Below are 115,343 nucleotides of genomic sequence, written 5' to 3'. Positions count from 1 at the left end.
ATGGTCTCGCACAGATCGGCGAGGCGGGCGCGGCCGTCCGGCCAGGCATTCAGGCGGGCATCGGGGGCCAGACCGCGACGACGAAATTCATTGAGGGTGGCAAAACCGGGTTCGCGGAACACAGGCCAGAGATCGGGATCGCGTGAGAAAAAATTGGCTTTGACGGTGGCAAAACGGGCAGCAAAATCGGGGTGAACGGCGTTGACGCCTTCATCTTTCAGATAAACCAGGTCACTCATTTTTATACCATTAGTACTGCAAGTGTGCGGTTCTTATACCGCTCGGATCACACCATCAACAGCGACAATATCTAATGGGCTCCCCTACTTTTTGTCATGAATGAGTGATGACGGGGGCTGGCAGAAAGGGGCCTTTTGAGCACCCCTTCACGTTTTGTTACCTGGCTCACACTTTGGCTGGCAAGTCGATCAACGCAGCGCCGTCCGCAACCAGGTGACAAACTCGGCCAACTCATCGTGCCGGGACGGGTAGGCCGCAAGCCAGGGTTGCAGGCACGCCTCCAGCGCCTCGGGTTGATAGGGGCAGCCGATCAGACGCTCGCCAAGCAGCTCGAACGGGGCAGGATCCAGGATGTCGCCAAAGAGCCGGGCACGACTGATGGCCCCCTTCTCCACATCGAAATGCAGCTCCACCCCACCCCAGCCAAAGCGTTCCTCCAGCAGATGGGTAAACGCCGGGGCGTGACCAAAGTTCCACTCCCAGCTGCGCTGGCGGGCGAAGGTTTCGGCAAAACCCGGCAAGTCTGGCATCCGCTCGGGGGAGATGTGCTCGGGCTGAACCTGCTCACCATAATGGCTGAAAAACGCCTCGCACAGGGCTTGGCTCACCTGCTGATGGTCGATGCCGGGGAGCAGCTCGCCGAGGTTGGCCACCCGACTGCGCACCGAGGTGATCCCCTTGGCCGCCAGCTTCTTGGGATCAGGATTGAGGTAGTTGGCAAGCCGGCCGAGATCGGCGTCCAGCAGCAGGGTGCCATGGTGAAAACCGCGATCCAGGGTCTCCCGGTAGGCCGAGCCCGACACCTTGCGATCCCCGTCCGGGGTGGCCACCAGCAGATCGTTACGGCCGGAAGCAAAGGCGCTCACCCCGAGCCGCTTGAGTGCATCCAGCACGATGGCAGTGGAGATGCTCTTGTCATAGCCGGGCTTGCCCGCCATGAAGGTGAAGCAGCTGTTGCCAAGGTCGTGGAACACGGCGCCACCGCCGCTGCTGCGCCTGGCCAGGCTCACCCCGTCCTCTTCCATCCGGCGGGTGTTGCACTCCTTCCAGGGGTTCTGGGCGCGGCCGATCACCACGGTATTGGCGTTGCGCCACAGGAAGAGCACCCGCTGGTGCGGGTCCATCTGGCGGAAGATGCACTCCTCCACAGCCAGGTTGAAGTGGGGATCGTGGGAATCGGAGATAAGCAGACGCAGAGTAGCCATGCCGTTGCCTCGTAACGAAAAAGAGAGGGCCATGATACCACCCGGCCCCTCTCCTTTGCCCCCCTATCCCGTCCCGGCTTGCGGTGTCGTTACGAGCTCATTTCACTGCATTTTTTCTACACCCGGTCAACATGCCAGACACAGGCAAACAACACTCAAATGACTATCTCGCCCCGTTCGCTCATTTATTGACGGATTACTTGAAAAAAAGCGTCATTCAGTACAAAGTCAGCGCAAAATCAGGGTCAAACGCACCAGTCTTGAACAACAAGAGGCCTGCAACCGGGCCTTTAAGGGGTTCGTTTGTAACCATAATAACGATACTCCAACTCCAATCGTGATGAACGACACAAAAACGACATATTGGCAGTCTCATTTTGCTCCTAAAGGTGCGCCTGCCCCCTATCCCCCCCCAATGGAATTGATTACTCTGGCGATAGCAGCCGCTATCGAGGGGACCCCTGTATGACTCGAGCCCACGCCCTCCTTTTCCCTGCCTGGCATCGATGTTCCCGGTTTGTCAGCCTGCTGTTCGGATCCACCACTCTTCTCCTGTTTTCCCCTCAACTGTTCGCCACCGAACAGCTCACACTGCAGCTCAACGGACATCACCAGTTCCAGTTCGCCGGTTACTATGCCGCCCAGTTCAAGGGTTTCTATCGGGATGCCGGTTTGCAGGTCGAACTGCGCGAAGGAGAGCCCGGCATGGACACCACAGACTCAGTGCTCTCGGGCCAGGCCGGTTACGGTATTGGCAACAGCGATCTCTTGCTGGCCCGCGTCGCCGGCAAACCGGTCGTCGCCCTGGCGGCCATGATGCAGCACTCCCCCCTGGCCATCCTGACCCTGCCGGACAGCAATATCCTGCACCTCTCCGATCTGGCACAAAAACGCGTGAGCCCGGACCCCTCGTCCAGGGAACTGATCGCCTATCTGCACACCCGCTATCCGGATGCCAAGCCCACCCTGGTGCCCTACCAAAAGGGGAGCTCTGCCCTGCTGCAAGGGGAAGCTGACGCCATCGCCACTTACGGCACAGACGATGCCTACCAGCTGCAACGCCAGGGGCTCCCCTATCGCCTCCTGCGCCCCATCGACAGCGAGATCGACTTCTACGGCAATATCCTGTTTACCTCTGAGCGCGAACTCCAGATGCACCCGGATCGGGTGCTGGCCTTTCATCAGGCCAGCCTTAAGGGATGGCGCTACGCCATGGTACATCAGGAAGAGGTGATCAACTGGCTGCTCAACCACCATCCCAGCGGCTCAGGTCGCGAGCAACTTGCCTTCGAGGCCGACGAAACCGAGCGGCTGCTCCAGCCCAATCTGGTGGAGATAGGCTACATGTACGAGGGACGCTGGCAGCAGATTGTCCACACCTATCTCAATCTCGGCCTTATCGCCAACCAGCCTGATCTGGGCCGTTTCCTCTATAACCCGGACAAGGCCCAGGACAACCGGCAACTGCGCAAACTGGAGCAGCGCATCTCCCTTGCCCTGCTGATCGGCTTCTCCCTGCTGACCCTGGTCAGCGTCTTCTGCTACCTCTACCTGAGGTTGCGCCGGGAGAGCCGTGAACGCCAGCAACTCACCCAGCGACTGGCGCAGCGCGAGCGTCACTACCGCTTCGTTGCGGAGCACAGCGCCGACGTGATCTGGACCATGGAGGTGAGCTCCCGCCGCTTCAACTACCTGAGCCCGGCCATCAGCCAGCTCTGTGGCTGGAACCGGGAAGAGGCCATGAGCCTCTCTCTGCCACAGGTGATGCCGGAGGCGTCGATCAAGCGCCTGGACAAGGAGCTGGATCTGGCGCTGGCGGCCTGGCAGCGGGGGGATCATGCCCAGACCCGGCGCGTCATCCGCCTCGAACTTCACCACAAGGATGGGCAGAGCCTGACGACCGAAACGGTCACCACCCTGCATGGCAACGAGGCAGGCGAGCCCGATGCCATCATAGGTGTCACCCGGGACATCACCGAGCAAGCCGCCGCCGCCCAGACCATGGAGCGCCTGGCCTTCTACGACCCCCTCACCAACCTGCCCAACCGCCGCCTGCTGCACAAACGGCTCAATCAGGCGCTGGCGGAGCATCAGGCCCAGCCATTGGCCCTGCTCTTTATCGATCTGGATCACTTCAAGCCGATCAACGACACCCTGGGCCACGAGGTGGGGGATGCGCTGCTGATCATGGTGGCCGAGCGGATGAGCCGGCTTATCGGCAAGGGGGGAATCGTGGCCCGCCTTGGCGGGGACGAGTTCGTGATCATGCTGCCGGGCATGGGGGCCGAGGCGCTGCCGCGGGCGGAGCAACTCCAGCGAGATCTGCTCGCCCCCTACTATCTGAGCTGTGGCCGGGAGCTGCGGATCTCGAACAGCATAGGGATCGCCCTCTATCCCGAGCATGGCCGCACGGCCAGGGAGCTGATGCACCACGCCGATCTGGCCATGTACCAGACCAAGCACGGCGGGCGCGGCCAGGTGAGCCTCTATGCGCCGGATTTGGCGCTCGATCAGGGAGCCCTGCAGTGGAATGCGAGCCACCAGTGCGGGCATCCCCGCATCGATGCCGAACACCACCAGCTGTTCGTGCTGGCCAACCGGCTGCTGAGGCGAATGAAAACCCGCGAGCAGGAGCCGGAGGCATTCAGGCAGGCCCTGCAGGCGCTGTTTGATGCCACCCGCCGCCACTTCGCCTTTGAAGAGACACTGCTCGAGGCCATCGATTTTCATGACAAGGCCCAGCACAAGGAGGAGCACAGACGCCTGCTGGCCCAGGCCCAGACGTTGGCGGATGCATCGATGGAGGAGCTGGACAACCACGCCTTCCTCAATTTCATCCTGCAGGAGCTGGTGGTCGGCCACATGAACAAGACGGATCGCAGCTACTTCGCCCAGGTCAAGGCGCACCTCTACCTGCACGGCGATACCCTGGTCTTCGCCACCCCGTAATGCCGAGCGGTGCAAGAGAGACGAAGGGAGGTCATGGACCTCCCTTCATTTCTCGGTTTGCGGATTGATCAGGTTTCCTGATGACGACCTGACAGCAGGCTGTAGTAGAGCAGGGGGATCACCACCAGGGTGAGCAGGGTGGAGACCAGAATGCCGAAGATGAGGCTGATGGCCAGCCCGTTGAAGATGGGGTCATCGAGGATGAAAAGGGCCCCGATCATGGCCGCCAGCGCCGTCAGCAGGATGGGTTTGGCCCGCACCTGCGCCGCCTCGATCACTGCCAGCTCGAACGCAGTGCCCGCCGCCCGCTGCTGCTCGATGAAATCCACCAGCAAGATACTGTTGCGCACGATTATCCCGGCCAGCGCTATCATGCCGATCATCGAGGTGGCGGTGAACTGGGCCCCCAGCAGGGCGTGGCCCGGCATCACCCCGATCAGAGTGAGCGGGATGGGCGCCATGATGATGAGCGGCACCAGATAGGAGCGGAACTGGGCCACCACCAGCAGGTAGATGAGGATCATCCCCACTCCGTAGGCAATGCCCATATCACGGAAGGTCTCGTAGGTTATCTTCCACTCCCCGTCCCACAACAGTGCCACTTCCCCCAATTTATCCGGCTGCTGCACATAGTACTGGGGCAAGTCGATACCCTCCCCGGCGGCAAACATGCCGTAGAGCGGGCTGTCGGTGTGGCCCCCCATGTCGGCCACCACCATCACCATGGGCCGCATGTTCTTGTGCATGATGTAGCTGGGCGCCACCTCGTCACGGCGGCTCACCAGCTCGGATACCCGAATGAGCTGCCCGTTCTGGCTGCGCACCTTGAGCGCCAGGATGCCGGCCAGATCCCGCTTGTCACCGGCCGCCAGCTCGAGGCGAATGGGCACCGGGTACTTGGCCCCCTGACCATGCAGCCAGCTGGCATCCTGATAGCCCACGCCGCCGTTGAGGGTGGCCACCAGATCGCCGAGTTCGACCCCGAAGCGCGCCGCCTTGCTGCGATCGATCACCAGCCGCCACTTGGGCTGCGGGTCGGTCAGATAGATGTCCACATCCACCAGATCCGCCGTCGCCACGAAGCGGGCCTCTACGGCGCGCGCCGCCGCTTCACGGGCAGCTGGCGTCGGGCCATACACTTCCGCGACGATGGGGGACCAGACCGGCGGTCCCGGGGGCACCTCCACCACCTTGAGATTGCCTCCCACCGCGCTGGCGATGGCCTGCAAGGGCGCACGCACCGACCGGGCAATCTCGTGACTGCTGCGATCCCGTTCATGCTTGTCCACCAGATTGACCTGGATGTCCCCCACGTTGGCGCCGCTGCGGATGAAGTAGTGGCGCACCAACCCGTTGAAGTTGATGGGGGCGGCGGTGCCGGCGTAGATCTGGTAGTCCTTCACCTCGGGCACCCTGGCGAGCTCCCGACCCACCGCCAGCAGGGTGCGCTCGGTCTGCTCCAGGGTCGCCCCCTCCGGCATGTCGAGCACCAGCTGGAATTCCGACTTGTTGTCGAAGGGGAGCATCTTGAGCACCACCCACTGCACCATGGGCATGGCGGCGGCCCCCGCCACCAGCAACAAGATGACCAGCCAGAGCTTGCGTCTCGCGCTCCTGGCGCCAGCGCCAATCAGAAAGGGGGTCATCAGACGGTGAAAGAGGCCGGCCCTGGCCTCGCCGTGGGCGACATGCCCCTCGCTCTTGAGCAGATGGCCCGCCAGCCAGGGGGAGAAGATAAAAGCCACCAGCAGCGAGATAAGCATCCCCATGCTGGCATTGATGGGGATGGGGCTCATGTAGGGGCCCATCAGGCCGCTGACAAAGGCCATGGGCAGCAGGGCCGCGATGACGGTCAGGGTGGCGAGAATGGTCGGCCCCCCTACCTCGTCCACCGCGCCCGGAATAAGTGCTTTGAGGGGGCCCTTGCCAAGACCGCGATGGCGGTGGATGTTCTCCACCACCACGATGGCGTCATCCACCAGGATGCCGATGGAGAAGATCAGCGCAAACAGCGACACCCGGTTGAGGGTAAAGCCCCAGGCCCAGCTGGCAAACAGGGTCAGCGCCAGGGTGATAACGATGGCGATGCCCACCACCAGCGCCTCGCGCCAGCCCATGCTCACCAGCACCAGCAACACCACCGCGGTGGTGGCAAAGATGAGCTTGCCGATCAGGGTGTTGGATTTGGTCTCGGCGGTCACACCATAGTCCCGGGTCACCGTCACCTCGACCCCGGCCGGGATGAGCCGGTTCTTGAGGCTCTCGACCCGGGCCTCCACCCGCTTGGCCACCTCGACCGCGTTCTGCCCCGGCTGTTTACCGATGGCCAGGGTCACTGCTGGATAGCTGCGATCCCCCTGCCCCATCCAGCTGCGCTGGGTCGGGGTCTCCTCCCCAAGCGACACTCGGGCCACATTGCCGAGGTAGACAGGTTTGCCTTCATGGAGCCCCACCACCAGCTCGCGGGCCTCCTGCTCGCTTTGCAGGAACTGGCCCACCTGTACCTTAATCTCCCGGTTGTCCTGCACGACGGCCTGCTCGCTACCCACCTGGTTGGCGGCGGCAAGACGCTGGTTGAGTTCCCCCCAGCTGATGCCATGGGCACTGAGGGCGGCCGGATCCGGCATCACCCTCAGCACGGCGCGCTGGCTGCCCAGGCTGTAGATATCGCGGGTGCCGGGCAGGCGCTTGAGCTCGGTCTCCAGCTCGTGGGCGACCCGGGTCAGCTCGGCGGCCCCCAGCTGCTTGCTCCAGAGCGTCAGGCTGACGATGGGCACATCGTCGATCCCCCTGGGTTTGACCAGCGGCTGGCCGACGCCAAGCCCCTGGGGCAGCCAGTCGCGGTTGGAATCGAGCTGGTTGTTGAGATCGACGATGGCCTGCTCGCGGCTCACCCCCACCTTGAACACCACCACCAGCAGGGCGCCGTCGGGGCGGGAGAAGGAGTAGAGGGTGTCTATCCCCTTTATCTGGGAAATAACCTGTTCGGCAGGGGTGGTGACGAGGGATTCGACCTCGGCGGGGCTAGCGCCCGGAAAGGGAATATAGACATCGGCGAAGGTGACATCGATCTGCGGCTCCTCCTCCTTGGGAGTCACCAGCACCGCAAAGAGGCCGAGCAAGAGCCCCACCAGCGCCAGCAGCGGGGTGATGGCCGAGCCCTGAAACAGCGCCGCCAGTCGCCCGGCCGGTCCCAGCTTGTGATCACTCATGAGCAACCTCCTGCTGGCGCGCCCAGGCATCTGCCGCGACCCGATCACCCCCTTGCAGGCCGGCCAGGATCTCGCACTGCCCCTGCCAGCAATCGCCGACCCGCACCGGCGTCAGGGCCCAGCCCTCTCCCTGCCTGAGGTAGACGCCATTGAACTCCCCTTGGCGCAGCAGGGCCTGGGCCGGGAGCTGCAGCACCTGGCGCTCACCGCGCCTCAGCTGCACCTTGAGCCACATGCCGGGCAGTACCCCGGCGGTTTTTGGCGGCAGATCGAGGCGCAGGCGAAAGGCGTGGCTCTGGTTGTCGGCGTAGTTGAAGCGGGTCAGCTTGAGGGGCGTAACGGCCTTGCCATCCGGTAGCAATACCTGCACATCCACAGGTTGACCGGCCAGAGCGAGGGCGGACTGGGGCAGCTCCAGTTCCACTCGCAAGGCATCGAGGGAGAAGCCCGAGAGCAGCGGGGTGCCGGGAGCCACCGTCTCCCCCAGCTCCACCAACCGTTTGGTGACGACCCCGGCGTAGGGCGCCAGGATGCGGGTATAACCATAGGCCTCGCGGGCCTGGGTGAGGGCCGCCTCGGCGGCATTCACCTCGGCGCGGGCGGCGCGATCGCTGGCCTGGGCCGTGTCGAGCTGGGCGCGGGTGATCACTCCCTTGGCGATGAGGGCCTGGAAGCGGGCGAGCTGACGCTCGGCCTCCACCTGCTGGGCCTGTGCCCGCGCCAGTCGCGCCTGCGCACCCGTGACGGCGGCAAACTGCTCCTTGCCGCTGATCTCGAGCAGAGGTTGCCCCGCCTGCACCTCATCGTTCACATCCACCAGCATGCGGGAGACACGGCCGCTGGTCTGGGCGGCCACCGTGCCCTGATTGATGGCGCTGACGGTGCCATCCAGCATCAGCCAGTCGCTGATCTGGCGAGGAGAGACGGTCAGAACCTCGACGCTACCAGCCTCGGCGGCCCCAGCCAGGGGAGATGTCATGACCAGCAGTACGGCCCCCAGCAAACGGATGTTGCCCATGATAATCCTCCTTCCCTGGATGGTGATTCGCGCTATGTCATCAGGCAATGCGAGGCTGGCTCGCCCTCACCCATACCTTGTCGACCAGCAAGATCCCGGCCACCATGGCCGCAATGAACAACAATATCATGGGCTGGCCGCTGGAAATGAGACTCAAGGCTGGCCCGGGACAAATCCCCACCAACCCCCAGCCGATACCAAACAGGGCCGAACCGCCGATGAGACGACGATCCAGCACCGGCTTGGGCACCACGGCGATGGGATTGCCCAGCAGGCTCAGACGCCGCGGCTTGACCAGCAGCAGATAACCCGGAGTAAACACCAGCAGGGCGCCCCCCATCACGAATCCCAGGCTGGGATCCCAATTGCCCGCCAGGTCGAGAAACCCTGTGACCCGGGCCGGATCCACCATGCCGGAGATGGCCAGCCCCATACCAAACAGCAAACCGGCGAGCAAACTTGTCAGCAAATTCATGGCAATCAGCCTCTTAGAAGAAATGGTGAGTCAAAAACACGGTCACTATGCCGGTCGTCATAAAAGTGAGGGTGGCCACGATGGAGCGGCGGGACAGGCGACCCATGCCGCAGATGCCGTGACCACTGGTGCAGCCATTGCCAAGGCGGGAACCGACGCCAACCAACAGACCCGCCAGCAGCACCAGCGGCCAGCCAGGCAGGGCCGTGAAGTCGGGCATCTTGGCCCACCCCAGGGTCAGAGCCAGCCAAGCTCCCGCCCCCAGTCCCAGCAAGAAGAGCCAGCGCCAGGCCTGCTTTTGTTGCAGAGCACCCGCCAGAATGCCGCTGATCCCGGCGACCCGGCCGTTGCACAACAACAGGATCAGAGCGGCCAATCCGGCCAGCATGCCCCCGCCCAGGGAGAGCAGCCATTGCGTTTCCATCATCAAGATTCCTTATTTTCAGAGTGACAAAAATGGGCTTGCAGCGCCCCGAGCACATCGACCGCCGCCTCGCTCGCCAGCGAGTAGAAGATCTGCTGGGAAACCTTGCGGTACTGGATCAGCCCGTGACGCTTCAATACCGACAATTGCTGGGAGAAGGCCGACTGCCCCAGCTGGCTGTGGGCCAGCAGTTCGCCGACCCCTTTCTCCCCTTCCACCAGTTGACAGAGCACCATCAACCGCTCCGGATGAGCCAGGGCCTTGAGTAACGCAGCCGCCGCGCTCGCGTGGCGGGTCATCTCATCGAACTGTGTCATAAGCAGTAAATTAGTAGTTGCTTATATTTGGTTTTATTCTATAAATAAAAACTAAATTAGCAACATCTAATTTAAAGATCAGCCACCACTAAGGAAAGGAGCAACACATGACGGTAGACAATGGCGTGAGGATAGTCGCAGGCTGCATGCTGCTGCTGTCGCTGGCACTGACCCACTGGGTTCACCCGGGCTTTTTCTGGCTGAGCGTCTTCGTCGGGGTCAACCTGATCCAGAGCGCGTTCACCGGGCTCTGCCCGGCGGCCATGATCCTCAAGCGAATGGGGTTTAAATAGCCTGGATCCGAGGTGCCGCATGAAGAGGCAGGCATGGCCCTGGCAACGCCCGATTTGTTGCAAGATGTTGCCAAAAGAGCCTGAAGGTTTACCCGGCCTGGTTAGTTGGCTATGATCCCTGCCTCTTATCAATAGCGGAGACCATCAGTGGGCAACTCATCAAGTGACAGTTGTAGACCGACCCTCGTCGTCGGCACCCGGGTCGCGAGCTAGCCGCAGGTCTTCCTCTGCCGCTTGCTCGCAGCCCTGCGAGAAGCGGAAATCCACTCCCCTTTCTCTTTTTACACTTGACGTCAGGTGACCGGGCCAAGGCCGGGACACCTTGCCTGCATAGTTTCTGCTTCCCACAAGGAGGCTGCTATGCGTTTTGTTTCAACATCGTCTGTCACCGTCCGGATCCACCCCCTGCTGAGCAGACTGGGCCGCGGCTTGCTGCCGCTCTGGCTGCGTGGCAAGGGGCGCCAGCATCACTACCGGCTGCAGATCCGCTGCCAGGATCGCGCCGATATGGAGCAGGTGCTCGACATGGTCAATCACACCCTGCAACCGGCGGGCCTGCATCCCTTGCAGTCTCTGCGACCGGGACGCGGCGGTAGCCGGGAGCTGGTGCTGAGCCTCGACTGCACCCCGCCCCAGCGTCGTTATCTGGTGCAGTTCGTGCATCAGGTCGGGGTTCAGCATCCGGTTTGCTGGGAGCTGCGTCCCCGTCGCGACTCCGAGACCGTGTTCAGTTGACCTGACATCCGGGGCCGGCCCTGTCGGCCCCTTTCCATCCATTCCAACGACCCGCTTGCATCCTCCATGGGCGGGTCTCGTATCCGTGTGCCCTTTTCACGACGACATGGTCGCTGGCGCACGAGACGGCCAGCTGCTGGTAATAAGAGCGCTCAACAGAGTCACTTGCCAACAGGCATGGCCATCCGCTACCAAAAGGAACACACCATGAGAATGTGGCAACAACTCGATGTGATCGCCCTGGGCGATACCCTAGCCAGCCTGCTGCTGGCCTTTATGCTGGGCAGCCTGGTGGGGCTGGAGCGCCAGTATCGCCAGCGTACCGCCGGCCTTCGCACCAACGTGCTGGTCGCCGTAGGCGCGGCCCTGTTCGTCAACCTGGCCCAGCGTATCCACGACCTGCATGGCGGTACTTATGGCGTGGTTCATGTAGTGGCCTATATCGTCTCCGGCATCGGCTTTCTCGGCGCCGGCGTCATCATGCGCGAATCGGGCAACATCCGCGGCATCAACACGGCGGCCACCCTGTGGGGCGTTGCCGCCGTCGGGGCGGCCTGCGGTGCCGGGCTGGCCATGGAGGCGGTACTCGGCGCCCTGTTCGTTCTGGCCGCCAACACCCTGCTGCGCCCTCTGGTCAACCAGATCAACCGCCGCCCGGTAGACAATCTCGATACCGAGGTGACCTGCAAGGTGACGGCGCTCACCTCCCGCGAGCACCAGAAAGAGGTGCTGCACTGGCTGGAAGAGATGCTGGAGCGGGCCGACTACCCCTTGAGCGAACTGGATATAGCGCCGTTCGGCGAGCGGGATCTGGAGATCTCGGCGGTGCTGCTCGCCACCTCCATCGACGGCGACGAGCTCGATGCCCTGATGCAAAAGCTGAGTATTCACCCTCATATCAAGCAGGTGTTCTGGCATGCCAGCACCGCGGATTGACACAGATACACTGGGCTTTGGCAAAGAGCAGGCAAAAAGAAAGCCGGCGCTGGGGCCGGCTTTGCTGGGATGGGCTGAGGATCAGCTGGTCAGATCGTCGAAGAAGCGTTTCACTCCTTCGAAGAAGCCTTCCGATTTCGGCTTGTGGGTCTTGGCGGCGGCACCGCTGAACGACTCGTCCAGCTGACGCAGCAGCTCTTTTTGCTGCTCGGTCAGCTTGACCGGGGTCTCGACCACCACCTTGCACATCAGATCCCCCACCTGGCCGGAGCGCACGGATTTGACGCCCTTGCCACGCATGCGGAACATCTTGCCGGTCTGGGTCTCCGGGGTTACCTTGAGCTTGACCCGGCCGTCCAGGGTCGGCACTTCGATCTCGCCACCCAGGGCTGCCGCAGTGAAGCTGATGGGGACTTCACAGTAGAGGTTGTTACCGTCACGCACGAAGATCTCGTGCTCCTTGACGTGCACCTGCACATACAGATCGCCAGCCGGTGCGCCGGCTTCCCCCGCTTCCCCTTCGCCGGAGAGACGGATGCGATCGCCAGTATCGACGCCAGCCGGGATCTTGACCGACAGGGTCTTGGTCTTCTGGTAGCGCCCTTCGCCATGGCACTTGCGGCACGGATCCTTGATGATCTTGCCGCGACCGTGACAGTGCGGGCAGGGTTGCTGCACTGCAAAGAAACCCTGACGCATCTGTACCTGGCCGGAGCCGTGGCAGGTGGGGCAGGTCTGGGCAGAGCTCCCGGTGTGGGCGCCGGAGCCGTTACACACCTCACAGTGGACCAGGGTCGGGACCTTGATCTCTTTGGAGACACCGCGCACCGCCTCTTCCAGGGTCAGTTCCATGGTATAGCGCAGGTCGGCACCACGGGCCGGGCCGCGACGACCACCGCCACGGCTGCCACCAAAGATGTCACCGAACACATCGCCAAAGATGTCGCCGAAATCGGCGCCGCCGCCAAAGCCACCGTGGCCGCCGCCACCCTGACTCGGATCGACACCGGCATGGCCGTATTGATCGTAACGGGCACGCAGGTTGGCATCGGTCAGGACCTCGTAAGCCTCCTTGACCTCTTTGAATTTCTCTTCAGCATTGGCATCGCCCTGATTACGGTCAGGGTGATACTTCATGGCCAGACGCTTGTACGCCTTCTTGATCTCGCGCTCGTCGGCATCTTTCGATACCCCCAGCACTTCGTAGAAATCGCGCTTCGACATACTCATCCTGTTAGCAGTTATGCAGACGGGCGTTGGTCACCCAACGCCCGTGAATTCATAGACTTAAGCCGATGGGCGAAGCGGACCTCGCCCATCTGGGTAGGGCTTACTTCTTGTCGTCTTTCACTTCTTCGAACTCGGCGTCGACCACGTCGTCGTCAGCCTTGGTAGAAGAGGAGGACTGGCCGGCATCAGCACCGGCTGTGCCTTGTGCCTGAGCCTGCTGCTGGGCAATTTCCATCAGCTTCTGGGACGCTTCCAGCAGAGCCTGCTGTTTGGCTTCGATGGCAGCCTTGTCGTCACCCTTGAGGGCAGCTTCCAGCTCGCTGACCGCGGCTTCGATCTTGGTCTTGTCGTCGGCAGGCAGGGCATCACCGGCTTCAGTGATCTGCTTGCGCACGGAGTGGACCAGACCGTCAGCCTGGTTGCGAGTCTGCACCAGCTCTTCGAACTTCTTGTCTTCGGCCGCGTTGGCTTCGGCCTCGCGTACCATGCGTTCGATCTCTTCATCAGACAGACCGGAAGAGGCCTGGATGGTGATTTTCTGCTCCTTATTGGTCTCCTTGTCTTTCGCGGAGACGTGCAGGATACCGTTGGCATCGATGTCGAAGGTCACTTCGATCTGCGGCAGACCACGCGGTGCCGGGCGGATGCCTTCCAGGTTGAACTGGCCCAGGGACTTGTTGTCGCTGGCGCGCTTGCGCTCACCCTGCAGCACGTGAATAGTCACGGCTGACTGGTTGTCTTCGGCGGTAGAGAACACCTGGGACTTCTTGGTCGGGATGGTGGTGTTCTTCTCGATCAGCGCAGTCATCACGCTACCCATGGTCTCGATACCCAGAGACAGCGGGGTCACGTCCAGCAGCAGTACGTCGGTCTTGTCACCGGACAGTACGGCACCCTGGATGGCAGCACCCATGGCCACGGCTTCGTCAGGGTTGACGTCTTTGCGCGGTTCTTTGCCGAAGAACTCGGCAACGGTCTTCTGAACCAGCGGCATACGGGTCTGACCGCCCACCAGGATGACGTCGTCGATCTCGCCTACTGCCAGACCGGCGTCTTTCAGGGCGACACGAACCGGCTCCAGGGAGTCTTTCACCATGTCTTCCACCAGGGATTCCAGCTTGGCGCGGGTCACCTTGATGTTCATGTGCTTGGGACCGGTGGCATCTGCGGTGATGTACGGCAGGTTCACGTCGGTCTGCTGGGCAGAAGAGAGCTCGATCTTGGCTTTCTCGGCGGCATCTTTCAGACGCTGCAGAGCCAGCTGGTCGTTGCGCAGGTCGATGCCCTGCTCGCGCTTGAACTCGTCAACCAGGTAGTTGATGACGCGGTTGTCGAAGTCTTCACCACCCAGGTGGGTGTTACCGTTGGTCGCCAGTACTTCGAAGGTGGTTTCGCCTTCGACTTCGTCGATCTCGATGATGGAGATATCGAAGGTACCGCCACCCAGGTCATATACGGCAACCTTGCGCTCGCCCTTGACCTTGTTCACGCCGTAGGCAAACGCAGCCGCAGTCGGCTCGTTGATGATGCGCTTGACGTCCAGACCCGCGATGCGACCGGCATCCTTGGTGGCCTGACGCTGGGCGTCGTTGAAGTAGGCCGGAACAGTGATGACCGCTTCGGTCACCGGCTCGCCCAGGTAGTCCTCGGCGGTCTTCTTCATTTTCTTCAGCACTTCGGCAGAGATCTGCGGAGGTGCCATCTTCTTGCCTTTCACCTCGACCCAGGCGTCACCGTTGTCGGCCTTGGCGATGGCGTACGGCATGATTTTCAGGTCACGCTGCACTTCGTCATCTTCGAAACGACGGCCGATCAGACGCTTGATGGCGAACAGGGTGTTTTTCGGGTTGGTGATGGCCTGACGCTTGGCCGGCTGACCAACCAGGATCTCGCCATCATCGGCATAGGCAATGATGGACGGAGTAGTACGATCACCTTCTGCGTTTTCGATCACGCGAGCAGTGTCGCCATCCAGAATAGCGACGCAGGAGTTGGTAGTACCCAGGTCAATACCGATGATTTTACCCATTTGAGAAATCTCCAAATACTTTGAATAAACCGGCGAGAGACTCGCCTCAATGCGTTAACGGCTAGGTGGGGGCTGCCAATTCGGCTTTCAAGCTCCCGGCATCAAATTTTTTGTGCCGCCGTGGCCTTGTTCCCTATATGGGGTCGCCAGATGCCGCTTCAAGCCCCTCTCCCTAAAAAACCGTACTCTTTATCTGCTGTGAACACCTTGCTCGTTGCCAGGGGAGGCTTGCCGATACCCTTGGCGACCAGCAACAGCGTCGCGACAAACAAAAAGCCCGCCAAGCGGCGGGCTTGGTGAGGATACGATGATCAGTCAGCAGACTTGGACACCATCACCATGGCCGGACGGATGACGCGACCGTTCAGCTCGTAGCCTTTTTGCATCACGGCGATGACGGTGTTGGGTGCCACGTCGGCACTCGGCACCATGCTCATGGCCTGGTGGGCGTTCGGGTCAAACGGCTGGTTGGTCGGATCCAGCGCCACCAGACCGAACTTGGCCACGCCGCTCTGCATGGACTTGAGGGTCAGCTCGACACCTTCGATCATCGGCTTGAGGGCGTCGTTTTCCTTGTCGGCGAGCTCGATGGCGCGCTCCAGGTTGTCCAGCACCGGCAGCAGTTCACCAGCAAACTTCTCGAGGGCAAACTTGTGTGCCTTCTCGACATCCTGGGCCGCGCGGCGACGCAGGTTTTCCATCTCGGCGACGGCACGAATGGCACGCTCGCGCTCTTCGGCAGAGGCCTGCTGGGCCGCTTCCAGCTGTGCTTCCAGTTCGGCAATACGTGCCTGCTCGGCTGTCACTTCACTGTCTACATCGGTCGGCTCGACTGGCTGGGCTTCAACTTGCTCCATCGCTTCAACCTTTTGCTCTTCGTGGTTCATGACATCTCCAATTGCGGGGTTACTTATGAGGGCCTGACCTCTGGCTGAGCGACCAGACGGCAACAGACCGACTATGTTGGCGCTATTATGGGGATGGATCCCCGGCTTTCAAGGGAAAAAGGTCATTCATGGCGCCGGATGTGCGCCTTTCCTTGCGACCCCGTTCACGCTTTCGCCATCTGGTTCAAGGGGATAGAGACCCGCCATCCCATATGGGCGGCTCACAAGCGGGACAAACCACTGTATACTGGCCCGCAATACCCCTGTGGATCAGACAGACTATGGATTCTCCGTTCAAAACCATCGCCCTGATTGGCAAACCCCATCATGAGGGAGCCAACCAAACGCTGACCGGCCTGCATCAATACCTGACGACCCGCGGTTTCCGGGTGCTGGTCGAGAGCCGGGTCGCCCAGACCCTCTCGATCCTCGAAGAAGACGTGATGGATCTGGTACAGCTGGGCCAGCAGGCGGATCTCGCCATCGTGGTCGGCGGTGACGGCAACATGCTGGGGGCGGCCCGGGTCTTGTCACGCTTCGATGTGGCAGTGATCGGGGTGAACCGGGGCAACCTCGGCTTTCTGACCGATCTCTCCCCCCAGGATTACCTGCTGCCCCTCGAGCAGGTGCTCTCCGGTCACTACAAGAGCGAGCACCGCTTCCTGCTGGAGGCGTCCGTCTATCGCCACGGCGAGCGCAAGTCGAGCAACCTGGCAGTGAACGAGGCGGTGCTGCACCCGGGCAAGATCGCCCACATGATCGAGTTCGAGGTCTATATCGACGGCAGCTTCATGTACAGCCAGCGCTCGGATGGCATCATAGTAGCCACTCCAACCGGCTCCACCGCCTATTCACTCTCGGCCGGTGGCGCCATTCTCACCCCCAAGCTCAACGCCATCACCCTGGTGCCCATGTTTCCTCATACCCTGAGCAGCCGTCCCATCGTACTGGACGCCGACAGCGAGGTGCGCCTGCTGGTCTCGCCCGACAATCAGGATGACGCCATGCAGGTGAGCTGCGACGGCCAGGTCACCCTGGCGGTGCACCCGGGGGACGAGATCCTCATCAAGAAGAGCCACCACCAGCTGCATCTGGTGCATCCTCTCGATTACAGCTACTTCCACGTACTGCGCAACAAGCTCGGCTGGGGCAGCAAGCTGTTTTAAGGGGCAAGGTCATGAGCTGACTGGCTGAGCGCCACTTCACTGCGCAGCCAGTCGCTAAAGGCACGAAAGCGCGGTCGCTCGCGGTTCTCCAATGGAGAGATCAGCTCGTAATTACGCCCGGCAGCCACCGCCGGGCCTCCTACCGCCACCAGCACGCCCTGCTCCAGCAAGTTGCGCACCAGTACCTCCCTCCCCATAGCGACCCCCATGCCACCTTGAGCCGCCTGCAGAGCCATCTGGTAGTGATTGAAACCGTAGTGACACTGATCGTAGGGCAATGTCATACCAGAACCATCGCTCCAGAGGCGCCACTCCGAGAAGAGCTGCTGCACATCGGTCGATTCCGAGGCATGGATAAAACAGGCCTCAGTCAACCGTGTCGGTTCCTGCAGCAACCCCAGCCGCTCGGCATAGGCAGGGGAGCAGACGGGTACCAGACGCTCCTCCATCAACAGCTCACGGTGCAGATCACTGCAGCGGATCGCACCGTAGTAGATGGCGAGATCCACCCGCTCCTCGTTGAAATCCACCGCCCCGGCCCGAACCCGCATCATCACGTTCAGCCCGGGCCAGCGCTGCTGGAAACGGGGTAGCCTTGGCATCAGCCAATTGAGCCCCAGCGTCGGAGCAACACCGACATGGAGCGTCCCTCGCAGATCCTGAGCCCGGATATCTTCAATCTCTTCGTTGATCTGGCGCAGAGAATGGCTCAGGGTCGCCAGCAGTCGTGCCCCCTCTTCAGTCAACTCCAACTTGCGGGTCAGGCGAATAAACAGACGAAAACCCAACAACCCTTCTAGATGGCGAATGCGGTGGCTGATGGCCCCCTGCGTGAGGTTCATCTCCTCGGCGGCACGAGTGAAACTGAGGTAACGGGCCGTGCTCTCGAAAGTGTGCAGCAGGGCCAGGGTATTCTGTTGTACCAGCATGGATAACCTCGTAATGACGCGTGTTGCGACGCAGGTCATCAGTATGACATTTCTCCTTATGCATTAAACAGGCTAATCCATGCCACCCCTTATTTCGTTTGTCCGCCCGCCAGGCTCCCCCTTTAATAGGGTCTATCCCTGTTCATGAGGTGGACAATGAAAAACGGACTCAAGATTGTGATCATCGGTGCAGGCTCTAGCTACACCCCGGAGCTGATCGAAGGGTTGATCCAGCGTCAGCACGAGTTACCGCTGCACGAACTCTGGCTAATCGACATCGACGATGGCCGCGAGAAAATGGAGATCATCGCAGCCCTCACCCGCCGCATGCTGGCCAAGGCTGGGCTGGCGGTACGGGTTGAAACCCGGCTGGATCGGGAAGAGGCACTGTACGGGGCCGACTACGTCTGCTCCCAGTTTAGCGCCGGCTGCCTGGAAGCTCGTATCAGCGATGAGCGGATTTCGTTGAAATACGGCCTGATCGGCCAGGAAACCAACGGACTGGGCGGCTTTGCCAACGCCTGCCGGACTATCCCCATCGCTCTGCAGATCGCCGCCGACATGGAACGCCTCTGCCCCGATGCCTGGCTGCTCAACTTCACCAACCCGTCGGGCATGGTGACCGAAGCCGTATTGCGCCACAGCAAGATAAAGACGGTTGGGCTGTGCAACGTGCCAGTGATCATGCAAAAAGGGGTCGCCACTCTGCTGGAGAGTCATGACGAGCAGGAATTCATCATGCAGGTGGCCGGACTCAACCATTTCATCTTCGTGCGCCAGATTCAGCATCAGGGCGAGAACAAACTCGGCGAGGTGATTGCCCGGATCGCACAAGGACACGATCCGCTGGTACCGCGCAATATCCCCCCCTTTGCCTGGCCCAAGGATCTGCTGGCCAATCTGGGCATGATCCCCTGTGCCTATCTGCGCTACTACTACATGAGCGACGATATCCTCAAACAGGAGCTCGGAGAGGCCAGCGGCGAAGGCACCCGGGGTGAGGTGGTCAAGACCATCGAACAGCAGCTGTTCGAGCTCTATCGCAACCCGGATCTCACCGAGAAGCCCAAAGCGCTGGAAGGACGCGGCGGCCAGTATTACTCGGAGGCCGCGTGTGAGCTGATGAGTGCCATCCACAACGACAAGCGTATCATCATGCACGTCAACATCCGCAACAACGGCGCTATCAGCGGTCTGCCGGACGAGAGTGCCGTGGAAGTGAGCTCTCTCATCACCAAGTCGGGTCCGCTTCCGCTTAATGTGGCCCCCTTCCCGCAAGACACCTTGCGCCTGCTGCAGTTGATGAAGGAGTTCGAGCAGCTCACCATCGAGGCCGCCATCACCGGCAATCGCCATACGGCTTGGCGTGCCTTGGTACTGAATCCCCTCATTACCAGCGGCCACCGACTGGAACAGGCACTGGACGAGGTGATCGCCGCCCACCCAGATTTGATGTCAGCCTTCCACTAATCTTCACCTTTCTGCAATCCCGCAGGCCACCCGTCTGGTGGCCTGTCCTGTTAAAAATGGCAACGCCTCTTTACTGTATATAAGACCAGTATATACTGGATACATAAACAGTAATGTTGACCCATACAGGATGAGACCATGCTGACCCAGCTGACCGTCAACAACTTCGCCATCGTCAAGTTTCTCGAACTCGATTTGCAACCGGGCATGACCTGCATCACAGGCGAGACCGGCGCCGGCAAATCCATCGCCATCGACGCCCTCGGCCTGTGCCTTGGCGAGCGGGCCGAGGCCAGCATGGTGCGCCCGGGGAGCGACAAAAGCGAAGTCAGTGCCCGCTTCCAGCTCGATGGCAACCCGGCCGCCCGCGCCTGGCTTGCCACCAACGAGCTGGAAAACGAAGGGGAGTGCATAGTGCGCCGGGTCATCTCCGCCGAGGGACGCTCGCGCAGCTACATCAACGGGGTGCCCGTGCCCCTCACCCAGCTCAAGAACCTTGGCCAGCTGCTGGTCAACGTGCATGGCCAGCATGCCCACCAGCTGCTGCTCAAGCCGGACTACCAGCTCGCCCTGCTGGATGGCTATGCCGGCCATCACCTGCTGCTCGACGAGGTACGCCAGCACTACCAGCAATGGCGCCAGCTGCAAAACGAGCTCAACCGATTGAAAGCCGAGCAGCAGCAGCGGGAGGCCCGCCGTCAGCTCATCGAATACCAGGTGCAGGAGCTCGATGAATTTGCCCTGCAACCGGGGGAGTTTGAAGAGATAGAGGAAGAGCACCAGCGCCTGGCCAACGGCACCGAGCTGATGCAGAAGTGCGGCTTCTGCCTGGATCTGCTCTATGACAACGATGACACCACCATCGCCGGCCTGCTGCAGGTCGCCGTCGACAAGGCCGAGGGACTGGTTGGTATGGACAGCCGCCTCAATCCGGTGCTGGAGATGCTGAACAATGCTCTCATCCAGGTGCAGGAGAGCCATAGCGAACTGCGCAGCTATCTGGATCGGCTGGAGCTGGATCCCGAGCGCTTCAACGAGCTGGAGACCCGCCTCTCAAGAGCGATCAACCTGGCCCGCAAGCATCATGTCAAACCGGCGGATCTGGCGCTGCACCATCAGGAGCTGGCCTGCGATCTCGCCCGCCTCAACTCCGATGAGGAGCGCCTGGAAGGGATGGAAGATGAACTGGCCGCCGCCCGCCAGGCGTTTCTGCAGTCGGCCGAGGCCCTGAGCCAGAGCCGCCAGCGCTACGCACAGGAGCTGGCTGCCCAGGTGACCACCAGCATTCACGAACTGGCGATGCCAGATGGCCGTTTCGCCATCGAGGTGCGCCCCGATGCCCAGAGCAGTCTCTCGCCTCTGGGGATCGATCGGGTGGAGTTCATGGTCACTACCAACCCGGGCCAGCCCATCCAGCCCCTTGGCAAGGTGGCCTCCGGCGGCGAGCTGTCACGCATCAGCCTCGCCATCGTGGTGATCAGCGCCCGCAAGGTCTCCACTCCCACCCTGATCTTCGATGAGGTAGACGTGGGGATCAGCGGCCCGACCGCCGCCGTGGTAGGGCGCCTGTTGCGCCAGCTCGGCGAGTCGACCCAGGTGATGGTGGTCACGCACCTGCCCCAGGTAGCGGGCAATGGCCACCAGCACATGGTGGTGAGCAAGCATACCGATGGCAAAACCACCGAAACCCAGATGTGTGCCCTCGATCAGTCGGCCCGCCTCAATGAACTGGCCCGCCTGCTGGGGGGCGATCAGATCACCGACATTACCCTGGCCAATGCGCGCGAGTTGTTGCGGGCCTGATCTCCTACACGACTCATCCTCCTCCCTGCACCATGACGACCCGCACCAAGGGGGTGTCATGGTGCCTGTTCACAACGACCCTGAGTCGCCGGATCACCGACCCAGATCAATGAAAGTGCGAGTAAGGCCAAGCAGGCAGCAACATCCAAGGGGGTTCAGGTTGCCTTCATTTCCGGGATTTCGCATAGTACCCGCCCCCTTTTTGGGTATCCCATTGTGAGGCTTTGTCTATGATCCACGTTTTTGGTCACAAGAATCCTGATAGCGACAGTATCTGCAGCGCCCTGGTCATCGCCGACTGGCTCAAAGCCCAGGGGCGTCAAGCCACCCCATGGCGCCTGGGCGACCTGCGCACCGAAACCCGTTTCATCCTGGAGCAAGCCGGCGTTGCCGAACCCGAACTGCTGACCCGGGATCTTGCCGGTGAAGATGTCTGGCTGGTGGATTTCAGTGATCTGGAACAGGGCCCCGCGACCCTGGCACAGGCCAACGTACTGGGCCTGGTGGATCACCACCGCCTCGGCACCCTGATCACCCAGTCGCCGCTGGATGCCTGGATCCGCGCCGTGGGCTGCACCTGCACCATCGCCTTCGAGCTGCTGAGCCAACAGGGTCAAGTGACCCGCAGCCAGGCCCGTCTGATGCTGGGTGCCATCATGAGTGACACCCTCTGCCTCACCTCCCCCACCACCACAGAGCAGGACAAGGTCACCTGCGAGCGCCTGGCCGAGCTGGCCGAGGTCTCTCTGGCCGAATTCGGCCAGCAGCTGCTGATAGCCAAGACCGATTTGAGCGGCTTGACTCCGGCCCAGTTGCTGCAACAGGACGAGAAAGCGTTCCAGGCCGAAGGTTGCAGCTTCATCATGAGCCAGATCGAGGTGGGCAGTGAGCAGCAGCTGGCCGAACATCTCCCGGCACTGCAGCAAGAGATGGCCGCGCGCGTGGCAAGCGAAGGGCTCGACTTCTTCGTATTGATGGTGACTGATCTTACCGCTGCCGCCAGCCGCATTCACTTTACCGCCCATCCCAAGGTCCCCACCGAATCTTGCTTCCATCCGGGCTTCGTCAGCCGCAAGAAGCAGGGCCTGCCCTGGGTCATGGAGCTGCTGGCCAAGGCCTGAGCCACAGCCTGAACTCTCCCGAGCCCTGCCTGATGGCGGGGCTTTTTTCTTTCAATCCCCGTCTATCAGCTTCCCCTTCCCAATTACTTCGCTTACTGACAGATAAGCGCATAATTTTGCTTACATATTTCTGGCTGTTCATTGGCGAGGCTTTGCTGCAGGATACTCGCGGCACTTCTCTTATTCCGTTTTCAGTCAGGTGATCCATGACCCCAAGTCCCAAGCGCACAGCCCTGGCGCTCTCTACCCTGTTCGTCGCGGCCCTCATCGGCTGGCTGGCCTGGCCAAGCCAACCGGCCACCGAGATGCTCACCGCCAAAGTCACCCGGGAAGACATTAGCCAAACCGTACTGGCTAGCGGCGTGTTGCAAGCCATCGAGCAGGTGGATGTGGGAGCACAGGTTTCCGGTCAGGTGACCCGCCTGGCCGTCGAGGATGGCGTTCAGGTCAACAAGGGAGATCTGCTGGCCGAGATTGACCCTCTCATCGCCCAGAACAATCTGAAAACGGCCGAAGCCGAGCTCGCCAGCAACCTCGCCCAACTCAAGATCAAGCAAGCCCAGCTCAAACAGTACGAGCTGGCCTGGCGCCGTCAGGTAGAGATGTTCAGGCAGGAGGCCAGCTCTCGCGCCGATCTGGAGAGTGCAGAAGCCCAACTCGCCGTCACACGCGCCGAGATGCAAAACAGCCAGGCGAATATCGACAGTGCCCGTATCAAGGTGGAGCGGGCCCAGACCGAGCTGGGTTACACCAAGATCCTGGCCCCCATGGATGGCACCGTCATCAGCATAGTCACCCGTCAGGGTCAGACCCTGGCCGCCAGCCAGACGGTGCCAACCCTGCTGAAACTGGCCAATCTCGACACCATGACGGTCAAGGCCCAGATCTCGGAAGCCGACGTTACCAAGGTGAAAGCGGGCATGCCGGTCTATTTCACCCTGATAGGCGATCCGGACACCCGATATCAGGGCACCCTGCGAGCCGTGGAGCTGGCCCCCACCAATATCAACGAACAGGTCACCACCACCAGTACCACCAGCAATGCTGCCGTCTACTACTACGCCCTGTTTGATGTGCCCAATCCGGATCATGCTCTGCGCGTGGCCATGACCACCCAGGTAACCATAGTGCTCGGCGAGCGCAAGCAGATACTCACTCTGCCGCAGACCGCGCTCGGCAAGCAGGTGGCTAACAACGAATATGAGGTAACCCTCGTCAGGGACGGCGCTCCCGGTGAGACTCGCCGCATCAAGACCGGGATGAGGGACGAGATCCGCATCGAGGTGGTGAGCGGGCTGATGGAGCAGGACGAAGTGCAGCTCAACCACGGCGCGCCCGTAGCGGACAAAGAAGAAGGCATGATGTTATGAGCGAGCCGCTGAACCAGCCGCCCCTGATCCAGCTAAAAGGGGTCGAGCGCCGTTACCAGAGCGGCGAGCAGGAAGTTACCGTGCTCCATCCCCTCGACTTGACCATTCAGGCTGGCGAGATGATCGCCATCGTCGGTGCCTCCGGCTCCGGCAAGTCGACCCTGATGAATCTGCTTGGCTGTCTCGATCGGCCCAGCAGCGGCCAGTACCTGTTTCGTGGCCAGGACACGGCGACCCTCGATGCCCTGGCACTGGCGCGCCTGCGCTGCCATCACTTCGGTTTTATCTTTCAGCGCTATCACCTGCTGCCTCATCTGGACGCAGCCGCCAACGTGGAGATCCCCGCCGTCTATGCCGGCACAAAACGTCAGGCTCGTCAGGCCAGATCGAAGCAGCTGCTGGAGCGACTGGGTCTTGGCGAGCGTCGCCACCATACCCCAGGGCAGCTCTCCGGCGGCCAGCAACAGCGAGTCAGTATCGCCCGGGCGCTGGCCAATGGCGGCGAGGTGATCCTGGCCGATGAACCGACCGGTGCGCTGGACAGCCAGAGCGGCAAGGAGGTGATGGCCATCCTCAAGGAGCTTCATGCCCTGGGCCACACCATCATACTGGTCACCCACGACATGGGGGTCGCCAACCATGCGGATCGCATCATCACCCTCAAGGATGGCTGCATTCAGCAGGACAGTGGTCAGCGCGAACAGGCTTCCCCATCGACCATCCCCCTCCCCGTTGCCAGTCAGGGAGGAGCCAGCCTTGACTGGGATCGCTATCGGGAAGCTGGCCGGATGGCACTGCATGCCATGCTGGCCCACCGGATGCGCACCTTTCTCACCATGCTGGGCATCATCATCGGCATCGCGGCGGTCGTCAGCGTGGTGGCCCTCGGCCAGGGAGCCCGCACCAAGGTGATCGAGCAGATCAATGCGATGGGAACCAACACCATAGAGATCTTCCCGGGCAAGGGGTGGGGAGATGAAAAGATGGCCAGCATCCAGACCCTCAACCAGGGGGATCTCGATGCCTTGCTGGGACAACCTTATCTGGCAGGTGCCAGCCCGGAGATCATCAGCTCGGGACAACTTCGCTATCGCAACAAGACCAGCAGCGGCAACGTAACCGGGGTTGGCAACGACTACTTCAAGGTCAAGGGCATGACATTAGTAAGTGGTCGCTTACTGGAATGGCGAGACATACAACAGCGTTCGGCGGTAGCAGTGGTCGATCAGAAGAGCATTCCCAGCCTGCTCGGCAAGGATGATCCCATCGGCAAGGTGGTACTGGTTGGCACCCTGCCGGTACGCATCATTGGGGTCGTCTCCCAGGAGACCGGCTTTGCCCCCAGCAGCCAGTCGGTCAATGTCTGGCTCCCCTATAGCGCCGTGATGAGCCGCCTCATCTCCCAGCGCCACTTCAGCCAGATCACCATACGGGTCAAGGATGGCATCCAGCCGGCGCTGGCCGAACAGGCGGTGATCGAGCTGATCACCAAGCGCCACGGAGTGAAGGATTTCTTCACCTTCAGCAGCGACAGCATCATCAAGTCGGTGGAGAAAACCACGGCCACCATGACCCTGATGGTCTCGGCCATCGCCGTGATCTCGCTGATCGTCGGCGGCGTGGGGGTGATGAACATCATGCTGGTCTCCGTGGTGGAACGCACCCGCGAGATCGGCATTCGCATGGCCGTGGGGGCGCGTCAATCGGACATCTTGCAGCAGTTCCTGATCGAGGCCGTGATGGTCAGCCTGCTGGGGGGCATCTTCGGCGTCGCGCTCGCGCTCGGCATTGGCGTGGTCTTCTCCCTGCTGGTCGACACCATACAGATGCAGTTTTCGCTCTTCTCCATCCTGATGGCCTTCGGCTGTTCGTCACTCATCGGGATCCTGTTCGGTTATCTGCCAGCGCGCAATGCGGCGCGGCTCGACCCCGTGGTCGCACTGGCGAGGGAATAACAATGTACAAATTATCCTGGTTGGCCCTGTGCGTGGCCCTCGGCGGCTGCAGCCAGCACAGCAGCTATCAAAGACCCGAGCTGGCTATCGCGCCCCAGTGGCAACAGGCGTATGACACCCAGCAGTTGGCACAATCAGGGGCCTGGTGGCAGGGATTCCATGACCCTCAGCTCGACCGCCTGGTCGAGGCCGTGCTGGCCGCCAATCCGGATATGCACGTCGCCGCACTCAAGCTCAAAAACGCGCAGCTTGGCGCAGAGCAGGCAGATACCAACCTCACCCCCTCGGTCACTGGCAGCCTTGATGCCAGCGCTAACAAGAACCTGAAGACGGGGAGTTCCAGCAGCACACTGGGGCCCGCTCTCGGCCTCAGTTATGAGGTAGACCTGTGGGGCAAGCTGGCATCGGTGCGGGATCAGGCAAGCTGGGAGGCGGCCGCCAGCGAACAGGATCTGGCCAGCACCCGTCTGATGCTGATTGGCAAGACGCTGGAACAATACTGGCAACTGGGTTATCTCGGCTCGGCTATTGCCCTTGGCGAGCAGCAACTGGCCAACCTGGTGCGCACCGAACGGTTGACCGAGGCCAAATACCGCGCCGGCGCCATAACCCGGCTCGATCTGGCCCAGACTCGTCAACAGGTTGCAGGCAAGCGCGCCGAATTGGCGTCGCTGAAAACCCAGCAAGAGCAGGCCAGCAACGCCCTGAGGCTGCTCTTGGGGCGTAACAGCGGCCCCTTGGCGTATGCCCCCGCCAGTCTTACGCTTCAGCCCATCCCCGAACTGGCTATCGGCATCCCCGCCGATCTGCTGGCCCGTCGCCCGGATGTGAAGGCGGCGGAGCTGCGACTGCGCAAGACCCTCGCCAAGGGGGATGAGATCCGCGCCAGCTTCTACCCGTCGCTGACCCTGACCGGCAACGCCAGCACGGCGTCGGACAGGCTGGCTCAGGTGCTGCAAAATCCGGTCGGGACGCTGGGGGCAAGCCTGGCTCTTCCCTTCCTTGAGTACAACAGCACCCGGCTCGCCATCGACAGCTCAGCGCTTGAGTACCAGATCGCCGAGACCGAGTTTCGCAAACTGCTCTATACGGCGCTGGTCGAAGTCGAAGACAATCTGGCGGCCCGCCACCATGGCCAGCAACGACTCGCCTATCTCCAGGAACAGCTGGGTTATGCCAACGAGTCTGAACGGTTGGCCCGAGCGCGCTTCGAGGCGGGCGCCACCGGTGTGCAGACCTGGCTGGATGAGCAGAATCGCTTGTGGGAGGCAGAACAGAGCCTGCTCGCCCAACAAAAAGAGCTACTCAACGTGATGACCAGAATTTACCAGGCCATTGGGGGCACAGACGCCCCACTCGCCCAATAAACATAAGGCCCCGCGTTGTTGCCAGATCGGGGCCTTATTATTGCCACTCCCCCGCACATTACTCATTATCCTTGGCGAGTGTGCCGGTTCTTCAACATCCCATCCTTTTTTCTTCTACCAAACCCCATCAAAAAAGTCAGAGATAACGTGCAATAGACGCAAGCGCTAATGGCTACGAATGTACAGCCTCTTTTGTCTCCTGCAAAACTACATGGTTCGCCGATACCGGAACGCATCATGAAATTAATCACGACACAGATATTTATCCTGGGGAGGAAAAGCCGAAAGAAAAGGAATGCAGAGGAGTCAAGAGAGAATCAAATAACGAATAGAGACATCGGTTAACATTAATAACGCACAAAAATAATGCCGCTCAAAGGCGGCATTATCAGATTGCTTGGCGCAACGAATTAGATCAGAAACTCGCTCAGATCTTTGCCCAGTGCAACTTCAGCTGCAATGGCTTTAGGCATACGGCCCTGGCCAGTCCAGGTTTTTTCCTGGCCATCTTCTACATACTTGTATTTGGCCGGACGCGGAGCACGCTTGCTCTTGGTGGTACCAGTAGCAGCCGGAGCAGCCGCAGTAGCCAGCAATTCACGGGGATCAATACCTGCTTGCTGCAGCATTTCGGTGAATTCATTCAGTTTGCGCTGGCGCTCTTCCTGCTCGGCACGCTCCTGCTCAACAGAATCGGCGCGCTCTTGATAAACCAGATCAAACTTCTCTTTAGCTTCCAGCAGCTGCTCAAACGGCAGCTCACGAATAGCGGCACGCAGACTGCGAATGTTCAGCAGAACTTTCAGAAACTCGTTCATTATTTCCTCACAAAAAATCGATCACAGGGATAACAGTTTCAGAATAGCATGGACAATTCATAACGACATACAGTTTTTCTGTATTAGAGTCCATTTTTACCATAGTCTATCGACAGCAACCACGATTGATAACAAAACCATAGAAAGAAAAAGCTCGGCGTCAATCAGAAATGACCATCGGATTCATCGCAAAGCACACTATTACATACTCCATTAATACTCCATTCAGCATAGCCATAGGGGCGCTGAAGCAATGCAACAACAGATGCCAAGCAATCATTCGCCCTAGATAACACAGCTCCTTTTTAACATCACCAGCATATTAAACACTTGTGTTTTGCTCATCTCTGATTTGCATGCCGCTATTGCAAGGCAGAACTTCAATATATAGCAACCAAATGAAACCCTGGCAATAACCTATTAAAATCAATCCGTTGAATACTCACCCACTCCTTTTGGGGTAACCTTTGCGATTAATGGCAGGCATCAAGCATCATTACCCGACACAGCCATCCCGACCAGAAGAATATGACAGCCGCCCCTCAAGCACGACAACAAAAAAGCCTGCTCTTGACAGAAGCAGGCTTTGGTAGCTCAACAATTACTTTATTTAGCCCTGGCGTCACTTTCAGCAGGCTGATCAACGCCGGTGATCACCGACTTGGCCGCTGATTTTGTGAGCAGAGGATCATCAGGATAGAGTTGCAGAGCTTCCCGACGCATGGTGTTTGCTTCATCCATACGCCCGAGGGCATTAAGGGCAACCACCATGTTGGCGTAAATATTGGCCCGTGGTGTATGTCGTACAAAAGCCTGCCCCCACTCCAGATAGGCCTCCAGTTCAGCCTTGTTATTGGTTTGCAGACCCACCATCAACCGCACCGAATTGACATCAAATTCAACCCGAGTCAACCACGCCATGGGATTGACGATATCCAGCAGCAGAGTCGGTTCTTTATAGCCCCCTCTTTCATACTTGGTCACCACCCAGGCGGTATGCAGAGCTGTTAGCATAAAGGGAACAACCAATAAAGGGATGGTAACCGCCATAAAACGCAGCAAGAACCAGGGTCGATAAACCCACTCCCACCAAGTTGTTTGGCTTCTGATTGCTACATTCGCTTCTTCTACTTCTGCATCAATTAAATAGATCAGCGTTAATAGCAACCACCATGATACGATGGCATGGTAAAAAGGATATTCTGTCTGGGAATGAAGCAGAACAGGAGTCACCAGAGCCAGCATGGCCATGGCATTTTTCCCCGGTGCACACGAAAGACGCCATAACAACGCGCCCCCCATTATCAGCATACCGAGCATAGAAGCGAGTCCTCCCTCCACAGCCCAATACAAGAATTCATTGTGGGGATGGTCCAGGTTGTACTCAATTTGTACCATGGCCGGATTCATTGCTTTATCGGCCATATAATGATGGAGAAAAACGGACTCGAAACTACCGTAGCCCCATCCTGTCCAGAGTTGTTCACTCACCAGCTTCAATGCGTAGGGCCAGTAAATAGAGCGCATTCCGCCAGACTGGTAGATCTCCAACCCACGCTTTTCTCCTGCCATCAAATACTGGGATAAAAGTCCCAAAATGATGGCCAGAAACACAAGACCTAATATGAGTCCAAGCTTTCGTTGTTGCCTAAGTTGTGGCAGCAACATAAGCAGCGCCAACAATCCACTCAACTGGCCTACTCGAGATTGCAACACTACCAACAGCAATACAGTTGAGAATATGACACTGTAACGCAAACCCATCAGTACTCGTGAGTCATCACTTCGTAACTCCAACCAGATCGCCAGAGCCATCCCCGTTGCCATAAAACTGGCCATCACATTAGGTTGCTGGAAAATACCGTAGGGACGATTTACCTTGGTGTCATACCCAATCCAGTTTCCGGGAGTCAGCAGATAAAACTGAACAAGCCCAAACAGGGCCTCTATCGCTATCGCAACCAATATGAGATAAAGCAAGCTATCACGCTGCGGGCGCGTCAATCTCCACTGGTAAAAGCCAAATAGAAACAGCAGGCCAGCAAATAATCCCAGTAAACGGGGAATGGCATAGTCTTTCAGCTCAAATCCCGGATAGGACATGGGCAACAACAGCAGCAAAGCCCCAGACCATAGCGCAGCCTGCAATGGAGAAAAAGTGATATGTTGACGCAGAGTCACCTGCCACAACCCTATTCCGATCATAAGGCTGGCAAAAATCCATCCCCAGGCATTAAAGGGCAAATAGAGTCCAGCACCACCGGGATTGTGCATAAAAAAATGCATACCAAGTAACCAGTATGATGAAAATAAAATCCAATACAAGCTGATCATATATTATTTCCGTATATTCAACGAGCCCCGAATCCTGTCAACATTGTCTTAATAGTTTTAAGTACTATCAATAGATCAAGCCACAGAGAAAAGTTCCTAATATAATAAAAATCATATTCTAATTTTATACGAGTACTATCTGTGTCTGCTGAGTAACCATGCATCACCTGAGCCCAGCCACTTATACCTGGACGGACCATATGACGATACATATAGAATGGTAACTCAGACTCAAATCTCTCCACAAAAAGGCGCTGTTCAGGTCGTGGACCAATCAAGCTCATATCACCCTTAAGGACATTGAAAAATTGCGGAAGTTCATCAATACGATATTTACGAATAAAATGACCAACACGAGTCACTCGGTTGTCAACCTTCTGAGCAAAATTTGCACTTTCTAATGATGAACTCTCATACATACTACGAAATTTATATATTACAAAGTCTTTATTACCAAGCCCAACTCTCTTTTGCTTAAAAAAAACTGGACCAGAACTTTCCAGCTTTACTAATATTGCTATTATAAGTAGCACCGGTATAAAAAGGGGGAGTGAAATTATAACAACAAAGAGATCCAAAAACCTTTTTGAAATAAAATAAAATAATGATGGAATAGCGGAACCCAAGTCATTTTCATATAATTGTTCAACGCTCACTCGGCCTGTTAATGATGCATATATAGTTTTACTATGATAGATAGGTATCCCTAACAAAACGAAATCAGTTAATAACTTTTGCCATTCACTCGTCAAATCAGAAGAGTGAAAGTCAGCAATTACAGCATTACCACAAAACAGAGATGAATCAGGTTTGTGCAGAACATTCCATTCAACAGCAGTCAAGGCACACAGTTTTTGATAGTTGCCAACTGGGATGATAGAATACTTGATCTTGCCAAATCGTGTTCCTAAGTAATAAATAGCCCCGCAAGATACTAAAGCCAATATATACGAACTTATAATTACTGGCCTACTATACTCAAGACGAAAGAGCAACAACACCCCTAATAATATACCATACACAGCTGTTACTGTTGGAATCATATAAGATAAGGCATTAACACCAGGATAGCAAAGCACTCGACTCAGGAAAAAACCAGCAGTAATACATGTTATAAAGATGCCCAAAAGTGTATTCACTTTTACATCGTCAAGGAAACTCCAAAAGCCCCCCCCCCAAAACAAAAATGCAGGTAGTAATGTTGACACCAAGGATGTAAAAAAAAATATTATTGTATAATTAAACATTACTAGGTCATACCAACGACCACCATATGGATGATAGCTATTATTTATCATGGGAAACTCATTCTTGTTATCAATCATCGGGGTGAGCATCACCGATATACTGAGCCAATATATCAAAATATATGCCAATGATTTTTGTTTCATCAAATCTGGCGCTGACTAATTTCCTCCCAGCATTACCCATCAAGGTTCTTTGAGCTGTAGTCATCCGTATGAATTTCATCATCGCATGAGTCAATGATGCAACATTTCTAGCTTGACAGAGTAAACCGGTTTTTTCATGTAGTAGTACATCTCTACATCCAGGAACATCGGTAACAATAATAGGCTTTGCCATTGCAGCAGCTTCGATCATAGTTCTTGGCAATCCTTCGCGATAAGAAGGTAACACAATGCAATCACTTTCCATTATTATAGGCCTAACATCGTGTGTAGTACCGAGATATTCCAGCACACCTTCATTGATCCATTCATGCAACTGCGTATATCCAATTGCTCGTGGATTATCAGCCTGAAAGTCGCCTAACAATTTAAACTTTACATTTGGATGATTAATGTGAATCTGCTTTGCGGCAGCTACATATTCCCCAACCCCCTTATCCCATAATAGCCGCGCAATGAGCAAAAAACTAACCGAGTCATCTTCAGCATATTTTTTTGCAGGAGAAAAAAAACTCAAATCGACGCCCTCGCCAGGCAATAAAAGAGTCTTTCCTTCATCTACCAACTGCTTCGAAACAAATTCAAGACGATCATCTTCATTTAAAAAAATGACTAACTGAGGATATTTAAAAGCGAATTTATAAAGCAACCTTACTACTTTAGGCACCCAACCATTATTCATAAAGGCATATCCCAACCCTGTGGTTATAGCCAAGGTAGGTATGTGACAAAGATGTGCTGCAAAAGAACCATATACATTGGGTTTTACCGTATAATGGATAATTAAATCTGCATTAACCCTTCTATATATCCTCACGAAATCAAATATTAATTTTAGCTCGACAACTGGGTTGACGCCTTTAGGAGACAGTGCCAATGGAATAAATGAACACCCCAAATCACAGAGCAAAAAAACTGTATTATCAGGTGGAGCGACGATAGTTATTCGATATCCCTTTTGTATAAGTGCAGATAATAATCCACGGCGAAAATTCCACATTGACCACGCAGTGTTGCTAACCATACAGAGATGTTTGCTCATGAGTAGTCCTGGTACAAAGTTAACCAACGCAGACAAATAGCCTCTATTGAATAATGGTTAATAATCCTAGTCCGAGCCTCTTTGGTCATCACCTCTCTCTCAAGTGGGGAGAGCATTATAGCCTGCTCAATTGCGGTAAATAGCTGCTGACTATTTTTAGAGGGGACAAGCAATCCAGCAGAGCCAACCACTTCCCTCACTCCACCACAATCGGTGGCAACCACAACCCGCTCAGTAGCCATAGCCTCAGCCACAACTAAACCAAACCCCTCCCAAGCTGATGACAATACAAATATATCTGCCGCACTCATCCAATTTTCAACATCATAGCGCAGCCCCAAGAAATGAACTCGCTCGCTAATCCCGTGTGCGCTAGCAATTGTGGTTAAATATTCTCTTTCCTCACCATCACCTATAATTATCAACTTAATATTATTGAATCTCGAAGATAACATCGCAAATGCAACAAGCAGATTTTTATAGTCCTTGGCAGCGGTCAGTCTGCCTACCGAAATTAACAATATGTTATTGTTATCAATCCCAAGCTGAGAGCGTAATTTATTTCTGACTGCTGCGTTAAAATAAAAACGCTCCGTATCAATACCGTTATACATAACTTTTATTCGCCCGGCAGATACCGAGCCTTGTTTAATAAAAGCCTCAACAGCCTCTTGGCTTACATTTGTGTTAAGATCACATAATATTTCGGTAAACCTGTATGCCAATATCCGCCACCCGCCTCCCTCATTAACACTATGCGCAGAGCAGATAAGTTTCGGAAATGACACAAATAATCGTAATATGCGAGCAAAAATATTAGCATGCACCATATGGCTATGTACCACATCCGGTTTATATTGATTAAGTAACCTAATCGCCTGCCAGTATGCTTTGAAAACACTAAATGGAGTTTTCCTCATCTGCAGTGAAACGATGTCTACTGCAGCCGAATGTGGGCGATTTCTAATTTCACCGGTCATCGAGATAATTAATATATGGTGGCCCAACCTAATAAATTGGTCTGCCAAATCGCACACTTGTCGTTCAGCGCCACCCATACCAAGACCTGTGATTATCATCGCAATTTTCATGCTATTTCTTCAACCAACAGTAAAGAATACACTGAAGACTTCTGATACATGCTTTGACCTTGCCAAACAATCGAGAATCTCGGATCACTTGGTCTCGATAAAACAAACCAAAACCACATGGATTACTTCTTAGATTTTTTTTAAAATTTGAGGTGTAACCATCAGGAAGATATTCACATAAGTATATTGCCTGATCTACATAGAAAATTATCTTACCTATATCGGCAATTTTATTCCATATATACAACTCTGGTACGAACTTTTCACTCGGGAACTCTGGAAAAGGACACTCGCGCATAACATTAGTGCGAAAAACATAAGCCAAGTCACCTTTTAATATATTCCCTGCCATGATGGGGTGCATTACCATTGACTTGCTCAATGCTGTACCGGAGATACCAATTATATGGCCAGATAACGTTGCTTTTCTAAAACACACTCCAACGAATTCCGAGCCAATATGATCCATAACATCATATAACTTGGCGACAGCATCACATGTTAATAAGTCATCACTATCTACAATAATAATCCAATCACCGGTCGCATGAACCACACCTTCATTTATGGCACGATGCTTCCCTCCGTTTTCTTTATAAAAATAATTGATTGAAAAGTCAGATTTAACTCTACAGTCAAAAATAAACTCGGCGGTACCATCAGTGCTACCGTCATCGATTACGAGCCATTCAAAGTCCCGCCTTGTCTGCTGACACAAACTGTCATGCAGCCTTGGTAAAACATACGCTCTATTATAAGTTGGCGTCATTATTGTAATCATTACAAGACCTTACACACGCAACCTTTATATTGATGAATGAAATATATAAATATAGTAGCAATCATCATCAAAAAAGCATTAATTATGTAAACGACGTATATGTCATCGGAACAAAATACTTTTAGTAACAGCCAATAGTTGAATGCGCTTATAATTGATAAAAACAACCACTTGCACATTATTAAAAAATATTTCTTGTCACGGTATAGTCGTTGCATAAAAATGCTATCCACAGCGAAAAAAGAAAGTGCAGGTAACATCATAATGGCTAATTCTGCAGCTAGCTCATAATGTTTACCAAATATAAAATAGACTATTTCATGTAGCCATAGCCAACCCATTAATTGCAAGACACATGAAACTAATAGCACACCTAAACACACAGTTTGTATTTTTTTAACTGTGCGCCCATATAACATCATTGGCGCGATCGACTGCACAACTATACCGAGCACAAGTACGCCCTGCTCGAGCATTTGACTAGCCACACCATACATGGCTAGTTGTTCATACCCTAAGTAATGCTCGATGAAGAAACGATCAACCCTCATATAAATCAGCATCAGCATTAATGGTACCCAAAGTGCACCACCTCTACTTAGCATTACCACTGCCACTTTTTTATGCCAATCCCAGATGCCACCTCTAAAATAAATAACGCAACTCAGAGAAATAGCGAAAAAAATTGCTTCTATTACTCTGGTTGAATAGATGATAAAATAAGATGAAAATAAAAAAGCGAGGCTTACCAAAAGCACCCTTAATAATAAAATTGCAAGACGAATAGCAACAACAATACCTATGTTTGTGGTAGCTTGATAGTAGTTGACAATGGCTGAAAATGGTTCATTAAAAAAGAGAGAGAATGCCAATAGCGTCAGCATTAATTTTACATCTTGATCCGTGATAATAAAATTAGCGTAGAATAATGTGACCAGCAAAGCAAAAAATGCGAAAAGTAGACGAAAAATAAATACTGAAGATAGTATCTTCCAGCGCAAATGAGGATGCCTAACTAATGCCGGAACAACAACTTCCGAGCCGGCAATCAATGCAACTGATGATAATAAAATGACGGTATTGAGTGAATATAGCCATTTCCCATATAGGGATACACCTAGTAAATGACTAATTATCCCCTCGCAAAAAAAAACCAACCCAATGGTCACCATTTTTTCAAATAATAGAATACTAACATTAATAATAATTGCGGCATATTCTCGATAAAATGCCACAACTTGGGCTAATCGCATCCAAGTTGCCTCATTATAGAAACAGGTAACTCAATTTCTAGCCAGCAAAAAATGTACATTATCCACCGGTATATTCACAACATTATCAGCAATCGTATGCTGCTGTTTTGCAAGCCACACCAGATCACAAATACCATCCGTTGGCTCGAATGCAGCAGGGGCATGCAGCAAGATCTCTCGCACTTGCTGGTGATCAAAACGGTGGCAGGCCTCATCCAACGAGGTCAGCAAGGGGCGTAGTCGCGACCAGGGCAGCCAGCTCTCTTGTGCCATCATGATCCTTGGGTGTTCGGTTCCTCTGGCATCATCACCAATCAATAACTCTTCGTAGAGTTTCTCACCTGGCCGCAAGCCGGTCACCTCGATGGCAATATCGCCATCTGGCCGCAACTCATCACGCAATGTCAGGCCGCTCAGGCGGATCATCCGCTGAGCCAGCTCCATAATCCTCACCGGTTGCCCCATATCGAGCACAAAGACGTCCCCCCCCTCCCCCATGGCGCCAGCTTGGATCACCAGCTGGGCAGCCTCAGGGATCGTCATGAAGTAACGAATGATATCGGGGTGAGTCAAAGTGATGGGGCCTCCCTTATCTATCTGCTGTCTGAATAACGGCACCACAGAGCCAGAAGATCCAAGGACATTACCAAAACGCACCATACAAAAACGGGTTTGATGCTTTTCACGGGTCAAGGCTTGCAAGATCAACTCGGCCATACGCTTGCTAGCCCCCATGGTATTGGTCGGCCGCACCGCTTTGTCGGTGGAGATCAGCACGAAAGTCTCCACCCCAGCCTCAATGGCAGCCTGTGCCGCATAAAGCGTACCGAATACGTTGTTACGCACTCCTTCAATGATGTTTAACTCGACTAGCGGAACATGTTTATAAGCAGCTGCATGGTAGACCGTCTGGATCCGAAAACTCTGCATCACCGTCTTGAGGCGATGCTGGCGCTGCACTGACCCCAGTAACGGCACCAGATCCGTTTCGATTTCTTCACGCTGACACTGCTCCCGCAGGGTCTTGTGCAAGACATAGAGAGCGTATTCAGATAGTTCGAACAGTACCAGGGTGGATGGCCGGCAGCGCAAGATCTGGCGACAAAGCTCAGCACCAATGGAGCCACCGGCACCGGTCACCATTACCGCTTTGCCTGTGATATTGGCCTCCATCAAATGTCGTATTGGTTCTACTGGGTCTCTGCCCAACAGATCATCGATGGATACCTCGTTGAGCTGATCTATGCGCGCAGAGCCATTGACCAGATCGGCCATCCCCGGGATAGAGAGCACTTCGCAAGAGAGGGGCTCAAGTGCATTGATCACCTCTTGACGACGCGCTCTGGTGCTGCTCGGCATGGCCAACAAGATCTTCTCTACCCCATGATGGTCAATTAAGGTTGGTAATTGGGCACTGTTGTAAACGGTACAACCCTGGATCACTAGCCCCTGTTTGGCTGGATCGTCATCGACAAAGGCGACGGGATAAAATTCATTGCCTTGCAACAAGGCCATTTGCAACTGACGGCCCGAAGAACCCGCACCGTAGATCAACACCTGGGTACGAGCCAAACGGGTGGTATTAAGTAGCGCCCTGAAAAACAGCCGCACACCGCCAACCAGCAACACCAGAAAAGAGAGATAGATAACCGAGACCGTTCTGGGCAGGAAGATATCGAAATAAAACGCAGAGAGAACAAAGAAGCAGGTTGAAAGCAGCGCCCCGAGGGAGATTGTCCAAAGCACACGAAAGCTGACATATCGGAGCACTGCGCGATACAGCCCCAACCTGACAAATACACTGATGCTGACAATGATAATTGCGCCGAGCAACGTCCAATGAGGGAGGCTCTCGATTGGCCAGCCATGCTCGAGCCGGATCCAGTACGCCCCCCAATAGCTGATAGTGATAAGCAGTATATCGACGGCGACAGATACGGCACGTTTGCTGTTGCGCGACAATGAACCAAGCAAGGTCAATAGCCGGTTCCCACCGGGTATACGCATATTTCTCATTCTGGTACTCCAGCGTTCAAGTGATACGAAATAAACGCTAACGGCAAGTAGGCAATGACGAGGCCGATTACCCCATCAAACTGACCCAATACAATCATGGCTGCGATCGGCGCAAGCCAGAGGCTATTTATAAGAAGCACAGCCAATGTCACGTTTCGATGGCTCTGCCAACGTCTCGCCAGATATTGATAACCATGAGTACGATGAGCCTCGCTCAGACGACATTTCAGACGATAGCGATTCAGCAACGTCCAGGTCGCATCAACCACAAATACCCCGAGCATGACGAGCCATGCCCAGAGGTACTGAGGAGCAGAAGTTGCATCGAGCAGCATCAGGGAAGCCAGCATCAAACCAAGAAAACCACTGCCACCATCCCCCATAAATATCTTGGCCGGCGGAAAATTCCAGCACAAGAAGCCCGCCGCCGACATCCCCAGTAGCAGGGTCAAACTGGCAGATGACCACTCCCCCCCAACCAGAAAATGAAATAACGCCATAAATAGGCAGACGACAACGGCCTCGCCGGCCGCCAAGCCATCAATGCCATCCATAAAATTGTAAAGATTGACAAACCAGATCACCCCAAGCCAAGCCAGTAGATAACCGAACCAAGCGAGATCCAGCTGCCAACCAAAGAAAGTCAGCGCTGGCAAACCATCAACCGCAGAGACCACCAAAGCTGCCGCCATGCTCTGCACAATCAGGCGGGTTCGGGGCTTGAGAGAGATGTGGTCATCGATAAAACCAACCAATGCAATGCCCAGAGCCGCAGCCCATATCAATGCAAAGCTGCTCTGGGATATGCCAGAGGGCAGTGGGATCAGGGCGACAAACAACGGGGCTGCCAGCAGAAAGGTGGCCACTATAGCCATTCCACCCCCTCTCGGAGTGGGCACCTGATGTGAACTGCGATGATTGGGTTGGTCAAGCAAGTGGGTCTGGGCGTAGCACCTGAGCAGGCCGGTCATGGTGATTGAAAGAAACAGACAAAATATCGACAACAAAACAAATGCCAGCATCAATACGACTCACTATGGGAAGATGCCATCAGAGATAGGGTCTGAGAGAGCGAATAGGGTGCCGACCATTGTAATCGGCACTGAGCCTTAGCGGTATCCATTTCCAACGAGCCATAAATACGTTGTAGCTTGGCATCAATCCCCAAACAGCGGCCAAACCCTCTTATCACTCCTGGTGGGAGATAAAACAGCCGACAGCTAACCCCTTCTGCATCAGCAATCGCCGCCAACAATTTCGACGTGGACACTGCAACCGGATCTGCGACCAGAAAGACCTGGTTCACTGCGGCAGGGTGCGCCATCGTATGGGCAATGAAGTCACATAGATTAGGCAGCGCCAACAAACTACGCGCATTGTTCAAACGGGCAAAAGGGAGCGGGATCCCTTTGTGCACCCACGTCATCATGCTGGCAAAGTTAGCCTTCACTCCTTCCCCATAAATAAGAGGAGGACGAATAATGGTTACAGCCATATCGCACTCTTTCGCGAGCGCCATCAGCCCCTGCTCCGCCTCATACTTAGAACGTCCATAGGGATCTTCTGGCGGACTCTGCACATGCTCATCAAATGGCTTGCCTGGCTCGGTCTGCTCGCCGTTCACTTTGATCGAGCTGATAAAGATGAAGCGCTTTACACCAGCCTCAGCCGCCTGCCGGGCAAGAGCTAGGGTGCCTTCTGTATTCACCGCTCGAAAAGCCGCCAGGGGATCTGTCGCGGTATCCGACATCACATGCACCCTGGCAGCACAGTGAACAACCACATCCACTTGTTGCAATTGGGCTGTCCAGTTGGCATCCGCAGTCAAAGAGGGAGCCTGAACATGGTAATAAGCCAGCGGGTGACTTCGGACAGCGCCTTTAACATTCGCCCCCAGCGCCAGCAAGTGTTCACAGACCGCCTTGCCTACAAATCCGCTGGCTCCTGTGACCAAGACTGTACTTTTGATATCTGCCATTACCACCAACGCCAACCGTGAATATTGAAGAAAGTCACCATGGAACGCCCAAACATCCAGATATGGCGCCAACCTTTGCGGGATGCATGCCCACCATGATGAACGACCTTCACCTGAGGGACATAAGCAATACGGCTGATCTTTCCAGCCCGCAAACTGATGTCAAAATCTTCAAAATAGAGGAAAAAGCGGGCGTCAAACCCTCCGAGCTGCTGCAATACATCTGTGCGAAACAGCATAAAACAACCACTGACAATGGGTGGGTCCCACAGCACGTCATGATTGTTGAGCTGATCTGCCATCTCATATTTCGCCAAGCGCGTCTGGAATAACTTCTTCACAAACGCGGGCGCAAAACCACGCAGCAGTAAATCAAATACGGTTGGATAGCGTTTGCAAAGCCGTTGTAGCTCACCATCTTCCCATGTAGCGAAAGGCGTCAATAATCCGCAATCTGGATTTTGTGCCATGAATTCCAATCCACACACCAAACCATCCGCTGCTATGCCCAAATCGGGATTAAGAATCAGATGATAGTCGGACGTCTCTGTTTGCAATGCCAGATTGTGCCCACAACCAAAACCTGGGTTATCGCCATGCTGAATCAATTCAAAGGCATGATGCCAGATGCCAGCCAACCATTGTCGATCAATATTCAGCCGTGCCAACGGCGTATGATCTACCAGTGTTAGCCGCACACTTACACCAGCATCAATAACAGCCTTAGACATCGCCAATAGTGTTGACGCTAATAACGCCTTATCCGGCTCATAGGTTACAAGACTGATCGAAACTGAAACCGAGGTCACTTATTACCATCCTTGAGTAACCATCCACCTTGGTTCAGATAATCCAAGACCTTGCAGGCGCACTCTTCTGCGGACAGTTCACCCGCATCCAATACGAGTTCCGGATTTAATGGAACCTCATAAGGTGAATCGATACCGGTAAAGTGCTGAATGCTGCCTGTTCTTGCTTTTCGATATAACCCTTTGGGATCACGTTGCTCACAGACTGAAAGGGGGGTGCTGACATGAATTTCAATCAACCTGGCTCCCAATCGTTCTCTGACTAAAGCCCGATCATTGGCGAAAGGAGAAATAAACGCCGTCGAAACAATCAGACCGGCATCAGCCATGAGAACAGCGACTTCAGCAATCCGCCGGATATTTTCCACCCGCTCGGCATCACTGAATCCCAGATCACCATTCAGCCCATGGCGAATATTATCCCCATCCAGCACAAATCCGTGATAGCCCATAGCATAGAGTTTTTCATCAACCAGATTGGCGATGGTTGACTTGCCTGACCCACTTAATCCGGTAAACCAGAGCACCGCGGGTAACTGATGCTTTTGTTGTGCTCGTTGTGCTGGCAATACCTGATGATCATGCCATGTCAGATCATTCATAAGAAACTAGCCTCATCCGGGAAAAAATGGGAAAAAGAGAGGAACACATGCTGCAACCACAGCAAGATAGAGCAAAGCCAAAGGCAGTCCCAATCGTAAAAAATCAACTAGACGATATTCACCCGCATTCAGTGCCATCAGATTGGTCTGATAGGCATAAGGATTGACAAAACTGCAACTGGCACCAAATGCTACCGCCATCACAAATGGAAGTGGCGACACGCCCAATCCCTGCGCCAACGCCAAGGCAAGAGGGGTCATCATGGCGGCAGTGGCATTATTGGTCACCATTTCCGTCACCAGCCATGTCGCAACCAACATGCCCACCAATGCCCAATGAGGTGAAGCACCTTCCAGATGAACCTTGACCAAATCCGTCACTACTCCCATCAAACCACTGGTTTCCATCGCTTTTGCCAATGCCAGAGCTGACATCACGATCAACCAGAGCCCCAAAGGAAAACGTCGCCGCAGTTCATTCAAGGTCAACGTACCTGACAAAAGTACAATGCTCAGGTAACAAACCATGGATTTAAACAGAGCTACCCATCCCAATGCGGACAGGGTAATCGCCAGCAAGAATCCTCCAATCATCAACCATTCGGTCAGTGGTTTGATCGTCGCAGACGGCCTGGCACCTCGTATAATCAGAAAATTTTTGGTCAGGTTGGCACGCCCCAAAAAATCCCTCCCGGTTGCCAGTACCAAAAAATCGCCACCACACAATATCTGCTCGCCCATGACGCCGCTCAGCGCCTCTCCATTGCGACGGATAGCCACCACGGCAGCATCAAATTTGGCCCGAAAGTCGGACTCTTTTAGGCGCAATCCGCAAAGAGGAGAATCTGGCAAAATCAATACTTCAGTCAATTCGTCTGCATTCAATCCCTGTCGTTGCGCATAGCTGGCTAACCCTTTAAAACGGCCCAATAAGCCAATCGAGGCCGGATCTCCCGAAAAAAGCAGCCGATCGGCTACCACCAATTGAGCATGTGGTGGTACGGGGCAAATTTTTTCACCAGACCTGACAATTTCGACCAGAAACAGACGCTGCAGATGACGTAATCCAGCTTGGGCAATAGTCTTGCCAATCAGTGGCGAATCCGACTCGATACGGCCTTCCACCAGATAGTGCTCCACCGACTCCGCATTCAATGGTGCGGCCGGTAGTTGGTCACGACGCCACCACAACCAGATAATACCCACAATGGCCACGGCCACGCCGACCGGAAAAAAATCCGTCAGATGAAAGCCTGGTAATTTCGCCTCAATCATCATTGAATTAACAATCAGGTTGGTCGAAGTACCAACCAGTGTCAGCATTCCCCCCATCGACACGGCATAGGTCATCGGTAGGATTAATCGACGAGCGGGATGATGAGTGACGGAACGCAGAGGGCCGAGCAGAATTGATACAATTGCGGTATTGTTCAACAAGGCTGAGCTGGCAATGCTGCTCAGCATTACTCGCCACCAACAACGTTCAAAGTTCAGCGTCAACATCCAGGCAGCAGCACGTTGTAACAGCAGCGTTTTTTCCAGTACAAATGCGGTGCAAATCAACAACACCAAGGTGATCAGGCCGTTGTTCGCGGCACTGGCCAGTAATGCCTCACTGCTGATAGCACCAGGCAAATAGAGCAGCATCAACACTAGGCCGAAAATACGATCAGCCTTGTCCTGCCAACGGGCAAGCGCCAGAAGCGCGCCGACAAAAACCAGCAGCACCCACCATGCCATCATCGTCATCAGAGCAAATCCTTCAGACTTTTTGCCCCCCAATGAGGGAAGTGCTTGCAAATTAATGCATTAAGCTCAATTTCAAATTCACTGAACTGATGTGTCGACTGAGGTTCTTCACTATGCGCCTGTACGATCATGGCGGCTCCCATGGTGGCGTTCGTCAGGCGATCAACCAAAATCAACGCTCCCGTTTCGTGACATGTGGCATAGGAATCGACCGGTATCGGCATGGTGAACCGGATCTGGCAGTGCGCTATTTCGTTAAGCTGCAAATGCACCGCTGGATGATGGGAAAAATCTTCGATATCAACCCGATAATCAATGCTCTCCACAAATCCGGCAAGAGTACGAGTACCAATTCTTATCTCATATTGCCGATGGGGCTGCAGCGGCGTTTCATGTAACCACACCAACATACAACTGACCTTCTCCGCAGAACACCAATGTTCATCGGCTGGCGCCAGAATATCCCCCCTGCTGATATCAATGTCATCATCCAGCGTCAGCGTCACCGCCTCGCCCATGATGGCGCTCCTCTTATCACCATCAAAAGTGACAATACGAGCGACCCGACTCGCTTTGCCGGACGGCCATACCCGCACCGGATCACCGACCCCGATTCTTCCCCTAGCCAGCGTACCGCAATATCCCCTGAAATCCGCATCGGGACGGTTCACATACTGTACCGGAAAGCGAAACGATCCCATGTCGAGCGGGGCGATGCGCACCGTTTCGAGCCAAGAGAGCAGACAAGGCCCCTGATACCAGGGCATCTTGTTACCGGGTTCGACGACATTGTCACCGCGCAAGGCAGAAAGCGGAATAAAGGTAATATCAACAAATCCCAGCTCAGCGGAAAACCGGAGAAAATCATCCCGAATCTGGTCAAAACATGCCTCGTCATATGCCACCAGATCCATCTTGTTGATGGCGACCACAATATGCCGAATACCCAACAGAGAACAAATGAAGCTGTGACGACGGGTCTGCGCTTTTACCCCACTGCTGGCATCTACCAGAATAACCGCCAGATCGCAGTGAGAAGCCCCGGTCGCCATATTTCGGGTGTACTGCTCATGGCCCGGCGTATCGGCAATGATAAACTTGCGACGATCGGTCGAAAAATAACGATAGGCAACATCGATGGTGATCCCCTGCTCGCGCTCGGCCTGCAACCCGTCAACCAATAGCGCCAGATCCACTTCTTGGTCTGTGGTATTAAACTTGCGGGAATCACGTTTTATTGCTGCCAACTGGTCATCATAAATTAACTTTGAATCGTGCAGAAGACGACCAATCAGGCTACTCTTGCCATCGTCCACACTCCCACACGTCAAAAAGCGCAATAGCGATTTATGTTCGTTGGCGGCCAGATAGGCCTCAAACTCGTTCACTGTCGCTCCCCCTGCCATCTTAGAAATACCCTTCCATTTTTTTCTTTTCCATCGAGGCAGACTGATCCGAATCGATGAGTCTCCCCTGCCGCTCCGATGTTCTGGCCTGCATCATCTCGGCAATAATGGTCGGCAAGGTATCCGCTTCAGACTCGATTGCCCCGGTCAGGGGATAACAGCCCAAGGTACGGAAACGTACTGTTTTTAACATGGGAGTTTCGCCCGGCAACAGGCGCATCCGCTCATCATCGACCATGATGAGGGTTCCTCCACGTTCGACCACCGGACGGGGGGCTGCATAATAGAGCGGAACTATCTCAATTTTCTCGCGGTAGATATATTGCCAGATATCCTGCTCGGTCCAGTTTGAAAGCGGAAAGACCCGGATACTCTCGCCCGAATTGACTCGGGTATTGTAAAGATTCCACAGCTCAGGCCGCTGATTTTTAGGATCCCAACGGTGCTGCGCATCACGAAATGAAAAGACCCGCTCTTTGGCTCGACTTTTCTCTTCATCTCGCCGAGCCCCCCCAAACGCCGCATCAAACCGGTATTTGTTCAGTGCCTGCTTAAGAGCCTCAGTTTTCATAATATCTGTATAAGAAGAGCCGTGATCAAACGGATTAATTCCCTGCCTCCGTCCCTCTTCGTTGGTATGCACCAACAACTGAAAACCATGCTCGGCTGCCATACGGTCTCGAAACTCGATCATTTCACGAAATTTCCAGCCTGTATCCACATGTAACAAAGGAAAAGGAATCTTGCCCGGGTAAAACGCTTTACGAGCTAAATGCAATAATACAGAAGAGTCCTTGCCAATGGAGTACAGCATTACCGGATTTTCAAATTGAGCAACAACCTCCCTAAAGATAGCTATTGATTCAGACTCAAGAGCATCAATGTTTAATTTCATTTTTTAACCATAATTTTTTAGCGTCAAAGACTGAGGTCGTAAACCGATAAAATCTTTTCTATTAACATATGAACTTACATAGTACACGTGGTCAATTCATGTATGAAACATGTCTAACCATGCATAAAGTATGCCTGCAAGAATAAAACTTAAAAATCACTTATTAAGCCAAGAGTCATCAACACTTAGCCATTTATAAAAACGTTCTATTCCAGCAACAAGATTAATTTTTGGATGCCAACCTGATAAAGCTTGAGCTTTATTTATATCCAATATATTTACTGGTATATCGAATGCCCTTGAATCCAAATAATTTACAATAGCACGGCAATGAGTGACATCTTCGATTGTTGAAATGATCTCATTTAAAGTATGGCCCGTACCAGAACCGATATTAAATAAATGTTTACCATTTGAAGGCTCCAATGATAAAAGAAGAGCTTCAACTACATCCGAAACGTGAATGTAATCTCGAACAACAGAGCCATCCCCCCATATTTCAATAGTTTCGCCACGTAGAATTTTACCGAGAAAAACTGCAATTGCACCTTGTTGTGAAAGTGTCCGCTGCCCCTCCCCATAAGGATTGGCAAGGCGTAATACTGTATAGTCCAATCCATGAAGATGATGAAAAAGAGCAAAATATTTTTCAATCGCGAGTTTAGTTATACCATAGGAACAAGTAGGATCAGTAAGGTGATTTTCCGGTATAGGTAGTTCCATTGGTGTACCATACACAGTACCGCCGGATGAGATAAAGATGACTTTCTGCACTCCATTATCTACTGCATGCTGTAGAAGGCGGATTGTGCCAATCAAATTACTCTCAACATCGAAAACTGGATCTAAATTAGATGATTTAGGCAGTGTCGTTGACACCAGGTGATAACAAAAATCACAATCTTTGATCGCCTCTGCCACATCAGTTTCGCTAGAGAAATCCCCTTCAAACAGCTCAAAGTCAGGATGCTGAAAGAAATCCGCCATCACCGAATTAGTATGCGGACGTTCAAAACAGCGAACCTTAAAACCAAAATCAAGCAGGGCCTTTACCAGGTGAGAGCCAATAAAACCAAGCCCCCCTAAAACCAAGCAGCGCTTTCCCATACCTTGAATATTAGTAATGCTTGATATCATAACACTCTCGTTAATTGTAAAAATTAGCTGTTGGTGAGACATGAACGATAGACCGTTTCATAGCTATTGGTCATCGAATCAATCGAATACTTACTGGATGCAGATGCTACATGTGAGCAGATTTCTTGATATTTATCTGATTGATTCGCCAACGCTGCAATGCATTCGCCCATTTCTTTCGGATTAAGCTCCCATTTATCCAACTCCAATAATTGACCAGCGATGCCTTCTGGAGAGCTTATCATATTTGCAATCTCTCCAACATTGCTGGCAAGTATCGGCTTACCCACCAGTAAGCAATCAATGACAACAAGTGGAGCGCTTTCCCCCTTAAATTTGGAAGGCAATAACCCTAAATGTGACGATGAAAAGTAGTCACGAATATTTTGGCGAAAACCAAGAAAATGAATTGTATCAGAGCTCATAGATTGACACAATCTATCGTGCTCTGGACCATCACCGATCAGCAAAAGGTGTATTTTTCTAACTGAACACATATTTGCCAAATTAACAGCATGAATAGCCTCTTCCCACCCTTTCTCAGGGATAGCTCTTGCGACCATACAAACAACAAAATCGTCTTTGTATATCTGTAGAGAAGATAGGTCTACAGGTTCAACTGTCGTCACAGGCAAGGCATTGTTGATTCTGGTTAACGATTTTGCACTCTTGATGGATTCTGGTAGTCCTTGGAGATTTTTCTCTGCTGTGTAGACAAAATGATTGATACGGGACATGAGTAAAGGCGTCACGGCTTCACGCTGGGCTGACGACATCATCTCATACATACCGTGCATGGAAATAACATGCTTTATATCTTGACAACCATTCAATAAACTAGCCAAGGTTAGATCTACCCATGCATGATGAGAATGTATTATCTCAATTCCCATATCTTCAAAAGCAGCTCGAACCATAGTCATGTTAGAGAGCTCCAATAAAGGAATGCCAGGATCCAACATATTTAACACACCAGGCTCAGTCACACGTTCTTTACAGTTAAACACTGTTACCGCATAACCATTTTTCTTCAGTTGATTTGCCAAAATGATAGGAAACGTCTCGCCACCACCGGATACTAAGGCATAAACAGCCATAACAATATTAGGCTTGCGCTCATAGGTGAGCGGCCAAATTCGCTCGCAATCGTAAAGTTTGTGAAATTGAGACTGTAAATTACTTCCCCTCAAACTACACCAATGATTATAAAGTACATCATACTGTTTACTCAAAACACTTCTATCTATTTTAAAGTATTGAACAAGATATGAAGCCACAACTTCATGTTCTAGATAATAGATATCGTGTTTCTGTGCAGTTTGTGACGTACTAGCACTATGCTGTCGATAATAGTTGGTTGCAACAGGAGTATAAGAGACCAAACCACCTCTGATGAGTGACAGATAAAAGACCCAATCACCACACATACGTAAACTCTGCCAACGCTCATCATCAAGCAAAGAAAAATTATGAGGTTTCCTGAAGACAGCACCACTAACGTTTGGTACCAGATTTTTAACTCCCCAACCTGAAGAGACAAGAGAGTGTGCGGATCTAATAAATGGCTTACTCCAGTCATGCATAGCCAGATCGGAAAGATATGAAGCCAGTGACCAAACTGGCTCACAAGACTCACCGGAGACAAATTCTACGTTACAAAAAGAAAGCATAACTGCAGGATTATTAAATGCCTTTACCTGCTCAGCCAGAAAATCATCCGAACAAAAATCATCACTTTCTGCTATCCAGACAAGCTCACCATTAGCAATATCAAGACCTTTTTTCCACTGTCGAAACACACTTCCAGAGTTGACAGCATTAAAATTACAAATAGTTCGATTAGGAAAGCGTGATGAAAAATCTGTTAATATCTCTGTGCTATTATCACTAGAACAATCATCAAGTAAAATCACCTCAAAGTTTTTATATGTCTGTCGATATATGGACTCCAATCGCTGTTTAAGGTAAGGAGCATGATTGTAGTTCGGAACAATGATCGATACTTTAGGATTGAATTTTGTGCTTTCAGCAGATTCTATCACATAAATATTGTCTCCATCCTTATTAAGGGGGGAGGCCCTCAGCCCCCCCACCAAAATATTTGCCCGACGGCGTACTCCATCAAGGCCCTCTCTTCGCCAGACACTGAAAACACGATTAATAGCTAATGCAGGCGAACTTTGATAATATTTTATAGTACGAAAAACAGCATAAATAAGATATACAATAGAACGCTTAATTTTACACAGTTCTTGATATAACATAATTATCTGCTAACTCCACAAACATTAGTCAGAGCACATTGATTCACCCCATTAGCCAAACCTAGAGGTAACAGACGCTCCATAGCATGTAGAATAGAACCATCGTAGGGTAGTGGCTCTTCGGGATAATCATCCCAACTCAACTCCATATTCAAGAAATTGATTAACGCATCAACTCTTGCCCAAAACATGGTACCGACAGGAAAAGTAATACTATCAGGAATTTCTTTAATTCCCAGACGCTTTGCTAAAACGGTAGCATAAGGTTTATTTTCACACCATCCCACTACATTCGGGTCATCAGGGAAAACCATTCCAACTGTTGGTGTATTACTCATGAACCCTAATATACGATCCATCATCGCCCCCGACTCACCACCAAGTAAATTATCCAACAAAAATTCATACCAATTAGCCCCCATCGATGAATCTTCAACGTCGGCAGTCTTTTTTGTATGTAAATGTCCGACAAAATCATAATTACTTTTAATTCTAGAACCAAAACATGAAAAAAATGGTCCAATATCACGCCCACGATTAGGAACTATTTCAATTGATATGACTTTTCCATTGTATCCAGCAAGTTGACGAGAAACCTCCTCAAGACATTTTTCACTAGGTACACTAACAAAAAGGTCAGGTCTAACAATGTTATTTTGTAGACGCTCGATTATTAAAGGGAGGAGATCAGGATAATATACATGCAAATGCAAAGCAATCCTGACACTATTAGCAACAGGTAGTGGCAAATCAGTATTACGGATTACTGGGTACAACCATGGCCCTTGTGGACAACCTGAGCGAATATAATGGGCTAACGGATCTGATTTCAACAAACTTCCACCATGAAAATCACGGTACACTTCAGGGTTAAAACCAGCAAATGGTTTACGTCTTCCTATACCTGTGGCCCAGGATCGTACGTATTCTCGGACTATCTCTGTAAGAGACCGATTTAACTCAGTGGGTAACGCACAAAAATTTATATCTAGCAATTTTGAATCTAAAATATCTCTAACATCCTGCCTTTCCTGTTCAACCTGCACAGTAACTGTTTCAGCCAAGTTTTGCAGATTTTTTACATAGTCCTCCATATCAAAAATCGAGCCCGCAAGATTTTTACATTTTTTTGATACATTATCATAATGCATTGAGTCATTAGCTAGCTTATATACTTTATCAGCTAGCATTTGTGTATCAATATATTCAGCCACGCAATCTTCCTTGAGATTGCCCTCGGTTAGAATATCTGCAATACCTGTAGCCTTATCGAAACACAAAACTGGAAGCCCTTCATTCAGAGCATCAATAGCGACATTTGGAAGCGGATCTAGTCTTGATGTCAACAAAAGAAGGTCAGATTCTTTATAGACAAAATCAATTTCTGATGTTTCATCTAAAAATGTAATATTTTTTGATAAACCAGCTCGTTCAATTTGATCGGCTAAATATACGCTGTAGTTCACATCATTTTTGGGGTCATAACCTTTGCCAACCCAGACAAAGTGTATATTCCGTGGACTACCCATTCTGAATAATCGAGATGCACACTCAATAAATAGATCAACACCTTTTCTCAATTGCACATAACCAGCCCCGAGAACAATGAAAGGTTTATCATTCAGGGGATTAGGCCAAAGCGCACTAATAAGCCTACTTTTCTCTAATGTTTTTATAGTTTCATCGACTACCTCATTAGGTAAAATACAGCGTCCCTGAGGCAATACATGAGCAAAGCGCTCTCCCAGTTCAGGATGTTGATCAAGAGCGCTCTGAAGAGTTAATCTAGCAGAAAAGACAGCCTCACCTGACCATAAAAAAGCATCACGAAATGCATTATAAGGGCGAGTGTAAGCAGCAAACTCGTGTAACAATGTGATGCTAGGAATAAATCTCTTCGCTAAAATGGGCAAAACAACTCTAGATTCAATGCTATTTACTAATGCAAATTTAAAATCGCATTTGTTGACAATATCTTCAATAACAATATTTGCAATAGCATTGTTATATCGCATATCACCTTGTTCAATAACTACAGCGCCGAGTTCTCGAATTGATGATATAAGTGGACCTCCACCTAATATTAAAACTAAAACATTATATTGTTTTTTCAATATTCTAACTAAGTTTAGACTTAGTATCGGAGCCCCTGTACGCGAAGCTTCATGACTTACAACAAGCACGTTTTCTCGGCTTGGGTCAAAATCTGTACTTACTGAACCAAAGTGACTCACTTCGGGCATACATGGAATTCTCCCCTCAAGGCGGCCATGCAGTAAATAGTGTTGTTTAGGGTCTATCCCTGCATTAGCGATATCAGGATAAGCCTTTAAATAGAACTCAGGATCAAATTCAGATAAAGAATTTTCAATTATACTATGTTGTTGTAATGTATTATGTTCTTCTTGATTATTTATAGAATCAAAAATATCTTTATCGGCATTATTAAAAACAATGTTAGAAGAAGAGTTATTTTCACTGCAATTATAATTAAATGAAAGTTTTCTTTTTGTGTGCTTTATTTTACTACCAATCAGACGCATAGGCCTTGTTAATTTCCAACTAGTAGATTTAATGATTTCTGATACTACAAACTCACTGTCAGCAACAGCTTTATTAAGACTATCAATTTTAGAGTTTCGTTCATAAATAGCTTGATTGAAAAATTCAAGTTTACTTTCATAATCAGAAATTAACTCATTCAAAGAATGGATTTTAATTTCACGCTCTTCAATCTCTTGATGAAGGCTAGTTATCTTAATATCACGCTCTTCAATCTCTTGATGAAGGCTAGTTATCTTAATATCACTCTCTTCAATCGATTGAACAAGCCCAGAAACTTTATTTTCATTATCAATAGAGATTTGATTAAAAATATTTATTTGACGAGCACACTCTCTAAGATTCTCATTGAGCATGTTAATTTCTATATCTCGTTTATTAATCTCTTCAGCAAGATTATGATTTTTATTTTCGTTAACAACAGCGACCTCATTAATTTCATGAATTTGACGTTCAAAATCTTTTAATTGCTGACTCAAGATATTATTTTGTACATCACGCTCATTCATTGACTGCCTAAAGCTATTAATAAGTGATTTATTCTCAGAATCTATCTGCAACATCTTAATTTTAAATTCATTAAAATCGCTAATTCTTTGATGACGCCCACGGATAAGCTTAATTGCTTGATATGCTACAGCCCATTGCTCTGTGGAAAATATTGCTTTACTCTCTGGTAATTTCGTCTCATAGCCAAATGTTTCAAAATCAAGACCATACAAAGCACAAATTAATTGCTTACTACGCTCTGTCACAAACTCAGATAAATATGGAATCATACTTTCGTTAGAGCGATGATCTCTAAATGGCGTAGGAATATATGGACCAAGCCAATCAGAAAGACTCTGATTTATTTTTTCAACCTCTTCAATCTTAACTAAGGATGAATAATTAATTATGTCCGGCCGAAGTAAATTTACTTGTGGCGTCCAATGAAGATCCAGAAATGTTGGGGTTTCATTTGCTGCAATATGCTCTAAAAAACTTTCAAATGCCCCAGCTATGTCACTCATATTTTTAATAGGATAATGGTAAAAATCACTTGAAATATATGGTGATGATTGTAAAGGCTCACGTAATAAAATTTTTGATTGCCAAGCTGAAAATATTCTCTTGTAAGGATTGCGAACCAATGCGAACCTAAAAAATTCATCTTGAGTCAAAGCATCAGAAAGATCATTTAACTTTAAGCCTGTTACGTTAGGAGCGATTCTATGAAACACATCATGAATAACTAACTCTGGATCAGATTCGAAGCTGTCACTTGTGTTACGAATTTTTTCTGATAAACCTTCCAGTGAAGCAATCCACCATTTTAAAGTTGTACATGCCACTTTTGGCGTCGCCACATATAAAAGTTTATGCTGCTCAGAGCGATAACTATTCCACTGAAGATAATTACCAAGTTTTATTTTGTCTTGTTCAGACCAGTCATCAATATTCACAGAAACACCCTATTACATATCTGGAAGATTATTAGCTACTTATACAACTACATGGCCATATTTCAAGGCTCAAGTATGATTTGCATAAAAAGTATAAAAGTTATATCTGAAAACTGCATCTACGTAGGTACGTAGGAAGTTCAATGATAATTACAAATCAACCATTGATTTTTACAGCAGGTTCCGCTTCACGCAAATCCACATAACCAAAAGAATGGATTGCTTCTTCTCCAGGGTTTACCCTAAACATGATTGCATCAACAATACGATGTGCACAATGAGGTTCTGTACTCGACCAAATACCACCACCTGAAAAATATACGCCAGGCAACAAATCCATACGAAATGTAAATTTCATTTCAAAATTCTGACCAGCTCTAACTCTCTCCAGATAATGTCCTTCTTGTGGGAAACGTTGTCCAGTAATTTCCATTCCGGAAACTGATTTAATATGTATTCCAAAGTAAACGCCGGAAAAATCTTTTAAAAATTGGCCTGAAACAACGAAGCTGTACGTATTGCTCGATTGCAATATATTTACACTTTCATTATCATTGTTAATGATTCTTATAGCATTAATTATTGCACCTTGACTAGGGTAAACCGTTGTTGTCTCAGGTATCAGCCCAGGATCATAGGCGTCAGTGAGTTTATTGTTTTTAACTTTTGTTTTGATGGTTACATTTGAGCATTCATTTTTTTCTTCAATATTAACTTCCTGACTATGACTGAATATCTCATCGGCTAGAAGCTCCCTAATCAAACGCTCCCGACTATCAACTGAAGCATATAGTATTTTTTGATAAATACGCACAACAGAAGGTGAGTCACCAAACATTAGCTGGTTACCATGATCAAGCAGAAGCGTCCTATCGCACAGTTCAACTATGCTGGCAGAAGAATGTGATACAAAGAGTATTGACGACCCCTTGCTCTTGAGCTCCTCAAGTCTAGCAAAACACTTTCTTTGAAATTTTTCGTCGCCTACAGCAAGAGCCTCATCGACCACGAGTATATCTGGGTCAACCATGGCCTGAACAGCAAATGCCAAACGAACAGTCATCCCACTGGAGTAAGTTTTTACTGGCCTTTCAATAAACTCACCAATGTCGGCAAAATCAGCAATATCATCAAAGCGCTCGTCTATCTCTTTATTGCTCAAGCCTAATACAGCGCCATTAAGATATACGTTTTCTCTGCCAGTAAATTCCGGATTAAAACCAGAACCAAGCTCCAATAATGCGGCAATACGCCCTTTAGTATTAAGGCTACCCGAAGTTGGATTCAACGTACCACAAATCATTTGTAACAGAGTTGACTTGCCACTGCCATTACAACCGATTATACCAACAGTTTCTCCTTTTTTTACTTCGAAATTTACATTTCTAAGAGCCCAAAACTCTCTATAATAATTTTGGCGCTCTACAACTCGCACCACACTTTGCATTCGGGGGAAAATAAACTGTTTTAAGCGGTCACGTGGCGTATCGTACACTTCATAACACTTACTAAGATTTTCGACTTTAATTGCAATATCAGAGAACATCCGCAAATCCTTTTCTAGTTTTTTGGAACCAAGCAAAGCCAAGCCAAGCAAACAACATTGCAACTAACCAATATAATAGTAATAAAACAGGATCTGGAAACTTCCCCCAGTAAAGAACATCACGGGCACTCTCAATGACTTGGGTTAACGGATTAAGGAGAAGCAAATCTCTATATTTTTCGGGTATAGCACTCATAGGATAAAAAATTGGGCTCATAAACATCAGAGCAGTAGTGATGAGACCAATGAATTGTGAAACATCACGTAAAAATACGCCCAATGAGGCAAGAATCCAGCTAAGCCCCATAATAAAGAAGATAAAGGGTATAATCACTAGCGGTAGCAGCAGAGCAGTCCAATGAGGAATACCTATCAATATGACATATGCAACAAACCACACCAAAAGACTCAAAGCCGCATGATAGGTGGCTGAACAAAGATTGACAAAAGGGAGTATTTCCAGTGGAAAGACAACTTTTTTTACATAGTTAGGATTTCCTAGTATCAATCCGGGCGCACGATTAATACATTCAGCGAACAGATTAAAAATAATCAGCCCAGCAAATAGAATAAGTGCAAACTCAGCCTTTGATTCATTTACCGTACCCCAACGAGCCTTGAATACTTCACTAAATACAAAAGTATATATTGTCAACATAAAGAGAGGGTTTAGAAATGACCAAAATAGCCCCATCGTTGAGCCGCGATAACGCCCCAACACCTCCCTTTTTGCCGAGGCATTAATAAGAGAACGGTTGCGCCATATGCAGGCTATTGTTTCAATGGGTGTTGCAGGAAAATTACGCATTAAAATTACGGCTCCGTATTTGTAAATTCTTGATAATATATTTTATTATCTGCACCCTATCGAATATAAAGACTGTTCTTCATAGTTTTTTTAACAGCACGGCACCAAGCAAACTTAGATTTCCAGCAAATGTCTGGCGATAGATACCACTGCGTTTAACATAAAATAAACGAGACAGTAGACCATCTTCTCTTATCTTTGCAAAGTCAGCCAATCGCTTTTGATTTTCAACAGTAAGACTTGGTTCCATATTCGCTAGAGCCTTAATATGCATATCATTCCAAGTTTTGAGACGTCCACGAAAGTGTTTTTTCATTCTAAGAAGTCTGGCGTGCAAAGAGTCGTCACTACCAATAAGATTGGCCGTATGCTGGCGATAGCGAACGGTTGGCTTTGAATCGTAAAAAACTATTCCTCCACAGCCAGTCACCACCAAATATGACCACCAGTCATGAATGATGATAGATATATCATGGCCAGTTTGGCGCAATAACTCTATTGCAACCTTATTTAAAACCATTGTATTTCCACTTGCTATATTCTGCACAAGTGCATTAGAAAAACTTGGGGCTTTCTTATTTATTGTGGAAAGACCTATTTTATTATTATTTTCATCGACTAACAATGTGCTAGAGCAATATAAGGCTGGTGTGTTACTTTTAATCTTTTCTAGCCAATTTAGTGCATTTTCCAGCTTAGACGGAATCCAAATATCATCTTGATCTGAAAAAGCATAATAATCTGCTTCGATTGCCTTATTGCATATCAACGACATAAAATTTTTTGTTACACCTTGTCTAGGTCCTTCAACAATAGTAAGTTGGTTTTCTTTCCATTTATTTTTATATTTCTCTAATATAGACTTGGTATTATCTGTTGAGCCATCATCGGAAGCAATGACGGCCCAATTATCATAAGTTTGCTCTTCAAATGATATTAATTGTTCTTCAAGAAATTTTTCACCATTACAAGTACATATTAATATTAAAACATTAGGACTTTCATTTTGATTGAAGATATGCATGGATTAATAACCTATGAATATCACTACATTAGTGGCAACGGTGCTCAGCAGCTTGACTATTTGACATGCTATTAAAAAACAATACGAATTTGGCACTTATCATTGTTCACCATCTAATCATTGATATCTATAACTGCTGCTTTTATTATCAATGCCAGTCAAATGCGTAAATATGTTCAAAATAACTCCGCTACTTCAAAAGTACTAGACTGTGTATCTTTGGTGGATAATAGGGGGCCTGGAGAGGTTATAGGCCAAGCAATAGCTAGACGAGCATCGTTCCAAAGTATACTTCTTTCTGCAGATGGCTCGTAGTAATTTGTTGTTTTGTAAAGAAATTCCGCTGTATCCGTTAACGTCACAAATCCATGTGCAAACCCTTCCGGGATCCACAACTGCCGCTTGTTGTCACCTGACAGATGAACACCAACCCATTGCCCAAAAGTCGGTGAGCTTTTGCGGATATCTACAGCTACATCAAAGACTTCACCCGAGACACAACGTACAAGCTTGCCCTGGGCATAGGGTGGCAGCTGATAGTGCAAGCCACGTAACACTCCTTTTGAAGACTTGGAGTGATTATCCTGCACGAAAGTCACCGGATATCCTACCGCCTCTTCAAACAACTTGTGGTTGAAACTCTCAAAGAAAAAACCACGCTCATCACCAAATACTTTTGGTTCAAAAATAAGCAAGTCAGAAATTGCTGTTTTGATTACATTCATCTGGCTACCCACATTTAATTCAATCTTTATGGAGGGAGCATCTTCCCTCCCCCCATATCACATCAGGCTTTGGCCACCATTCTTAATAAATATTGTCCATACGCATTCTTTGCCAATGGCGCTGCAAGTTCACGAACCTGATCGGCATTAATGAACTTCTGGCGATAGGCAATCTCTTCCGGGCAAGCCACTTTCAGCCCCTGACGGGTCTCGATGGTCTGAATAAAATTACTTGCTTCAATCAGGCTTTCATGGGTGCCGGTATCAAGCCAGGCATAGCCACGGCCCATCATGGCCACCGACAGATTGCCTTGCTCCAGGTAGATACGGTTCACATCGGTGATTTCCAGCTCACCACGCGGCGACGGCTTCAGGCTCTTGGCGATTTCCACCACGCTGTTGTCGTAGAAATAGAGGCCGGTCACTGCATAGTTGCTCTTGGGCTCCAACGGCTTCTCTTCCAGTGAAATAGCGGTACCTTGCTTATCAAATTCCACCACCCCATAACGCTCAGGGTCATGCACATGGTAAGCAAAGACGGTGGCGCCACTCTCTTTGGCTGCGGCCGTCTCCAGCTGTTTCTGCAGGTCGTGGCCATAGAAGATGTTGTCACCCAGCACCAGCGCACAGGGGTCTGAGCCGATAAACTCTTCACCCAGAATAAAGGCTTGCGCCAACCCGTCCGGGCTCGGCTGTACCTTGTATTGCAAGTTCAGGCCCCACTGGCTGCCATCACCCAGCAATTGTTCGAAACGAGGGGTGTCTTGCGGGGTGCTGATGATCAAAATGTCGCGAATGCCCGCCAGCATCAGGGTGCTGAGCGGGTAGTAGATCATCGGTTTGTCATAAATGGGCAGCAGTTGCTTGCTCACTGCCATGGTGACTGGATAGAGACGGGTGCCGGAGCCACCGGCCAGAATAATGCCTTTACGTTTGGTCATAATGCTTGTTTCTTATTTTAAATTTCAAAAGAGAGAGTGGCTTGAGGCCGCACCTTTACTGTTTTATCCCTGCCAGCCAGGGTGGCATTCAATACATCCCTGGCCAGTGATTTACTTGCCTAGGATCTCGGTCAACATCCGCTCCACGCCGACGGTCCAGTCCGGCAGCACCAGATCGAAGGTGCGCTGGAATTTGCTGGTATCCAGGCGGGAGTTATGTGGGCGTTTGGCTGGGGTCGGGAAGGCGCTGGTCGGCACGGCATTGAGTTGCGTGACCGCCAGTTCAACACCTGCCTCTCTGGCGTTGGCAAACACCAGCTGGGCGTAGTCAAACCAGGTGGTGGTACCGGAGGCAATCAGATGGTACAACCCGGCGACCTCAGGTTTGCGCTGCGCCATACGAATCGCATGGGCGGTGCAATCGGCCAGCAACTCGGCACCGGTCGGGGCACCAAACTGGTCATTGATGACCGACATTTCGCTGCGCTCCTTGCCAAAACGCAGCATGGTCTTGGCAAAATTGGCGCCGCGGGCAGCATAGACCCAACTGGTGCGGAAGATAAGATGACGGGAGCAGAGTGCTGCACCTTGTTCCCCTGCCAGCTTGGTTTCGCCGTACACATTCAGCGGTGCGGTCGCATCGGTTTCCTGCCAGGGGCGCTCACCACTGCCATCGAACACATAGTCCGTGGAGTAGTGAACCAGCCAAGCTCCCAATACTTCCGCTTCTTTGGCGATCGCGGCCACGCTGGTGGCGTTGAGCAGTTCGGCAAACTCCCGCTCGCTCTCGGCTTTGTCTACCGCAGTGTGGGCTGCCGCATTCACGATGACATCTGGCTTCACCTGGCGCACCGTTTCGGCCACGCCGGCCGGATTGCTGAAGTCGCCACAGTAGTCTGTCGAGTCAAAATCGACGGCAGTGACCCGGCCCAATGGAGTGAGCGAGCGCTGCAGTTCCCAGCCAACCTGACCATTCTTGCCAAACAGCAGAATATGCATCAGGCACGCTCCCCGTAGTTTTGCTCGATCCAGGATTGATAGGACCCGCTCTTGACGTTGTTGACCCACTGCTGGTTATCCAGATACCACTGCACTGTCTTGCGGATACCTGATTCAAAGGTCTCTTGCGGTTGCCAGGCGAGCTCGGTGCTCATCTTGCTGGCGTCAATGGCATAGCGGCGATCGTGACCGGGGCGATCCGCCACATAGGTGATTTGGTCGTGATAGGAGCCGGCCTTGGGCACCATCTCGTCAAGCAGATCACAGATGGTATGAACGACGTCCAGGTTCTGTTTCTCGTTATGACCGCCGATGTTGTAGGTCTCGCCGATGGCACCAGTGGTGACCACGGTATAAAGCGCTCGGGCGTGATCTTCCACATAGAGCCAGTCACGGATCTGGTCACCCTTGCCGTACACCGGCAGCGGTTTGCCATCCAGCGCATTGAGGATGACAAGCGGGATCAGCTTCTCGGGGAAGTGGAACGGGCCGTAGTTGTTGGAACAGTTGGTGACTATGGTCGGCAGGCCGTAAGTACGGCGCCAGGCTCGCACCAGATGGTCACTGGAAGCCTTGGAGGCGGAATATGGACTGCTGGGGGCATAGGGAGTGGTTTCGGTAAAGAGCGGCAGTGACACACCGGGGGCGACTTCATCCGGATGGGGCAGGTCGCCATATACCTCGTCGGTGGAGATGTGGTGGAAGCGGAAGGCCGCCTTGCGTACCTCGTCCAGACCGTTCCAATAGGCGCGAGCCGCTTCCAGCAACATATAGGTGCCAACGATATTGGTCTCGATAAAGTCGGCGGGGCCAGTGATGGAACGATCGACATGGCTCTCGGCGGCAAGATGCATCACAGCATCTGGTTGATGTTCAGAAAACACCCGATCCAGTTCACCGCGATTGCAGATATCCACTTGCTCAAACGAATACCGCTCACTGTTAGAAACACTGGACAAGGATTCCAGATTACCTGCATAAGTGAGTTTATCGATGTTAATCACGGAATCATGGGTGTCACGAATGATATGGCGCACCACAGCAGAGCCAATAAAGCCTGCGCCACCGGTAACGAGTATTTTCATAGGTATGTTATCTCTTGCGAAGAGTTGATATGTGATAGGTGAGGGCTGAATGGGACAAAAACATTGAAGACATGCATGAAGTTTATTCAACATTTAAAGCTTTGACATTATTGAACTACAGCAAAAATCATACCGATATCTGGTAATCATCTTGGCTACCGCCCCTGAGTTACAGCCCCCAGTTTGCTGCTTTTAACCAAATTGTCTCTGCTGTTGGTCATCGTGTCCTCCAGCATCTCTTGTTGTCCTGACTGTCGGTACGCTCCCCCCCCCCCTCGAGTATGCGCAAGAGGATTCTCATGAGGAATTTGATACCCTCAACAGTCTCAGCCCGATTGGAGTCCGGATTCTATCCCGTTTCAGACCAAACTGAACAGTAAAAACTACTCACTATGAGGGTTTTCAATAAAGATTCGATAGAGAACATTTTCATTTGAACAAACTTGACGCACATGCCACAAACAACCGCTATTGATAACCAATTGATACCTTAATCAGAGCAAAAAACAGGGCAACCCTGAGGTTGCCCTGTTGAAAGACCAATTAAACCTGACAGGACTGACGATTTATTAGCCACCTGTCAGTTCAAACCAACTAGCATCCATCAGTCATGTTTCGTCTCACCCACCGCAGCCAAACGCACCTCTTTTGAAGAATGTTTGGTGAAGTAGCGCATAACCAGTACGAAGAACAGCGGCACGAAGAAGATGGCCAGGACGGTAGCACTGATCATCCCCCCCATCACGCCGGTACCAATGGCGTTACGGCTGCTGGCGCCGGCACCGGTACTGATCACCAGCGGCAATACGCCGAGGATGAAGGCAAGAGAGGTCATCAGGATGGGGCGCAGACGCAGACGTGCAGCCTCCACCACCGCCTCACCAAGCCCCATCCCCTTGTCATAAAGTTCCTTGGCGAACTCGACGATCAGGATGGCGTTCTTGGCCGACAGACCGATGGTAGTGAGCAGCCCAACCTGGAAGTAGACGTCGTTCTCCAGCCCGCGCAAGGTCGCGGCCAGAATAGCGCCCAGTACCCCGAGCGGCACCACCAGCATGACTGAGAACGGGATGCTCCAGCTCTCGTAGAGGGCTGCAAGGCAGAGGAACACCACCAGCAATGAGATGGCATAGAGCGCAGGGGCCTGTGAGCCGGCCTGACGCTCCTGGAAGGAGAGCCCGGTCCACTCGATACCCACCCCTTCTGGCAGCTGCTTCACCATCTGTTCGATAGCCGCCATGGCATCACCGGTACTCTTGCCGGGCGCGGCTTCACCGACGATCTCCATGGCCGGCACACCGTTGTAACGCTCGAGGCGCGGCGAGCCAAAGCTCCACTCCGTCGTGGCAAAGGCAGAAAACGGCACCATCTGGCCGGCGCTGTTGCGCACATACCACAGCTTGAGATCTTCCGGATTCATCCTGAAGGGGGCATCGGCCTGCATGTAGACCTTCTTGATCCGGCCTCGGTCCACGAAGTCGTTCACATAAGATGAGCCCCAGGCCGTCGACAGGGCGCTGTTGATATCCGAAATGGAGAGCCCCTGCGCCAATGCCTTCTCATAGTCGAGCTTGATATCGAGCTGGGGAGTATCCTCCATCCCGTTCGGGCGTACCCGTACCAAGTTCGGATCCTGCGCCGCCATGCCGAGCAACTGATTACGTGCCGCCATCAGCTTGTCGTGGCCAAGTCCTGCACGATCCTGCAAATAGAAGTCAAAACCGGTGGCAGTCCCGAGTTCCGGGATCGACGGCAGGTTGAAGGCAAAAACTTGTGCCTCCTTGATGCTGAACAGATACCCCATGGCGCGGCCAATGATAGCATTGGCGCTGCGATCCGGGCTCTCCCGCTCACTCCAGTCCTTGAGCTTGATAAAGGCCATGCCCGCGTTCTGACCGCTACCGGCGAAGCTGAAGCCCGCTACCGTCAGCACCGACTCCACATTGTCCTTCTCGTTCTCGAGGAAATAATCGCGCATCTGGGCCAGCACCACCTCGGTACGCTGCTTGGTCGCACCGACCGGCAGTTGCACCATGGACATGACGACCCCCTGATCCTCCTCAGGCAGGAAGGAGGTGGGCATCCGCATAAACAGCACACCCAGCACTACCAGCATGGCGCCATAGATGAGGCTGTAGCGTACCCCCTGCTTGATCACTTTGCGTACCCCGTTCTGATAGCGGCTGGCACTGGCATCAAAGGCCCGGTTGAACCAGCCGAAGAAGCCGCGCTGGGCCGCAAACTCGCCATGTTTCAGCGGTTTGAGCAGGGTGGCACACAAGGCCGGCGTCAGGATCAGAGCCACCAGCACCGAGAGCACCATGGCAGAGACGATGGTGAGCGAGAACTGGCGATAGATGGCACCGGTCGACCCGCCGAAGAATGCCATGGGCACGAACACCGCCGACAGCACCAGAGCAATCCCCACCAGGGCGCCGGTGATCTGATCCATCGACTTGCGAGTTGCCTCCAGCGGGGAGAGATCCTCCTCGCTCATCAGGCGTTCCACGTTCTCCACCACCACGATGGCGTCATCCACCAAGAGGCCGATGGCCAGCACCATACCGAACATGGTCAGGGTGTTGATGGAGAAACCGAAGGCTGCCATCACGCCGAAGGTACCGAGCAGCACCACGGGCACAGCGATAGTCGGGATCAGGGTGGCGCGGAAGTTCTGCAGGAACAGGTACATGACGCAGAACACCAGGATGATCGCTTCGATCAGGGTCTGCACCACCTCCTCGATGGAGATCTTCACAAACGGCGTGGTGTCGTAGGGATAGACGATCTCCATGTTGGCCGGGAAGTACTCGGAGAGCTCTTCCAGTTTGGCCTGCACCTTCTCGGCGGTATCCAGCGCGTTGGCACCGGTCGCCAGCTTGATGGCGATGGCGGCGGTCGGCTGACCGTTGTAGAGCGCATCGGCATCATAGCTCTCACCCGCCAACTCGACCCGTGCCACATCTTTCAGACGAACCTTGGAGCCATCCTGATTCACCCGCAGCAGAATATTGTTGAACTGCTCGGGGGTTGAAAGGCGGGTCTGCCCCATGATGGTGGCGGTGAACTGCTGATCCTTGACCGCAGGGGTGCCTCCCAGCTGGCCAAAGGCCACCTGGGCGTTTTGCGCCTTGATGGCGGCCTGCACGTCACCCGGGGTCATCTGTACCCGGTTGAGCTTGTGCGGGTCGAGCCAGACTCGCATGGAGTATTGGCTACCGAACAGGGTGATCTCGCCCACACCGTCCAGACGGCTCAGGGGCTCCTTGATGTTGGAGACCACATAATCCGCTAGATCGTCGTTGTTCATGCTGCCATCGCTGGAGATGAACGCCGCCACCATCAGGAAGCTGCTGGAGGTCTTCTGGACCCGGATCCCCTGCTGCTGCACCTCTTGTGGCAACAGCGACATCGCCTGTTGCAGCTTGTTTTGCACCTGCACCTGGGCAATATCGGGATCGGTACCCGGCTGGAACGTCAGGGTCACCGACACCCGGCCGGCGGAGTCAGACTGGGAGGACATGTAGAGCAGGTGATCCAGCCCCGTCATGTTCTGTTCGATGATCTGGGTCACCGAGTCTTCCACCGTCTTGGCGGAAGCGCCGGGGTAGCTGGCGGAGATGCTCACCGCCGGTGGCGCTATGCTCGGGTACTGGGCCACCGGCAACTTGATAATGGCCAGGCTGCCCGCCAACATGATCACCAGCGCAATCACCCAGGCAAAAATGGGTCTGTCTATAAAAAATCGAGCCATGAAGTGACTACTCCATCCTACTTGTTGGCCGGAGTCTGGGCGGCAGACACAGTGGCCGCCTGCTCAGTCGGGTTGACCTCGGCACCCGGACGCACTTTCTGCAGACCGGCGACAATCACCTTCTCGCCTGATTTGAGGCCGGACTCCACCACCCAGTTGCTGCCGACGACCCGGCTCAGCTGGACATTGCGCAGCTCGACCTTGTTGTCGGCTGTCACTACCAGCACGGTCGCGCCGCCATTGGGGGTACGGCTCACGGCAGTTTGCGGCACCAGCAGCCCCTGGGCCCGCTCACCCTCCTGCAAGGTGGCGCGCATGAACATACCGGGCAGCAGCAACTGGTGAGGATTGGGCACTATGACCCTCAGAGTCACCATGCCGGTGCTCTCGTCCACGGTCACATCGGAGAACTGCAGTGAACCTGCTTCCCCGTAACTGGAGCCATCCTCCAGCTGGAAGTTCACCCTGGCTCCCTTCTGCTCGTCCTGGGTCAACTTGCCCTCGGCCACCAGCCGCTTGAGGCGCAGCAGATCGGCGGTGGACTGGCGCACGTCCACATACATGGGGTCGAGCTGCTGAATGGTGGTGAGTGCACTGGCCTGCTGGGCAGTCACCAGGGCCCCTTCGGTCACTGCGGACTTGCCGATGCGGCCGCTGATGGGCGCCGTGATCCGGGTGTAGCCCAGATTGATCTCGGCGGTGCGCAGGGCTGCCTTGCTCGCCATGATCTCGGCCTGGGCCTGCTTCCAGCTGGCATCGGCATCATCGTAATCCTGACGGCTGATGGACTTGACCTTGAGCAGTTCCTGATAACGTTTGGCCTTGAGGCGGGCGCTACGCTCATTGGCCTCGGCCTTGGCCAGATTGGCCTTGGCGCTGGCGACTTCCGCCTGGTAGATGGCCGGATCGATCTGATAAAGCAGATCGCCCGCCTTCACGTCGCTTCCTTCGGTAAAGAGACGCTTGAGCAGGATACCGCTCACCTGGGGGCGAACTTCGGCGATGCGCAGTGCTGCGCTGCGGCCGGTCAATTCTGTGGTCAGTTGCAGCGGCCCGCTTTGCAGCGTGACGACATCGACCGCAGCCGGAGGCATGCCCCCCTGCCCTTGCGGCACCCCGTCCTTGTCACCACAACCTGCCAGCAGGCCCGTTGCCAGCAAGGCAAGGCCCACCGAACGAGCAAGAATATGTTTATGCATGAAACACCTTAATCTCAGCCAGTCAATGAACAGGCAGGGCCAGACGGCCCCGTTGGAAAAAAATTGGAAGATGAGGCAATATACATACATTCATAAATGTATGTAAGTGACTTTTTGCTTATATCGAGGTGCATCACCCCATGGCCAGACGAACCAAAGAAGAGGCGCAGCAGACCCGTTGCCATATCATGAAGACCGCACTGGCGCTCTTCTGTGCCCAGGGATTGGCCAGAACCAGCCTGACCGATATCGCCAAGGCCGCCGGGCTGACTCGCGGTGCCATCTACTGGCACTTCAAGAACAAGGAAGAGCTTTTCTTCTCACTGTGGAAGGAGTTGTGCGAGCCGCTCTCCCACCAACTTGATGCCTGCATCTCCGAGCAGGAGCCCGATCCCCTGGGCAAGCTGCGAACTTTTCTCAAAGGGGTCCTTGTCCGTATCACCACGGATCCGGCTCACCAGCAGATGTTCACCATACTGTTCAATCTGGAATCGCTCGATGGTGAGACGCTCTCTTTGCGCGAACACATCCGCAGCGAGTCGGGCAACTTCTTTCAGGATCTGGAGACGGCCCTCACCAATGCCATCCACAAGGGGCAATTGCCGGCGACCCTGGATCTGAAGCGGGCCACCACCCTGGTGCACTGCACCCTGGATGGCTACATAGTCAACTGGCTGCACTTTCCGGCCAGAATTGACCTTATAAAGGAAGCAGACTTCCTGCTCGACAGTATCTTCGCCATGTTGCAGCTGGTTGACGGCCCGGCCAGCACCCGCCCATAACCTTCCCCTGACGCCACAACCTTTGGCTGGTCACAGCCAAGTTTGCTAGAGTATGCCCCCCTTTGTTGGAGGTCCCCCAGTGTCACACCCCGTCACCCCCTTGTCGGCGCCACACTCTGCCCAAGTGCAGACGGTGTGCGCCCACTTTCTCGCCGCCCTGCCCAAACAGGCTCACCTGCTCAACGCCAATTGCGGCAGCGGCGAAGATCTGGCGCATTTTCGCCAACAGGGCCATGTGGTGACCGCCTGCGATCCCAGACTGGTACAAGCCAAGCTCGCCTCGCAACAAACCGGACAAGCGGTACGCGTCTGTCATATCGAGCAGATACATTCAGTGCTGCCCTATGACGGCATCTGGATCAGTGGCCAGTTTGGCCACCATGTTTCCACCCTTACCACCCAATTGCAGCGATTGGCAAGCCTGCTCAAACCGGGGGCTCTGCTGGGCATCCGGTTGCCACAAGATGATATGACCCAGGCAAGAGACAGGATTCATCTGGTTATCGAGCAAGCAAGCCTGCCATTAGTACCGACTCACTGTCAGCCCCCCTCTGCTGCAGGGCAACCGAAACCCCTTCTCTACCTGCAGCGGATCCCGCAACCCATTCCCTAACGAATTAATTCATCACATATTTCCGGCAACTGAGTCCAAAGGGTTCCACTCTGTGTTTGTGGTGATTGACAATATTTAACTCTGAGATTTAACGAAATAGGCAGACATAGCACGGATTTAATGTTAAAAAAACACGATTAATATAGAAATTAAATAACAAACCAGACAATACATATTCAGGCGGATTTTATTATGAAACTTGTCCTCAAACTCATTGCTGGCATCCTTGCCGGCCTCTTGCTCGGTCTTTACGCCCCTGAGTGGGTGGCGCGCGTGCTGTTCACGGCCAAGACAGTCATAGGCCAGCTGATCACCTTCACCATCCCGCTCATCATCCTTTTCTTCATCATGAGCGGCATCGCCAGCCTGCCGAAAAACTCCGGCAAGCTGCTGGGCAAGACGGTTGCCCTCTCCTACGGCTCTACCATACTCGCGGGTTTGTTTGCCTTTACCGTGGCTGGCCACCTGATCCCGCAGCTGACCAGCGCCGCCGAGCCCACGACCGAAACCGCCACCAAGCTCGCCTCCTACCTCAATCTTGAGATCCCGCCGCTGTTCGGCGTAATGTCCGCCCTGGCCGCCGCCTTCGTGTTCGGCATCGGCATCAGCGCGACCCAGGCCACCGATCTGCGCCGGGTTGTTGATCAGGGCCGTGACATCATTGACCGTCTGCTGGCCAAGGTGATCATCCCGCTGCTGCCCATCTACATCGCCGGCGTCTTTGTCGAGATGACCGTCGAGGGCACCGTCTTCGCCACTCTGAAGACCTTTGGCGTGGTGCTGGTGATGGCCATCCTGATGCACTGGATCTGGCTCTCCGTACTCTTCATCGGTACCGGTCTGGCCCTTGGCCGCTCACCGGTCACCCTCATCAAGAACATGCTGCCCGCCTACTTCACAGCCCTGGGCACCATGTCCAGCGCGGCCACCATCCCGGTCGCCCTGCGCTCAAGCAAGAACAACGGGGTGAGCGACGGCATCGCCAACTTTACCGTGCCCCTGTGCGCCACCATCCACCTATGCGGCTCCACCATCACCTTGGTGACCTGCGCCACCGCCGTGATGTTCCTCTCCGAGCATCTGGCGATCCCGGGCTACGGCACCATGCTGCCCTTCATCATGATGCTGGGGGTGATCATGATCGCCGCACCGGGCGCACCGGGTGGTGGTGTGATGTCTGCCCTCGGCCTGCTCACCTCCATGCTCGGTTTCGGTGAGGCCTCCATTGCCCTGATGATCGCCCTCTACCTGGCGCAAGACAGCTTCGGCACCGCCTGCAACGTGACCGGCGATGGCGTCATCGCCCTGTGGGCCGACCGTTTCGCCAATGGCAGTGAAGCCACCGGAGTGACTCGCCAATCTGAAGCCGCGTAAGCAACCGGCGAAAATCCCGACATGCCCCACGGGCCCAAACTTCGGTTTGGGCCCGTGTTGTTTCTCCCTCTTCATGCATCTCTCTTCCCTCTTCGCAACGACGTCATCCATGACTCAATCCGACAAAATAATTGGCATATGCCACTTACAGGCGTATAAATGGCATATGCTAATTAGGAGCCACCATGCCAAGACCCAAGATTGCCCGCCAGATCTGTGGCCGCCCCGCCAACAGCTGCTTCAAACCCAATGGCCGCCCCATGCACCAACTGGAGCAAGTCGCCCTGGCGGCCGATGAATTCGAGGCCCTGCGACTGGTCGACCTGCAGGGGATGCAGCAACAGGAGGCCGCGCGGGTGATGGGTGTCTCCCGCCAGACCCTGGCCAATATCCTGAAAAAAGGCCGTTACAAGGTGGTGGAATGTCTGAGCTTGGGCAAAGCGCTGATGATGCAGCCTGCCGAGCCCGACCAGAAAACCAGTGGAGAAGATCGTGATGAACCATGAAACAACCCCCGGCAATAGTGCCATCATGCTGAGCCAGGGCCTGCTGGCCGGCCATTTCAGCCGTGCCGAGCAGTTGCAAATCCTGAGCCCTGCTGGAGCCGTACTGGCCACTCTGGCCAATCCGGCGGCCACGGCCGGATGCGGCGGCAAACAGGCACTGCTGGCGACGCTGGCCGAACATGGCGTCGGCCAAGTGATGGTGCGCAACATCGGCCAGCAGATGCTGGGTCGCCTGCTGGCTGCCAGCATCCGGGTCATGCAGTGCCGTTCGGGCCGTTTGCCCCTGCCTGCACTGCTGGCCCCCGCCAACTTGATACCGCTGACAGAGGCAAGTCAAGGCCGTCCGTCACGACACCATCAAGCAGCACCATCCATCCACGGGATCCGTCCCGCCGGCCAACAGTCGGGGGTACACGCCTGCCGGCGAAATAGCGGGGCGGCACATGACCATTGCCGCAATACTCAAAACAAGGGCCGGGGAGTTGATCACCCCTGCTGCCACCACAGGGAGGAGAAATCATGTCAATCTGGCTGTTGAGCCTGCTCGCCTCATTTGTCCTTATCGTCGCCATGGGCACCATCATCTGGTGGCGTCAGTACAAGCTGGCACAAAAGCGGGGGGATAAAGAGGTACGCCCCTGCGGCTGCTCGAGCGCCTGCGCGGATCACCTGCATCAGATAAGCGAACCGCCGCCCAAACCCTGATGTCCCCAAAGGTTATCGGGCAACCGGCACAGGCCGTATAGAGAAAGGAGAAGGGGGCACCTGACAGTGCCCCCTTTCATCATGCCGGATTGGCCTGCTCTACCGTTTTTCCAAGCGTGAAGGCCGGATCCTGATACTGCTGATGGATGGCAAGAAAGGCCGCTTTGTTATGCAGCGCCGCCGCAACACAAGCCGGGTCAAACTGACTGCCGGCATACTCTTCCAGATAATGAAAGGCCGTGTCGAAATCCCAGGGCTCCTTGTAGGGGCGCCTGCTGGTGAGGGCATCAAACACGTCGGCCACCGTTACTATTCGTGCGGCCAGCGGGATGGCCTCGCCGATCAGCCCATAGGGATAGCCCGTGCCATCGAAGCGCTCATGATGATGGGTGATGATGTGCTTCAACATGTCGATGTGATGAATGCCATCGAGGCCGAACTCCTTGATCATCAGCGCTATCATCTCCTCCCCCTTGAGGGTGTGGGTCTGCATGACAGCAAACTCCTCCGGTGTCAGCTTGCCCGGCTTGAGCAAGATGGCATCGGGCACCGCAATCTTGCCGATGTCGTGCAACTCCGAAAAGAGATGAATGAACTCCACCTCTTCATCGTTAAGATCATGGCTCGGGGCCAGGGTCCTGGCGATCAGGCGGGCATAGGCCGACATCCGCCGCAAGTGGTTGGCCGTCTCCTCATCCCGATAGCGGCTGAACTCCCGCGCCGTGGTCAGGGCCCCGTTCAGGGTCTGAATTGAGAAAAACTCCACCGCTATGATGGCCGCCAGCATCTGGGCATAGGCTGCCAGCTCGTTGCACAGGGGAACACTGAAATAATCCGGCTCCCTGGCATCGCAGAATAGAAAGCCAAACAGCCTGTCATTGAACAGCAGCGGCTCGGTATAGCTGGAGGCAAACCCCGCCTCCAGCAGCTTGCGGCTGTGCTCCGCGGGGGAGCCTTTTAAGGATGCCAGGGTATCGAGCACGCGGGATTGCTGATGAGTGGCCAGATAATTCAGGGAGGGCACGTCGCTCAACTTGATCTCGTACTGCATCAGGGGAGAGGGGCCGTCGGTGCTGTGGCTGAATGTCTTGAGCTGATCCGTATGCTGATCGTAGATCGCAATGGCCACCCGGCTCAGCTTGTCAAAACGCTGGCGCAGGGTGGCGTGCATACTCTGCATGCGATCACCAAATGAGTTGTCCATTCCTTCCCCCCATCCCTTTATCTGCTGGAAGTATAGTGAATCTACTCTACTCTCCCGGCTCAAATAACATATGACTCAACAAGATATCTGTGCCACCGGGTCGTCACGGGGAACGCGCGCCGTGCCGTTATCACCCCGGATGACAGAGATAGTTCCGCTCCAGTGTGTCAGCTGTATAGTTTTTGGTTAGCCATTTAGGTAAAATCCGCGCCCTTGAAGTAAAGCCACCTAAGAGTGATTGAGCGATGTCCAACACAAAACAGGCCCCCAAAGTAGGATTCGTCTCCTTGGGTTGACCCAAAGCAACAAGACCAATCCATGGCTAATACTGTCAGTAAGGCTTGTGCTGGCGGGCTCCCATCACTGTACCGGTGCCGGAGTTGCAAGCTGTAGTACTGACATGTTGCTCAACACAGGATCATATATCCCGTTACCTAGGAGGTGTTCGTCCGTTCAACCATCAGGATACGCCCGAACTCGCTCAGGCTGTGCTCGACCTCCTCAGCCGCATCGAGCATGGGATCCTGACTGAACGCCTAGGCTAGGATGTTATGTTGGGTTTACCGATATTAAAGAGGTGCTTAATGACGTCCGTCTCTATGGAGACTCATAAGGCGATAAAAACGCTAATTGGCGCCGGTTATAATCCAAAGAAGCAGAGGCTACGTTGGCATTACTTTACGAGGATGAGCGACAAATAAGTCCACCAATACAGCAAACCGCGAGAAAGACCCGAATGCCCTCCATCATGTCAGAGACTTGTTCACTTTCTTAGCTCCTGAGGTATCGGCCATTGCTGCTTAAAATCCATAAATTCGGCAACAAACGAAACCATAATGCTCTTAACAAATTCATCATATACGGATTGATTGATAGTGACATGTACGAATGACTCCACTCTCAAAGAATCTCCTACTGCGGCTAGGAAATCCGCATCTTGAAAGGTTAGTGTCACTGTGCCACTTTTTTGATTCTGGCTCAGAACGATCTGCTGATTGGACATTTTCTACCTCGAAATGATGCTTATATGCAGTGTCATTATATGCGTGTACTCACAGCCGTGTACAGCACGCCGTATAACGTAGACCATAGATCCTCTAGTGAGGAGATAAAATGGATTCTGACGAGTTTGAGCTGGCGATGCTCGCAACTGCATTCGGTAAAAATGTACGAGAGCTGCGGTCTGCACGAGGTATGCAACAGGAAAAACTAGCACTAATTGCTGGTATAGACCGTGGTCATATGGGAAAAATCGAACGTGGGGAAACTAGGGTAACCCTGGAAAAAGTTTATCAGATCGCCAAGGCCCTAGGGGTCTCGCCTGCATCATTGCTGCCATAACCATAGCTGTTGCTCTAACCAAATGGCCTGCCAATAAACTCGAACATGCCAAACACCTAACCTTATAACTGCATACAAACCACCCAAGTCTGGTCTGGTCTGGTCTGGTCTGGTCTGGTCTGGTCTGGTACAGTTTCAGCCAGTGCCAGGCGAAACCACATTCGTTGTCATCAGAAGCATCGTCCAGACGGCCAACTAGAAACCGGCAGGTTTCTCAATCCCCTCATTGTTGACCACAACAAAACCATTGAAAACAATAACCCTGAGCTTGGGGGCATTCTGAAAATATCGATGATACTGAGGTTGGTGTACTCAGACTCGACTGCACAGGCATTACACAGCGTATCGAGCGCTGAAATTAATTTAGCTCGACCGGTATGAATCGCTACACCGCATCGTACAGCATCATCCAATCTGCCATCTCAAGCCCTATCCATATCACCAAAAAATGTATTCTGGCTCATAGTTAGCCAGTTCTGAGTGTGCAGCCAAGCTGGGCTGGCTAACATTTCGTTTTAATCATATACACAACCCCGTAGCTCTCATTTCTACTCTGCCACCAGTACAGCGACGAATAACTATGGGGAACGATCCTACCGGCTGAAATAGATAGGACTGCAACGCAGAGCGAAACGGCGTTGGAGCACTCTTGCATCCTAGGTCACATATTTTCATGTCAGATACAATCATAGGTAGAGACATTGTGCAGTCATCTTCGTTTTACCATTTACAACGCGGGCAGACAGCCCACTTTTTGCTTGATATAAAGAGGGTTCAAGCAAGCAGGCGTTGTGATTCTCTATAATCTAAGAGATTTTGTTGTAAAAATAGAAAGTCACATGCAAATCAATAACTTATTACTATATGATTTGTTGACATTTTTTTAGCTAACCATATGTTTTTTATGATGCTTTTGTTTTTACAACAAAATGTCCTTCCAACTTAGTCCCTTACACCATAATTACAACAAATCAGAGAAATACAGTCATAGTTTTTCCGATTCAGGAATTAAAGAATATAGCTAAGTGTCTAATTTTAATTGATTATTCATCACTGTTGTAAACTTCATGTATTGTTGTTTAATGCTGATTGTAACCTAATCAATCTTTGCTTCATTGCCAATTTTAAAAATCATGAAACCCCTCGTAAAACTCACAAAAAACCAAAAAAAGACATTGATATATAAGAAATTTTAAATAAGTCAAAAGCTATTTTGCGGTAATTTTCGTTTTGGTGTGGCGATTGATGTTTGCAGCACTATAATGAACAAAAAGACCAGTTGTTGTATTTTTATGGAGTGGCAATTATGAGCATTAGGCAGTTGAGAGAACGGATCATTCAAGGCATTGAGAGTAGCGACAAAACTGAAAGTGCGCGTTATAGGCACCATCAGACAGCACTCAACATGTTACTGAAAACATCAATTGTGCAGTCCGAGGATGAGCTGGAAACTGCACTGTTAGAAAATCGCAGTGAAACAATAGAAAAGCTGAAAATGACCTTGGCACGTCAGAGCAGGAGTGATACGCGAGGCCCACTGACACGAGTGCGTCGGTTGGCAGAGTTCTACGCTCAAATAAACAACATAGATTTCAGCAAAATGACTTTTTGTGAGGCTCTGGCAGCAGCAGTTCAGAGGAAATACGGTGAGCGTCTCTGGCTCGATGAGGTCACTCCTAAGACGCAGAATAATATTAAGAAAAGCTTCATTACATACAGAGAAGTAGCACGTGAAATTATCAACGCGTCATTATCTAACTGCCCAGAGGCATGGCCAATTCTGAAAAGTAGCCCACAAGCGATTGGCAGCGCAACAAAAGTTTTGCGCGATTATATGATGGGTACATCACACCCTGCCGAGCGAGTACCTGATGTTCGCATCAATTTCATTGAAAGTTATTTTAATTTACCAAAAAACTTGTTGTTAGATAAAATTCATAGAAAAGTTGACCATCAACGCAGAGGAAAAAATCGGTCAGATCTTGATCTGTCGGCTATCAATCGCAGCACATTCATTAGCTCGTCACTGAATCCAAATCTACAGAAGGTTTATGATGAGTATTGTGAGTATAAAATAAATAAAAAACAACCAGCGATAATAAACATTTCTGACGAGCTTAGGTCAGATCGACGCTATGAGATACGAGCAAAAGTCAATGAAAAAAACAGAAGAAACAATGAATGGACAATCAACGCGAAGGGCGAATGCGGCTCTGCTATCGCATTTAAAAGTCAGCTACTTTCATTTCAACATTTTTGTCATACTGAATTAGCTATTGATTACATGTCTGTTAGCAGTTATCACTTGACAATACCTGAGATTATGCAGGCTATGGCTGAATATTCGGAAGGACTGCAAACGGGTACAAGCCAATTCTCTAGAGTGCTAAATTTTGTAAAACGAGGGTCGGATTCGAAGGGCTACCTAAGGTTTTGTGCCGATCGTGGTAACAGAACAATCGAGGAGTTTTTTAAAGACCTAGATTTTATTATCGAGGAATATCCTAATTGGTTTAAGATGGCAGAGAAAGGCATCAACAGTCGCGGCCAAGCGGGCAAGAAAGGGAAACTGAACATTCAATTCTTACTCAACATACCTGCGTCAGATCGCCGAAATGCGGTTTATAGGGCCAGCCAGTGGTTATTCGATAAAGCAAAAGTATACAAGACCAATGCTGAGCAAAAAAATTTACTTTCGAATAACACAGACGATAAAAAACTAGAGCTGGCGCATAGAAAAAGTGCAGCATCTCAGATTGGCCGTGCGTTGCAGTATTTTAGAGCAGGACTGATACAAACAATCAGTTTTTATCAATCTCCACGCAGCGCAAACTGGACTGAATTGAAATTTTACCCTAATGCGACATCACAGAACAAAAACTATGCAAGTATAACATATCATCGTCAGCGTAACCGATTCCAACTATATATCCCATGTTTTGGTACATCGATGGTTAGTGACGATAACACAAAGTACAGATATCTTAAAAACGCAAATGCAAAAAATAGCGTGGATGTTGATGTTGAGTTACCAGAACAGCTTACCCCGCTGATCAAAGAGTATTTGAACATAAGGCGCAGCTATATTGAGTTTGATCTCATGACCTTTGCGGGCGTTCAGTCAATTGACGATATTGATATATTTTTCCCTTGGCGTAGCATTCGACAAAGCCAAGTAAACAACGAGGAAAACCTTAAAATAAGAAGTAAATATATAGAAGTATCATCAAAACTGTCAGATAATTTCAAATCACTGACATATCAGGCCTATCTGATGACGATGCCTCATGATAAACAACATGGTATCAACATTCATGCGTTAAGACACCTTGTTGCAGAAACGCATCTCGAGGAACATCCTGGTGATTTTATTGGTGCAGCAGCGAAGCTCAATGATGACGTGGAGCAAATAATTAAGACCTACGGTGATAAGGATAGAGCTAAAGCGATGCGCAGAGTATCTGACAATGAAACGCTGGACTTCTCATTTACGTTATAATAAGCAGTAGAGAATATTTATACAGTTCTAGTTATCACCTGACACCGACCTAAAATCGGTGTCTTGTTTACGCTACTTTCGTGCGCCCTTCCTTTGGTATCAATATCAGAGCCTTCCACCGTACTGCATCCATCCCCCCTCCCTGATTACCAGCCCGCTCCTACGCACCCTCTAAAGCTCAATGAGCTCACCTGGGGAGTGGTCATACATCTAAATCCAATTGGAACTTGACGAAGTTCAAAACAATCAAATGTAAGTGTATGATTTTTCATGAAAGTGTTGTAACTACTGATGTAGTTAAAGCATCCAATTTAACTGAATAAACTGATGTGCTTTTATACATAGATCCATTTGTGGGTAGGATAGAGATGGCAAGAATCCTGATGACTCGCGCCCTTGACGACAACGGCCATATAGTTGATGTCAAAGAGGTTGTGAGTGGAAAAGCATGCAATTGCACATGCATCGGTTGTCAGGGAGCTGTCTGGGCAATGAAAGGGCCAATTAAAGCCCATTATTTTGCTCATGAGCCTAATTCAATCGAACAGAACTCCTGTACCTGGAAGCCGGAAACGGAAATACATATCCTAGCTAAAGAGGTTTTAGCAACGGATAGGCTGTTGTTACTGCCTATTGGAACTATAAATCCAATACATCAAAATATATCCTTTGATGAGATGGTATGGTAATCCCCCCGAAAAACTGAGGTGCTCATAAGTAGAATTTTCTCGTATCTTGAACGCAGGAGGTTCTACATGAAAACATCACGCTTTAGCGATGCACAGATCATCGCCATCCTCAAGCAGGCCGAGTCTGGTTCACCCGTCCCTGAGCTCTGCCGTGAGCATGGCATCAGCTCCGCCACCTTCTACAAGTGGCGCTCCAAATTCGGTGGCATGGATGCCTCTCTCATGGCGCGCCTCAAAGAGCTGGAAGAGGAAAATCGTCGCCTTAAGAAGATGTATGCCGAGGAGCGCCTAAAGGCTGAGATCATCTCCGAGGCGATGGCAAAAAAGTGGTGACGCCATCTGCCCGCAGGGAGATGGCGACCAAGGCTGTGGCTCATTACGCCATTTCTATCCGTCTGGCTTGCCAGGTGTTCAAGGTGAGCGAGGGTTGCTACCGTTATCAGCCCGTGCTGGCTGATGAAAACCAGGAGATTGCCGACTGGCTGCTGCGCCTCACCGCCAACCAGCGCAACTGGGGTTTCGGACTGTGCTTCCTGTACCTGCGTAACGTCAAAGGCTTTGGCTGGAACCACAAGCGGGTCTACCGGATCTATCGGGCGCTAGAGCTCAATCTGCGGATAAAACCCAAGAAGCGGCTAGTGCGGGCCAAGCCGGAGCCGTTGGCAGTCCCTGACCAACCGAATCACTGTTGGTCGATGGACTTTATGCATGACCAGCTCAGCGATGGTCGTTCGGTGCGGTTGTTTAATGTGATCGATGACTTCAATCGCGAAGCACTGTGCATCGAGGTGGATTTTTCCTTGCCTGCCTCGCGAGTCAAACGGGTGCTGGAGCAGGTCATCGAGTGGCGGGGCAAACCAGCCGCAATCCGCTGTGATAATGGTCCGGAATACATCAGCGAAGAGCTCAAGCAATGGGCGCAGCAGAAGAGGATTGCGCTGAGGTATATCCAGCCAGGCAACCCGCAGCAGAATGCCTACATAGAGCGATTTAACCGCACTGTGCGTTACGACTGGTTGGGCCATTACCTGTTTGAGTCACTGAATGAGTTACAGGAATTTGCCACGAACTGGCTGTGGGTTTATAACCATGAGCGGCCCAATATGGCGCTGGGCGGCTACACGCCGAAACAGCGCTTGGCACAGGCCGCATGACCTCTACTTTTGAGTGCTCCAAAAAATGGGGGGATTACCCTCCTGTTGGCAACTTTTCCGAAATGATTTACTCCCATAATAGACAACAATTATTATCTTTACAGCATCAGTATTCATCTTTGAGTTCAAAGCATGATGCAGAGGTTAAGAGGCTTAATGCAGAATACAACGCGATAAAAAATACGAGTCAATCTGAGCTAAGTGATATGCAGCGAGTAATTCAACAATCTCGGCATGCAGAAGGCAAGGCTAACGCAATTTTAAAAAGATGGGAGAGAGTATTAAATGAAAAAGAGTCGTCCATTTTAGAGGCACAGGAAAAGATAATCCTATTGGAAGACCAATACAGAAGCTTCGAAATAGAATTGAAAGACCGCCTCTATCATATACAAGATGAAATTACTCAAAAGCAAGACCTACTAAGCGACCTTCTCAATTTAGATGAACTTAAGGCAGAGTTTTATTCACAGGTTGATGATGTAAATATAACCATTAAAGCCAAAGAGGCTCAGCTTGATGCTAATGAAGTCGAAATACGCAGGCGTTCAGCTTCCTTAGATTTAATACAGAAAAATTTAAATGATAGCCTCATCTCACTACAAGCACGAGAAGATGCCTTAACAGAAAAATCCAAAGACTTGGCAAACATCGTGGATATTAAATCAAGAGAGCTGGCTAAAGTAATGTTTGAGCAGTTGCTAAAAGAAAAGTCAAATGAGATTAAAACACTGGAAGAAAAAGAAAGGAAAGCAAGAAAAGATATTGATGATTTAAGAAGAAAATATAGTTCATTTATCAAAATTCCATGATTTTCATATACAGCTCGTGCAGACATGGTTCTCACCTGAAAACCGCATTCTATTCAACCACAGACTGATAGCACCTGACCTCAAGAGCACGCCACATAGCGTACAAGTTCTATGGGTCTGCAAGAATGTAGTTCCTCTACCTGCCACGTAACTACAAATAGTTATTATTTACTGAATTATGTGATCGTAGATCCTCTACATCGTAATTCAATGTGATATAAATCACTGTCGTGAGTGGATTTATTTGATGCGTAGCAAGAATTAAACAATGAATAAAGGATTGTTAACATTGCTTGATATTGGTCAAATGCGTATTTCTTAAATTCCTGCAAAGCTAACCATCTAGGGACACAATGGATGGTTGATGCTATGTCGGGTCACAAACAAGAATTTCTAATTTCCAGACGGGGCTTTTTGCTCGGCGCTAGCGCCTTAGCAGCTTCGTCAATCTTCACTCCCAATGCTATTACCATGGCAATGGCCAAGGCTGGCATGGTGTATCGACCCGGTGAGGGGGAATGGCTTCCCTCCACCTGCAATGGCTGCACCTCATTTTGTGCCAAGCAGGTTTATATGCTCGATGGCAGAGCACTGCATATCAGGGGCAATGAGCACTCCAAGGTGCATGGTAAATCCAGTTGCCCAAGACAATACCTCGCCCTGCAAGAACTCTATGATGCCGACAGGCTCAAGACTCCGCTACTACGTACCAACCCCCAGAAAGGTCGGGGCATAGACCCTGGCTTCAAGCCCATCTCTTGGCCAGAGGCGATCAACCTCATCGCTGACAAGTTGATGGAGTTAAGGGCCAATGATGAAACCCATCGCTATGTTGCATTGCGGGGCCGTTACTCGGAATTGAGCGATGTCTTGATCAAGAACTTTACCGCAGTGCTGGGATCACCCAACGCGATCACCCATAGCTCCCTCTGCGCAGAAGCCGACAAGTTCTCCAGTTTCTTTACCGAAGGGGACTGGGGATATCGCCAATACGACATCCAAGATACCCGCTATATCCTCTCATTCGGTGTCGATCCGCTCAGTGCCAACCGTCAGGTCTCCTACTACAGCTCCGCCTGGGGAGACATGCTGGATAAGGCTCAGGTTGCCATTGTAGACCCTCGCTATTCATCCTCTGCTGCCAAAGCGGATGAGTGGCTGCCCGTTATTCCAGGACAAGATGGCGCCCTTGCATTGGCACTGGCCCATGTGATCTTGACCGAAGGGCTCTGGCATAAACCATTCGTTGGTGACTTCACCGACCCTGAGCAGCGCTTTGTCACCGGGCAGCCAGTGAGCGCAGAGCTTTTCGCCGAGCGTCATACCCATGGTCTGGTGCAATGGTGGAATCTAGAACTGAAAGATCGGACACCCGAGTGGGCAGCACCAATATGCGGAATCCCTGTTGAGAAAATTCGCCGGTTGGCGCACAAGCTTGGGGATGCGGCTCCCAGAGTCCAGATTTGGCGCTCCAGAGGCATCCAGATGCAACAACGCGGTGCTTACATTGGGCTTGCCTGCCACGCATTGAATGGCTTGCTCGGCGCCGTTGATAGCAAAGGTGGAGTCCTGCAATACAACAAGACCTTCCTGACTGATTTTGCGTCTGGCAAAGAGTATGCGGATGAGATCGCCAAGCATGGCCTCAAGAAGGAGAAGATCGACAGAGTGGGTCGCTTGGAATGGCCCGCATTGAAAAAAGGGGAGAGTGGTGCCGGTGTCATGACCAACGTGGTGGCAGACAGCATTCTGGAAGAAGACCCCTACCTTCCCAAGGTATTACTGGGCTATTTCAATAACTTTGCCTTCTCGGCCCCCGGTGCCGGTCGTTGGGAAAAGGCGCTGGCGAAAGTCCCCTTCGTGGCTCACGTTTCGACCCACGTCAGCGAATTCAGCTGGTTCTCCGACCTGCTGTTACCCGCTCCCCATTTCATGTTTGAACGATGGGGCATTCAGAGCACCTCGGGTAACCGCCACTCTCAGGTTTCAATCACAACACCGCTAGTTACTTCGCTCGGCAATGACATTGGGGATGAGACTGGCCTCCCTTGGCTGTTAGCAGAGGCTCTGGCCAAGCGTGGCTATGATGCCCCGCTGCGCTATTTCCAGGAGCAATTCAAAGACCCTGAAACCGGAAAGAGCCCCGCCAATCACGCAGAGCTGGGGTTGTTTGCCACCAAGTTGATGACGCAACCACTGTGGGATCCTGCGCAATATACCAATGGTGATCGCTTTGACGGCTGGGAGCACTTCAAGAAGATCGGAGTCTGGAACTCATCGCCATACTCTTTCGAATCTCGCTGGAGCAAGATGAAAACAGCAACTCACAAGTTCGAGTTCTACAGCGAAACCCTAAAAGTCGCACTGGAAACTCATGCCAGTAAGCATGGCAAGTCGGTCAATGAGGTGATGAATGCGTGTCACTACACCGCCGAAGGTGAACTTGCCTATGTTCCCCACTACGAGCCGCCATTCCGATTCGGCGATGTCGAGGCCTATCCCATGTTGTTTGTCGATCACAAGTCGCGCCTGAACCGGGAAGGCCGTTCGGCAAATACCACCTGGTATCAGCGCAACCGGGATTTGGATCCAGGGGAGAAGAAAAATAAAGACGTGGTGAAGATCAACCCGCTTGATGCCAAGTCATTGGGGTTGAGCGAGGGAGATCTCGTCAAACTCACCACCGTACAGGGCAGCATTACCTGTGAAGCGACATTGTTTGAGGGTGTCCGGCCAGGCACGGTTGCCAAGGCCTTTGGTCAAGGGCACTGGGCCTATGGACGAACTGCCGCATTGGAATTTGGCAAGCTGCCACGAGGTGGCAATAACAACGACATCCTACCGCCAGCTCACGAGCATTTGTCGGGGTCTGCTGCATATTACGGGGCGATTGGTGTCCGGGTTGAGAAGGTGTAGGTAAGGAGACAAGTCAATGCGTTATGGAATGGTAATTGACCAACAGAAATGTGTTGGTTGCAGTGGCTGTGTCTTCGCTTGCAAAGCGGAAAACAACACCACACCCGATATTAACTGGTGCGACAAGATCATCAAGTCCGAAGGGGTCTTCCCTGATGTGAGATTTGAGTACATCTCCACCATGTGCAACCACTGTGACAATGCGCCCTGTGTCAACGGCTGCCCTACCAAAGCCATGCATAAGGGCGAAGGGGGACTGACACTCCACGACCCCGACAAGTGTATTGGCTGCAAGGCCTGCATGGTGAATTGCCCATACGGTGTCATCAGCTTCAACTGGAATAAACCCCACGAAGAGTGGCAGCGGCTAGATGGGGTTTTGCCTGCTGGCACCTACACCCCCAAGACCATGCTGGAAGCATCTGGAGGTGAGGGATGTCCCAACAGTAACCCCGAGCGTGGCAACACCTATCCAGTATTGCGGCATCGTGGCAAGGTGGAGAAATGCACCTTCTGTGACCACCGTCTGAAAGTGGGGCTCAATCCTGCTTGTGTCGATGCCTGTCCATCACATGCTCGGGTTGTGGGCGATTTGGATGACCCTAACAGTGAGGTATCTGTCCTGATCCGCCAATTTGATGGCAAACCGTTGAGAGCTGAATTAGGCACTCAGGCCAAGGTTTTCTATATCAGACAATACACACCAACCCGCCGGGTATAGGGAGGCGCTATGACTAATACATCCAGGATGACCCTGTTACTGGCGGTGGCTGGCTGTCTTTTCGGTGGTTTTTTCGCTATTGAAGAGTGGTTTTTCCACTCTTCATTCAAAACCAACGACAGCATGATCTGGACGCTGCCACTGATCACCTACATTTTTCTGGCATTGATGAGCACGGGGGCATCCATCTTGCTCGCGTTGGCTGAGATATTGGATGATGACTGGCTGAAACAGAACAAGAGGCAGTTGCTGCTCACCGCCATAGCCCTGTTGCTGGGAGCGTTCACTGCACTGGCGACAGAGATGGGGTCACCCTTTAGCATCATCTGGTTGGTCTTGTCCCCGAACGTGATGTCCCCTATCTGGTGGATGGGAACACTCTATTCCATTGAGCTGGTGTTGTTACTGCTTAAGTTCTTGGCTGAATGGAAGGGAGTACACCTTGCGAAAGGCCGTATGTTGGCCTGGAGTACCTTGGTCATTGCCTGTCTGGCCTCGCTGACATTAGGGTCGGTGTTTGGCACTGTCGTGGCCAGAGCCGCATTTTCAGGGGCGCAGTCAGCGCTGTTTACCCTTGTCTGCGCCATGGTCAGTGGGGTCTCCATTATCGGCTTGCTGCAAGTAACCCGCGCATTCAATCCACGCTTATGGGGTATTTGGCGGCTTGCAGTGATAGCCCAGATTATCCTGCTCTCTGTACTCTGGGTTTACAGCATCAGAAACAGCGGTGTGGGAAACGGTATGTGGGTACAGGGCTGGCTGCCACTCGGTTTTGTCATCGCCTTGGCGCTGTCATTCATGAATGTGAAAGTGGCCATGCTGGTGACCTTGCTCTGGTCTTTCCTGGCTGAGGTTGCCTTTGTGACCAGCGGACAGTTGGTGTCTCTTGGGCCAAAATCGACCTGGTTTGGTACTGTACAACACTATGTTCCTAACCTAGCTGAGATCGGTATTCTGGTCTTGGGGATTTCAATGGCTGCGTTGTTGTTCCAGCTGATGGGGTTGTTCATCAACACCCGCTCATCAATAGCCAAGTAATTTTCCCGTGTAAAAAAGGGCCTTCTGTTTCAGAAGGCCCTTTGTCATTTATGCAAACAGTAGTTGGGTCAGGTAGCCCATCATGACGGCCATCCCCAGTATGACGGTCAGGAACGCTACAATCATAGGTGTTCTGAACATCGACTTGAGTAGGATCACCTCGGTCAGGCTGGCTCCTGCACTACCGATAATCAGTGCCATTACGGCCCCCATACCCATTCCTTTGCCCAACAATACCGATGCCAGAGGGATAACGGCTTCTGCCCGGATATAGAGTGGAATACCCACAATGGCGCTGAATGGGATCGCCAGCGGGTTGTCTGCCCCGGCGTGTGCCGCTATCCACTCGGCGGGGATGAAACCATAGATAAATGACCCTATCAGCACCCCCAGCAACAAGTAAGGCAGCACTTCTTTGAATTGTTGCCAGGCATCGATACGCGCTTTGGCAAAGGCAGTGAGAATGACTGGGGCCTGAGTCAGTGCCGCAGTGCCATCTGCACAGCAAGAGACAGTTGATGCAGCCTCATCGGGTTGCGCAGCACAGCAAGATGCCTGAGCCTTTAGCGGTTTGATGGACTTGATAGCATTGCTTGAGCAGCAAGCTGTTGCGCTCACACTACCAGGTTCACTTGTCGTGGTGCCACAACCGGTGCCACAGCTACTTTGCTTGGCCTCTTTGGGGTCAATGACATGACGCTCAAACCCCAGCATGTCCAGCAACATACTCGCCAGCACAGAAACGCCTGCTGCAATCACGGCATACAGTACCGTCACTTTCCAGCCGAAGGTGGCCCACATCAGGCCGACGATGATCGGGTTGAGCAGCGGCGAGACAAACAGGAAAGTCAGGGTTGGCCCAAAACCGGCTTTGGCAGACAAGAGTCCGCGCAGCATGGGGATGGTTGAGCAACTGCAAAATGGGGTCAATGCCCCCAGTACGGCAGAAATCAAATAGCCTCTGCCTTTTCGTGCTCCCAGCATGGCTTGGATTTTGGCATCGGGGATCTTCTGGCGGATCAAGCTGACCCCAGCACTGATCACCAGAAACAGCACAGAAAGCTCGAAAGCCAGGAACAAAAACATCTGAGATGCATCTGTCAGCATGGTTAACCAGTCATTCATCTTCATGTCCTCTTTGTTTACTATATTTCTAAAATAATGGAATTATTGAGGCGGTCAAGATATTTCTGGTATTATCGAAATATACGTCATCGAGAGGAGTGATCTATGCAATTGGAAGAGGTTGCTAAGGCATTGAAAGAGCTGGGTCACCCGACTCGTTTGTTCATTTTCAAGCATTTGGTCAAAGCGGGAGAGCAAGGCCTGCCTGTTGGAGAGTTGCAAAAGCAGCTCGCCATTCCCGCATCGACCCTGAGCCACCACATTGCCGCACTGGTCTCGGTGGGTCTGGTCAAGCAGAACCGGGAGAGCCGTACTCTGCTGTGCGTCTCTCAATACGAAGTGCTGGAAGAGATCATCGCGTTTTTCCGTGAAGAGTGTTGTGTAAACAGCACCTGTACCTAAATAAATCAATGGCAAGGTCTGGGTGGGTTGATCATTTCAACTATTCTTGTATAGTTGTACTCATGAAATGAATGAAGAGGTTCAAATGAATAAAGATACAGCCACTAAAGTCTTCGAGTCTCTCGCATCCGGTATCCGCCTCGATGTATGGCGTCTGCTGGTCAAGGCAGGGCTGGAGGGTATGGTCGCTGGCCAGCTTGCCAGTGAACTGGATATCGCCCCGAACACTCTTTCATTCCATCTGAAAGCCATGCTGCATGCAGGCCTTGTCTCGGTGGAGCAAGAGGGCCGTTTCTTGCGTTACCGCGCCAATATTCCCCTGATGCTCGATTTGATCGGTTACCTCACCGAAGAGTGCTGCTATGGCAATCCAGAACAGTGCTCGGATATGCGCAGCACGGCCAATTGTGCTGCTGAGGTCCTTCCGCCTGTTCATATCTGCACTAACAAGGAAGGTTGCTCATCATGAATATCTTGTTTCTATGCACCGGCAACTCGTGCCGCTCCATTCTGGCAGAGGCGACCTTTAACCACCTGGCCCCTGCCGGTTGGCATGCCATGAGTGCCGGTAGTCAACCAACCGGTGAGGTGCATCCCCGTTCACTGGCGTTATTGACCAGCGAGGGTATCGACATCAGCGGATTGCACAGCAAATCCTGGCATGAGCTGCCGGTGACACCCGATGTGGTGATCAGCGTGTGTGGTAACGCGGCCAATGAAACCTGCCCTGTCTATTTGGGGCCTGTATTGCGAGCCCACTGGGGCGTAGATGATCCCGCCCATGTAACCGGCACCGAGGAACAGATAGCGCTCGCCTTTCACAACGCATATTCGACGCTGAGAAAGCGTATCGAAGCCCTCTTGTCGCAAGATGTATCCCGTTTTTCCAATGATCGCGAGGGGCTAAAAGCAGCTCTGGATGCGATTGCCACCGAGATTAAGTGAGGAAGAGACCATGAGATTGATACAAGTATTCGACCCAGCCCTGTGCTGCTCCAGCGGCGTATGTGGCACAGAAGTTGACCAAAACCTGGTGATCTTTGCCGGTGACGCCGAGTGGCTTAAGCAACAGGGTGGCTCTTTATACCGATTCAACCTGGCACAACAACCCCTGGTCTTCGCTGAAACTCCGGCAGTGGCTTCCTTCCTGGAACTGACTGGGGAAGAGGGATTACCGGTGACCCTGGTTGATGGCCAGGTGGTACTCACCGGTCGCTATCCCAGCCGCGCTGAACTGATCCGCTATGCAGGACTGGAGCTACCGAAAGCACCAAAAAGTGATGGTGCCGAAGGTGAACAACCAGACGCTGAGTCCAACAAAGCCGGTGCCATCAAAGGGATCGTCAAGAGTGGATGCTGCTCCGGCAGCAGTGGTTGCTGCTAAGCGTCATCGTTTGGTTGGCAAGATCTCTGTTTGCTTTATTGCCTCGTTCTTCCTGATAGGAGTCTCTCATGTCCCCGTTGCTGAACTACTCGTTTCTCAATGATGCGCCCCCCTTTCTCTTCTTCACCGGTAAAGGCGGGGTGGGTAAAACATCGCTAGCCTGTGCCAGTGCGGTTGCTTTGTGTGACAGTGGCAAACGGGTACTGCTGGTCAGCACGGATCCGGCTTCAAACGTAGGCCAGGTGTTCGACACCCAGATAGGGAACCAGATTACCAAGATCCCGCAAGTCGATGGGTTATCAGCACTGGAGATTGACCCGCAAGCCGCCGCACAAGCCTATCGCGAACGTATCGTTGGCCCTGTGCGCGGCAAGCTGCCCGAGAGCGTGGTACGCAGTATTGAAGAACAGCTCTCCGGTGCCTGCACTACAGAGATAGCCGCCTTTGACGAGTTCACTGCGCTCTTGACCGACAGCAGCCTGGTTGGGGAATACGACCACATCGTGTTCGATACGGCACCGACCGGCCACACCATCCGTCTATTGCAATTGCCAGGGGCATGGAGCGAGTTTTTGGAGCAGGGCAAGGGCGATGCTTCTTGTCTGGGGCCATTGGCCGGATTGGAAAAACAGCGCAGCCAATATGCAGAGGCCGTTGCAGCCCTCTCTGATGCCGGGAAAACGCGGCTGATCCTGGTCGCCCGTGCGCAAGCCTCGACCCTGCGGGAAGTGGCGCGTACCCATGACGAACTGGCGACCATCGGTCTTGCCAATCAGCAACTGGTTATCAATGGCATCTTCCCGCAAAGCGAGCTGGTTGATGACCCCTTGGCAACTGCCGTATGGCAACGTGAGCAGCAGGCTATGGCTGATATGCCAGCGCTGCTGGCAAGTTTGCCACAAGACAGAGTGCCGCTGCTGGCGACCAATCTGGTGGGCGTGGACAGCCTGCGCCAGTTACTGGGTGCAGCATCGGTCACTGGAACTGATGAGGTTGAGAGTGTAACCACTGAACCACACCCCGGATTGAAGCAACTGGTCGATGAGCTGACCAACGATGGCCACGGGCTCATCATGCTGATGGGCAAGGGCGGTGTGGGTAAAACTACCCTGGCGGCGGCCGTGGCGGTAGAGCTTGCCAGCCGGGGGCTGCCGGTTCACCTGACCACCTCAGATCCCGCAGCCCATCTGGGAGAGACCCTGGCTGGAGCCTTGCCCAGCCTGGAGGTCAGTCGTATCGATCCCCACGCCGAGACCGAGCGTTACCGTGCCCAGGTACTGGCCACCAAGGGGGCAAGTCTGGATGCCCAGGGCCGTGCCCTGCTGGAAGAAGATTTGCGATCCCCCTGTACCGAAGAGATCGCCGTGTTTCAGGCCTTCTCGCGCATCATTCGTGAGGCGGGCAAGCGCTTCGTGGTGATGGATACCGCCCCCACTGGCCATACCCTGCTGCTGCTCGATGCGACCGGTGCCTATCACCGAGAGATAGCCCGCCAGATGGGGGGTAAAGGAATGCACTTCACTACCCCGATGATGCAGTTGCAAGACCCGAAACAGACCAAGGTGATGATCGTCACTCTGCCTGAGCCCACCCCGGTACAGGAGGCGGCCAACCTGCAAGCCGACCTGCGCCGCGCCGGTATCGAGCCCTGGGCCTGGGTGGTCAATCACATGCTGGCTCCGACCAGTATCACCTCACCACTGCTGGCCCAGCGAGCGTATCGTCAGCAGCCCCATATCGAAGCGGTCAAGCAGGAGCATGCGAAGCGTTACGCCGTGGTGCCCTTGCAAGCTGTCGAACCGGTGGGAGTGAAAGCGCTGCAAGATTTATGTCGCCCCATCCACAAGGAGATGTGAGATGCAACCTCCGTTCAATGTGCTCTTCCTCTGCACCGGTAATTCTGCCCGCAGCATCATGGCTGAGGCGCTGCTCAACCGGCTCGGTCAGGGCAACTTCAATGCCTTTAGTGCTGGCGTCTCCCCGAAAGGGGAGATCCACCCGATGACCCTGGAACTGCTGGCGCAACACAATCTGGACACCAGCACCTTGCGCAGCAAGAGCTGGGAGGAGTTTGCCCATCCAGATGCCCCCAAGATGGATTTTATCCTGACGGTATGTGACCTAGCGGCAGGAGAGCAGTGCCCTGCATGGCCGGGGCAACCCATCACCGGCCATTGGGGCTTTAGTGACCCGGCAGCTGTAATAGGAAGCGATGTTGAACAATGGGCTGCGTTCAACAAGGTTTATCACGAAATCGGCAACCGGCTGAGGATCTTCCTGAGCCTGCCGCTGAACAAACTGGATCGCATCTCGCTGCAACAAGCGATGCGAACCATCAACCACTCTTCACCCACCTAACGTTCTCAATGAGACATGGAGTCGCTGTTTATCATGCACCCGTTTGACATCCTGAACCTGGATAATGGCGCCCGCCTTATCTTCACTCCCTGCCCTGGCACCAAGGAGGCTTCCTTGCAAGCGTCCCTCAAGACCCTGCAAGAGGCTGGGGCTGATGCGGTGGTCACCATGATGCCTGATGCCGAGCTTAGCGAATTCAAGGCTGATGCCTTGCCCGCCGAGTGTGAGGCGTTAGGACTGGCCTGGTTCCAGCTGCCGGTTGAGGACGATTGCTCTCCCGAAGCACCGTTTGCCACCGCCTTTGCCAACCACAAAGCGGATCTGCTGGCGCGTCTGGCGGCGGGCCAGACTCTGGCCATTCATTGCCGTGGTGGCTCGGGACGTACCGGGCTGATGGCGGCCATACTGCTGCTGGAATCGGGCTATGCCCCTGCCAGGGTTAAGGCCCTAGTGCAAGGGTTGCGTCCCAAGGCGTTGACCCTGACCCCTCACGTCAATTACCTCAACACCCACTACGCATTCGCCGGTTAAGGAAAACAGCATGACCATCAAAGTAGGTATCAACGGTTTTGGCCGCATGGGCCGTCTCTCATTTCGCGCCGCCTTCGACTGGGCGGATGTGGAGTTTGTGCGTATCAATGACCCGGCTGGGGATGCCGCCTCCTTGGCACACCTCATCACCTTCGATTCCGTCCATGGCCGCTGGCATCATGAAGCCAGCAGCGAGGGGGATGAGATGGTGATCGGTAACCATCGCATCCTCTGCACTCGCAACAAGGAGATCGGTCAGACTGACTGGTCTGGTTGTGATGTGGTGATCGAGGCTTCCGGCAAGATGAAAACCAAGGCTCTGCTGGGTGCCTATCTGGAGCAAGGGGTGAAGCGGGTCGTGGTGACAGCTCCTGTCAAGGAAGAAGGTGTCCTCAACGTAGTCATGGGGGTCAACCACCACCTCTACGACAAGGCGCTGCACCCTATAGTGACGGCGGCCTCCTGTACCACCAACTGCCTGGCGCCAGTGGTGAAGGTGATCCACGAACAACTGGGCATCAAGCACGGTTCCATGACCACCATTCATGACATCACCAACACCCAGACCATCCTGGATGCACCCCATGCCGACCTGCGCCGTGCCCGCGCCTGCGGCCTGAGCCTGATCCCCACCACCACGGGTTCTGCCACCGCCATCACCCACATCTTCCCCGAGCTCAAGGGCAAGCTAAACGGTCATGCGGTGCGGGTGCCGCTCGCCAACGCCTCCCTCACCGATTGCGTGTTCGAGGTGAGCCGTCCCACTACCGAGGCCGAGGTCAATGGCTTGCTCAAGGCGGCTGCGATGAACGAGCTCAAGGGGGTCATGGGCTATGAAGAGCGCCCCCTGGTGTCGGTGGATTACAAGACAGATCCGCGATCTTGCACAATCGATGCGCTCTCCACCATGGTAATCAACGGCACCCAGGTGAAGATCTACGCCTGGTATGACAACGAGTGGGGCTATGCCAACCGCACCGCCGAGCTGATGCGCATGGTCGGTCAAATGGACAAGGCGCAAGGATAACCCGCCATGGCACTGACCCGACTCTCCCCCGAGATCCGCCAGTATCTGCTGGTGACCGGCAACTACTGGGCCTTTACCTTGACCGATGGCGCTCTGCGCATGTTGGTGGTGCTCTACTTCCATGGACTCGGTTACAGCCCGCTGGCCATCGCCTCCCTGTTTCTCTTCTACGAGATCTTCGGCGTGGTGACCAATCTGGTGGGGGGCTGGCTCGGGGCTCGACTCGGGCTCAACCGCACCATGAACATAGGGCTGGCCCTCCAGGTGCTGGCACTGGGCATGTTGCTGGTGCCACCACTCTGGCTGACGGTGCCCTGGGTGATGGGAGCGCAGGCGCTTTCGGGGATAGCCAAAGACCTCAACAAGATGAGCGCCAAAAGCTCCATCAAGTTGCTGGTACCGGGGGAGGCTCAGGGTCAGCTCTACAAGTGGGTTGCCCTCTTGACCGGTTCGAAGAATGCCCTGAAAGGGATGGGCTTTTTCCTTGGTGGCGCCCTGCTGACCCTGCTCGGGTTTCAGGGGGCCGTGCTGGTCATGGCACTGGCGTTGGCGCTGGTGTGGTGCGTCAGCATGCTTACCCTGAAACGGGATCTCGGTAAAGCCAAGAACAAGCCCAAGTTCAGCGAGCTCTTCTCCAAGAGCCGCGCCATCAACTACCTGTCGGCGGCCCGCCTGTTCCTGTTTGGGGCCCGCGATGTCTGGTTTGTGGTGGCATTGCCTGTTTACCTCGCAGCTAGCTTTGGCTGGGATCACTGGTATGTGGGGGGATTCCTGGCGCTCTGGATCATTGCTTATGGCGTGGTTCAGACCCAAGCCCCCCGCTTTACCGGCAAGCGAGAGGGTCGTGTACCCGATGGCAAGGCTGCGATGCGCTGGGCGCTAGTGTTGGCACTGACCCCGGCCCTGATTGCCCTTGCACTCCACTATGAGGTGCATCCGGCCATCAGCCTGGTGGGCGGTCTGATGGTGTTTGGCGCCCTGTTTGCCATCAACTCTTCTCTGCACAGCTACCTCATCGTCAGTTATGCAGGAGCTGATGGCGTGTCGCTCGATGTGGGCTTTTACTACATGGCCAATGCCTTGGGCCGCCTGCTCGGCACCCTGCTCTCCGGGCTGGTTTTCCAGCTCTATGGTCTGGAGGCCTGCCTCTGGATCTCCACCCTCTTTATTCTGTTGGCGGCGTTGATCTCTGTCGGTTTGCCACGCCATCAGTTGAATGTTGGTAACGAGGGTCGCTGATCCTCGTCTTTTTGATGGGTCTGTGACCCTTTGGAGTTTTTATGTCAGCACAATGCAATGCAGCCGAAGCGCCTGCTATCGGTTTTTTTGAACGTTATCTGACCGCATGGGTGGCAATCTGCATTCTGGTCGGGATTACCTTGGGGCAGGTATTCCCTAGCATTTTTAAAGCGATTGGAGCAATGGAGATTGCTCAGGTCAACTTGCCGGTTGGTCTGCTGATCTGGGTCATGATCATCCCCATGCTGCTCAAAATCGACTTCTCAGCGCTACATCAAGTGAAGGGGCATGTAAAAGGGATTGGTGTGACCCTGTTTATAAACTGGTTGGTCAAGCCCTTCTCCATGGCCTTCCTTGGGTGGTTGTTCATTCGTGTGTTGTTCGCCGACATGCTTCCTAGCGATCAGCTTGATAGCTATATCGCCGGACTCATTTTGCTTGCTGCCGCACCTTGTACCGCCATGGTGTTTGTCTGGAGCAGACTGACGAATGGAGACCCCTACTTCACGCTGTCTCAGGTGGCCTTAAACGACCTCATCATGGTGTTTGCGTTTGCCCCCGTAGTCGGTCTCTTGCTGGGTGTTTCCAGTATTACCGTACCGTGGGACACCCTGCTTATCTCTGTGGTGCTCTACATCGTTATTCCGGTCATCATTGCTCAGCTCATCCGCAAAGCCTTGTTGCGCCACGGTCAAGCCAGTTTTGATGAGGCAATGCACAAGATCCAGCCTTGGTCTGTTGCGGCGCTGCTGCTGACACTGGTACTGCTGTTTGCCTTCCAGGGCAATGCCATCATTGAGCAACCCTTGGTGATTGCCCTGCTGGCCGTGCCCATCCTGATCCAGGTTATCTTCAATTCTAGCCTGGCCTACTGGCTCAACAAAAAAGTGGGAGAAAAGCATTCGGTGGCCTGTCCGTCAGCCCTTATCGGTGCATCCAACTTCTTTGAACTCGCCGTTGCAGCCGCCATCAGCTTGTTCGGTTTCCATTCCGGTGCTGCACTGGCAACCGTGGTCGGGGTATTGATCGAGGTGCCTATCATGCTGCTGGTCGTGAAAGTCGTGAACGCCACCAAGCCATGGTACGAAGGTAAATCCGCGTAATCCTTGGACTACATAGGCAATAAAGGTAACGATATGACCGTAATAACCATTTACCACAACCCGGCCTGTGGCACTTCCCGCAATACGCTGGAGCTTATCCGTAACTCAGGCGTTGAGCCTACCGTTATCCACTATCTGGAGACACCGCCGAGCCGCGAAACTCTCGTTGCCTTGATTGAGGCTATGGCGATGCCGGTACGTGACTTGCTGCGTAAAAACGTGCCGCCTTTTGAGGATCTTGGGCTGGCCGAGGGTAGATTCAGCGATGATGAGTTGATTGACGCCATGCTGGCTCATCCCATCCTGATCAACCGTCCCATCGTGGTAACCCCGCTTGGCACCAAGCTGTGCCGTCCGTCAGAAGTGGTGTTGGATATTCTGCCGGATCCTCAGCAAGGCGCCTTCACCAAGGAAGATGGGGAACATGTGGTGGATGCACAAGGAAAACGCATCAAGTGACCGAATCCACGGGGGCGCCACCTTGCTTGATGACTGCATGGCAGCAGCATGAACATGAGGTCTATGGGTGGCTAATCAAGCAGTCTGGCAACCCGATGGATGCAGATGATCTGCTACAAGAGACCTTCTTACGGGCGATCCGTCAGCAGGGTAAGTTCTGTGCCATTGAGAATACCAGGGCTTGGCTGTTTGAAGTCGCCAGACATCTGGTGATTGATAAAAGCCGCAGGCAACGCCCGTTGCTGCCACTATCTGACGAGTTGGCCATGCAGCAGGGTGAGCTCGATGCGGTCGACTCCTTGGCGGGCTGTTTGCCCAGAGTGCTGGAGAAGCTAGCTCAAGCTGACCGGGATATTCTCAGACACTGTGATTTGGATGGCATGAAGCAGGCGGATTATGCCGCCCAATACGGTCTGACCCTCACCGCCACCAAGTCGCGTTTATTGCGAGCTAGGCAACGCTTGCGTCAGCAGCTCTCTCTGGACTGTCAGGTCAGGCTGGATGAGACGGGTCGGGTGTGTTGCTTCACCCCGGCTGCAAAGTAAGCTATGACCCATACTCAGCAAAAAGGCCAAGGTTTTCACCTTGGCCTTTTCTTTATTTTTTCTTGGCTTCGGCCAGGTACTCATCCAAGGTTTCTTGGTTGGCTGCTTTAATGGTCATGCCATTGGGGCCCGCCCCGATATTACTGAACTGTTTTGCCGGTTCGCCATGTTGCTTGAACTCTTCCAGCTCTGGCGAACCTTCTTTAAAGACCCATAGCCGCCCATCTTCCACTTCGGTCACAAAACCGGGCAGGTTGAATTCGCTCGCAAAGGCGGCGGTGCTAAGCAGACTAAAGCCCAGCAGGGCGGCGGAAGCGACGATTTTTTTCATGTTCATCTATCCATGTTGATCGATTAATTCTTATTAATCATCGCCGGGGAGTATGACGAGAATATGACAATGCCTGGGTCAGGTTGACGTGGTTCAGAAAATTGAAGTGCATCCTTTTCGCTGCTTGCGCGTCTTCCTCGTGACGTGCTGCGCTCGTCTGATGAGGATATGAAGATCGCTGTTCGATATGAGGGCTGGGCAACCACGCCTTGAGGTTCGTGAGTCAATAATCAGGATCGTATGATGAGTTCTTTCGACATCCAGAAAGCCAAAGATGATGCAGTCGAGTGGGCATTAACCCACGGTGTAGCCTTTAAAGAATCGCTGTATTCTGCTGTGCATACCCCATTTACCCTGGCGCCGACACCGATCAGCCAACGGGACTACCAGCATTTGAAAAGTGCGGCACAGACCTTAAGCAAACTGATTTATGCCGTCTCAGAGGATCATGGCTTTTTACATGATGCCATTCATCCCATTACGGCGGGCGATCCCTTCTTTTCAGCCCTGCTCAGCATGCACCAACAGATACACTCATCAGCCACCAAGCCACCCCGGCTGCCATTACTCATCATGCGCAGCGACTTTATGGACGACCAGCGCGATGGCCACAAGCTGATCGAGTTCAATGGTATCGCCGCAGGTATGGGGCCATTTGGTCAGCGGATACATGAACTGCACCGCTATCTGCAACGGCAATGGCCTGCTGCGTACATGCAAGAGCCGCATCAGGCAATGGGTGAACTTGTCAGTAATCATGCCATTGAAGGATTGTCAGCAGGCATTGCCGAGGCCACCTTCAAGATCAAGCGTGAGTTTGGCGACCCCGGCCCGGCAAGGTTTCTGATGATTGTGCAGGAACATGAAAACAATGTGTTTGATCAACACCTGCTTGAGCTGGCACTCCAGCGCAAAGGGATTGAGACGCAGCGCAGAACCTTTCGTGAACTTCATAATCAACTGAGCACGGGCGCTAACAACAGACTGCTCCTCGATGGTGTCGGCTCCCTCGATACCGTCTACCTGCGGGCCGGATACCAATATTCAGATTATGAGGCGACAGACCTCAAAGAGCAGAGATGTTGCCAGGCGCTGATGGCGACCCGTGTGGTGATTGAGCGACATAGAGTCGCCGTCAATGCCACGGTCGCCCAGCAATTGGCGACCAGCAAGCGAGTACAAATGCTGCTGTCACGTTTGGGAGAAGAGGGATTCGCTGCATTTGGCTTGACCCCGCAAGAGGCTGACACGGTAAGAGGCGTGTTGGGTGAAATGCATCCTGTGACCCCTGATAGCCTCCACTTTGTAAAAGCTGCGCCCTCCAATAGTTGGGTACTTAAAAACCAAGGAGAAGGAGGTGGGCATTGTCTGTTTGGGGCAGACATCCTGGCAAAATTAGAAACACTGGAGCCCCAGCAATATCAGGCTTGGTCACTAATGGGCCGATTACATCCCGTTCCCAGACCGATGTCAGCCTGGATAGTACGCAAAGGAGAGCTGCATCGGGTGACGGACTTGATCAGTGAACTAGGCATGTTCACCGTTCAGATAGATGGCAATCCTGGTTGCGCCGAGCAGAGCTTTGCTGGATACCTGATCCGTAGCAAATCAGCCGGATCGACAGAAGGGGGCGTTCATAGCGGGCAAGGCGTCCTTGATTCATTGGTATTCAGTGATTGATGAAGGGGCTGGGGGCGAACCATGAGCTCGCGGCGTTAGCAAAAAACAAAAGATATGAGCATCTTTTGCGGACATGCCACGTCTTCTGGATAACACCGATGTTGATGGAGTCATTATGTTTCAGATTTTCACCGACCTAGCCAGCTGGCTGGTCTACGAGCAATTGGGCCTGAGCCCGCAAACCAAGCTGGGGGATGCGCTGCATTTCTTCGTGGAGGATGTGAGCAAGATCTTTGCCCTGCTGCTGGTCATGATTTACATCGTGGCCATGTTGCGGGCCTCCCTGAATGTTGAACGGGTGAGGGATTATTTGGCGGGCAAGCACAGAGGGTTGGGCTATCTTCTTGGCTCCGGCTTTGGTGCCATTACTCCCTTCTGCTCCTGTTCGAGTATCCCTGTGTTCCTCGGCTTCACCTCAGCCGGTATCCCGCTAGGGATTACCATGGCCTTTCTCATCACCTCACCGCTCATCAACGAAGTGGCCGTCTTGTTGCTGGTCAGTCTGCTGGGCTGGAAGTTCACCCTGATTTACGTGGTAGTTGGCATGGCGGTTGGCATGCTGGGTGGGGCGTTTTTGGACAAGATAAAGGCCGAGCGTTGGCTGGCTGATTTTGCCGCTGAGGCCCTCAAGCAGGGGCAGCATCAGCAAGGTGATATCGTCCAGCAGCATACCGATGCCCCGAACCTCTCGCTGGCCAAGCGTCATGCCTTTGCTAAAGATGAAACCCTCACCATCTTCAAACGGGTATGGATCTGGGTCATTGTCGGTGTGGGGCTTGGTGCCGCGCTTCATGGCTTTGTGCCTGATGGCTGGATTGCCTCACATCTTGGAGCAGGCCAATGGTGGTCAGTGCCTGTGGCGGTTCTCATCGGCATTCCCCTCTACTCCAACGCCACCGCAGTGATCCCGGTGATGGAGAGCTTGATTGTCAATGGGCTGCCGATTGGGACGACACTGGCATTTTGTATGAGCACAGTAGCGGCCAGTTTTCCTGAATTTATTCTGCTCAAACAAGTGATGAAGTGGCAGTTACTGGGCACCTTGCTGCTGGTGCTACTGGTTTCCTTCACGTTGGTTGGGTGGGTGTTTAACTTCGTATCGCCGTTAATTTCTTGATGAGGAATATGAGATGAAAAATGTAAAAGTGCTCGGCATCGGCTGCGCCAACTGCAAGAACACTGTTCAACTTATCCAGCAGGTGGTGGATGAGCTTGGTGTGTCAATTCAGCTTGAGAAGGTGGAGTCATTGCCCGAGATAATGAAGTACAAGGTGATGTCTACGCCAGCAGTCGTCATCGATGACAAGGTAGTACATGCCGGTGGGATACCTGCCAGAGAGGCGGTGCAAAGCTGGTTCTGATACACGCAGGGGCAGGTTATCCCGCCCCTGCTACTAAATTACCTCAGCAACAGCAGAGAGGCTTTGGTCGTTTTCAGTATCCCCGCTGTCGTGCTTCCCACAATGAACTGCCTGATCCGTGAGTGACCGTAAGCCCCCATCACTATAAGGTTGCAACCCACCTCTACCGCATGCTGGCAAACCACTGGCACCACATCCCCTTGCAGCAGTATTGCTTCAACCCTGATACCAGCTCAAGACCTATTTGGCTTGTGCATGCGGGCGTTTGGGCTCGTCACTTGCTGACCATCACCCAGTCACATTCCAGCCCCTTGAGTTTCGGGCGGCATAGTGCATGAAAGCCCAACAGTACCACCACAATGGAATTCTTATGGGTGTGCATGGCGTTTTCGATAATTATCGTTCTGTCAGGTATAACTAACCGCTCTTGGTAGAAAGTTTATTTCTGAAAATGCATATTTATAATTCCGCCCTTGGCGGAGAATGCAACCAGATATTTATTGCTTTCATCAAGCGTGTACTATTTCTACTTTTCTAGAGTGTATTCATTGCTTGATGGTCTTCTCAAGGAGTATTGATTTTTATGAAGATGGATTTAATTTCTACATTCCATGTTTATATTTAACTTGGAAGAGAAAACAAGGTGGGAAAGTAAAACCTGGTTTCTCTTCGCTGCGTCGCAGCGGAATGTTGAAATGGAAAAATTAATTTATAGCTCTCATAATTAGTAAATGGACAGTTTTCCGAATTTTTCAAGTGGGGTAAATGAAATAAATTTCAAAAAATGATGAGATTGGTTGTTTTTGAAGCATTCTGTGGGGGTTCGCCTACCACAACCCTCGATTTAGTTGCACACCCCATGCTGAATCCGTCCCACCAAATTCACAACAGCCTGAACCCCCATTGGTGTAGCCAACAACTTAACTGGGGCTACGCCACCTAGGCCCCAGGCGGTGCGGTTTAACCACGACAGTGTCTTGACGGTATCGTCCCTGTGAAAGGCGAGAACCGCATCGAGGGCCTGTGCAACTCCGTATACCCTGGCACCCTGAGATATTGATAGGGGGGCTGTAATCCGCAGCTTGCGGGCCAGTGTACTCCGGCTAATACCAGCCCACTGGCAAACCATCCCCACATCAGTCTTCATCAATTCAGCGAGCCGATAGAGTATGTCCGGTGCTACGCCAGCCACGATCCATTGATGTGCTCCTAGTGGGTCACGAGGAATACCAAGACCTTCTAGGAGACGGTTCGGAGTAACTGCGTCACTACTAGGATGATAGGTTGCATAGGGCATCATGTAGCACTCCTCATTGTACAAACACGACCTCTCATGAGCTATCCTACCCCAAACTGTCGTTTTGAGTGGAAAATTAACAACCAAATGCCCCTACATTGAGGAGGGCTGATGACCGAGTTGGTCTGTACTGAACCAGGTTTAGGCATTGAGCTGGGGACTACTTTTCAGGTTCTATCGGAGAACGGCTCTGAATGGGAAATCCTGTTGGGGAATGAATACCGAAGGGTCAACAAACGCAGCGGGCGCGTTACAGGTTGGAAAACACCTCCAAAATTTGAGTGCAAAGACATCCAAAAATAACATATCAAATGAGTGCTCAATGCTGGTTATGCCAGTAATAATGTTGACTAGCGGCTTCACCTTCTCATAAAATCAAGACATAGGGAGAGTCGCTACCCTAAGTGCGAAGTTGAAACAAGGGAGAGTCGCTACCCTGAGTGCGAAGTTGAAAAAAATGCTGAAACCCTGCCTCGTTGCGGGGTTTTTTGCTTTCTGGAGACATTGATGTGTAGTGGCCTAGTCATCCGGTAATCCCCCCGAAAAACTGAGGTGCTCATAAGTAGAATTTTCTCGTATCTTGAACGCAGGAGGTTCTACATGAAAACATCACGCTTTAGCGATGCACAGATCATCGCCATCCTCAAGCAGGCCGAGTCTGGTTCACCCGTCCCTGAGCTCTGCCGTGAGCATGGCATCAGCTCCGCCACCTTCTACAAGTGGCGCTCCAAATTCGGTGGCATGGATGCCTCTCTCATGGCGCGCCTCAAAGAGCTGGAAGAGGAAAATCGTCGCCTTAAGAAGATGTATGCCGAGGAGCGCCTAAAGGCTGAGATCATCTCCGAGGCGATGGCAAAAAAGTGGTGACGCCATCTGCCCGCAGGGAGATGGCGACCAAGGCTGTGGCTCATTACGCCATTTCTATCCGTCTGGCTTGCCAGGTGTTCAAGGTGAGCGAGGGTTGCTACCGTTATCAGCCCGTGCTGGCTGATGAAAACCAGGAGATTGCCGACTGGCTGCTGCGCCTCACCGCCAACCAGCGCAACTGGGGTTTCGGACTGTGCTTCCTGTACCTGCGTAACGTCAAAGGCTTTGGCTGGAACCACAAGCGGGTCTACCGGATCTATCGGGCGCTAGAGCTCAATCTGCGGATAAAACCCAAGAAGCGGCTAGTGCGGGCCAAGCCGGAGCCGTTGGCAGTCCCTGACCAACCGAATCACTGTTGGTCGATGGACTTTATGCATGACCAGCTCAGCGATGGTCGTTCGGTGCGGTTGTTTAATGTGATCGATGACTTCAATCGCGAAGCACTGTGCATCGAGGTGGATTTTTCCTTGCCTGCCTCGCGAGTCAAACGGGTGCTGGAGCAGGTCATCGAGTGGCGGGGCAAACCAGCCGCAATCCGCTGTGATAATGGTCCGGAATACATCAGCGAAGAGCTCAAGCAATGGGCGCAGCAGAAGAGGATTGCGCTGAGGTATATCCAGCCAGGCAACCCGCAGCAGAATGCCTACATAGAGCGATTTAACCGCACTGTGCGTTACGACTGGTTGGGCCATTACCTGTTTGAGTCACTGAATGAGTTACAGGAATTTGCCACGAACTGGCTGTGGGTTTATAACCATGAGCGGCCCAATATGGCGCTGGGCGGCTACACGCCGAAACAGCGCTTGGCACAGGCCGCATGACCTCTACTTTTGAGTGCTCCAAAAAATGGGGGGATTACCATCCAAGACTACCTCTTAAGTTAAGAGGGGCGAAGTGTCTGGATCCTCAAGGGGCAAATCTAAAATTTCTTATCATCGACTCATTCTGTGAGCCAATGATATTGTCCTATCGGCTCATTTCGTGAGCCGATCAAGATCGTTCATCGGCTCATCTGGTGAGGTGGTCTCAACGCTCACTACCACCTAGATTTAATTTTTGGCTACATAGTTTCATATAAGATTGGAGCTTGGTCACCAAGCGACTCCAAACGCGATTTCGCTCACGTCTTTTTGAATAATGCTATTTCTATAATCGTCTTGGTGCCAAAAACAGTGGTGCTAATACTGGGGTTGAGAGATAATTTCACTGATATAAAAATGTGATACATGAGGATAAAAATGAACGATTTTTTGAAAACCTTGTTGAATATCCGTAGTCTGCGAGCTGCATTGCGTGAGTTGTCATTTGAGCAACTGGTCGAAGTTAAAGAAAAATTTGATGAGGTTTTTGCTGAGCGTGAGCAGCAAGAAACCAAATTGAGAGAGGAATCTGCCGAGCGCCTGCAAAAATTGGCTGAGTTTACCGCGATGCTGAAAGACGCTGGCATCGATCCGAGTGAGCTTGTTGGTACTGCCGCTCCGGCGAAGGCTGACGGTTCAGCTAAAGCGAAACGCGCACCTCGTCCTGCAAAATACAAGTACACCGAAGGCGGTCAGGAGAAAACCTGGACTGGCCAAGGTCGCATGCCCAAGACCATCGCAGAAGCAGTGGCTAATGGTCGTGCATTGGAAGAGTTTTTGATCTAGTGCTGAGAGCCCATGCCAGCTCGGCGTGGGCCTTTAATTCTATCTGTAGTAGGAGCACCGTATGGGGAGGACATTGGAGGATATGATTTCATCCGAATCACCCGAGGTTGTCCAGAGAGCCAAGGCTCTTGCCGAAGAGCAACTGGTACGTCTCAGTGTGACCAAACTGCTTTCAAATCTCGGGCCTGGTGATGTTCCTGCAATAGATCCCGATGTTCTCGATAGTTTGTTATCACTCAAAAGATTAGTTGAGAGCCATGACTGTCGGTTAAGTCTATTCGTTCATATGCCTGACGGCACACATCATGGCGTCAACATTTAACTAAATAGCATCATTTGTACACCAATCGCAGCTCTCATCTACCAGATGAAATTAACGCCCCATGGCGATGCTTTTTCAAACTCCCTCGGTGTGCAAGCGGATCTGATAGCGTGTATTGCGTCCGCCACCAGGTAATTTCTCAATGCACCCCCTACCCACCAATTCGGCCAGATGGCGTGTAGCCGTCGCCTTGCTGACTCCGGCGACTTTTTGATATTGGCTGGCGTTGATGCCATTTTCAAAACCTTGTTGGCCGCCATCCAATAAACGGTTAATAACCTTGGTTTGCTCTGGACTCAGACCATCATGACAGTGCTGCAACCAGAAATGTTTTTTGGCAAGAGAACGATCAATAACCTGTAATGCCAACTCTATGGAGTAATCCAGTGTGTCGAGGAACCAACAGATCCAGGAGGTAATATCTAGCGAGCCCCTCTGCGCTGACTCAAGCGCTCGATAGTAGTCACCCCGCAGCTCTAGAATGGCAACTGACATGGCATACAGCCGGATGCTGTGGCTGTCAGCCTGTGACAGCGCGAGATCGGTCAGTGCCCGCGTGAGCCGCCCATTGCCATCATCAACGGGATGCAGGGTCACGAACCAGAAATGGATGATTGCGGCACGAAGAAGCGGATCCATCGTGGGGTCATGCCGAGTCTGGTTAAACCAGGGGATGAACTCGGCCAGTTGATCGTCCAGAGTTGCTCTGGGCGGTGCCTCAAAATGCACGGTGGGGCGATCAACACGCCCAGAGACAACCTGCATCGGCTCATCTCCTCGCAACTGCCCTACGTTCACTGGCTGCACCGACCATTCGTTGGCGGGGAACAGCCAACGATGCCATTGGTAAAGTCGTTCAATTGTCAGTGGTTGTTCATGGTTGTCGATGGCATCCAGCATCATGGCCGCGAGCCCCTCTGAGCGCTCTGATACTGGATAGGACTGAGTTTGTGGGCTCCCTAACCGCCTAGCCAGGGATGAACGCACGGATTGTGCATTGAGGCGTTCGCCTTCGATAGCGGACGAGGCGATGATGTTAGCCAATAACGTGTCCAACGTTTGGTCGGGGTTCCCCAACCTGGAATGACTACCGATTAGAATTCCCTGCCTGCGTTGCACCTGCCGTAATCTGGGCAATATCTCGCTATCCTGCCAACGAAAATGGGGCCAGTCGGCTTGTTGCCAAATCCAAAATGGTTCCATTATTTCCTCATCCAACGTGCTAGGGTCTCAATAATGAGCCGACCTATCCCATCATTCGGCTCAACATTTGAGCTGAATATAACACATGCAGCACACTATCAGAGCAAGTAATGAGGATGCAGCTCTAGCCCGCAGAGCTTCAACATAACTACATATCTGGAATGACGTGCAATACGCATTTCATAAGCTTTTCTAGCCTCATTCATCGCCGATATATGTTGGCCTGTGCCCGCTCATACTGCACAGTGAGTGGTTCTACCAAGGCAGGTGACCCGTGGAGAAAAGACCAAAGAGTAACAGTAACTTGGAGCAGGGTTAGCTGTTATCAGAACAGTTCATTTTGGCAACAGCGCCGTAGAGTAGCCGTTACAGTGTTCTTTTTACGCTCCCCATTGAAGTGAGCACAGAATCCCCGCATATTGTGTACGGTTCTAATGGAGGCTCCATGAACGACTCTAACAAGCAATTCAAAATCCTGTCTTTGAACGGTGGAGGGGTGCGTGGTCTCTTCTCAATTACCATTTTAGCGGAACTAGAACGGGTTCTGGCTGAGCGCAACAACAATCCTGATTTGGCCATCGGTAATTACTTCGACATGATCACCGGGGCTTCCATCGGCGGAATAATTGCCATTGCTTTGGCTGATGGTCAGAAAGCTAGAGACTTGCAGGGCAAGTTTCACAAAGCAGCTCCAGATATTTTCCCTCGCCAGAGTTGGGTGCCCAATTGTGTTCGAAACATATACCAGCTAGGTAAGCTGTTGCTGAGCCCCCTCTATAAGGCTAACAACCTGGAAAAAGCAGTGACTGAGATCGTGGGAACCGGCAAGACGGTCAGATCGCTAAAACGACGCCTGCTCATCCCAACGGTCAACCTGAGCACAGGTCGCCCTTTGTTCATCAAAACCTGTCATAACTCCCTGTTCACCCGAGATGATCAATTCACCTTGGTTGATGTAGCCATGGCTACATCTGCTGCCCCCACCTACTTCCTACCTCACTATATCGAGTGGCAGAGTGCGTATTTTGCCGATGGAGGCTTACTAGCAAACAATCCATCATTCGTCGCCTATCATGAAGCGCTGAATTATCTGGATGATGAGGAGTTTAAGGGTATAACAGCAAACGATATCAAAATTCTTAATATTGGAACCCTCTCCAACGATTTTTGTATCAATCCCAATAACATCTCTAGGTGGTTCCCTGGGTACTTTGGCCTTTGGGGCGGTGGAAAGGCACTCATTGAGACAGTCATGTCCTCCTCGCAGAAAATGCACGGGTTCATGGCCGGTAAGGCACTAAATCGAGAAGGCATGCCCCCTTGCTATTTCTCGCTTGATGAAACCGTGCCTGATCAACAGGCTCGAGTCATCTCGTTAGACAATGCGAGCGAAGAGTCACTGAAAGCACTTGTCGCGTGGGGAAAATCTGTAGCAACCACAGCTACTGGCAAAAAAGCACTTATCGAGACTTTCTTTAGCACGGAGGCTCCAGCCTTCATTCACCCCACCGACCGTAAGGAAGCGTCAGAATGAAATGGTCAGCACATCTATATCTTACCAATACCAATGACGGTCTCATGAAAAGACTGGAGCCTACCAGCACCGACAAGGCTTCTCTCGAGAAACTTAAGGACACGATCAGAATTCGGACAAAGGGTGTATTCACAGAAGCAAAAGATGTCGTCAAAATGCTGGCCAGCCGTTCTCGGAGCTCAACGAATATCCAACTCGTAGAAAGTGCAATTAGGAAAACCAACCTGCGCTATCTTGACAATGCAGATGTCCAGCGAGTTGTGAAACTGCTCTTGGATATGAGTGATGACGCACGCGGAGCCTTCTTGAATACAGAGCCAAGATTTTGGGTTCAAGGAAGTTACAAGTACAAAACACTGAACAAGCCATATCATAAACCGCCACAACAGATGGACATTGATGATGGTACATACATGCCTATGGATATGTTCAAAGAGCAACCGTTAGTCGGCCATGAGCTTCTTCTCCTACTTGTAGATGCATCGCTAGCATCTTTGGCAGAAGAAAACTACAACTGGAAAGCATTAAAGAAGCCTACTTGTGGACGTATTGTCATCGAAGATAGAAATGTGCATGTAGATGTGCCCATGTATGCAATCCCAAGAGATCAGTTTGAAACTCGAGAAGTGGCATTGAACTCTGTCGCAGGGATGGATTCACTGAATGAAAGTGTTCTCAGTAAGTCAGCCACTCGAAAGCTTGATGAAAATTGTGTTTACTTGGCTGTCAGAGGAAAGGATAAGTGGATTAAGTCAGATCCAGAAATCGTTGCGCGTTGGTTCAGGAGCGCAGTAGCGCGACATGGTGACCCTATGCGGCAGGTCTGTCGATACCTGAAGGCTTGGCGAGATGTGCAGTGGAAATCTCCTGAATTATCCTCCATAGCTCTTATGAAATGCGTCGTTGACACCTTTGATAATACACCTATGCCTGACACAAAAGATCATGGTGAACTTTTGTTAAAAGTAACAGAACAGTTGGCCACCAAGTTAAGGGATGGAGTGGAAAGTCCAGATGCCTCAGATGAAGGTCGCTTGTTGTTTCCCAAGGAAAAGATGGATGATAATACGGTTCAGAGCATTATCTCGAAAGCAGAGACTCTGCACGAAGAACTTAATCGAGCACTGAATAGGCTCTCAACAAAGAACGAAGTACTGAAAACTCTAAATGGACTTTTTGGTGACAGTGTTGTAAACGAAGAGCTTATCAAGCCTTGGGTTGCCATACCTGCATACCAACAACAACGACAACCTCAACGACAAAGCCAAATGACCGATTCAATGACGAGTGGTTGATAGTGACTATCCATAACTTGTTATTACATAGCGGCTTTCGATATGTCGAGAGTCGCAACATCACCGGCCTACCAATTTCTCTACCGAGAGAGTGTCCAGCCTATATAAAAGCCTACCAAACACAGGCAGGTGAATTCATTATTGCTGTAGTTAGGCCAAGAGAAGATCTTAGTCGCTTGCCGGAAACTTACGTTATCAGTCGCCCTGCCAACTTAATCGGTATGGCCTTACCTCACATAAGCAGTTTCCAAAGATTATGTTTGGTGAACCAGGACACTGCCGATTGGGATCCCCAACACCCACCTGCTGTAATTACCATGTTAAACAGCCTGATCCAGCAAGCATTGGACAATGCCGTAACAGCTGGCCATCAACGGCAAGAGGAATTTCAAACCGAGTTTGTGAACTACTGGAATGGGGTCGTGGATGCTTACATTTATGGTGATGCAGGCAAGCTGTCAGGTACAAAATTCTCATACAAGTCGCTGAAAGTGGCAACCTCAGCAGATGGACAAACAGACAAAGAATATGTTGTCTTCCACAACGCTGGGCAAAGGGATGACTGGTTTAGGTTACGAGGAGAAAAACCGGCTGTGGGCATTGATGGCGACGTGACCGTTGTCAGAGTTAACAACACTGCGATAGCACCAAGTAAATGGCCGCCTCAATCACTCAGGGAAGTCTTTGATTGGTTAAAATCTGCTGACCTCCCTGCTCATGACTCACTGGCCAATGGAATACTCACCAGGCTCACCAAGGGCAGGCAAATGGTGTTGTTCGATATTTCGAACGAAGGCATCATTGGCTTTGAAGTCTGCTTCAGTAAAGCCACCCAGACGATCCTGAAACACCGTACAACGGAACGAGCTAAATCTAGGGGAGGTAAACACAAACTAAAGCTCGGCTCTACCCTTCCTATGCTCAGATCAAAATCCGCAACGACCGCATTCTCTCGCTTAAATGTGAGCTCGATAAGCGACCAAGAGCTTCAACGGCGCAACAGACCTGTTTTCCTTGATCTTGAGAACAAGCAAATCTTGATAATTGGCTGCGGCACCATTGGTGGCTTTGCTGCTCAGCTGCTTGCCAAGGTAGGAGCAGGGCGTGGCAATACCGGTCGGCTAGTTCTCTGTGACAGTGACATTCTGTCTCCAGGCAATCTGAGTCGGCATGCTCTCCCAGCCACTTATATCGGTTGGAATAAAGCTGAGGCCCTAAGTAAGCTAATAAAGCGTGACTCTTTGGGCAATCCAAGAATAGATGTCAAACCTTATCGTTTTGAAATGAATGAAGATAATATTCGTGGCTATGATATTGTGATCGATGCTACTGGTCACGCCCCAACAGGTAAAATGCTCAGTTACTTGGCTCGAGCTTCTACCCAACGTCCTCCCTTCATCATCCACGGCTACAATGATGCTTATGGTCAAGCGTCTGTTGTTATGATCGACGATGGAAAAGCCTGTTATGAATGTGCCAAGCGTCTCGAGATCCTCAAGGAGGTCGATAGACCTGTAGCTCCTCATCGAGTTTCCTGCGGCAGCATTTTTACACCCTATGATGCTAGCGTCAGCACAATTACTGCCGCACTAATTCAAGAGGCCGTGCTGAATACTCTTCAGGATAAGCTTCCCTGGACCTATGCTCAACACTCGACAGGTAATGTAATTCATCATAAGCGTAGAAAGCTGAAAAAATTTGGAGAATGTAGTGTTTGTTCCTGACGTCAAGGCTGAGCTGACCTTGAGTAATAGAGCTGGTGGACTAATAATCGTTGAGACTGCGGTACTTCATATTTTAAATCGATATCGGCAGTTACATCACAGTCAACCTGAGCAAGGAGGTGTATTTATTGGAGAAATTCGGCCACCTCATATAATAATAACTCACGTTACAGAACCTAGTCCCTACGACCAAGCATCGCGTTTTGGTTTTGTACGTAAAAAACAACACCATCAAGTTATGGTTGATCAACTTTGGCACACATCAGGAGGCTATCTTACTTACATAGGTGAGTGGCATACCCATCCTGAATCGAATCCTTTGCCCTCTGCCACTGACGTATCTAGTTGGCGTAAAGGCTTACCTAAAAACAGCACATCCATAGTAGCGATCATTGGTCAAAAGACTGACTGGTGGGGCTACTGTGAGAATGGTCGCTGTGAAGCATTGAAGCATATACTAATTTGAAAGATACAGTGGTATCTGAAATTTTAAATTCCTAACTATTAAGATGCACTAGGGGAAGGTAATTTTAACCATTTCCCATATTTACCTTGCTATGCACAGCTCAAAAAATGTTGGAAGCAGCTATAGGGTAAATTCATATGGTAGTCATCGAGCAAGCTACAAGACACTCATAGTCTAAGATGCTATTTTTAAAGAAAAATACAACGTTTTCTAGAGAGAATTGAAACACCTAGAGTTCGTTCCCGCAAGTATGCCTGCTGGAAAGGAACTGCGAGGTTAAAATAACAGGCCGGAGCTAATGAAAAACTGGATTTATTGCTGCTGGGTGGCGCTACAGCAAGCATTAGAAAATACTAGGTTGGGTATCAAAAAATATGTAGAGAAATTGGTGGTTTAGTTGAATCTCATTTCCATTTTGGTGGATTCTATCAGTCTTGCAGCTTGCGCTGCATGGGGCCACCACAAAATTTCATTTTTTTTGCTCATTCATATGCATGATGCTACACATCATGCCGTGAATATACAGCATTATTTATCTTAGCAGAATAATTTAGTGGTTTTACATATCAACCATTAGCAATGGCAAAAAGCCTTATCACTAACCGGCATATTAATTACTGGATTTTAGGAACCCAAGTTTCAAATTTTTCAATAGCAGTACGCATTTCCTCAGTCATAGGCTTCTCCTTTAAAACCTTTACTCTTTGATTGAGATATAGTTCATCAGAAATTATAAAATCAGTGCCATTCACCAAGTCTAACATTCTAATTAACTTTCCATCTTTATCGATACACTCGAAGTTATTGACAAATTTATTGTAAGCCAGGAATGCTTCCTCGTTCTCCTGCTGATGGTGCATATCAAAACCGAAGTCGGAGATATACTTATTGTCAATAACAATACCATCGGTACTCATTCCACCAAACAACTCAACCTGAATATAGAAACAGCCAGTAACAGAATGCACCTTTATTGATTTTACTGTCTTATATATTATATCCCTTACCTCGTTCCTTATATCAGCCTGATTGTAGTCAATGTAGTTTGGTGGTATCAGCATATATATATCTGGGTTAATAGAAGCCTCCGCATGACTAATCTCAATGGTCAATTCTTCATTTAACTGTTTACGTTCCCTAGATAATTTATCTAGTCGTTCAGTCAACAGAATATGTATATCTCCCTCTGTGGTAGCTCCCACAGATTGAATCATGATTTCTATTTTTGAACTTATCGATTCTATTTTATTTTTAATCGAAGCAACTTTATTCTCATTTGTATTTTTTTTAGGCTGAAGTATCACGCTGCCAATCAGCAACATTAGTGCATACTCAAAATATCTATTATCAAATGTTGCAGCTGTGCAGCTTTTCACCGAAGTGTCTGACCTTCCGCTGCATTTATAACGGAGCTTTTCATCTTTTTTTCCGGCTTTACTACGGTAGACCTGTAGTGAACTGCCACAGTCCCCACAAGTGGCTATACGCATTCCAGTAACAATGCCCGCAGCGTTTTTCATCTTACTAGTAAACTGTTTTTTTTCACTACGCACTCGCTTAGCTTGTGCAAATTCAGCCTCAGTGCAAACAGCGGGATAATAATTTACCAACAGATGCTCGCGACCATCAATATGAATTATTTTTTCGCCTAAAACTGCACGATCACTTATAATCTTTTTAATAAGATTTATTCCCCACCCCTCTTTATTAGAATTTTGAGCTATTGTAGGGGGGGTATAGCTTTCATCTAAATGCTTTTTAATTGCTATATGCCCCCTCCCTTCTCGAATCATCATAATCATTTCTTTAACTATAGAGAAATAATATGGATGAGGGCGTACAAACCCAGTTGTCGTATCAACCCAAAATTTATTTTTACCGAAGCCATTAATTGCAGCTGGATAACCATCTGCATCGCACTCACCATTTTGATGACGCTTTAATGCAACACGAGCTGCACCAGTAACCCGAGCAGAAAGTTTATTTGTATAATCATTGCTGCTTTCAAGTTTAACTAGTGACAAAATCGCGGATGCAAGATTATCTTTTTGATATACTGCCCCATCAATCCATGTATAAACAACAATATTGGCTGCGAGAATACAGGTTAAGAACTCACTGGCTCTTGTTAACGCTAAGCGAGAGAAACGATCGATGTTTTCCATGGCCAATACAGAGCCGGGTGCAATATGACCTGAACGACTTAGTTCAATAAACCTCCCCAGACATCCATGTTCAATGTTTTCCCCCTTACTGGCTGACATTCCGTTATCTGACATATAGATAACGGGCATGTTACTATATTTTAACTTTGTTGCATCAACCAAAGCCCCCTCAGTCTGACGTTGTACGCCAGTTTTATTACCGGCGGCCTGCTTATCCGTACTTACACGACTATACAGATATAGTGTTGGTGCAGACGACCTTAAATCCATAACATCTCCAAAAATTGATTCTATGACGAGGCTATATATGCTAGATACACAACTATACTTGTACGCCACCGGTACAGTTGAATTAAATTAAAGCAGACATGTCTAGACCAGATACCCAGCTACGACACAATCACTTAGCGCCGTTCATTTTCTGAACACAAACACTATTGCCGACACACGGTATATAACCACTAGCAAACATTTAAATGGAAGGTTATATCCAAAAACACTAGATATCAACCCCCATCAAAAAATAATCACCTCATCAGAAATAAACTATCCATACTCTCTATTATTAATTTCCACTTATATATTTCAGGCTAGGAAGTAGCAAGGAGAAACGAGGGTTCGCAGTCATACTGCCGTAATAATACCACCACCATGGCGATGTCTTGTTCTTTCTCAAGATACGCTTGCTCAAGCGCGAAATGAAGGTTGCGCATATTCGGTGTAGATGACGATAGACTCCAATGATAAAAAGATACTTGACCAAAGTCCGTGATGGTGTGGCACCGAGAACATGATGGTCAGCCGATGAGTTTGGTCAAAATAAGCAGGAAGAACGTGACCACGTAAACATATTAATTAATTATATTGAATGTCACTTCTTTGACCAACTGGCAAGTAAGGAAGAACGGCACATTTCTGCTTTCTGCTTTCTGCTTATCAGTGATAAGCGTACTTATTGCATGCCCCATGCATAATAATCTTTAATATACAAGAGAGACTTTCATATTTTCTCTTCAATAAAAAGCCTGCGAGGGGTAGTAAAACTGGTTTCTCTTCGCTGCGTAGCAGCGGAATGTTGAAACGCTAAAATTTTATTACCTCTCTTATTATTAGTAAATGGACAATTTTTAGAATTTTTCAAGTGGGGGGATGTGAAAAAAAGTTAAAAATCACCTCCCTTGACTAAATTACAACCAACAATGCTGGTTTTTACCTATCCCCCCCGTCGACTTATTACTTATTGACAAACCCCATGCTCAATACAGACTATCAGATCGACAATTACCTGTGCCCCTATCGGTGTAGTCAAGAGTTACTCTGCTTACGAGCAACTCCTGGTACTGGCAGCGAAGTTCGCGGCAACCAGCAGGATGATCAGCACCAGACTGCGATCCATGACGCAGGTTGCAATCAAATCGGCACTGCCTAACTGTTTAGTGTAGATCTCCCCCTCATGCTGTAGGCTGTAGACACTGGCATGAGGAATTCGAGTCAGAACTCGTGACCGAGGACACTGTTGTTGATGATCGCATCGTCATCACCTCTCAAGAAAAGACACAAAATATCGCGCATTGAAATCTAATATCACAGGTTAAAAAATGCACACATCACTTCTTCCTCTTTCCTGCTCATCAGGTATAATCCGCAATCTTTTTTTGCATTAGTGACCAGCGATCCTCTATGACCGTCAACCGTTTTGACCCTAGCTCAGACAGCCTGACACCTGCAACTACGCGGGTTCAGCCATCGGACGACCAACCTGTCCAACAAGCGACTTCCAGCATTATTAGGTCTCACCATCCAAGGATTGGTTTTGTGAGCTTGGGTTGCCCCAAAAACCTGGTCGATTCCGAGCGCATCCTGACCCAGCTGCGTACCGAAGGGTACGACGTGGTGCCCAGCTATGACGATGCCGAGCTGGTCGTCGTCAACACCTGCGGCTTTATCGACAGCGCGGTGCAGGAGTCCCTGGAAGCCATCGGCGAAGCCCTGGCCGAAAACGGCAAGGTGATCGTCACTGGCTGCCTTGGCGCCAAAGAGAACCAGATCCGCGAGATCCACCCCAAGGTGCTCGAGATCACCGGTCCCCACGCCTATGAAGAGGTGCTGGGCCACGTTCACAAATACGTGGAGAAGCCGCAACACAACCCCTTTACCAGCCTGGTGCCGGCCCACGGCGTCAAGCTGACCCCGCGTCACTACGCCTACCTGAAGATTTCCGAAGGCTGCAACCACCGCTGCACCTTCTGCATCATCCCCTCCATGCGCGGGGATCTGGTGAGCCGCCCCATCGGCGAGGTACTGGCCGAGGCCAAGCGCCTGAAAGAGGCCGGCGTGAAGGAGATCCTGGTGATCTCCCAGGACACCTCCGCCTACGGCGTGGACGTAAAACACCGCACCGGCTTCTACGACGGCATGCCGGTCAAGACCAGCATGGTCGCCCTGTGCGAAGAGCTGGCCAAGCTCGATATCTGGGTGCGCCTGCACTACGTCTACCCGTACCCGCACGTGGATGACGTCATCCCCCTGATGCGCGATGGCAAGGTATTGCCCTACCTCGATATCCCGCTGCAGCACGCCAGCCCGCGCATCCTGAAGCTGATGAAGCGCCCCGGCACCGTCGAGCGCACCCTGGAGCGGATCCAGAAGTGGCGCGAGATCTGCCCCGAGATCACCCTGCGTTCCACCTTTATCGTCGGCTTCCCGGGCGAGACCGAGGAGGACTTCCAGATGCTGCTCGACTTTATCGACAAGGCGGAGCTGGATCGGGTCGGCTGCTTCAAATACAGCCCGGTGGAAGGGGCCAAGGCCAACGAACTGCCGGATCCCGTGCCCGAAGAGGTACAGGAAGAGCGCTTCCAGCGCTTTATGGAGCTGCAACAGCAGGTCTCCGTCCGCAAGCTCGCCCGCAAGGTCGGCCAGGAGATGACCATCATCATCGACGAAGTGGATGAAGAGGGTGCCACCGGCCGCTCCGCCGCCGATGCCCCCGAGATCGACGGTCTGGTCTACCTCAACGGTGAAACCAGCCTCAAGCCCGGCGACATGGTCAAGGTTCGCATCGACGAAGCCGATGAATATGACCTGTGGGCCAGCCTGATCGGCTAACCTCCTCTCATAATAAAAAGGCGCCCTCGGGCGCTTTTTTATTGCCTGACTATCGGTGGCGATCAGTTAGGATTGCAACCTGATGCGACAGTCATCCAAGGCGAAGCCAAGAAATCCCTCACATCAAGGCCGGTAACCAAATACCGCTTTGCCCATCAAGCTCCACCGATAACCACTCTCGCCAGCCATCAACGAGCAAATAATCACCAGCTGATAACTTATTTATTGATCCCTGGCCGGTTTTTATCGACTCCCTGTTTTGCTCCCCCACCGTCTTGGTTAATATGACCCACTTGGCAACCATTCTTGCAGAGACACATCTGTGCAACCGTTTAGCCATCCACCACATCGCCGGATGACCACAGCAGGCTGGAGGCTGTAATCCACGGGCGGTAGCGTGGGCTTTGCTTCCAGCAAACAATATGAATTCAAACCTAAATACCAAATAATTATTTAAATAAGTAGCAGTGATATAACCTTCATTAAAAGGTGGGTAGCTCATAATGAAAATAGATACCAACAACATTAAAGATGTTGATTTAAAAAACCATCTTCATTTTAAAATCGTCATTGTTGGGACTTCAAATAGAAAAGGTAGTGGGAGAAATAATTGCTCTGGCTATAACATCAACAAACATATATTCAATGGGATGTCTGTTGACGAGTATCAAAATATGATTATTGAAAACTTCTCTAAGAGTGATCCTCAATACTCTTTAACCAAACACTTAAAATATGATATTGAAAAAGGTTTTATTGAGCTTCATGGAATATAAACCTTAGTTCGCAATGAACATTTTACATATTTTAAATAAGTTTAAATTAATTCTTCCTTTTCATTAAAGACAGGGCCGTTTTTGTGAAAAAACAGAACTTTAATATCGCCGTATATATAGACATGGAAAATGTCTCATCTCTCGACTTTATCCTTGAAGATTTAATGAATTCTTTATTAAGTTCAGATGAAGGATTAAATAGTATTTTTGCAATAAAATCAGCATATGGTAACCAGTCTACGTCAAAAAAGACGCTAAAAGAACAAATCATAAACCATAACTTTACGATTTTGGATACACCAAAAATAGGAACAGAGAAAAATAGAGCTGACCTTTTTATCAGCTTAGATGCTTTTGAAACATTATATTTAGGAAACCCACAAATTGATCGCTATTGTTTTCTTACTAGCGATTCTGATTTCACTGTCATTGGTGATAGGCTAAGGAAATTTGGAAAAGAGGTTTGGTTAATTTGCAAGCGTAAGGATAAAGATAGAGCAATTCTTGCTAAATCTTTTGACAACCTAATTTTTCTAGAGGATTTTTCAACTAAAAACACTATTAAGATTGAAAATAAAATTGAGCGATTGTTTGTCGCTGCGATCAAAAACATTAATAGAGATAAATTACCTACAAATGTTTCCATCGCAAATTCTAGTATGAAAACTATAGATCCAAGTTTCGATATTTCTAAAACAGAATATAAAGTATTCATGAATTTAGTCAGAGAAATGAGTAAAAATGGGTACATAAAATATGATTCTCTCCCATCAGGCTTAAATCGTCTCACGGAAATATTAATTTAAGAGAACCAGCTGACCATAACGATAATAGACAAGGATCCCGCCGTTATGTTTGAGTACGTCGAAAAACTACAAGCGCGCATCGCTACCATGGTCAGCCAGAACGAAGCCGGGATCCGGCAGGCGGCCCACTGGTTTGCGAGGCCATCGTTCACAACAAGATGATCCATATGCTGGGCACCGGGCACTCCCATATGGTCGGGCTGGAGGGGTTTATCCGTGCCGGTGGCCTTGGCAATATCAACGCCGTGCTCGACTCCACCGTCACCACCGCCGATGGTGTCCTGCGCAGCTCGGCGCTGGAGAAGCTGCCGGGGCTTGCCGCCATCCTGTGGGAGGAGCAGCCGATTGCGCCGGGGGACCTGATGGTGGTCATCTCCAATTCGGGTCGCAACGCTCTGCCCATCGAGTGGGCCCAGCTTGCCAGAGCGCGCGGCCACAAGGTGATCGCTATTACCTCAGTGGCGCAATCGGCGCAAAACCCGAGTCGTCACCCTTCTGGCCAGAAACTGATGGAGCTGGCCGATCTGGTACTGGACAACTGCGTGCCGCCGGGCGATGGCCTGTGCGAAGTCAATGATCGGGTCACCGGCGCCTTCTCCTCCATCTCCGGCATGGTGCTGATCAATACGCTGGTTGTCGAAGCGCAGAAACTGGCACTGGCACAAGGAGTCACCCCGCTTATTTTCTCCAGCCAGAATGTGGATGGCTTTAATAACGATGATGTTTACCGCCATTTCCAAGGGCGATTGAAGTCGATGTAAAAATCTATATATAGATTTTTTAAATTAAACCATCAACAAAAATTGAGATCACATAGTGGCAGATTATATAAACAAAAACATCCTTAGCCAGGCTTATATTCATGTTGAGCCGAGAGGAATGGAAACCGATGAACAGTTAGAGTCATTCAAGGAAAGTTTAAGAATGTTTTCCTTGACTCGTACTGAGTTCTTTTTATCTGAAGGTCTTGAGATCAATGTTGAGTTTGAAGATGGTTCAATAAAAGCTCGTGTGACTGTAATTGGCACACTAATGCTTCTACTTCAAGGTATTAGTTCTTATAAAGACTTCAGAGAGGGCCTTCAACTTCTGTACTATGATGCAAAATGGCTATCGGATGCCATCATATCGGAATCTTTATATCAAACTAAGGCAAAACATCATGATGTAATCAGAGTGGAGGCTAGAACTGGAATCATTGGCTCCATTCATAAAGTTTTTAATAAGTTGGAAAGCATTAAACGTGGAGCAAAAGGAGCTATGCTCGCCACTGATATTGGCGATAAAATTGATGATGCGCAAAATGAAATATTAAAGTTAATGGATAATATCTGTGATTTAGCTGATAAGGATTTAGTCGCAAAAGAATGTATTGCTTTGGTTAAGGAGCTACCAGAAACACCTGTACCATCCAAAGATAAAGAAAATAAAATTTATGCTATAGATGAGTACAGACGCAAAAAAGCAATTCTAATCGGCGCAATAGAAATCCATCTAATGGCTGATGAATAAAATCAAATTATCTATAACGCAGATGTGCGGTGATACCTAATTTGACAATAAATCTTGATAGCCCGTAGGTTCGAATAGCGAAACGTATTCGGACATTCGCGTCATCACCTCAACTTTCCAGCATCCAGATATCTGTTCCAGAAAAGAGCGCTCATAGATGAAACGTATTCTGATTATTGGCAACTCGGGATCGGGCAAGAGCTGGTTGGCAGCTCGATTGGCTGAGGGGTTAACTATCCGCGAGGTCAATCTCGATACCATCGTCTGGCAGCCGGGCGGCTTTAACCAAAAACGGCCCCAGCATGAGATTGATCATGCCATTCAAACACTTGCTCAAGAGCCATCATGGGTGGTCGAAGGGGTATTTGGTGCCCTGGCCGAGCAACTGCTTGATGCCGCCGATACCCTGCTTTTTCTGGATCTCGACTGGTCTGTATGCCGTGGTTCACTGCTATCGCGAGGGTCACAAAGCGCCAGGCAACGGGATGCAGTGACAGCGGAAAAGAACTTTCAACAACTGCTGGTGTGGGCATCGGAATATGGGCAGCGAGCCGGCAAAAGCTCCCGCCAATTCCATCGCGAGCTGTTTGATCGATTCCCAAACGACAAGCACCGTTTCACGACTCGCACAGAGGTAAATAGCTACCTCACGCAACTGATCACTCATAGCTAACGGGGAACTGGGTGACACAACACGAGCTGGCAAAGATGGGAAGCGCTTAGGTCAATATCCACATGCTGGATGGCACTCCCTGCATCAGAAAAAGCGGAGCATCACCGGTCGAACGCCATTTCTACCAACGCGCAGCCCCTGTAGTGGTCTAATCATCCCGGACACCATTTTAGGTGGTACAGTCGCCACCCAGACCTGAGGTGTTCAATGACAAGATTACGTCGCTCATTTACTGCCGAGTTCAAGCTGG

100 protein-coding genes and 1 pseudogene (1 of these 101 running past the window's edge) are annotated in these 115,343 nt (G+C 51.5%); 53 read left to right on the top strand and 48 right to left on the bottom strand.

What is annotated here, in order from left to right:
• Together ACB034_RS09035 and ACB034_RS09030 are read right to left on the bottom strand one after the other, a co-directional pair.
• On the bottom strand, positions 1–239 hold the start of the coding sequence (locus ACB034_RS09035; RefSeq protein ID WP_124240136.1) for a pyridoxal-dependent decarboxylase. Its footprint begins 1,456 nt before the window's first position; 239 of the gene's 1,695 nt are visible here — the first part of the coding sequence; the start codon lies at positions 237–239; the stop codon falls past the left edge of the window.
• Between the two features lie 189 nt (positions 240–428).
• Positions 429–1,445 carry a lipoate--protein ligase A gene (locus ACB034_RS09030; RefSeq protein ID WP_371172652.1) on the bottom strand — a complete coding sequence of 339 codons (1,017 nt, stop codon included), beginning with the start codon at positions 1,443–1,445 and terminating at the stop codon, positions 429–431.
• Positions 1,446–1,910: 465 nt separating this feature from the next.
• Between ACB034_RS09030 and ACB034_RS09025 the strand changes: the two genes are divergently transcribed.
• Positions 1,911–4,394 carry a diguanylate cyclase domain-containing protein gene (locus ACB034_RS09025; protein WP_371172651.1) on the top strand — a complete coding sequence of 828 codons (2,484 nt, stop codon included), beginning with the start codon at positions 1,911–1,913 and terminating at the stop codon, positions 4,392–4,394.
• A gap of 68 nt (positions 4,395–4,462) precedes the next feature.
• On the opposite strand, the gene ACB034_RS09020 is transcribed toward ACB034_RS09025, so the two are convergent.
• The 5 genes from ACB034_RS09020 to ACB034_RS09000 are packed head-to-tail and all read right to left on the bottom strand — an operon-like array spanning position 4,463 to position 9,840.
• On the bottom strand, positions 4,463–7,636 hold the full coding sequence (locus ACB034_RS09020) for an efflux RND transporter permease subunit (RefSeq protein ID WP_371172650.1): 3,174 nt from the start codon (positions 7,634–7,636) through the stop codon (positions 4,463–4,465).
• A complete protein-coding gene (locus ACB034_RS09015; protein ID WP_026458479.1) occupies positions 7,599–8,624 on the bottom strand; it encodes an efflux RND transporter periplasmic adaptor subunit in 1,026 nt (341 codons plus the stop codon). Before ACB034_RS09015 ends, ACB034_RS09020 begins: the two co-directional genes overlap by 38 nt.
• Before the next feature lie 40 nt (positions 8,625–8,664).
• Positions 8,665–9,099 carry a YeeE/YedE family protein gene (locus ACB034_RS09010; RefSeq protein WP_042028409.1) on the bottom strand — a complete coding sequence of 145 codons (435 nt, stop codon included), beginning with the start codon at positions 9,097–9,099 and terminating at the stop codon, positions 8,665–8,667.
• Positions 9,100–9,112: 13 nt separating this feature from the next.
• Entirely contained in the window at positions 9,113–9,526 is a 414-nt protein-coding gene (locus ACB034_RS09005) for a YeeE/YedE family protein (RefSeq protein WP_026456402.1), read from the bottom strand.
• Positions 9,526–9,840, bottom strand: a complete 315-nt coding sequence (locus tag ACB034_RS09000) for an ArsR/SmtB family transcription factor (RefSeq protein ID WP_371172649.1) — start codon at positions 9,838–9,840, stop codon at positions 9,526–9,528. The genes ACB034_RS09005 and ACB034_RS09000 overlap by 1 nt, the downstream gene beginning before the upstream one ends.
• Positions 9,841–9,947: 107 nt before the next feature.
• Between ACB034_RS09000 and ACB034_RS08995 the strand changes: the two genes are divergently transcribed.
• The 3 genes from ACB034_RS08995 to ACB034_RS08985 all read left to right on the top strand — a co-directional run bounded on the left by ACB034_RS08995 (position 9,948) and on the right by ACB034_RS08985 (position 11,804).
• Entirely contained in the window at positions 9,948–10,133 is a 186-nt protein-coding gene (locus ACB034_RS08995) for a DUF2892 domain-containing protein (RefSeq protein ID WP_371172648.1), read from the top strand.
• 360 nt (positions 10,134–10,493) lie between these two features.
• Positions 10,494–10,868 carry a hypothetical protein gene (locus ACB034_RS08990; protein ID WP_371172647.1) on the top strand — a complete coding sequence of 125 codons (375 nt, stop codon included), beginning with the start codon at positions 10,494–10,496 and terminating at the stop codon, positions 10,866–10,868.
• Between the two features lie 207 nt (positions 10,869–11,075).
• A complete protein-coding gene (locus ACB034_RS08985; protein ID WP_216992738.1) occupies positions 11,076–11,804 on the top strand; it encodes an MgtC/SapB family protein in 729 nt (242 codons plus the stop codon).
• Positions 11,805–11,885: 81 nt separating this feature from the next.
• Here ACB034_RS08985 and dnaJ read toward each other — a convergent pair whose 3' ends face one another.
• The 3 genes from dnaJ to grpE form a co-directional block, all read right to left on the bottom strand.
• A complete protein-coding gene (gene dnaJ, locus ACB034_RS08980; protein WP_042028402.1) occupies positions 11,886–13,028 on the bottom strand; it encodes a molecular chaperone DnaJ in 1,143 nt (380 codons plus the stop codon).
• 106 nt (positions 13,029–13,134) lie between these two features.
• Entirely contained in the window at positions 13,135–15,063 is a 1,929-nt protein-coding gene (gene dnaK, locus ACB034_RS08975) for a molecular chaperone DnaK (RefSeq protein ID WP_042028401.1), read from the bottom strand.
• 311 nt (positions 15,064–15,374) lie between these two features.
• On the bottom strand, positions 15,375–15,950 hold the full coding sequence (gene grpE / locus ACB034_RS08970; protein ID WP_026457546.1) for a nucleotide exchange factor GrpE: 576 nt from the start codon (positions 15,948–15,950) through the stop codon (positions 15,375–15,377).
• A gap of 281 nt (positions 15,951–16,231) precedes the next feature.
• On the opposite strand from grpE, the gene nadK reads away from it, so the two are divergent.
• Positions 16,232–17,116 carry an NAD(+) kinase gene (nadK, locus tag ACB034_RS08965; RefSeq protein WP_026457306.1) on the top strand — a complete coding sequence of 295 codons (885 nt, stop codon included), beginning with the start codon at positions 16,232–16,234 and terminating at the stop codon, positions 17,114–17,116.
• Here nadK and ACB034_RS08960 read toward each other — a convergent pair.
• Positions 17,113–18,045 carry a LysR substrate-binding domain-containing protein gene (locus ACB034_RS08960; RefSeq protein WP_371172646.1) on the bottom strand — a complete coding sequence of 311 codons (933 nt, stop codon included), beginning with the start codon at positions 18,043–18,045 and terminating at the stop codon, positions 17,113–17,115. The two genes, nadK and ACB034_RS08960, sit on opposite strands and share 4 nt — an antisense overlap.
• Positions 18,046–18,201: 156 nt before the next feature.
• On the opposite strand from ACB034_RS08960, the gene ACB034_RS08955 reads away from it, so the two are divergent.
• From ACB034_RS08955 to ACB034_RS08930, 6 genes are all read left to right on the top strand, one after another.
• Positions 18,202–19,515 carry a 6-phospho-beta-glucosidase gene (locus tag ACB034_RS08955; protein WP_371172645.1) on the top strand — a complete coding sequence of 438 codons (1,314 nt, stop codon included), beginning with the start codon at positions 18,202–18,204 and terminating at the stop codon, positions 19,513–19,515.
• 138 nt (positions 19,516–19,653) lie between these two features.
• On the top strand, positions 19,654–21,318 hold the full coding sequence (gene recN / locus ACB034_RS08950; RefSeq protein WP_371172644.1) for a DNA repair protein RecN: 1,665 nt from the start codon (positions 19,654–19,656) through the stop codon (positions 21,316–21,318).
• 230 nt (positions 21,319–21,548) lie between these two features.
• Positions 21,549–22,439 (top strand): manganese-dependent inorganic pyrophosphatase, encoded by an 891-nt coding sequence (locus tag ACB034_RS08945; RefSeq protein ID WP_371172643.1) that lies wholly within the window; start codon positions 21,549–21,551, stop codon positions 22,437–22,439.
• Positions 22,440–22,645: 206 nt separating this feature from the next.
• Positions 22,646–23,809 (top strand): efflux RND transporter periplasmic adaptor subunit, encoded by a 1,164-nt coding sequence (locus ACB034_RS08940; protein WP_371172642.1) that lies wholly within the window; start codon positions 22,646–22,648, stop codon positions 23,807–23,809.
• Positions 23,806–25,764, top strand: coding sequence for a MacB family efflux pump subunit (locus ACB034_RS08935; protein WP_371172641.1), 1,959 nt, complete (start codon positions 23,806–23,808; stop codon positions 25,762–25,764). The genes ACB034_RS08940 and ACB034_RS08935 overlap by 4 nt, the downstream gene beginning before the upstream one ends.
• Before the next feature lie 2 nt (positions 25,765–25,766).
• Positions 25,767–27,131 (top strand): efflux transporter outer membrane subunit, encoded by a 1,365-nt coding sequence (locus tag ACB034_RS08930; RefSeq protein WP_371172640.1) that lies wholly within the window; start codon positions 25,767–25,769, stop codon positions 27,129–27,131.
• A 410-nt stretch (positions 27,132–27,541) separates the two neighbouring features.
• Here ACB034_RS08930 and ACB034_RS08925 read toward each other — a convergent pair whose 3' ends face one another.
• From ACB034_RS08925 to ACB034_RS08795, 27 genes are all read right to left on the bottom strand, one after another.
• Positions 27,542–27,949, bottom strand: a complete 408-nt coding sequence (locus ACB034_RS08925; RefSeq protein ID WP_061475545.1) for an H-NS family nucleoid-associated regulatory protein — start codon at positions 27,947–27,949, stop codon at positions 27,542–27,544.
• A 606-nt stretch (positions 27,950–28,555) separates the two neighbouring features.
• A complete protein-coding gene (locus ACB034_RS08920; protein ID WP_371172639.1) occupies positions 28,556–30,283 on the bottom strand; it encodes a Wzy polymerase domain-containing protein in 1,728 nt (575 codons plus the stop codon).
• A 17-nt stretch (positions 30,284–30,300) separates the two neighbouring features.
• The gene (locus ACB034_RS08915; RefSeq protein WP_371172638.1) at positions 30,301–31,581 is read right to left on the bottom strand and encodes a sugar transferase; all 1,281 of its coding nucleotides are present in this window, start codon (positions 31,579–31,581) and stop codon (positions 30,301–30,303) included.
• 19 nt (positions 31,582–31,600) lie between these two features.
• On the bottom strand, positions 31,601–32,734 hold the full coding sequence (locus tag ACB034_RS08910) for a glycosyltransferase family 4 protein (RefSeq protein WP_371172637.1): 1,134 nt from the start codon (positions 32,732–32,734) through the stop codon (positions 31,601–31,603).
• Positions 32,731–33,825 (bottom strand): glycosyltransferase, encoded by a 1,095-nt coding sequence (locus ACB034_RS08905; protein WP_371172636.1) that lies wholly within the window; start codon positions 33,823–33,825, stop codon positions 32,731–32,733. Before ACB034_RS08905 ends, ACB034_RS08910 begins: the two co-directional genes overlap by 4 nt.
• A gap of 1 nt (position 33,826) precedes the next feature.
• On the bottom strand, positions 33,827–34,594 hold the full coding sequence (locus ACB034_RS08900) for a glycosyltransferase family 2 protein (protein WP_371172635.1): 768 nt from the start codon (positions 34,592–34,594) through the stop codon (positions 33,827–33,829).
• Positions 34,595–34,605: 11 nt separating this feature from the next.
• On the bottom strand, positions 34,606–35,859 hold the full coding sequence (locus tag ACB034_RS08895) for an oligosaccharide flippase family protein (RefSeq protein WP_371172634.1): 1,254 nt from the start codon (positions 35,857–35,859) through the stop codon (positions 34,606–34,608).
• Positions 35,860–35,889: 30 nt separating this feature from the next.
• The gene (locus ACB034_RS08890; RefSeq protein WP_371172633.1) at positions 35,890–37,875 is read right to left on the bottom strand and encodes a polysaccharide biosynthesis protein; all 1,986 of its coding nucleotides are present in this window, start codon (positions 37,873–37,875) and stop codon (positions 35,890–35,892) included.
• The gene (locus ACB034_RS08885; RefSeq protein WP_371172632.1) at positions 37,872–38,897 is read right to left on the bottom strand and encodes a glycosyltransferase family 4 protein; all 1,026 of its coding nucleotides are present in this window, start codon (positions 38,895–38,897) and stop codon (positions 37,872–37,874) included. Before ACB034_RS08885 ends, ACB034_RS08890 begins: the two co-directional genes overlap by 4 nt.
• Positions 38,897–39,853, bottom strand: coding sequence for a UDP-glucose 4-epimerase family protein (locus ACB034_RS08880; RefSeq protein ID WP_371172631.1), 957 nt, complete (start codon positions 39,851–39,853; stop codon positions 38,897–38,899). The genes ACB034_RS08885 and ACB034_RS08880 overlap by 1 nt, the downstream gene beginning before the upstream one ends.
• On the bottom strand, positions 39,853–40,662 hold the full coding sequence (locus tag ACB034_RS08875; protein ID WP_371172630.1) for a glycosyltransferase family 2 protein: 810 nt from the start codon (positions 40,660–40,662) through the stop codon (positions 39,853–39,855). The genes ACB034_RS08880 and ACB034_RS08875 overlap by 1 nt, the downstream gene beginning before the upstream one ends.
• Positions 40,659–41,264 carry an adenylyl-sulfate kinase gene (cysC, locus tag ACB034_RS08870; RefSeq protein ID WP_371172629.1) on the bottom strand — a complete coding sequence of 202 codons (606 nt, stop codon included), beginning with the start codon at positions 41,262–41,264 and terminating at the stop codon, positions 40,659–40,661. The genes ACB034_RS08875 and cysC overlap by 4 nt, the downstream gene beginning before the upstream one ends.
• 12 nt (positions 41,265–41,276) lie before the next feature.
• A complete protein-coding gene (locus ACB034_RS08865; RefSeq protein WP_371172628.1) occupies positions 41,277–43,013 on the bottom strand; it encodes an SLC13 family permease in 1,737 nt (578 codons plus the stop codon).
• Positions 43,013–44,419, bottom strand: a complete 1,407-nt coding sequence (gene cysN / locus ACB034_RS08860) for a sulfate adenylyltransferase subunit CysN (RefSeq protein WP_371172627.1) — start codon at positions 44,417–44,419, stop codon at positions 43,013–43,015. Before cysN ends, ACB034_RS08865 begins: the two co-directional genes overlap by 1 nt.
• Position 44,420: 1 nt before the next feature.
• Positions 44,421–45,314 (bottom strand): sulfate adenylyltransferase subunit CysD, encoded by an 894-nt coding sequence (gene cysD / locus ACB034_RS08855; protein ID WP_371172626.1) that lies wholly within the window; start codon positions 45,312–45,314, stop codon positions 44,421–44,423.
• Positions 45,315–45,470: 156 nt separating this feature from the next.
• Positions 45,471–46,493, bottom strand: a complete 1,023-nt coding sequence (locus tag ACB034_RS08850) for an NAD-dependent epimerase/dehydratase family protein (protein WP_371172625.1) — start codon at positions 46,491–46,493, stop codon at positions 45,471–45,473.
• On the bottom strand, positions 46,475–48,715 hold the full coding sequence (locus tag ACB034_RS08845; RefSeq protein ID WP_371172624.1) for a glycosyltransferase: 2,241 nt from the start codon (positions 48,713–48,715) through the stop codon (positions 46,475–46,477). Before ACB034_RS08845 ends, ACB034_RS08850 begins: the two co-directional genes overlap by 19 nt.
• Before the next feature lie 2 nt (positions 48,716–48,717).
• On the bottom strand, positions 48,718–52,722 hold the full coding sequence (locus ACB034_RS08840) for a rhamnan synthesis F family protein (protein WP_371172623.1): 4,005 nt from the start codon (positions 52,720–52,722) through the stop codon (positions 48,718–48,720).
• A gap of 157 nt (positions 52,723–52,879) precedes the next feature.
• A complete protein-coding gene (locus ACB034_RS08835; protein ID WP_371172622.1) occupies positions 52,880–54,268 on the bottom strand; it encodes an ABC transporter ATP-binding protein in 1,389 nt (462 codons plus the stop codon).
• Positions 54,258–55,076 (bottom strand): ABC transporter permease, encoded by an 819-nt coding sequence (locus ACB034_RS08830; protein ID WP_371172621.1) that lies wholly within the window; start codon positions 55,074–55,076, stop codon positions 54,258–54,260. Before ACB034_RS08830 ends, ACB034_RS08835 begins: the two co-directional genes overlap by 11 nt.
• Before the next feature lie 79 nt (positions 55,077–55,155).
• Positions 55,156–56,100 (bottom strand): glycosyltransferase family 2 protein, encoded by a 945-nt coding sequence (locus ACB034_RS08825; RefSeq protein WP_371172620.1) that lies wholly within the window; start codon positions 56,098–56,100, stop codon positions 55,156–55,158.
• A 176-nt stretch (positions 56,101–56,276) separates the two neighbouring features.
• Positions 56,277–56,825 carry a dTDP-4-dehydrorhamnose 3,5-epimerase gene (rfbC, locus tag ACB034_RS08820; protein ID WP_371172619.1) on the bottom strand — a complete coding sequence of 183 codons (549 nt, stop codon included), beginning with the start codon at positions 56,823–56,825 and terminating at the stop codon, positions 56,277–56,279.
• A gap of 62 nt (positions 56,826–56,887) precedes the next feature.
• The gene (gene rfbA, locus ACB034_RS08815; protein ID WP_371172618.1) at positions 56,888–57,766 is read right to left on the bottom strand and encodes a glucose-1-phosphate thymidylyltransferase RfbA; all 879 of its coding nucleotides are present in this window, start codon (positions 57,764–57,766) and stop codon (positions 56,888–56,890) included.
• A 111-nt stretch (positions 57,767–57,877) separates the two neighbouring features.
• A complete protein-coding gene (rfbD, locus tag ACB034_RS08810; RefSeq protein WP_371172617.1) occupies positions 57,878–58,765 on the bottom strand; it encodes a dTDP-4-dehydrorhamnose reductase in 888 nt (295 codons plus the stop codon).
• Positions 58,765–59,850 (bottom strand): dTDP-glucose 4,6-dehydratase, encoded by a 1,086-nt coding sequence (gene rfbB / locus ACB034_RS08805; RefSeq protein WP_371172616.1) that lies wholly within the window; start codon positions 59,848–59,850, stop codon positions 58,765–58,767. Before rfbB ends, rfbD begins: the two co-directional genes overlap by 1 nt.
• 604 nt (positions 59,851–60,454) lie before the next feature.
• The gene (locus ACB034_RS08800) at positions 60,455–63,604 is read right to left on the bottom strand and encodes an efflux RND transporter permease subunit (protein ID WP_371172615.1); all 3,150 of its coding nucleotides are present in this window, start codon (positions 63,602–63,604) and stop codon (positions 60,455–60,457) included.
• 17 nt (positions 63,605–63,621) lie between these two features.
• A complete protein-coding gene (locus ACB034_RS08795) occupies positions 63,622–64,803 on the bottom strand; it encodes an efflux RND transporter periplasmic adaptor subunit (protein WP_371172614.1) in 1,182 nt (393 codons plus the stop codon).
• Between the two features lie 140 nt (positions 64,804–64,943).
• On the opposite strand from ACB034_RS08795, the gene ACB034_RS08790 reads away from it, so the two are divergent.
• From ACB034_RS08790 to ACB034_RS08765, 6 genes are all read left to right on the top strand, one after another.
• Positions 64,944–65,585, top strand: a complete 642-nt coding sequence (locus ACB034_RS08790) for a TetR family transcriptional regulator (protein WP_225633064.1) — start codon at positions 64,944–64,946, stop codon at positions 65,583–65,585.
• 79 nt (positions 65,586–65,664) lie between these two features.
• The gene (locus ACB034_RS08785) at positions 65,665–66,198 is read left to right on the top strand and encodes a class I SAM-dependent methyltransferase (protein ID WP_371172613.1); all 534 of its coding nucleotides are present in this window, start codon (positions 65,665–65,667) and stop codon (positions 66,196–66,198) included.
• A gap of 192 nt (positions 66,199–66,390) precedes the next feature.
• Positions 66,391–67,572, top strand: a complete 1,182-nt coding sequence (locus ACB034_RS08780; RefSeq protein WP_371172612.1) for a dicarboxylate/amino acid:cation symporter — start codon at positions 66,391–66,393, stop codon at positions 67,570–67,572.
• 185 nt (positions 67,573–67,757) lie between these two features.
• Complete coding sequence (locus tag ACB034_RS08775) at positions 67,758–68,078, top strand: DUF134 domain-containing protein (protein ID WP_371143345.1); 321 nt, start codon at positions 67,758–67,760, stop codon at positions 68,076–68,078.
• A complete protein-coding gene (locus ACB034_RS08770) occupies positions 68,068–68,616 on the top strand; it encodes a NifB/NifX family molybdenum-iron cluster-binding protein (RefSeq protein WP_371172611.1) in 549 nt (182 codons plus the stop codon). The genes ACB034_RS08775 and ACB034_RS08770 overlap by 11 nt, the downstream gene beginning before the upstream one ends.
• Complete coding sequence (locus tag ACB034_RS08765) at positions 68,598–68,783, top strand: hypothetical protein (RefSeq protein WP_026457974.1); 186 nt, start codon at positions 68,598–68,600, stop codon at positions 68,781–68,783. Before ACB034_RS08770 ends, ACB034_RS08765 begins: the two co-directional genes overlap by 19 nt.
• Positions 68,784–68,862: 79 nt before the next feature.
• Here ACB034_RS08765 and ACB034_RS08760 read toward each other — a convergent pair whose 3' ends face one another.
• On the bottom strand, positions 68,863–69,987 hold the full coding sequence (locus ACB034_RS08760; RefSeq protein ID WP_342016909.1) for an HD domain-containing phosphohydrolase: 1,125 nt from the start codon (positions 69,985–69,987) through the stop codon (positions 68,863–68,865).
• Between the two features lie 763 nt (positions 69,988–70,750).
• The gene (locus ACB034_RS08755) at positions 70,751–70,990 is read right to left on the bottom strand and encodes a hypothetical protein (protein WP_042024897.1); all 240 of its coding nucleotides are present in this window, start codon (positions 70,988–70,990) and stop codon (positions 70,751–70,753) included.
• A 110-nt stretch (positions 70,991–71,100) separates the two neighbouring features.
• Between ACB034_RS08755 and ACB034_RS08750 the strand changes: the two genes are divergently transcribed.
• From ACB034_RS08750 to ACB034_RS08715, 8 genes are all read left to right on the top strand, one after another.
• Positions 71,101–71,328, top strand: a complete 228-nt coding sequence (locus ACB034_RS08750) for a helix-turn-helix domain-containing protein (protein WP_080768707.1) — start codon at positions 71,101–71,103, stop codon at positions 71,326–71,328.
• 1,306 nt (positions 71,329–72,634) lie between these two features.
• Positions 72,635–74,827 (top strand): hypothetical protein, encoded by a 2,193-nt coding sequence (locus tag ACB034_RS08745; protein ID WP_371172610.1) that lies wholly within the window; start codon positions 72,635–72,637, stop codon positions 74,825–74,827.
• Between the two features lie 368 nt (positions 74,828–75,195).
• Entirely contained in the window at positions 75,196–75,516 is a 321-nt protein-coding gene (locus ACB034_RS08740; protein ID WP_371172609.1) for a hypothetical protein, read from the top strand.
• Positions 75,517–75,582: 66 nt separating this feature from the next.
• A protein-coding gene (locus ACB034_RS08735; protein WP_088821966.1) for an IS3-like element ISAs22 family transposase occupies positions 75,583–76,670 on the top strand; the annotation gives its coding sequence in 2 pieces (ribosomal slippage) (positions 75,583–75,835 and positions 75,835–76,670; 1,089 coding nt in all).
• The gene (locus ACB034_RS08730) at positions 76,667–77,479 is read left to right on the top strand and encodes a hypothetical protein (protein ID WP_371172608.1); all 813 of its coding nucleotides are present in this window, start codon (positions 76,667–76,669) and stop codon (positions 77,477–77,479) included. Before ACB034_RS08735 ends, ACB034_RS08730 begins: the two co-directional genes overlap by 4 nt.
• A gap of 357 nt (positions 77,480–77,836) precedes the next feature.
• Positions 77,837–80,395, top strand: a complete 2,559-nt coding sequence (locus ACB034_RS08725) for a molybdopterin-dependent oxidoreductase (protein WP_252410983.1) — start codon at positions 77,837–77,839, stop codon at positions 80,393–80,395.
• Positions 80,396–80,411: 16 nt separating this feature from the next.
• Entirely contained in the window at positions 80,412–81,116 is a 705-nt protein-coding gene (locus tag ACB034_RS08720) for a 4Fe-4S dicluster domain-containing protein (protein WP_005303823.1), read from the top strand.
• A 9-nt stretch (positions 81,117–81,125) separates the two neighbouring features.
• A complete protein-coding gene (locus tag ACB034_RS08715; protein ID WP_017788452.1) occupies positions 81,126–82,154 on the top strand; it encodes a hypothetical protein in 1,029 nt (342 codons plus the stop codon).
• A 48-nt stretch (positions 82,155–82,202) separates the two neighbouring features.
• On the opposite strand, the gene ACB034_RS08710 is transcribed toward ACB034_RS08715, so the two are convergent.
• The gene (locus ACB034_RS08710) at positions 82,203–83,279 is read right to left on the bottom strand and encodes a permease (protein WP_371172607.1); all 1,077 of its coding nucleotides are present in this window, start codon (positions 83,277–83,279) and stop codon (positions 82,203–82,205) included.
• Positions 83,280–83,384: 105 nt separating this feature from the next.
• Between ACB034_RS08710 and ACB034_RS08705 the strand changes: the two genes are divergently transcribed.
• The 12 genes from ACB034_RS08705 to ACB034_RS08650 all read left to right on the top strand — a co-directional run bounded on the left by ACB034_RS08705 (position 83,385) and on the right by ACB034_RS08650 (position 92,327).
• Positions 83,385–83,681, top strand: coding sequence for an ArsR/SmtB family transcription factor (locus tag ACB034_RS08705; protein ID WP_371172606.1), 297 nt, complete (start codon positions 83,385–83,387; stop codon positions 83,679–83,681).
• An 85-nt stretch (positions 83,682–83,766) separates the two neighbouring features.
• The gene (locus ACB034_RS08700; protein WP_241324515.1) at positions 83,767–84,150 is read left to right on the top strand and encodes a helix-turn-helix transcriptional regulator; all 384 of its coding nucleotides are present in this window, start codon (positions 83,767–83,769) and stop codon (positions 84,148–84,150) included.
• Complete coding sequence (locus ACB034_RS08695) at positions 84,147–84,626, top strand: arsenate reductase ArsC (protein WP_371172605.1); 480 nt, start codon at positions 84,147–84,149, stop codon at positions 84,624–84,626. Before ACB034_RS08700 ends, ACB034_RS08695 begins: the two co-directional genes overlap by 4 nt.
• A gap of 10 nt (positions 84,627–84,636) precedes the next feature.
• The gene (arsD, locus tag ACB034_RS08690) at positions 84,637–85,065 is read left to right on the top strand and encodes an arsenite efflux transporter metallochaperone ArsD (RefSeq protein ID WP_371172604.1); all 429 of its coding nucleotides are present in this window, start codon (positions 84,637–84,639) and stop codon (positions 85,063–85,065) included.
• Positions 85,066–85,133: 68 nt separating this feature from the next.
• Positions 85,134–86,921 carry an arsenical pump-driving ATPase gene (arsA, locus tag ACB034_RS08685; RefSeq protein WP_371172603.1) on the top strand — a complete coding sequence of 596 codons (1,788 nt, stop codon included), beginning with the start codon at positions 85,134–85,136 and terminating at the stop codon, positions 86,919–86,921.
• A 1-nt stretch (position 86,922) separates the two neighbouring features.
• The gene (locus ACB034_RS08680) at positions 86,923–87,423 is read left to right on the top strand and encodes an arsenate reductase ArsC (protein WP_371172602.1); all 501 of its coding nucleotides are present in this window, start codon (positions 86,923–86,925) and stop codon (positions 87,421–87,423) included.
• Positions 87,424–87,456: 33 nt separating this feature from the next.
• A complete protein-coding gene (locus ACB034_RS08675) occupies positions 87,457–87,954 on the top strand; it encodes a protein phosphatase (RefSeq protein ID WP_371172601.1) in 498 nt (165 codons plus the stop codon).
• A 10-nt stretch (positions 87,955–87,964) separates the two neighbouring features.
• Positions 87,965–88,981: an ArsJ-associated glyceraldehyde-3-phosphate dehydrogenase gene (locus ACB034_RS08670; protein ID WP_371172600.1), complete on the top strand. Its 1,017-nt coding sequence runs from the start codon at positions 87,965–87,967 to the stop codon at positions 88,979–88,981.
• A 6-nt stretch (positions 88,982–88,987) separates the two neighbouring features.
• Positions 88,988–90,220, top strand: a complete 1,233-nt coding sequence (arsJ, locus tag ACB034_RS08665; RefSeq protein WP_371172599.1) for an organoarsenical effux MFS transporter ArsJ — start codon at positions 88,988–88,990, stop codon at positions 90,218–90,220.
• 41 nt (positions 90,221–90,261) lie between these two features.
• The gene (gene arsB / locus ACB034_RS08660) at positions 90,262–91,323 is read left to right on the top strand and encodes an ACR3 family arsenite efflux transporter (RefSeq protein ID WP_017788462.1); all 1,062 of its coding nucleotides are present in this window, start codon (positions 90,262–90,264) and stop codon (positions 91,321–91,323) included.
• Between the two features lie 33 nt (positions 91,324–91,356).
• Positions 91,357–91,782 carry a glutaredoxin-dependent arsenate reductase gene (arsC, locus tag ACB034_RS08655; RefSeq protein WP_371172598.1) on the top strand — a complete coding sequence of 142 codons (426 nt, stop codon included), beginning with the start codon at positions 91,357–91,359 and terminating at the stop codon, positions 91,780–91,782.
• A 29-nt stretch (positions 91,783–91,811) separates the two neighbouring features.
• Positions 91,812–92,327, top strand: coding sequence for a sigma-70 family RNA polymerase sigma factor (locus ACB034_RS08650; protein ID WP_241278958.1), 516 nt, complete (start codon positions 91,812–91,814; stop codon positions 92,325–92,327).
• 52 nt (positions 92,328–92,379) lie between these two features.
• Here ACB034_RS08650 and ACB034_RS08645 read toward each other — a convergent pair whose 3' ends face one another.
• Positions 92,380–92,658: a hypothetical protein gene (locus tag ACB034_RS08645; RefSeq protein ID WP_052816438.1), complete on the bottom strand. Its 279-nt coding sequence runs from the start codon at positions 92,656–92,658 to the stop codon at positions 92,380–92,382.
• 240 nt (positions 92,659–92,898) lie between these two features.
• On the opposite strand from ACB034_RS08645, the gene ACB034_RS08640 reads away from it, so the two are divergent.
• The 3 genes from ACB034_RS08640 to ACB034_RS08630 all read left to right on the top strand — a co-directional run bounded on the left by ACB034_RS08640 (position 92,899) and on the right by ACB034_RS08630 (position 95,699).
• The gene (locus ACB034_RS08640) at positions 92,899–94,338 is read left to right on the top strand and encodes a glutathione synthase (RefSeq protein ID WP_371172597.1); all 1,440 of its coding nucleotides are present in this window, start codon (positions 92,899–92,901) and stop codon (positions 94,336–94,338) included.
• 73 nt (positions 94,339–94,411) lie between these two features.
• Positions 94,412–95,455, top strand: coding sequence for a permease (locus ACB034_RS08635; protein ID WP_371172596.1), 1,044 nt, complete (start codon positions 94,412–94,414; stop codon positions 95,453–95,455).
• 13 nt (positions 95,456–95,468) lie between these two features.
• Entirely contained in the window at positions 95,469–95,699 is a 231-nt protein-coding gene (locus tag ACB034_RS08630; RefSeq protein WP_005303858.1) for a thioredoxin family protein, read from the top strand.
• Positions 95,700–95,737: 38 nt separating this feature from the next.
• Here the strand turns inward: ACB034_RS08630 and ACB034_RS08625 are convergent, their stop codons facing one another.
• Positions 95,738–95,926, bottom strand: a complete 189-nt coding sequence (locus tag ACB034_RS08625) for a universal stress protein (RefSeq protein WP_197026282.1) — start codon at positions 95,924–95,926, stop codon at positions 95,738–95,740.
• A gap of 617 nt (positions 95,927–96,543) precedes the next feature.
• Positions 96,544–96,996, bottom strand: coding sequence for an antitoxin Xre/MbcA/ParS toxin-binding domain-containing protein (locus ACB034_RS08620; protein ID WP_371172732.1), 453 nt, complete (start codon positions 96,994–96,996; stop codon positions 96,544–96,546).
• A gap of 111 nt (positions 96,997–97,107) precedes the next feature.
• On the opposite strand from ACB034_RS08620, the gene ACB034_RS08615 reads away from it, so the two are divergent.
• The 3 genes from ACB034_RS08615 to ACB034_RS08605 all read left to right on the top strand — a co-directional run bounded on the left by ACB034_RS08615 (position 97,108) and on the right by ACB034_RS08605 (position 99,509).
• Positions 97,108–97,299: a hypothetical protein gene (locus ACB034_RS08615; RefSeq protein ID WP_033113929.1), complete on the top strand. Its 192-nt coding sequence runs from the start codon at positions 97,108–97,110 to the stop codon at positions 97,297–97,299.
• A 297-nt stretch (positions 97,300–97,596) separates the two neighbouring features.
• A protein-coding gene (locus tag ACB034_RS08610; RefSeq protein ID WP_088821966.1) for an IS3-like element ISAs22 family transposase occupies positions 97,597–98,684 on the top strand; the annotation gives its coding sequence in 2 pieces (ribosomal slippage) (positions 97,597–97,849 and positions 97,849–98,684; 1,089 coding nt in all).
• Between the two features lie 417 nt (positions 98,685–99,101).
• Complete coding sequence (locus ACB034_RS08605) at positions 99,102–99,509, top strand: H-NS family nucleoid-associated regulatory protein (RefSeq protein ID WP_371172595.1); 408 nt, start codon at positions 99,102–99,104, stop codon at positions 99,507–99,509.
• Between the two features lie 397 nt (positions 99,510–99,906).
• Here the strand turns inward: ACB034_RS08605 and ACB034_RS08600 are convergent, their stop codons facing one another.
• Both ACB034_RS08600 and ACB034_RS08595 read right to left on the bottom strand, forming a co-directional pair.
• On the bottom strand, positions 99,907–100,734 hold the full coding sequence (locus ACB034_RS08600) for a Fic family protein (protein ID WP_235671866.1): 828 nt from the start codon (positions 100,732–100,734) through the stop codon (positions 99,907–99,909).
• A gap of 66 nt (positions 100,735–100,800) precedes the next feature.
• Positions 100,801–101,034, bottom strand: a pseudogene (locus ACB034_RS08595) (DUF4172 domain-containing protein); the annotation flags it as partial.
• Between the two features lie 445 nt (positions 101,035–101,479).
• Here ACB034_RS08595 and ACB034_RS08590 point away from each other — a divergent pair.
• From ACB034_RS08590 to ACB034_RS08575, 4 genes are read left to right on the top strand one after another with little or no spacing between them, the layout of a single operon-like run.
• Positions 101,480–102,568, top strand: coding sequence for a CBASS cGAMP-activated phospholipase (locus ACB034_RS08590; protein WP_042024858.1), 1,089 nt, complete (start codon positions 101,480–101,482; stop codon positions 102,566–102,568).
• Positions 102,565–103,863 (top strand): cyclic GMP-AMP synthase DncV-like nucleotidyltransferase, encoded by a 1,299-nt coding sequence (locus ACB034_RS08585; RefSeq protein WP_042024857.1) that lies wholly within the window; start codon positions 102,565–102,567, stop codon positions 103,861–103,863. Before ACB034_RS08590 ends, ACB034_RS08585 begins: the two co-directional genes overlap by 4 nt.
• Before the next feature lie 2 nt (positions 103,864–103,865).
• Entirely contained in the window at positions 103,866–105,587 is a 1,722-nt protein-coding gene (locus tag ACB034_RS08580) for a ThiF family adenylyltransferase (RefSeq protein WP_162516529.1), read from the top strand.
• Positions 105,574–106,053, top strand: a complete 480-nt coding sequence (locus ACB034_RS08575) for a Mov34/MPN/PAD-1 family protein (protein ID WP_371172594.1) — start codon at positions 105,574–105,576, stop codon at positions 106,051–106,053. The genes ACB034_RS08580 and ACB034_RS08575 overlap by 14 nt, the downstream gene beginning before the upstream one ends.
• 614 nt (positions 106,054–106,667) lie before the next feature.
• Here the strand turns inward: ACB034_RS08575 and ACB034_RS08570 are convergent.
• Positions 106,668–108,488: a recombinase family protein gene (locus ACB034_RS08570; protein ID WP_080768683.1), complete on the bottom strand. Its 1,821-nt coding sequence runs from the start codon at positions 108,486–108,488 to the stop codon at positions 106,668–106,670.
• Between the two features lie 1,410 nt (positions 108,489–109,898).
• On the opposite strand from ACB034_RS08570, the gene rimO reads away from it, so the two are divergent.
• A complete protein-coding gene (rimO, locus tag ACB034_RS08565; protein WP_371172593.1) occupies positions 109,899–111,326 on the top strand; it encodes a 30S ribosomal protein S12 methylthiotransferase RimO in 1,428 nt (475 codons plus the stop codon).
• A gap of 118 nt (positions 111,327–111,444) precedes the next feature.
• Here the strand turns inward: rimO and ACB034_RS08560 are convergent, their stop codons facing one another.
• Entirely contained in the window at positions 111,445–111,828 is a 384-nt protein-coding gene (locus ACB034_RS08560; RefSeq protein ID WP_371172592.1) for a hypothetical protein, read from the bottom strand.
• 1 nt (position 111,829) lies between these two features.
• Here ACB034_RS08560 and ACB034_RS08555 point away from each other — a divergent pair, with 1 nt between their 5' ends.
• The 5 genes from ACB034_RS08555 (at position 111,830) to ACB034_RS08535 (ending at position 115,093) form a co-directional block, all read left to right on the top strand.
• A complete protein-coding gene (locus ACB034_RS08555; protein ID WP_058060093.1) occupies positions 111,830–112,102 on the top strand; it encodes a hypothetical protein in 273 nt (90 codons plus the stop codon).
• 83 nt (positions 112,103–112,185) lie between these two features.
• Positions 112,186–112,908, top strand: coding sequence for an NYN domain-containing protein (locus tag ACB034_RS08550; protein ID WP_139407916.1), 723 nt, complete (start codon positions 112,186–112,188; stop codon positions 112,906–112,908).
• Between the two features lie 128 nt (positions 112,909–113,036).
• The gene (locus ACB034_RS08545) at positions 113,037–113,669 is read left to right on the top strand and encodes a sugar isomerase domain-containing protein (protein WP_371172731.1); all 633 of its coding nucleotides are present in this window, start codon (positions 113,037–113,039) and stop codon (positions 113,667–113,669) included.
• Positions 113,670–113,724: 55 nt separating this feature from the next.
• On the top strand, positions 113,725–114,420 hold the full coding sequence (locus ACB034_RS08540; RefSeq protein ID WP_371172591.1) for a hypothetical protein: 696 nt from the start codon (positions 113,725–113,727) through the stop codon (positions 114,418–114,420).
• Between the two features lie 157 nt (positions 114,421–114,577).
• Positions 114,578–115,093 carry an AAA family ATPase gene (locus tag ACB034_RS08535; RefSeq protein ID WP_338611966.1) on the top strand — a complete coding sequence of 172 codons (516 nt, stop codon included), beginning with the start codon at positions 114,578–114,580 and terminating at the stop codon, positions 115,091–115,093.
• The last annotated feature ends 250 nt before the right edge of the window (positions 115,094–115,343 follow it).

Source organism: Aeromonas sp. S18(2024) (assembly GCF_041402525.1).
Lineage (GTDB): Bacteria > Pseudomonadota > Gammaproteobacteria > Enterobacterales > Aeromonadaceae > Aeromonas > Aeromonas enteropelogenes.
The sequence above is the reverse complement of the archived record's forward strand: the minus strand, read 5'-3'. Positions and strand labels throughout refer to the sequence as shown.

Bases quoted from the DNA above. Each gene is read 5' to 3' on its own strand.
- ACB034_RS08635 (WP_371172596.1), top strand. From the start codon at position 94,412: ATGCCACGTCTTCTGGATAACACCGATGTTGATGGAGTCATTATGTTT.
- ACB034_RS08895 (WP_371172634.1), bottom strand. From the start codon at position 35,859: ATGCGATTAGCCCAAGTTGTGGCATTTTATCGAGAATATGCCGCAATT.
- ACB034_RS08780 (WP_371172612.1), top strand. From the start codon at position 66,391: ATGAAACTTGTCCTCAAACTCATTGCTGGCATCCTTGCCGGCCTCTTG.
- ACB034_RS08615 (WP_033113929.1), top strand. From the start codon at position 97,108: ATGACCGAGTTGGTCTGTACTGAACCAGGTTTAGGCATTGAGCTGGGG.
- cysC (WP_371172629.1), bottom strand. From the start codon at position 41,264: ATGAATGATCTGACATGGCATGATCATCAGGTATTGCCAGCACAACGA.
- ACB034_RS08600 (WP_235671866.1), bottom strand. From the start codon at position 100,734: ATGATGCTGGATGCCATCGACAACCATGAACAACCACTGACAATTGAA.
- ACB034_RS09005 (WP_026456402.1), bottom strand. From the start codon at position 9,526: ATGATGGAAACGCAATGGCTGCTCTCCCTGGGCGGGGGCATGCTGGCC.
- cysN (WP_371172627.1), bottom strand. From the start codon at position 44,419: ATGGCAGGGGGAGCGACAGTGAACGAGTTTGAGGCCTATCTGGCCGCC.
- ACB034_RS08590 (WP_042024858.1), top strand. From the start codon at position 101,480: ATGAACGACTCTAACAAGCAATTCAAAATCCTGTCTTTGAACGGTGGA.
- ACB034_RS08995 (WP_371172648.1), top strand. From the start codon at position 9,948: ATGACGGTAGACAATGGCGTGAGGATAGTCGCAGGCTGCATGCTGCTG.
- recN (WP_371172644.1), top strand. From the start codon at position 19,654: ATGCTGACCCAGCTGACCGTCAACAACTTCGCCATCGTCAAGTTTCTC.
- ACB034_RS08645 (WP_052816438.1), bottom strand. From the start codon at position 92,658: ATGAAAAAAATCGTCGCTTCCGCCGCCCTGCTGGGCTTTAGTCTGCTT.
- arsA (WP_371172603.1), top strand. From the start codon at position 85,134: ATGTCCCCGTTGCTGAACTACTCGTTTCTCAATGATGCGCCCCCCTTT.
- ACB034_RS08985 (WP_216992738.1), top strand. From the start codon at position 11,076: ATGAGAATGTGGCAACAACTCGATGTGATCGCCCTGGGCGATACCCTA.
- ACB034_RS08775 (WP_371143345.1), top strand. From the start codon at position 67,758: ATGCCAAGACCCAAGATTGCCCGCCAGATCTGTGGCCGCCCCGCCAAC.
- ACB034_RS08605 (WP_371172595.1), top strand. From the start codon at position 99,102: ATGAACGATTTTTTGAAAACCTTGTTGAATATCCGTAGTCTGCGAGCT.
- ACB034_RS08570 (WP_080768683.1), bottom strand. From the start codon at position 108,488: ATGGATTTAAGGTCGTCTGCACCAACACTATATCTGTATAGTCGTGTA.
- ACB034_RS08910 (WP_371172637.1), bottom strand. From the start codon at position 32,734: ATGAGCAAACATCTCTGTATGGTTAGCAACACTGCGTGGTCAATGTGG.
- ACB034_RS08960 (WP_371172646.1), bottom strand. From the start codon at position 18,045: ATGCTGGTACAACAGAATACCCTGGCCCTGCTGCACACTTTCGAGAGC.
- ACB034_RS08710 (WP_371172607.1), bottom strand. From the start codon at position 83,279: ATGAATGACTGGTTAACCATGCTGACAGATGCATCTCAGATGTTTTTG.
- ACB034_RS08585 (WP_042024857.1), top strand. From the start codon at position 102,565: ATGAAATGGTCAGCACATCTATATCTTACCAATACCAATGACGGTCTC.
- ACB034_RS08650 (WP_241278958.1), top strand. From the start codon at position 91,812: ATGACTGCATGGCAGCAGCATGAACATGAGGTCTATGGGTGGCTAATC.
- arsD (WP_371172604.1), top strand. From the start codon at position 84,637: ATGAGATTGATACAAGTATTCGACCCAGCCCTGTGCTGCTCCAGCGGC.
- ACB034_RS08835 (WP_371172622.1), bottom strand. From the start codon at position 54,268: ATGTTCTCTGATATTGCAATTAAAGTCGAAAATCTTAGTAAGTGTTAT.
- ACB034_RS08670 (WP_371172600.1), top strand. From the start codon at position 87,965: ATGACCATCAAAGTAGGTATCAACGGTTTTGGCCGCATGGGCCGTCTC.
- ACB034_RS08620 (WP_371172732.1), bottom strand. From the start codon at position 96,996: ATGCCCTATGCAACCTATCATCCTAGTAGTGACGCAGTTACTCCGAAC.
- rfbD (WP_371172617.1), bottom strand. From the start codon at position 58,765: ATGCATATTCTGCTGTTTGGCAAGAATGGTCAGGTTGGCTGGGAACTG.
- ACB034_RS08705 (WP_371172606.1), top strand. From the start codon at position 83,385: ATGCAATTGGAAGAGGTTGCTAAGGCATTGAAAGAGCTGGGTCACCCG.
- ACB034_RS08935 (WP_371172641.1), top strand. From the start codon at position 23,806: ATGAGCGAGCCGCTGAACCAGCCGCCCCTGATCCAGCTAAAAGGGGTC.
- rfbC (WP_371172619.1), bottom strand. From the start codon at position 56,825: ATGAATGTAATCAAAACAGCAATTTCTGACTTGCTTATTTTTGAACCA.
- ACB034_RS08885 (WP_371172632.1), bottom strand. From the start codon at position 38,897: ATGCTGGCATTTGTTTTGTTGTCGATATTTTGTCTGTTTCTTTCAATC.
- ACB034_RS08680 (WP_371172602.1), top strand. From the start codon at position 86,923: ATGCAACCTCCGTTCAATGTGCTCTTCCTCTGCACCGGTAATTCTGCC.
- ACB034_RS08700 (WP_241324515.1), top strand. From the start codon at position 83,767: ATGAATAAAGATACAGCCACTAAAGTCTTCGAGTCTCTCGCATCCGGT.
- rfbA (WP_371172618.1), bottom strand. From the start codon at position 57,766: ATGACCAAACGTAAAGGCATTATTCTGGCCGGTGGCTCCGGCACCCGT.
- ACB034_RS08740 (WP_371172609.1), top strand. From the start codon at position 75,196: ATGGCAAGAATCCTGATGACTCGCGCCCTTGACGACAACGGCCATATA.
- ACB034_RS09020 (WP_371172650.1), bottom strand. From the start codon at position 7,636: ATGCCTGGGCGCGCCAGCAGGAGGTTGCTCATGAGTGATCACAAGCTG.
- ACB034_RS08940 (WP_371172642.1), top strand. From the start codon at position 22,646: ATGACCCCAAGTCCCAAGCGCACAGCCCTGGCGCTCTCTACCCTGTTC.
- ACB034_RS08755 (WP_042024897.1), bottom strand. From the start codon at position 70,990: ATGTCCAATCAGCAGATCGTTCTGAGCCAGAATCAAAAAAGTGGCACA.
- ACB034_RS08640 (WP_371172597.1), top strand. From the start codon at position 92,899: ATGATGAGTTCTTTCGACATCCAGAAAGCCAAAGATGATGCAGTCGAG.
- cysD (WP_371172626.1), bottom strand. From the start codon at position 45,314: ATGAAATTAAACATTGATGCTCTTGAGTCTGAATCAATAGCTATCTTT.
- ACB034_RS08535 (WP_338611966.1), top strand. From the start codon at position 114,578: ATGAAACGTATTCTGATTATTGGCAACTCGGGATCGGGCAAGAGCTGG.
- ACB034_RS08925 (WP_061475545.1), bottom strand. From the start codon at position 27,949: ATGAACGAGTTTCTGAAAGTTCTGCTGAACATTCGCAGTCTGCGTGCC.
- ACB034_RS08770 (WP_371172611.1), top strand. From the start codon at position 68,068: ATGAACCATGAAACAACCCCCGGCAATAGTGCCATCATGCTGAGCCAG.
- ACB034_RS09025 (WP_371172651.1), top strand. From the start codon at position 1,911: ATGACTCGAGCCCACGCCCTCCTTTTCCCTGCCTGGCATCGATGTTCC.
- ACB034_RS08560 (WP_371172592.1), bottom strand. From the start codon at position 111,828: ATGAGCTACCCACCTTTTAATGAAGGTTATATCACTGCTACTTATTTA.
- ACB034_RS08880 (WP_371172631.1), bottom strand. From the start codon at position 39,853: ATGGCAGATATCAAAAGTACAGTCTTGGTCACAGGAGCCAGCGGATTT.
- ACB034_RS08720 (WP_005303823.1), top strand. From the start codon at position 80,412: ATGCGTTATGGAATGGTAATTGACCAACAGAAATGTGTTGGTTGCAGT.
- ACB034_RS08845 (WP_371172624.1), bottom strand. From the start codon at position 48,715: ATGTTATATCAAGAACTGTGTAAAATTAAGCGTTCTATTGTATATCTT.
- ACB034_RS08955 (WP_371172645.1), top strand. From the start codon at position 18,202: ATGAAAAACGGACTCAAGATTGTGATCATCGGTGCAGGCTCTAGCTAC.
- arsC (WP_371172598.1), top strand. From the start codon at position 91,357: ATGACCGTAATAACCATTTACCACAACCCGGCCTGTGGCACTTCCCGC.
- ACB034_RS09000 (WP_371172649.1), bottom strand. From the start codon at position 9,840: ATGACACAGTTCGATGAGATGACCCGCCACGCGAGCGCGGCGGCTGCG.
- ACB034_RS08750 (WP_080768707.1), top strand. From the start codon at position 71,101: ATGGATTCTGACGAGTTTGAGCTGGCGATGCTCGCAACTGCATTCGGT.
- ACB034_RS08715 (WP_017788452.1), top strand. From the start codon at position 81,126: ATGACTAATACATCCAGGATGACCCTGTTACTGGCGGTGGCTGGCTGT.
- ACB034_RS08555 (WP_058060093.1), top strand. From the start codon at position 111,830: ATGAAAATAGATACCAACAACATTAAAGATGTTGATTTAAAAAACCAT.
- ACB034_RS08905 (WP_371172636.1), bottom strand. From the start codon at position 33,825: ATGAAAATTGCGATGATAATCACAGGTCTTGGTATGGGTGGCGCTGAA.
- ACB034_RS08795 (WP_371172614.1), bottom strand. From the start codon at position 64,803: ATGCATAAACATATTCTTGCTCGTTCGGTGGGCCTTGCCTTGCTGGCA.
- ACB034_RS08800 (WP_371172615.1), bottom strand. From the start codon at position 63,604: ATGGCTCGATTTTTTATAGACAGACCCATTTTTGCCTGGGTGATTGCG.
- ACB034_RS08930 (WP_371172640.1), top strand. From the start codon at position 25,767: ATGTACAAATTATCCTGGTTGGCCCTGTGCGTGGCCCTCGGCGGCTGC.
- ACB034_RS08695 (WP_371172605.1), top strand. From the start codon at position 84,147: ATGAATATCTTGTTTCTATGCACCGGCAACTCGTGCCGCTCCATTCTG.
- ACB034_RS08675 (WP_371172601.1), top strand. From the start codon at position 87,457: ATGCACCCGTTTGACATCCTGAACCTGGATAATGGCGCCCGCCTTATC.
- ACB034_RS08920 (WP_371172639.1), bottom strand. From the start codon at position 30,283: ATGATCAGCTTGTATTGGATTTTATTTTCATCATACTGGTTACTTGGT.
- ACB034_RS08745 (WP_371172610.1), top strand. From the start codon at position 72,635: ATGAGCATTAGGCAGTTGAGAGAACGGATCATTCAAGGCATTGAGAGT.
- ACB034_RS08865 (WP_371172628.1), bottom strand. From the start codon at position 43,013: ATGACGATGATGGCATGGTGGGTGCTGCTGGTTTTTGTCGGCGCGCTT.
- dnaJ (WP_042028402.1), bottom strand. From the start codon at position 13,028: ATGTCGAAGCGCGATTTCTACGAAGTGCTGGGGGTATCGAAAGATGCC.
- ACB034_RS09010 (WP_042028409.1), bottom strand. From the start codon at position 9,099: ATGAATTTGCTGACAAGTTTGCTCGCCGGTTTGCTGTTTGGTATGGGG.
- ACB034_RS08990 (WP_371172647.1), top strand. From the start codon at position 10,494: ATGCGTTTTGTTTCAACATCGTCTGTCACCGTCCGGATCCACCCCCTG.
- rfbB (WP_371172616.1), bottom strand. From the start codon at position 59,850: ATGAAAATACTCGTTACCGGTGGCGCAGGCTTTATTGGCTCTGCTGTG.
- nadK (WP_026457306.1), top strand. From the start codon at position 16,232: ATGGATTCTCCGTTCAAAACCATCGCCCTGATTGGCAAACCCCATCAT.
- ACB034_RS08890 (WP_371172633.1), bottom strand. From the start codon at position 37,875: ATGAGAAATATGCGTATACCCGGTGGGAACCGGCTATTGACCTTGCTT.
- rimO (WP_371172593.1), top strand. From the start codon at position 109,899: ATGACCGTCAACCGTTTTGACCCTAGCTCAGACAGCCTGACACCTGCA.
- ACB034_RS08725 (WP_252410983.1), top strand. From the start codon at position 77,837: ATGGTTGATGCTATGTCGGGTCACAAACAAGAATTTCTAATTTCCAGA.
- ACB034_RS09015 (WP_026458479.1), bottom strand. From the start codon at position 8,624: ATGGGCAACATCCGTTTGCTGGGGGCCGTACTGCTGGTCATGACATCT.
- dnaK (WP_042028401.1), bottom strand. From the start codon at position 15,063: ATGGGTAAAATCATCGGTATTGACCTGGGTACTACCAACTCCTGCGTC.
- ACB034_RS09030 (WP_371172652.1), bottom strand. From the start codon at position 1,445: ATGGCTACTCTGCGTCTGCTTATCTCCGATTCCCACGATCCCCACTTC.
- ACB034_RS08900 (WP_371172635.1), bottom strand. From the start codon at position 34,594: ATGACGCCAACTTATAATAGAGCGTATGTTTTACCAAGGCTGCATGAC.
- ACB034_RS08825 (WP_371172620.1), bottom strand. From the start codon at position 56,100: ATGCATATCTTCAATCAAAATGAAAGTCCTAATGTTTTAATATTAATA.
- ACB034_RS08765 (WP_026457974.1), top strand. From the start codon at position 68,598: ATGTCAATCTGGCTGTTGAGCCTGCTCGCCTCATTTGTCCTTATCGTC.
- arsB (WP_017788462.1), top strand. From the start codon at position 90,262: ATGTCAGCACAATGCAATGCAGCCGAAGCGCCTGCTATCGGTTTTTTT.
- grpE (WP_026457546.1), bottom strand. From the start codon at position 15,950: ATGAACCACGAAGAGCAAAAGGTTGAAGCGATGGAGCAAGTTGAAGCC.
- ACB034_RS08850 (WP_371172625.1), bottom strand. From the start codon at position 46,493: ATGTCTCACCAACAGCTAATTTTTACAATTAACGAGAGTGTTATGATA.
- ACB034_RS08790 (WP_225633064.1), top strand. From the start codon at position 64,944: ATGGCCAGACGAACCAAAGAAGAGGCGCAGCAGACCCGTTGCCATATC.
- arsJ (WP_371172599.1), top strand. From the start codon at position 88,988: ATGGCACTGACCCGACTCTCCCCCGAGATCCGCCAGTATCTGCTGGTG.
- ACB034_RS08630 (WP_005303858.1), top strand. From the start codon at position 95,469: ATGAAAAATGTAAAAGTGCTCGGCATCGGCTGCGCCAACTGCAAGAAC.
- ACB034_RS08730 (WP_371172608.1), top strand. From the start codon at position 76,667: ATGACCTCTACTTTTGAGTGCTCCAAAAAATGGGGGGATTACCCTCCT.
- ACB034_RS08760 (WP_342016909.1), bottom strand. From the start codon at position 69,987: ATGGACAACTCATTTGGTGATCGCATGCAGAGTATGCACGCCACCCTG.
- ACB034_RS08830 (WP_371172621.1), bottom strand. From the start codon at position 55,076: ATGCGTAATTTTCCTGCAACACCCATTGAAACAATAGCCTGCATATGG.
- ACB034_RS08915 (WP_371172638.1), bottom strand. From the start codon at position 31,581: ATGATAAATAATAGCTATCATCCATATGGTGGTCGTTGGTATGACCTA.
- ACB034_RS08945 (WP_371172643.1), top strand. From the start codon at position 21,549: ATGATCCACGTTTTTGGTCACAAGAATCCTGATAGCGACAGTATCTGC.